81 protein-coding genes, 1 tRNA gene and 1 pseudogene (1 of these 83 running past the window's edge) are annotated in these 92,732 nt (G+C 59.9%); 58 read left to right on the top strand and 25 right to left on the bottom strand.

Annotation, left to right across the window (positions count from 1 at the left end):
• Nucleotides 1–984 precede the first annotated feature (984 nt).
• Both VQ071_RS15145 and gyrA read right to left on the bottom strand, forming a co-directional pair.
• The gene (locus tag VQ071_RS15145) at nt 985–2,049 is read right to left on the bottom strand and encodes an HD-GYP domain-containing protein (RefSeq protein WP_340514894.1); all 1,065 of its coding nucleotides are present in this window, start codon (nt 2,047–2,049) and stop codon (nt 985–987) included.
• A gap of 29 nt (nt 2,050–2,078) precedes the next feature.
• Complete coding sequence (gene gyrA / locus VQ071_RS15140; protein ID WP_340514893.1) at nt 2,079–4,583, bottom strand: DNA gyrase subunit A; 2,505 nt, start codon at nt 4,581–4,583, stop codon at nt 2,079–2,081.
• Between the two features lie 133 nt (nt 4,584–4,716).
• Between gyrA and VQ071_RS15135 the strand changes: the two genes are divergently transcribed.
• Entirely contained in the window at nt 4,717–5,526 is an 810-nt protein-coding gene (locus VQ071_RS15135) for a YheC/YheD family protein (protein ID WP_340514891.1), read from the top strand.
• A gap of 48 nt (nt 5,527–5,574) precedes the next feature.
• Here the strand turns inward: VQ071_RS15135 and gyrB are convergent, their stop codons facing one another.
• The 6 genes from gyrB to dnaA all read right to left on the bottom strand — a co-directional run bounded on the left by gyrB (nt 5,575) and on the right by dnaA (nt 11,916).
• Complete coding sequence (gene gyrB / locus VQ071_RS15130; RefSeq protein WP_340514890.1) at nt 5,575–7,491, bottom strand: DNA topoisomerase (ATP-hydrolyzing) subunit B; 1,917 nt, start codon at nt 7,489–7,491, stop codon at nt 5,575–5,577.
• A 36-nt stretch (nt 7,492–7,527) separates the two neighbouring features.
• Nucleotides 7,528–7,776 carry an extracellular matrix regulator RemB gene (gene remB, locus VQ071_RS15125; protein ID WP_090116868.1) on the bottom strand — a complete coding sequence of 83 codons (249 nt, stop codon included), beginning with the start codon at nt 7,774–7,776 and terminating at the stop codon, nt 7,528–7,530.
• Between the two features lie 27 nt (nt 7,777–7,803).
• Complete coding sequence (gene recF / locus VQ071_RS15120) at nt 7,804–8,922, bottom strand: DNA replication/repair protein RecF (protein WP_340514888.1); 1,119 nt, start codon at nt 8,920–8,922, stop codon at nt 7,804–7,806.
• 67 nt (nt 8,923–8,989) lie between these two features.
• On the bottom strand, nt 8,990–9,208 hold the full coding sequence (gene yaaA / locus VQ071_RS15115) for a S4 domain-containing protein YaaA (protein ID WP_340514886.1): 219 nt from the start codon (nt 9,206–9,208) through the stop codon (nt 8,990–8,992).
• A 10-nt stretch (nt 9,209–9,218) separates the two neighbouring features.
• Nucleotides 9,219–10,361, bottom strand: a complete 1,143-nt coding sequence (gene dnaN, locus VQ071_RS15110; RefSeq protein WP_340514884.1) for a DNA polymerase III subunit beta — start codon at nt 10,359–10,361, stop codon at nt 9,219–9,221.
• A gap of 202 nt (nt 10,362–10,563) precedes the next feature.
• Nucleotides 10,564–11,916: a chromosomal replication initiator protein DnaA gene (gene dnaA / locus VQ071_RS15105; protein ID WP_340514882.1), complete on the bottom strand. Its 1,353-nt coding sequence runs from the start codon at nt 11,914–11,916 to the stop codon at nt 10,564–10,566.
• 476 nt (nt 11,917–12,392) lie between these two features.
• Between dnaA and rpmH the strand changes: the two genes are divergently transcribed.
• The 12 genes and pseudogenes from rpmH to VQ071_RS15045 all read left to right on the top strand — a co-directional run bounded on the left by rpmH (nt 12,393) and on the right by VQ071_RS15045 (nt 23,642).
• Nucleotides 12,393–12,527 carry a 50S ribosomal protein L34 gene (gene rpmH / locus VQ071_RS15100; protein ID WP_340514881.1) on the top strand — a complete coding sequence of 45 codons (135 nt, stop codon included), beginning with the start codon at nt 12,393–12,395 and terminating at the stop codon, nt 12,525–12,527.
• A 94-nt stretch (nt 12,528–12,621) separates the two neighbouring features.
• Nucleotides 12,622–12,963, top strand: a pseudogene (gene rnpA, locus VQ071_RS15095) (ribonuclease P protein component); the annotation flags it as partial.
• Between the two features lie 291 nt (nt 12,964–13,254).
• Nucleotides 13,255–14,073: a YidC/Oxa1 family membrane protein insertase gene (locus VQ071_RS15090; RefSeq protein WP_340514906.1), complete on the top strand. Its 819-nt coding sequence runs from the start codon at nt 13,255–13,257 to the stop codon at nt 14,071–14,073.
• Entirely contained in the window at nt 13,997–14,614 is a 618-nt protein-coding gene (gene jag / locus VQ071_RS15085; RefSeq protein ID WP_340514880.1) for an RNA-binding cell elongation regulator Jag/EloR, read from the top strand. Before VQ071_RS15090 ends, jag begins: the two co-directional genes overlap by 77 nt.
• 105 nt (nt 14,615–14,719) lie before the next feature.
• On the top strand, nt 14,720–16,096 hold the full coding sequence (mnmE, locus tag VQ071_RS15080; protein WP_340514879.1) for a tRNA uridine-5-carboxymethylaminomethyl(34) synthesis GTPase MnmE: 1,377 nt from the start codon (nt 14,720–14,722) through the stop codon (nt 16,094–16,096).
• A 33-nt stretch (nt 16,097–16,129) separates the two neighbouring features.
• Nucleotides 16,130–18,028 (top strand): tRNA uridine-5-carboxymethylaminomethyl(34) synthesis enzyme MnmG, encoded by a 1,899-nt coding sequence (gene mnmG, locus VQ071_RS15075; protein ID WP_340514878.1) that lies wholly within the window; start codon nt 16,130–16,132, stop codon nt 18,026–18,028.
• Nucleotides 18,028–18,756 carry a 16S rRNA (guanine(527)-N(7))-methyltransferase RsmG gene (gene rsmG / locus VQ071_RS15070; RefSeq protein WP_340514877.1) on the top strand — a complete coding sequence of 243 codons (729 nt, stop codon included), beginning with the start codon at nt 18,028–18,030 and terminating at the stop codon, nt 18,754–18,756. Before mnmG ends, rsmG begins: the two co-directional genes overlap by 1 nt.
• A gap of 370 nt (nt 18,757–19,126) precedes the next feature.
• Entirely contained in the window at nt 19,127–19,963 is an 837-nt protein-coding gene (noc, locus tag VQ071_RS15065; RefSeq protein ID WP_340514876.1) for a nucleoid occlusion protein, read from the top strand.
• Nucleotides 19,964–20,010: 47 nt separating this feature from the next.
• Complete coding sequence (locus tag VQ071_RS15060) at nt 20,011–20,784, top strand: ParA family protein (RefSeq protein WP_340514875.1); 774 nt, start codon at nt 20,011–20,013, stop codon at nt 20,782–20,784.
• Nucleotides 20,765–21,619: a ParB/RepB/Spo0J family partition protein gene (locus tag VQ071_RS15055; protein ID WP_340514874.1), complete on the top strand. Its 855-nt coding sequence runs from the start codon at nt 20,765–20,767 to the stop codon at nt 21,617–21,619. The genes VQ071_RS15060 and VQ071_RS15055 overlap by 20 nt, the downstream gene beginning before the upstream one ends.
• 155 nt (nt 21,620–21,774) lie before the next feature.
• Entirely contained in the window at nt 21,775–22,941 is a 1,167-nt protein-coding gene (locus tag VQ071_RS15050) for an aminotransferase class V-fold PLP-dependent enzyme (RefSeq protein WP_340514873.1), read from the top strand.
• 218 nt (nt 22,942–23,159) lie between these two features.
• Entirely contained in the window at nt 23,160–23,642 is a 483-nt protein-coding gene (locus tag VQ071_RS15045) for a DUF4446 family protein (RefSeq protein WP_340514904.1), read from the top strand.
• On the opposite strand, the gene yyaC is transcribed toward VQ071_RS15045, so the two are convergent.
• The gene (yyaC, locus tag VQ071_RS15040) at nt 23,617–24,234 is read right to left on the bottom strand and encodes a spore protease YyaC (protein WP_340514872.1); all 618 of its coding nucleotides are present in this window, start codon (nt 24,232–24,234) and stop codon (nt 23,617–23,619) included. The genes VQ071_RS15045 and yyaC overlap by 26 nt on opposite strands.
• Before the next feature lie 121 nt (nt 24,235–24,355).
• Here yyaC and VQ071_RS15035 point away from each other — a divergent pair, with 121 nt between their 5' ends.
• The 4 genes from VQ071_RS15035 to VQ071_RS15020 all read left to right on the top strand — a co-directional run bounded on the left by VQ071_RS15035 (nt 24,356) and on the right by VQ071_RS15020 (nt 25,897).
• Nucleotides 24,356–24,601, top strand: a complete 246-nt coding sequence (locus VQ071_RS15035; protein ID WP_340514871.1) for a DUF3343 domain-containing protein — start codon at nt 24,356–24,358, stop codon at nt 24,599–24,601.
• A gap of 13 nt (nt 24,602–24,614) precedes the next feature.
• Entirely contained in the window at nt 24,615–25,526 is a 912-nt protein-coding gene (locus VQ071_RS15030; protein WP_340514870.1) for a mechanosensitive ion channel family protein, read from the top strand.
• Between the two features lie 5 nt (nt 25,527–25,531).
• Nucleotides 25,532–25,765 (top strand): DUF951 domain-containing protein, encoded by a 234-nt coding sequence (locus tag VQ071_RS15025; RefSeq protein WP_340514869.1) that lies wholly within the window; start codon nt 25,532–25,534, stop codon nt 25,763–25,765.
• 41 nt (nt 25,766–25,806) lie between these two features.
• Nucleotides 25,807–25,897: transfer RNA gene (locus tag VQ071_RS15020), tRNA-Ser, on the top strand.
• 166 nt (nt 25,898–26,063) lie between these two features.
• On the opposite strand, the gene VQ071_RS15015 is transcribed toward VQ071_RS15020, so the two are convergent.
• From VQ071_RS15015 to VQ071_RS14995, 5 genes are all read right to left on the bottom strand, one after another.
• Nucleotides 26,064–26,315: a hypothetical protein gene (locus VQ071_RS15015; protein WP_340514868.1), complete on the bottom strand. Its 252-nt coding sequence runs from the start codon at nt 26,313–26,315 to the stop codon at nt 26,064–26,066.
• Nucleotides 26,316–26,370: 55 nt separating this feature from the next.
• Complete coding sequence (locus tag VQ071_RS15010; RefSeq protein WP_340514867.1) at nt 26,371–27,582, bottom strand: cation:proton antiporter; 1,212 nt, start codon at nt 27,580–27,582, stop codon at nt 26,371–26,373.
• 1 nt (nt 27,583) lies between these two features.
• Nucleotides 27,584–28,078 (bottom strand): cation:proton antiporter regulatory subunit, encoded by a 495-nt coding sequence (locus VQ071_RS15005; RefSeq protein WP_340514866.1) that lies wholly within the window; start codon nt 28,076–28,078, stop codon nt 27,584–27,586.
• A 237-nt stretch (nt 28,079–28,315) separates the two neighbouring features.
• On the bottom strand, nt 28,316–28,693 hold the full coding sequence (locus VQ071_RS15000) for a hypothetical protein (protein ID WP_340514865.1): 378 nt from the start codon (nt 28,691–28,693) through the stop codon (nt 28,316–28,318).
• A gap of 368 nt (nt 28,694–29,061) precedes the next feature.
• Nucleotides 29,062–29,247, bottom strand: coding sequence for a YjzC family protein (locus VQ071_RS14995; protein WP_340514864.1), 186 nt, complete (start codon nt 29,245–29,247; stop codon nt 29,062–29,064).
• Nucleotides 29,248–29,417: 170 nt separating this feature from the next.
• Between VQ071_RS14995 and rpsF the strand changes: the two genes are divergently transcribed.
• From rpsF to rpsR, 3 genes are all read left to right on the top strand, one after another.
• Nucleotides 29,418–29,702 carry a 30S ribosomal protein S6 gene (rpsF, locus tag VQ071_RS14990; RefSeq protein ID WP_340514863.1) on the top strand — a complete coding sequence of 95 codons (285 nt, stop codon included), beginning with the start codon at nt 29,418–29,420 and terminating at the stop codon, nt 29,700–29,702.
• An 81-nt stretch (nt 29,703–29,783) separates the two neighbouring features.
• A complete protein-coding gene (ssb, locus tag VQ071_RS14985; protein WP_340514862.1) occupies nt 29,784–30,335 on the top strand; it encodes a single-stranded DNA-binding protein in 552 nt (183 codons plus the stop codon).
• A 23-nt stretch (nt 30,336–30,358) separates the two neighbouring features.
• Nucleotides 30,359–30,691 carry a 30S ribosomal protein S18 gene (rpsR, locus tag VQ071_RS14980; RefSeq protein WP_217596509.1) on the top strand — a complete coding sequence of 111 codons (333 nt, stop codon included), beginning with the start codon at nt 30,359–30,361 and terminating at the stop codon, nt 30,689–30,691.
• A gap of 182 nt (nt 30,692–30,873) precedes the next feature.
• On the opposite strand, the gene VQ071_RS14975 is transcribed toward rpsR, so the two are convergent.
• Nucleotides 30,874–31,716: a tyrosine-type recombinase/integrase gene (locus VQ071_RS14975; RefSeq protein WP_340514859.1), complete on the bottom strand. Its 843-nt coding sequence runs from the start codon at nt 31,714–31,716 to the stop codon at nt 30,874–30,876.
• 370 nt (nt 31,717–32,086) lie between these two features.
• Here VQ071_RS14975 and VQ071_RS14970 point away from each other — a divergent pair, with 370 nt between their 5' ends.
• The 19 genes from VQ071_RS14970 (at nt 32,087) to VQ071_RS14880 (ending at nt 54,031) form a co-directional block, all read left to right on the top strand.
• The gene (locus VQ071_RS14970; RefSeq protein WP_340514858.1) at nt 32,087–32,638 is read left to right on the top strand and encodes an HD-GYP domain-containing protein; all 552 of its coding nucleotides are present in this window, start codon (nt 32,087–32,089) and stop codon (nt 32,636–32,638) included.
• A 262-nt stretch (nt 32,639–32,900) separates the two neighbouring features.
• The gene (locus tag VQ071_RS14965) at nt 32,901–33,341 is read left to right on the top strand and encodes a CBS domain-containing protein (RefSeq protein WP_340514857.1); all 441 of its coding nucleotides are present in this window, start codon (nt 32,901–32,903) and stop codon (nt 33,339–33,341) included.
• A gap of 64 nt (nt 33,342–33,405) precedes the next feature.
• Entirely contained in the window at nt 33,406–35,514 is a 2,109-nt protein-coding gene (locus VQ071_RS14960) for an amidohydrolase family protein (protein ID WP_340514856.1), read from the top strand.
• A 773-nt stretch (nt 35,515–36,287) separates the two neighbouring features.
• A complete protein-coding gene (locus VQ071_RS14955; RefSeq protein WP_340514855.1) occupies nt 36,288–36,599 on the top strand; it encodes a MazG-like family protein in 312 nt (103 codons plus the stop codon).
• A gap of 6 nt (nt 36,600–36,605) precedes the next feature.
• A complete protein-coding gene (locus VQ071_RS14950) occupies nt 36,606–37,511 on the top strand; it encodes a DUF2232 domain-containing protein (protein ID WP_340514854.1) in 906 nt (301 codons plus the stop codon).
• A 13-nt stretch (nt 37,512–37,524) separates the two neighbouring features.
• A complete protein-coding gene (locus VQ071_RS14945; RefSeq protein ID WP_340514853.1) occupies nt 37,525–39,495 on the top strand; it encodes a DHH family phosphoesterase in 1,971 nt (656 codons plus the stop codon).
• A complete protein-coding gene (gene rplI / locus VQ071_RS14940; RefSeq protein ID WP_340514852.1) occupies nt 39,492–39,935 on the top strand; it encodes a 50S ribosomal protein L9 in 444 nt (147 codons plus the stop codon). Before VQ071_RS14945 ends, rplI begins: the two co-directional genes overlap by 4 nt.
• Before the next feature lie 4 nt (nt 39,936–39,939).
• Nucleotides 39,940–41,316 carry a replicative DNA helicase gene (dnaB, locus tag VQ071_RS14935; protein ID WP_340514851.1) on the top strand — a complete coding sequence of 459 codons (1,377 nt, stop codon included), beginning with the start codon at nt 39,940–39,942 and terminating at the stop codon, nt 41,314–41,316.
• Nucleotides 41,317–41,578: 262 nt separating this feature from the next.
• On the top strand, nt 41,579–42,865 hold the full coding sequence (locus VQ071_RS14930) for an adenylosuccinate synthase (RefSeq protein WP_340514850.1): 1,287 nt from the start codon (nt 41,579–41,581) through the stop codon (nt 42,863–42,865).
• Nucleotides 42,866–43,070: 205 nt separating this feature from the next.
• Nucleotides 43,071–43,490 (top strand): GntR family transcriptional regulator, encoded by a 420-nt coding sequence (locus VQ071_RS14925; RefSeq protein ID WP_340514849.1) that lies wholly within the window; start codon nt 43,071–43,073, stop codon nt 43,488–43,490.
• Nucleotides 43,456–44,340: an ABC transporter ATP-binding protein gene (locus tag VQ071_RS14920; RefSeq protein ID WP_340514848.1), complete on the top strand. Its 885-nt coding sequence runs from the start codon at nt 43,456–43,458 to the stop codon at nt 44,338–44,340. Before VQ071_RS14925 ends, VQ071_RS14920 begins: the two co-directional genes overlap by 35 nt.
• Nucleotides 44,330–45,400, top strand: coding sequence for an ABC-2 transporter permease (locus VQ071_RS14915; protein ID WP_340514846.1), 1,071 nt, complete (start codon nt 44,330–44,332; stop codon nt 45,398–45,400). The genes VQ071_RS14920 and VQ071_RS14915 overlap by 11 nt, the downstream gene beginning before the upstream one ends.
• A gap of 370 nt (nt 45,401–45,770) precedes the next feature.
• Complete coding sequence (locus tag VQ071_RS14910) at nt 45,771–46,469, top strand: hypothetical protein (protein WP_340514845.1); 699 nt, start codon at nt 45,771–45,773, stop codon at nt 46,467–46,469.
• A gap of 187 nt (nt 46,470–46,656) precedes the next feature.
• The gene (locus VQ071_RS14905) at nt 46,657–48,240 is read left to right on the top strand and encodes a LysM peptidoglycan-binding domain-containing M23 family metallopeptidase (protein WP_340514844.1); all 1,584 of its coding nucleotides are present in this window, start codon (nt 46,657–46,659) and stop codon (nt 48,238–48,240) included.
• Nucleotides 48,241–48,390: 150 nt separating this feature from the next.
• Complete coding sequence (yycF, locus tag VQ071_RS14900) at nt 48,391–49,140, top strand: response regulator YycF (RefSeq protein ID WP_340514843.1); 750 nt, start codon at nt 48,391–48,393, stop codon at nt 49,138–49,140.
• Entirely contained in the window at nt 49,137–50,969 is a 1,833-nt protein-coding gene (gene walK / locus VQ071_RS14895; RefSeq protein ID WP_340514842.1) for a cell wall metabolism sensor histidine kinase WalK, read from the top strand. Before yycF ends, walK begins: the two co-directional genes overlap by 4 nt.
• Complete coding sequence (gene yycH, locus VQ071_RS14890) at nt 50,966–52,261, top strand: two-component system activity regulator YycH (protein WP_340514841.1); 1,296 nt, start codon at nt 50,966–50,968, stop codon at nt 52,259–52,261. Before walK ends, yycH begins: the two co-directional genes overlap by 4 nt.
• 21 nt (nt 52,262–52,282) lie before the next feature.
• The gene (yycI, locus tag VQ071_RS14885) at nt 52,283–53,050 is read left to right on the top strand and encodes a two-component system regulatory protein YycI (RefSeq protein ID WP_340514840.1); all 768 of its coding nucleotides are present in this window, start codon (nt 52,283–52,285) and stop codon (nt 53,048–53,050) included.
• Nucleotides 53,051–53,206: 156 nt separating this feature from the next.
• Nucleotides 53,207–54,031 carry an MBL fold metallo-hydrolase gene (locus tag VQ071_RS14880; protein WP_340514839.1) on the top strand — a complete coding sequence of 275 codons (825 nt, stop codon included), beginning with the start codon at nt 53,207–53,209 and terminating at the stop codon, nt 54,029–54,031.
• 8 nt (nt 54,032–54,039) lie between these two features.
• On the opposite strand, the gene VQ071_RS14875 is transcribed toward VQ071_RS14880, so the two are convergent.
• Entirely contained in the window at nt 54,040–54,237 is a 198-nt protein-coding gene (locus tag VQ071_RS14875) for a hypothetical protein (protein ID WP_340514838.1), read from the bottom strand.
• A 112-nt stretch (nt 54,238–54,349) separates the two neighbouring features.
• Between VQ071_RS14875 and VQ071_RS14870 the strand changes: the two genes are divergently transcribed.
• The 3 genes from VQ071_RS14870 (at nt 54,350) to VQ071_RS14860 (ending at nt 57,076) form a co-directional block, all read left to right on the top strand.
• Nucleotides 54,350–55,666 (top strand): S1C family serine protease, encoded by a 1,317-nt coding sequence (locus VQ071_RS14870; RefSeq protein ID WP_340514836.1) that lies wholly within the window; start codon nt 54,350–54,352, stop codon nt 55,664–55,666.
• 38 nt (nt 55,667–55,704) lie between these two features.
• Nucleotides 55,705–55,872, top strand: a complete 168-nt coding sequence (locus VQ071_RS14865; protein WP_340514835.1) for a CxxH/CxxC protein — start codon at nt 55,705–55,707, stop codon at nt 55,870–55,872.
• Between the two features lie 277 nt (nt 55,873–56,149).
• Nucleotides 56,150–57,076: an IS1595 family transposase gene (locus tag VQ071_RS14860; protein WP_340514834.1), complete on the top strand. Its 927-nt coding sequence runs from the start codon at nt 56,150–56,152 to the stop codon at nt 57,074–57,076.
• Nucleotides 57,077–57,367: 291 nt separating this feature from the next.
• Here the strand turns inward: VQ071_RS14860 and VQ071_RS14855 are convergent, their stop codons facing one another.
• Both VQ071_RS14855 and VQ071_RS14850 read right to left on the bottom strand, forming a co-directional pair.
• Nucleotides 57,368–58,840, bottom strand: a complete 1,473-nt coding sequence (locus tag VQ071_RS14855) for a hypothetical protein (protein ID WP_340514833.1) — start codon at nt 58,838–58,840, stop codon at nt 57,368–57,370.
• On the bottom strand, nt 58,837–59,544 hold the full coding sequence (locus VQ071_RS14850) for a TrkA C-terminal domain-containing protein (protein WP_340514832.1): 708 nt from the start codon (nt 59,542–59,544) through the stop codon (nt 58,837–58,839). Before VQ071_RS14850 ends, VQ071_RS14855 begins: the two co-directional genes overlap by 4 nt.
• Before the next feature lie 467 nt (nt 59,545–60,011).
• On the opposite strand from VQ071_RS14850, the gene VQ071_RS14845 reads away from it, so the two are divergent.
• The 8 genes from VQ071_RS14845 (at nt 60,012) to VQ071_RS14810 (ending at nt 70,159) form a co-directional block, all read left to right on the top strand.
• Nucleotides 60,012–61,757 (top strand): ABC transporter ATP-binding protein, encoded by a 1,746-nt coding sequence (locus tag VQ071_RS14845; protein WP_340514830.1) that lies wholly within the window; start codon nt 60,012–60,014, stop codon nt 61,755–61,757.
• Between the two features lie 42 nt (nt 61,758–61,799).
• Nucleotides 61,800–63,881 carry an ABC transporter ATP-binding protein gene (locus VQ071_RS14840; RefSeq protein WP_340514829.1) on the top strand — a complete coding sequence of 694 codons (2,082 nt, stop codon included), beginning with the start codon at nt 61,800–61,802 and terminating at the stop codon, nt 63,879–63,881.
• Nucleotides 63,882–64,018: 137 nt separating this feature from the next.
• Nucleotides 64,019–64,555, top strand: a complete 537-nt coding sequence (locus tag VQ071_RS14835; protein WP_340514828.1) for a GNAT family N-acetyltransferase — start codon at nt 64,019–64,021, stop codon at nt 64,553–64,555.
• 176 nt (nt 64,556–64,731) lie between these two features.
• Nucleotides 64,732–65,607 carry an undecaprenyl-diphosphate phosphatase gene (locus VQ071_RS14830; RefSeq protein WP_340514827.1) on the top strand — a complete coding sequence of 292 codons (876 nt, stop codon included), beginning with the start codon at nt 64,732–64,734 and terminating at the stop codon, nt 65,605–65,607.
• A 59-nt stretch (nt 65,608–65,666) separates the two neighbouring features.
• Nucleotides 65,667–66,068, top strand: coding sequence for a nuclear transport factor 2 family protein (locus VQ071_RS14825; RefSeq protein ID WP_340514826.1), 402 nt, complete (start codon nt 65,667–65,669; stop codon nt 66,066–66,068).
• Between the two features lie 504 nt (nt 66,069–66,572).
• Nucleotides 66,573–68,453 (top strand): DEAD/DEAH box helicase, encoded by a 1,881-nt coding sequence (locus tag VQ071_RS14820; protein ID WP_340514825.1) that lies wholly within the window; start codon nt 66,573–66,575, stop codon nt 68,451–68,453.
• A gap of 215 nt (nt 68,454–68,668) precedes the next feature.
• Nucleotides 68,669–68,971, top strand: a complete 303-nt coding sequence (locus tag VQ071_RS14815) for a hypothetical protein (protein ID WP_340514824.1) — start codon at nt 68,669–68,671, stop codon at nt 68,969–68,971.
• Nucleotides 68,972–69,088: 117 nt separating this feature from the next.
• Nucleotides 69,089–70,159, top strand: coding sequence for an SDR family oxidoreductase (locus VQ071_RS14810; protein ID WP_340514823.1), 1,071 nt, complete (start codon nt 69,089–69,091; stop codon nt 70,157–70,159).
• A gap of 117 nt (nt 70,160–70,276) precedes the next feature.
• On the opposite strand, the gene VQ071_RS14805 is transcribed toward VQ071_RS14810, so the two are convergent.
• Together VQ071_RS14805 and VQ071_RS14800 are read right to left on the bottom strand one after the other, a co-directional pair.
• Nucleotides 70,277–70,636 (bottom strand): winged helix-turn-helix transcriptional regulator, encoded by a 360-nt coding sequence (locus VQ071_RS14805; RefSeq protein ID WP_340514821.1) that lies wholly within the window; start codon nt 70,634–70,636, stop codon nt 70,277–70,279.
• Between the two features lie 135 nt (nt 70,637–70,771).
• Nucleotides 70,772–71,098: a DUF5658 family protein gene (locus VQ071_RS14800; RefSeq protein ID WP_340514820.1), complete on the bottom strand. Its 327-nt coding sequence runs from the start codon at nt 71,096–71,098 to the stop codon at nt 70,772–70,774.
• A gap of 152 nt (nt 71,099–71,250) precedes the next feature.
• On the opposite strand from VQ071_RS14800, the gene VQ071_RS14795 reads away from it, so the two are divergent.
• From VQ071_RS14795 to ltrA, 5 genes are all read left to right on the top strand, one after another.
• Nucleotides 71,251–71,466, top strand: a complete 216-nt coding sequence (locus VQ071_RS14795) for a YwbE family protein (RefSeq protein WP_340514819.1) — start codon at nt 71,251–71,253, stop codon at nt 71,464–71,466.
• 382 nt (nt 71,467–71,848) lie between these two features.
• Complete coding sequence (locus VQ071_RS14790) at nt 71,849–72,370, top strand: hypothetical protein (protein WP_340514818.1); 522 nt, start codon at nt 71,849–71,851, stop codon at nt 72,368–72,370.
• 23 nt (nt 72,371–72,393) lie between these two features.
• Nucleotides 72,394–73,632: a hypothetical protein gene (locus VQ071_RS14785; RefSeq protein ID WP_340514817.1), complete on the top strand. Its 1,239-nt coding sequence runs from the start codon at nt 72,394–72,396 to the stop codon at nt 73,630–73,632.
• Nucleotides 73,633–73,784: 152 nt separating this feature from the next.
• Nucleotides 73,785–74,369 carry a GyrI-like domain-containing protein gene (locus VQ071_RS14780; protein ID WP_340514816.1) on the top strand — a complete coding sequence of 195 codons (585 nt, stop codon included), beginning with the start codon at nt 73,785–73,787 and terminating at the stop codon, nt 74,367–74,369.
• A gap of 489 nt (nt 74,370–74,858) precedes the next feature.
• Nucleotides 74,859–76,259 (top strand): group II intron reverse transcriptase/maturase, encoded by a 1,401-nt coding sequence (ltrA, locus tag VQ071_RS14775; RefSeq protein ID WP_340514815.1) that lies wholly within the window; start codon nt 74,859–74,861, stop codon nt 76,257–76,259.
• An 87-nt stretch (nt 76,260–76,346) separates the two neighbouring features.
• On the opposite strand, the gene VQ071_RS14770 is transcribed toward ltrA, so the two are convergent.
• Both VQ071_RS14770 and thrC read right to left on the bottom strand, forming a co-directional pair.
• The gene (locus VQ071_RS14770; protein WP_340514814.1) at nt 76,347–77,306 is read right to left on the bottom strand and encodes an SHOCT domain-containing protein; all 960 of its coding nucleotides are present in this window, start codon (nt 77,304–77,306) and stop codon (nt 76,347–76,349) included.
• A gap of 172 nt (nt 77,307–77,478) precedes the next feature.
• A complete protein-coding gene (gene thrC, locus VQ071_RS14765; RefSeq protein WP_340514813.1) occupies nt 77,479–78,867 on the bottom strand; it encodes a threonine synthase in 1,389 nt (462 codons plus the stop codon).
• Nucleotides 78,868–79,043: 176 nt separating this feature from the next.
• On the opposite strand from thrC, the gene VQ071_RS14760 reads away from it, so the two are divergent.
• Together VQ071_RS14760 and VQ071_RS14755 are read left to right on the top strand one after the other, a co-directional pair.
• On the top strand, nt 79,044–80,666 hold the full coding sequence (locus VQ071_RS14760; protein ID WP_340514812.1) for a histidine kinase N-terminal 7TM domain-containing diguanylate cyclase: 1,623 nt from the start codon (nt 79,044–79,046) through the stop codon (nt 80,664–80,666).
• Nucleotides 80,667–80,739: 73 nt separating this feature from the next.
• Nucleotides 80,740–81,474, top strand: a complete 735-nt coding sequence (locus VQ071_RS14755; protein ID WP_340514811.1) for a Bax inhibitor-1/YccA family protein — start codon at nt 80,740–80,742, stop codon at nt 81,472–81,474.
• 1,718 nt (nt 81,475–83,192) lie between these two features.
• Here the strand turns inward: VQ071_RS14755 and VQ071_RS14750 are convergent.
• Nucleotides 83,193–86,876 (bottom strand): carbohydrate-binding domain-containing protein, encoded by a 3,684-nt coding sequence (locus VQ071_RS14750; protein WP_340514809.1) that lies wholly within the window; start codon nt 86,874–86,876, stop codon nt 83,193–83,195.
• A 367-nt stretch (nt 86,877–87,243) separates the two neighbouring features.
• Here VQ071_RS14750 and VQ071_RS14745 point away from each other — a divergent pair, with 367 nt between their 5' ends.
• Nucleotides 87,244–88,263: a LacI family DNA-binding transcriptional regulator gene (locus tag VQ071_RS14745; protein ID WP_340514808.1), complete on the top strand. Its 1,020-nt coding sequence runs from the start codon at nt 87,244–87,246 to the stop codon at nt 88,261–88,263.
• Nucleotides 88,264–88,509: 246 nt separating this feature from the next.
• Here the strand turns inward: VQ071_RS14745 and VQ071_RS14740 are convergent, their stop codons facing one another.
• On the bottom strand, nt 88,510–91,785 hold the full coding sequence (locus VQ071_RS14740; RefSeq protein WP_340514806.1) for an ATP-binding protein: 3,276 nt from the start codon (nt 91,783–91,785) through the stop codon (nt 88,510–88,512).
• Between the two features lie 233 nt (nt 91,786–92,018).
• Nucleotides 92,019–92,732 carry the 3' end of a glycosyl hydrolase 53 family protein gene (locus VQ071_RS14735; RefSeq protein WP_340514805.1) on the bottom strand. The gene runs 4,128 nt beyond the window's last position, so only the last 714 of its 4,842 coding nucleotides appear in the window; its start codon lies beyond the right edge, outside the window — the gene reads right to left on this strand; the stop codon is at nt 92,019–92,021.

The following is a 92,732-nucleotide window of genomic DNA, read 5'->3' as shown; positions in this document are numbered from 1 at the left end:
GTATTAGGCACGCCGCCAGCGTTCGTCCTGAGCCAGGATCAAACTCTCCATAAAAGTGCTTTTGACGAAAGACGTTTCGTTAGAAACGACGACAGTCAAACGCACCAGGGTAGTTCGACTTGCTCATGATAATGCTGGTATAACTTTTGCTTCCACCCCGAAAGGCTTCAGCGTCCGTTTGTTTTAACGCTCGATGTTCAGTTTTCAAGGAGCAATCTTGTCTTCGCTTTTGGCCTCGTTCTCGGCGGCCTCTCAGCGGCGACTTGAATAATATATCACAGCCGCCTAGGGGATTGCAACACCTTTTTGAAAAGAATTTTGATTTGTTTTTTTGCCGGCTTCTACTGTCCTTCGAACTCTCTATATATAGGTTATTTGTCGTTTGAACGGTATCCCCTTGAGTCAGGAAAAGGCGGCTTGAACAGGGGAGCTAGCGCAAGAGCACTGATACTCTGCCCGAACGGGACATGGTCAAATAGCATAGTGTTTTGCCGGGCTTCCTGACTAAAAGGTATACCACTCCTATGCACCGGTCTCCAGACTTATAGGTGGTATCATACAAAAGGTGGCTCTCACCCTCTCCTGATCGAAAGGGATACTGTTTAAACGTCTTATTGCCCTCCCTTCCTGATCGAAGGGGATACCGTTCAAACGTCATACAGCCCTCCCTTCCTGATCAAAAGGGATATCCTTCAAACGTCATACAGCCCTTCTTCCCTGATCAAGAGGGATACCGTTCAAACGTCATACAGCCCTTCTTTCCTGATCTAAAGGGATACCGTTCAAACGTCATATAACCCTTCTTCCCTGATCAAGAGGGATGCCACACAATTGATCCAAAAGCCAACTCCCCCTGCGCGAAAGAAACAACGTTCGAGCGGTGCCCCGCTCCTGACCGAAAGGGATGCCGTCCAAACGGCGCCCAGCTGTAACATAGAGAAACCGGATGGCAACGTCGCCATCCGGTCTCTGCTATGGCCGCTCTCAGGAGGAGTATACGGCCGTAATATATAGGTTGCGCTCTTTGGCCAGATTCACGATATCGCCGAAGATCGAGACCATCGGCCGCGTCGGCTGTGCGCGATCGGTGAATACGATCTCTCCGACGCGATTATCGTTCAGCTGTACGAGCATACCGTTGTGAAACTGCGTATTGCGCTCGATGAAGCATTGGATCATAAACGGGTCCAGCTTGCCGAACGCTTCCTTCTGCAGCTGCTCCAGCACGACGTACGGCGACTGCGCCGTACGGTAGGTTCGCGCGGACGTCATGGCATGGTACATATCCGCGATCGCCACGATCTTGGCATAGGGGTGAATCTTGTCGCCGATTGCCTTCATCGGATATCCGCTACCGTCAATCCGCTCATGGTGCTGCAACGCGGTCAGAATGATCCCTTGATTCAGCGAGGTCACGCCTTCGAGGAGCTTGTACCCGTAGACGGTATGCTGACGCATCTCGCTCAGCTCTTCGGCCGTCAGCCTGCCCGGTTTGCGCAGGATGGCCGAATCGATGCGCGCATTGCCGATATCGTGCAGCAATCCTGCCAGCGCTACGGGTACCCAATCCTTGTCGGGCAGCTTCATCCAGCGCGCGAGCTGATAGGCCGTCAGCGCAGTCAGCACGCTGCCGCGGATCCATCCCTCCATGGACGGATCATGCGGCGGCACGAAGGTCAGTACATGGTAGTCCTCGACATGGTCCAGCAGGTCCTTGAGGCCGCCGCGGATCTCGAACACCGGGAGCTTCTGGCCGGGCCCCATCATATGAAATGTATGCTTCAGCAGCTTCTCCAGCTTGAGGAAGCTCTGATGGAGCGAGGATAACGGCAGACCCTTGTCCTTGTCCTCCTCGGACTCCGTCAGATCCGACTCCTCGAGACCCGCCCGCTTAATGTCCGCTTCCGGGATGAGGAACGCCTGGAGGATCTCCAGATCGCGTCCGCTAAGCGTACGGCCTTCAGGGAACAACAAGTTACCGAAGGTCGTCTGCACTTCGCGCAGCAATTGGTCTCCTGTCTGTACTTGCGTTACTGGCAGCACAGCCACGACGTCTTCCTCCCTCTAGTTCGCGTCCATTATTCGGAGTCCCCGGCCGGCTCGGATGAGACGTCCTCGGACGCGGTGCCCTCCGACTCGCCGACATCGTCGTCTTCCTCTTCATTGCGCGGCGCTCGGGCTACTGTCGCAACGGAATCCTCGTCCTTGATGTTAATCAGCTTGACGCCTTGCGTGATCCGTCCCATCGTATTGATCGTGGACATACTCATACGAATCAGCGTGCCGCCCGAGGTCATGATCATCAGATCCTCGTCGTCCTGTACGACCTTGAGGCTCACGATCACACCGTTCTTGTCGGTGACGTTGAGCGTCTTGATGCCCTTGCCGCCCCGTGTCTGGGTGCGGTATTCGCTGAGCGGCGTCCGCTTGCCGTACCCCTTGGAGGTGACGATCAGCACCGTCTGCTCCGGATCGACGATGTCCATGTCGATGACCGAGTCGCCTTCGTCGAGCTGGATGCCCTTCACGCCGGTCGAAGAACGGCCCATCGAGCGTACGTCTTCCTCGGAGAAACGGATCGACATGCCCTGCGACGTCCCCATGACGACTTCACGGCTGCCGTCCGTCAGCTTGACGCCGATCAGATCGTCGTCTTCGCGGAGCAGGATCGCGATCAAGCCGACCTTGCGGATATTCGCGTAGTCGTCGAGCGGCGTCTTCTTCACGATGCCGCATTTGGTCGCGAAGAACAGATACTGGTTCGGTTCGAACGAGGCGACCGGGATGACTGCATTGATCGTCTCTCCCTGTTCGATCTGAATCAGGTTGATGATCGGCGTGCCCCGCGCGGTTCGGCTCAGATCCGGAATCTCGTATGCCTTGAGCCGGAACACACGTCCCTTGTTCGTGAAGAACAGCAGGAAGTGATGCGTGTTGGAGACGAACAGACGCTCGATGAAGTCGTCGTCCTTGGTGTCCATGCCCACGACACCCCGGCCGCCCCTGCGCTGGCTGCGATAAGTCGATACGGGCAGGCGCTTGATATAGCCGGTATGGGTCATCGAAATGATGACATCCTCGCGCGGAATGAGGTCCTCGTCGAGAATCTCCTCATCGCTGGACGTAATCTCCGTGCGGCGGTCGTCGCCGTACTTTTGCTTGATTTCTTCAAGCTCGTCGTGGATGATCTCCAGCACGAGACCTTCATCGGCCAGAATCGCCTGATATTCGGCGATCTTGAGCATCAGCTCCTGGTACTCCTGCTCGATCTTCTCGCGCTCGAGTCCGGTGAGGCGCTGCAGACGCATCTCAAGGATAGCCTGCGCCTGGTCATGAGACAGTCCGAACCGCGTGATCAAGCCTTCGCGTGCCTGCTCGGTCGTCTGCGAGGCGCGGATCAGCGCGATGACCTCATCCAGATGATCGAGCGCGATGCGCAAGCCTTCGAGGATGTGAGCGCGCGCCTGCGCTTTTTTCAGATCGTATTCGGTTCTGCGCCGAATGACCTCAATCTGATGCTGAATATAGTAATGGAGCATGTCGCGAAGGTTCAGCACCTTCGGCTCCTTGTTCACGATCGCCAGCATGTTGATGCCGAACGTCGATTGCATCGCGGTCTGCTTGTACAGATTGTTCAGCACCACGCTCGGGTTGACGTCGCGGCGCAGCTCAATGACGATCCGCATGCCGTTGCGGTCGGACTCGTCCCGCAGGTCGGTGATGCCCTCGATCCGCTTGTCCCGCACGAGCTCGGCAATCTTCTCTACGAGACGCGCCTTGACGACCTGGTACGGCAGCTCGTGTACGATGATGCGTGCCTTGCCGCCGTTCTCCTCGATCTCGGCGCGCGCGCGCATCGTGACCGAGCCGCGTCCCGTGGAGTAGGCCTGCCGGATGCCCTGCCTGCCCAGAATAAATCCTGCAGTCGGGAAGTCGGGACCCGTGATGTACTCCATCAGATCGAGCGGCGTCAGATCCGGATTCTTGATCAGCGCTTGCGTGCCGTTGATGACCTCCGTCAGGTTGTGCGGCGGGATGTTGGTGGCCATGCCGACCGCGATCCCGGTGGTGCCGTTGACGAGCAGATTCGGGAAGCGTGCAGGCAGCACGTCCGGCTCCTGCTCCTCGCCGTCGTAGTTCGGGACGAAGTCGACGGTCTCCTTGTTGATATCGCGCAGCATCTCCATCGCGATCTTGGACAGACGGGACTCCGTATAACGCATGGCGGCAGCCATATCTCCGTCGATCGAACCGAAGTTGCCATGCCCCTCGACCAGCATATACCGGAGCGAGAAATCCTGCGCCATCCGAACCATCGTCTGGTAGATGGAGGAGTCACCGTGCGGGTGATACTTGCCCATGACGTCGCCGACGATACGCGCGGACTTCTTGAACGGCTTGTCCGGCGACATGCCGAGCTCCGACATCCCGTACAGAATACGGCGAAGCACCGGCTTCAGCCCGTCTCTCACGTCGGGCAGCGCACGGCTGACGATGATGCTCATTGCGTAATCCATGAACGATTCCCGCATCTCTACGCCGATATCGCGGTCGCGAAGAGGGGAACGCTGTTCTTCGGCCATGCTGATCCTCCTTCAACATCACTTCACTATAGTCATATCGCCATGGTCACCCATGGCAGAAGCGTCATAAATTAAAAAGAATGAATAAAACCATTATACCATATTACGGACGGGAAAGGTGGCTTGAACGCCGATGCCGATCAGGCGCATCAGCAGCAAATGGGCGAAAACCGAAGCCCTCCTGTCCGATCCCGAACTGCGGAACAGCGTACCGGACACCCGCAAGTTCGGACCGGATACGGTCCGCGAGATGCTGGCCAAATACGGGATGATCTATGTAAAACCGGTGAACGGCACCTTCGGTCAAGGCGTCATCCGAGCGGCCCGTGCGGAAGGGGCCGAAGAAGCTTACTTGCTCCAAGCCGGAGAGCATCAGCGGCGCGATTCGGACTTCGAGGCGGCATACGCAGCCCTGCTCGCCATGAAGCGTCCCCGTCCCTATGTGGCGCAGCAGGGCATCGAGCTGCTGAAGCATCGAGGGCGGCGCTTTGACTTTCGCGTGATGGTCCAGATGAACCCGGCCGGCCGCTGGGAGACGACCGGCATCATCGGCCGGCTCGCCCATCCGCGCAAGATCGTGACCAACTACCATGCCGGCGGCACCCCGATGCCGATGGATGCGCTCATGAAGGCGCATCTCGCCGCCGCAGGATTGACGGTCGACGCTTACCGGCACAAGCTCGCCAAGCTCGGCGTCGATGTCGCCGAGACGCTGGACCGGCGCTACCCGGGGCTCAAAGAAATCGGCGTCGACGTCGCGGTCGGAACGGATCTCAAGCCTTGGATTCTCGAGGTCAATACGAAGCCCGACCCTTATATTTTCCTCAGGCTGCCGGACCGCAGCGTCTACCGCAGAATCCGCAGATACGCCGCCGCGTATGCGCGGCACACTGCGCGCCGGTCGGCCGGTTCACCGCGCAGGCGTACGCGACGCGCCCGATAGCAAAAGCACCCGCCAAGCGCATGACTGCGCCGGCGGGTGCCGTAGGACTCAGACGTCCAGATTCTTGACGTATCTGGCGTACTGATGGATAAAGTCCCGCCGCGGCTCGACGCTGTCGCCCATCAGCGTATCGAAGATCAGATCGGCTCTGATCGCGTCCTCGATCCGGACCTGGAGCATCGTACGGCTGTCCGGGTCCATCGTCGTCTCCCAGAGCTGGTCGGCGTTCATCTCGCCGAGACCTTTGTACCGCTGCACGTTGACCTTGGCGCCCTCGCCGAACTCGGCGATGATCTCGTTGCGCTCCGCTTCGGACTGGGCGTAGCGCACGACCTTGTTGCGCTCGATCTTGAAGAGCGGCGGCTGCGCGATGTAGACGTAGCCCTCCTCGATCAGGTTGCGCATGTACCGGTAGAAGAAGGTGAGGAGCAGCGTACGGATATGCGCGCCGTCGACGTCGGCGTCGGTCATGATGATGATCTTGTGGTACCGCGCCTTGGCGATATCGAAGTCGTCGCCGATGCCGGTGCCGAGCGCCGTGATGATCGCTCGGATCTCCGCATTGGACAGAATCTTGTCCAGACGCGCCTTTTCGACGTTCAGAATCTTGCCCCGCAGCGGCAGGATCGCCTGGAAGTGACGATCGCGGCCTTGCTTGGCCGAGCCGCCTGCGGAGTCGCCTTCGACGATGTACAGCTCGCTGATCGCGGCGTCCTTGGACGAGCAGTCCGCGAGCTTGCCGGGCAGCGAGCTCACTTCGAGCGCGCCCTTGCGGCGGGTCAGCTCGCGCGCCTTGCGCGCCGCCTCGCGTGCGCGGGACGCCTGCAGCGACTTGTCCACGACCTTGCGCGCCACGGCCGGATTCTCGCCCATGAACTCGAGCAGCTTGTCCGCGAACAGCGACTCGACGATGCCGCGCGCCTCGCTGTTGCCGAGCTTGGTCTTCGTCTGGCCTTCGAACTGCGGCTCGGGAATCTTGACGGAGATGATCGCGGTCAGACCCTCGCGGCAATCGTCGCCAGTCAGGTTGGACTCGTTCTCCTTCACGAAGCCCATCTTGCGCGCATAGTCGTTGACGATACGCGTGAGCGCGCTCTTGAAGCCGGATTCGTGCGTACCGCCCTCGTGCGTGTTGATATTGTTGGCGAACGAATAGATGTTCTCCGTGTAGCCGTCATTGTACTGCATGGCGATCTCGACCGCGATGGCTTCTCTCGTGCCCTCGACGTAGATCGGCTGCTCGTGCAGCACCTCGCGCGTGCGGTTCAGATACTGCACGAACTCCTTGATCCCGCCGTCGTACTTGAACGAATCGTGCATGCCCGACCGCTCGTCGGTGAGCGTCAGGTGGATGCCTTTGTTCAGGAACGCCAGCTCGCGGATCCGTCCGACGAGCACATCGTATTCGAACACCGTCGTCTCGGTGAAAATCTCGGGATCCGGCTTGAAGCGCGTCTGCGTGCCGGTATCCTCGGTCTCGCCGACGACCTTGAGATCGTACTGCGGCGCGCCGCGGCGATACTCCTGCTGATGAATCTTGCCGTCCCGCTTGACGGTGACGCTGACCCATTCGGACAGCGCGTTCACGACCGAGATGCCGACGCCGTGCAGGCCGCCGGACACCTTGTACCCTTCGCCGCCGAACTTGCCGCCGGCATGCAGGACGGTCATGACGACCTCGAGAGTCGACTTCTTCAGCTTGACGTTCTCGCCGACCGGGATGCCCCGGCCATTGTCGATGACGGTCACGCTGTTGTCTTCATGTATGATGACGTCGACACGGGTACAATAGCCTGCGAGCGCTTCGTCGATGCTGTTGTCGACGACCTCCCAGACAAGGTGATGGAGACCCTTGCCGCTGGTCGACCCGATGTACATGCCGGGACGCTTGCGGACGGCCTCCAATCCTTCGAGCACCTGTATCTGACTCTCGTCGTAAGTATTCTGCTGCGAATTAACGGACAACTCTTCCACCGCCTTCTTTACGTTGACGCGCTGCTTCTACAGGTCGACCAGATGATGCGCCCGCTTCTTGAGGGTAGAAGACGATATGGGCGAATAGTACACTCTCTCTTCGGTGACGACGATAGACTTCGGATCCTCCTCGCCGATCGTCTCCACGATTCGGTTTTTCCGGGCCTGCGCCACGAACTGCCTGGACAGCTTCGAGGACTGCTCGATCGAGATATCGAAGATCGCGACGAGCTGCGAGGTCCGGACGATTTTCTCCCCGCCCAGATGAATGTACATACGTTGACCCTCCACATTCCCTGCCGCTTAGGGCAGCACGGTGCCGCCGCGGACGTGATAGATGGCGGCGTCCTTCAGCCTGCTCATATTCACGCTCTCGAGGCCCGTCGTCGTGATGAACGTCTGAACGCGGTTCTGGAACGTCTCGATGAGCTGCGTCTGCCGCTCCTGGTCAAGCTCGGACAAGACATCATCGAGCAGGAGCAGCGGATACTCTCCGATCTCCTCGCGCATGAGCTCCAGCTCCGCCAGCTTCAGCGACAGCGCGGCCGTGCGCTGCTGGCCCTGAGATCCGAACGTCTGGACGTCGCGGCCATTGATGGCAAACGCCAAATCGTCCCGATGCGGTCCGATCAGCGTCGTACCGCGGCGGAATTCCTGTTCCTTGCCTTGTGATAACTTTAACATAAATTGCTGCAATAAAGAAGATTGATCTTGGGCCGAGGCCCCATCCTCCATGGAGAGAGAGGGCTTGTAGACGACGGTCAGCGATTCCTTGCCTCCGGTGATGCCGTCGTGGATCTTCTCCGCCCAGCCTTGCAGCTTATAAATAAAGTTTTGCCTTCTCTGCATCATTTTAACACCCGATGCGGACAATTGTTCGTTCCATACGTCGAGCATCTCCGCGGAGGCTCTGGAGGCATCGGTCGATTTGAGGTAATTGTTGCGCTGCTGCAGAATCCGCTGGTACTGGAGAGAGTCATGCAGATAGGCGGGGTGCACCTGGCCGATCTCCATGTCCATGAACCGGCGGCGGATGCCCGGAGCGCCTTTGACGATATCGAGGTCCTCGGGCGCGAACAGCACGACGTTGACCGTCCCGACGAAGGCACTGAGCTTGCGCTGCTCGAGGCCGTTGATCTTGGCCTTCTTGCCTTGGGCGGACAGCTGCAGCTCGAGCGTGACCTTGCCGAGCTTGCGCTCGATCTCGGCCTCGATGCGGGCGGACGACTCGTTCCAGCCGATCAGCTCGCGGTCCTTGGCGGTACGGTGCGACTTGGTCAGGGCGAGGACGTGAATCGCTTCGAGCAGATTCGTCTTGCCCTGCGCGTTGGGCCCGATGATGATGTTGACGCCTGCGGCCGTCGCAAGCGACAGTTCGCCGAAGTTGCGGTAGCCATGCAGTGCGATCTTGTTCAGCTGCATGCGGGACTTCCTCTCTGGTCTGTCAGGGACGCTTGGCTCGTGCCATAGACGGCTGTCCCTGCGCAGACTACGACTTGGTGCGGACGACGAAGCTGCCGCAGCCAGCCACTTCGATGACGTCGCCGGGACGAAGCTTGCGTCCGCGGCGATTTTCCTTTTCTCCGTTAACGAGTACCTCGGTCTCCTGCAGGAAGTGCTTCACTTCGCCGCCCGAGCCGATGCAGTCGCCCAGCTTGAGCATCTGCTGCAGCTGGATATATTCGGTCGTGATCTCGATTTCCTTCATCGCTGGCGCCTCAATTCGTCGTCCGGTAAGGGAGGATGAGATGCAGGCTGTTCTCGTGATCGCGCGGCTTGAAGATGATCGGGCTCATGGAGCCGTTGAAGCCGATGTACAGCTGTTCGCTGTCCACAACCTTGAGCACGTCGAGCATATACTTCGAGTTGAAGGCGATGCGCAGGGGCTCGCCGGTCAAATCCGTCACGTCCAGATGCTCCTGTACGCGTCCGAGCTCGGAGGAGCTGGAGTTGATCTCGATATTGCCGTCATCCGTCGTCAGCAGGCGCACGATGTTCGTCTTTTCTTCGCGCGAGAGCAGGTAAGCCCGGTCGATTGCGTCGCTGAGCGATTTTGTGTTCAGGACGAGTTCTGTTTTGAACTGGCCCGGAATAATCTTGGAAGTATCGGGATAAGCACCGTCGAGCATCCGCGAGAAGAACAGCACTTCTCCGAGCTTGAACAGCACCTGGTTGTCGGCGACGACGATATCGACGAGCGTGTTCTGGTCGGGAATGATCTTGGACAGCTCGCTGAGCGTCTTGCCCGAGATGACGACGCCGCCGAACTTGAGCGCCGGATCCGCATCGATGTTGGTCTTGCAGGTAGCGAGGCGGTGCCGGTCGGTTGCCACGAACTTGAGCACGCCTTCTTGAAGGCTCCACAGCACGCCCGTCAGAATCGGGGTCGATTCGTTCGTTGTGACGGCGAATACCGTCTGCCGGATCATCGAGCGGAGCAGATCGCCGGGAATGGAGAAGACGCGGTCTTCCTCCAATACAGGCAGCACCGGGAATTCTTCGGGATCGAGACCGACGAGCTGGATATCGGTTGCTCCGGAATGAATGAGCGTTTGGAAGCGTTCGCCGACTTCAAGGTGGACTTCCTCATGCGGCAGCTTTTTGACGATCTCTACAAAAAACTTGGCAGTCAGCACGACGCTGCCCGGACGTTCGACCTTGACGACCGTCTTGCTGGCCGATTCGAGCGGGATAAAGTGCTGGATGGAAATATCGGTATCGCTGGCGGTCAGCGTGACCCCGCGATCGGTCACGTCGATCTTGATGCCGCTCAAGATTGGAATGGTGCTTCGTGCGGATACCGCCTTAGATACGTTTTGAACGGCCTCGTTCAGCTCCGTGCGCAATATCGTCAATTTCAACGGATTCACCTCGTCTATTCGCCTTAATGGTATGGTCTAAAAAAGATAGTCGTAGTAGTAGGGGCCCTGAATATGTGGATAAGGCCAAAAAAGGCGAAAACGACGACCTATCCACATGTGCATGAGTTGTGCATAGGTCTGATCGTTATTCACGTTAAAAAAGCGATGGGATTGTCCACAGTGGATAACGCACGATCCGCGTTCAGACCAGATTCTTGATCTTCTCTGTCAGACTGCCGACGATCTTGTACAGCTCGGCGTCGACCTTCAGCTGCTGGCTGATCTTCTCGTGCGCATGGATAACGGTCGTATGGTCTCTACCGCCGAAGTTGTCCCCGATCTTGGGCAGCGAATAGTCCGTCAGTTCGCGTGACAGATACATGGCGATCTGACGCGGGAAGGCGACGGCCTTGGTCCGCTTGCGCGCCTTGAAGTCCTCCAGCTTGAGCCCGTAGAACTCGCCCACGCGCTGCTGGATATCCTGAATGGTGATGAGACGGTTGCGGCCGGTCGGCAAAATGTCCTTGAGCGCCTCCGCCGCCAGATGCGTGGAGACGTCCTGGTTCGTCAGCGACGAATAGGCGACGATCCGGATCAGCGCGCCCTCAAGCTCGCGAATGTTCGAATCGATCATGTTGGCGATGTACACCATCGCTTCGTTCGGTATGTCCAGATTCTCCGCCTTCGCCTTCTTGCGGAGAATGGCGATGCGCGTCTCCAGGTCCGGCGGCTGGATGTCCGTGATGAGGCCCCACTCGAAGCGGGATCGCAGGCGCTCCTCGAGCGTCGGAATCTCCTTGGGCGTGCGGTCACTGGAGATGATGATCTGCTTGCTCTCCTCGTGCAGCGCGTTGAAGGTGTGGAAAAACTCCTCCTGCGTGCCGTCCTTGCCTGCCAGGAACTGAATATCGTCGATCAGCAGCACGTCAATATTCCGGTACTTGTTGCGGAAGCTCTCGCCGCGGTTGTCCCGGATCGCGTTGATGAATTCGTTGGTGAACTTCTCGGAAGATATGTAGAGCACCTTCGAAGACGGATTATGTTCCAAAATGTAATGGCCGATGGCGTGCATCAGGTGAGTCTTGCCGAGTCCGACGCCTCCATAGAGGAAAAGCGGGTTGTAAGCCTTGGCCGGCGCTTCGGCGACCGCGAGCGAAGCGGCATGCGCGAACCGGTTGCCGGCGCCGATGACGAATGTATCGAATGTGTACTTCGGATTGAGCATATGACCGACGGGCTCTTCGGGTCCCGCGTTCTTGATCACCGGTACGGCCGGGAACGCTGCGGGCGGTTCGGGCGGCCGGAACTCCTCGATCGCGAAGCGGACCTCTACCGGATGGTTCAAATAATCGGAGAGCGTCGAAGAGACGAGCTTCTTGTATCTGTTCTCCAGCCATTCCGCCGCAAAGGTGGTGGGAGCAGTTACAACAACGGTCTCGTCATTAAGGAAGCTCGCTTTGGTGGCTTTGAACCACGTATCGTAACTCGGTTTGCTTAATTTTGTCTGGATGACCGACAAGACCTGCTGCCAGATCTCGTGATTGCGGCTGTCCACATGGAGTCACTCCTTTAACCCGTCAAGCGGACAAGAGGGAGGGCGGCGATGTCGAAGGATGTCCTTTGCAACAAGTTATCCACACAATTCCTCTTTATTCTTTAGCGAGATGTCCATAAGAAGGGATTTTGTTCACAGATTTATACACAGGCTGTTAATAATATGGGGTGTATCTTTCGTTATCCACGTCGGATGGGTGAGATTATCATAGCAGAAGAACCCGCTCAGTTCAACGGATTTCGCCCTGTTATCCACATTTTCAATAACTTGTGGATGAATTCTGTGCACAACACAAGATATTGTTGATATTCTGTGCGGAGTTTCGACAAATTCAGATATGAGTCTTTTTTCTCTCCCTTTTTATGCACATGTGAATATCTTCCGATTCGGTCCGCCGTTGATTTCGTTGACTTTGGAGCCCGCTTATGGTTTAATGAATGGACATATGAGTTCTTTTTGTAAGGAGGTATCAAGAAGTGGGACCGACATTTAAGCCGAACGTCAGCAAGCGCAAAAAGGTACACGGATTCCGCAGCCGGATGAGCTCGAAGAACGGACGCAAGGTTCTCGCCGCTCGCCGCCAAAAAGGCCGCAAAGTACTGTCCGCTTAAGGATAAAGACCACGTCAGGTGGTCTTTTTTCATGTATATACGTTTTTCCGCCTCCATATATAGGCGCAATCCGCTCCGGCGACGAGGGATGAGGATGGAGAGAAAGCTGCGGCTGAGGAACAAAGAGGACTTCAGCCGAATCTATAGGCAAGGCAGGTCGTTCGCGAATTCGCAGTTCGTCGTCTACTGGCGGCGCAAGCCGGAGCCGGGCCAGTACCGTCTGGGCATCTCCGTGAGCAGCAAGCTGGGCGGCGCCGTCGTGCGCAACCGGATGCGGCGCATGATCAAGGAGATCGTGCGGCACAACGGGTCCCGTATCGTGGAAGGCACGGATTTGATTCTGATCGTGCGCAAGCCCGCGCTCGCGCTTCCTTATATAGAGATGGAGAGAAGCGTGCTTCACGTGCTGCGCAAGGCCGGCCTGATCAAGGGCTCGACGCCGCCTCCGCCGCAGGATGGCAGGCCGCCCCGGACAGGGTCCGGCGGAGGCAGGCCGAAGACGCGAAGCGGCGCCCCGCGCGCTTTTCATTGCTAATAATCTTATGGTATAGTTGACTTGTGTTTGCTTAGAAATTAAACGGATCAGCCCCTCGATTCGGGGACGGCGAGTTCGTTGGCACGTTTCCCGAATCGGCTTCGAAGTCACAGCTCCACCCGGTGGAGTTATTTTAGAGGGGAGTTTTGAGGTTTGTTGTTGCGCAATCGCAAATTATGGCTGGTCTCCGGCATGCTGGTCACCTTGATGGTCTTCCTGTCGGGCTGTACGCCGCCTTCAACGAGGAAGACAACTCAAGATCTCGCCGATAGCCACGGCTGGTGGGATAGCAACGTCGTTTACTGGTTCTCGCTCATGCTGGACAAGTTCGCCAAGTTTTTCGGAGGCGAATACGGCCTCGCAATTTTGCTGCTCGTGATCATCGTCCGGACGATCATCCTGCCGCTCATGATCAAGCAGTACAAGAGTACGAAGGCAATGCAGAAGCTGCAGCCGCAGATGAAGGAAATTCGCGAGAAGTACAAGGACGACACCCGCAAGCAGCAGGAAGAGATGATGAAGCTCTACCAGGAGCATCAGGTCAACCCGCTGGCCGGCTGCTTCCCGCTGATTATCCAGATGCCGATCTTCATCGCGCTGTATCGCGCCATTACCGTCAACGCCAACGTTTACGAGCATACATTCCTGTGGCTCCAGCTTGGCAAGCCGGACAAGTTCTACATTCTCCCGGTCATCGCCGCGCTGACCACCTTCGTTCAATCGAAGATGATGCAGTCGCAGCAGCCGCAGCAGATGGGCGCGATGAAGGGCCTGATGCTGATCTTCCCGGTGCTGATCTTCGTCATGGCGCTGTCGTTCCCGGCCGCGCTCCCGCTGTACTGGATCTATAGCAATATCTACACGATCACGCAGAACTATTTCATGTATGGACGCAAAGCCGAGCCGCAAGGCAACGGCAAGGAGGCCATCGCAGATGAAAAAGGTCGAAGCAACCGGAAAGTCGGTGGAGGAAGCGGTAAGAAAAAGCCTCGCCACTCTCGGGGTAAGTGAGGATCGCGTCAAGGTAACCGTGCTCGAGCAGCCCAGCAAGGGGCTGTTCGGGCTGATCGGCGCCAAGGAAGCCCGGGTGCAGCTTGAGCTGCTGCCGGACGGCATCGATCATGCGGTCGCTTTTCTCCGCGAAGTCACCGACGCCATGCATTCGACCGTCGAGATCGAGCGGGACGACGGATCGGACGAAGTATCGATCAATCTGACCGGCTCGAATCTCGGCATGCTGATCGGTCGCAGAGGGCAGACGCTCGACGCGCTTCAGTATCTGGCCAACATCGTCGCGAACCGGCATTCCGACCGTCATCTGCGCATCGTGCTCGATGCCGAGCAGTTCCGGCAGCGCCGGCGGCAGACGCTCGAGTCGCTGTCCGAGCGGATGGCGCAGCGCGCAGTGCGCACGAGGAAGGACATCGTGCTCGAGCCGATGAGCGCCTCCGAGCGCAAGATCATCCACGCGAAGCTCCAGGGTCACCCCCATGTCCGTACGTACAGTCAAGGCGATGAACCGAACCGCTGCGTCGTCATTGCTATCAAGTGAATGAATGTGAAGCGCAATGGCTTGCAGATGCAAGCAACCATTGCGTTTTTTGTTTATGGCAGGTTACGGGGATTTTATCAGCATACCGTTAAATGAGGGAACAATATGAACGAGGATACGATTGCGGCGGTGGCGACGGCGCTCGGTGAGGGCAGCATCGCCGTCGTTCGCGTGAGCGGACCGGAAGCGATAGACAAGGTGGCGCCGCTGTTCAAGTCGCGGGAGGACTTGCGGCGGGTGTCGACGCATACCGTTCACTATGGGTGGATTCGCGATCCGGAGAGCGGGAGCGTGCTCGACGAGGTGCTCGTCACCGTGATGCGGGGGCCGCGCTCCTTCACAGCCGAGGATGTGGTGGAGATCAGTACGCATGGCGGCATCGTCGCCGTGCAGTCCGTGCTGGAGCTCATTGTGCGCAGCGGCGTCCGGATGGCCGAGCCTGGCGAATTCACCAAGCGCGCCTTCCTGAACGGCCGGATCGATCTTGCGCAGGCAGAGGCGGTCATCGACCTGATCCGGTCGAAGTCCACGCGCGCCTTTCAGGTCGCGCGCAAGCAGGCGGAGGGTGCGCTGTCGAAGCGGCTCGTGCCGCTGAAGGAGCAGCTGATCGAGCTGCTCGCGCATGTCGAGGTCAATATCGATTATCCGGAGCATGACGTCGCCGAGGTGACGGCAGGCGTCATCCGAGAGCATTGCGGCGCGGTGCTCCGGCAGGTGGAGACGCTGCTGCGGACTGCGGCGGAGGGCAAGGTGCTGCGCGAAGGCATCGTGACGGCCATCGTCGGCAGACCGAATGCGGGCAAGTCTTCGCTGCTGAATGCGCTGGTCAAGGAGAATCGCGCGATCGTGACCGATATACCGGGTACGACGCGCGATATCGTCGAGGAGTCGGTGACGCTGTCGGGCATTCCGCTGCGGCTGCTCGATACGGCGGGCATCCGCGAGACGGAGGATGTCGTCGAGCGGATCGGCGTGGAGAGGTCCCGCGGTGCGCTCGGCGACGCGGATCTGATCTTGCTCGTGCTGAGCCGCAGCGAGTCGCTGCACGAGGAGGAGAGGCGGCTGCTCGCGGAGCTGAGAGATCGCCCGGCCATCGTCATCCTGAACAAGATGGACCTGGATGCGCAGCTGGAGGAGCAGGAGATCCGCGGACTGTATCCGCCGGAGCGGATCGTCACGCTGTCGGCCAAGGAAGGCGAGGGACTGGAGGATCTGGAGCGCGCCGTCTCCAGATTGTTCCTGAGCGGCGGGATCGAATCCGCGGATGTGACGTATGTGAGCAACGTGCGCCACATCGCCCTGCTTCACGCAGCGGCGCGTTCGCTGGGAGACGCGATCGAGGGCGCAGAGCAAGGGCTGCCGGTCGATCTGATCCAGATCGACATCGCGGCGGCATGGGAGTCGCTCGGTGAGATTGTGGGCGACACGGCTTCCGAATCGCTGCTCGATCAGATATTTTCTAAATTCTGCTTAGGCAAATAAATATTTACATTCACATTAAGGAGTTGATCCACAATGGGATATATAGCAGGCGAATACGACGTCATCGTCGTGGGCGCCGGTCATGCAGGCGTGGAGGCGGCACTGGCTGCCGCGCGCATGGGCTGCGAGACGCTGCTGCTGACGATTAATCTGGATATGATCGCCTTCATGCCGTGCAATCCGTCCGTAGGCGGGCCGGCCAAGGGACATGTCGTCCGCGAGATCGATGCGCTCGGCGGTGAGATGGGGCGCAATATCGACAAGACCTTTATTCAGATGCGGATGTTGAACACGGGCAAGGGACCTGCGGTCCATGCGCTGCGCGCACAGGCCGACAAGTTCCTGTATCAGCATGCGATGAAGGAGACGATCGAGCGCGAGGAGAAGCTGACGCTCCGCCAGGGCATGGCCGAGGAACTGATCGTAGAGGATGGCGTATGCCGCGGCGTCGTGACGAAGACGGGTGCCGAATATCGATCCAAGACCGTCGTCATCACGACGGGCACCTATCTGCGCGGCAAGGTCATTATGGGCGAGCTGATGTACGAGAGCGGCCCGAACAACCAGCAGCCGTCGGTGAAGCTGTCCGAGTCGCTGCGCACGCACGGGCTCAAGCTCGTCCGCTTCAAGACGGGCACACCGCCGCGCGTGCATCGCGATACGATCGACTTCTCCAAGACGGAGATTCAGCCGGGCGACGAGCGGCCCAAGTATTTCTCCTACGAGACGGAGTATTCCGAGCGGGCCGGGGAGCAGCTGCCATGCTGGCTCACCTACACGTCCGAGGAGACGCACAAGATCATCAACGACAATCTGCATCGCGCGCCGATGTTCTCGGGCGCGATCGAGGGGACGGGTCCTCGCTATTGCCCCTCTATCGAGGACAAGATCGTCCGCTTCGCCGACAAGCCGAAGCATCAGATCTTCCTGGAGCCGGAAGGCGCGAATACGAAGGAATATTATGTCCAAGGTCTGTCGACGAGTATGCCGGAGGATGTACAGCTGCAGATTCTGCGCTCCATCCCCGGACTCGAGCAGGTCGAGATGATGCGCACCGGGTATGCGATCGAATACGATGCAGTCGTGCCTACGCAGCTGTGGCCGTCGCTGGAGACGAAGATTATCTCCGGGCTGTTCACCGCCGGACAGATCAACGGCACCTCCGGTTATGAAGAGGCCGCCGGACAAGGCATTATGGCCGGTATCAATGCCGCACGCAAGGCGCAGGACAAGGAGCCGGTCGTCATCGACCGTTCACAGGGCTATATCGGCGTCATGATCGACGATCTGGTCACCAAGGGCACGAACGAGCCGTACCGTCTGCTCACCTCCCGTGCCGAATACCGTCTGCTTCTTCGCCACGACAATGCGGATCTGCGGCTCACGCCGCTCGGCAAGGAGATCGGTTTGATCTCGGATGACCGGTATACTTTGTTCCTGGACAAGAAGCAGAAGGTAGAGGCGGAACTGGCGCGTCTGAAGGAAGTCCGCATCAAGCCCGACGAGCAAACGCAGCAATTGCTGGCGGATCTCGGCTCGGCGCCGCTCCAGAACACCGTCGACGGCATCACGCTGCTGCGGCGTCCTGAAGTATCGTACGCACACATCGAGAGCATGTCGCCCTCTCCTGTGCCGCTGTCCGACGATATGAAGGAGCAGGTGGAGATTCAAGTCAAGTACACCGGTTATATTGAAAAGCAGCTCGCACAGGTGGAGAAGCTGTCCAAGATGGAGAAAAAGCGGATTCCGGACGATATCGATTATGCCGCTGTCCATGGCCTGGCGACGGAAGCCAAGCAAAAGCTGCATCAGATCCGGCCGTTGAACATCGGTCAGGCATCGCGTATCTCGGGCGTGACTCCCGCCGATCTGTCCATCCTGCTCGTGCACCTCGAGCATTACAACCGCGTGACAGCGGCACGGAGCAGCTAATGGCCGATGAACTGCAGCAATGGTTCAGAGATCGCGTCGGTGCGGACTTCGGGATTGAGCTGACGGACGGTCAACTCGATCAATACGAAGCCTATTATCGACTACTGGTCGAGTGGAACGAAAAGATGAATCTGACGGGAATTACGGAGCGCGGGGCGGTCTACGAAAAGCACTTCTACGATTCCCTGACGCTAGCGTTAATTCCGGAGGCCCTTCAGGCTGCTTCGCTGGCGGATATCGGAGCGGGGGCCGGATTTCCCTCGATCCCGTTCAAGATTGCGATGCCGGCGATCGAGGTGACGATCGTCGATTCGCTTGCCAAGCGAATCCGGTTCTTGCAGACGGTCGTAGATGAGTTAGACCTCCAGCACGTCCGGCTCGTTCATGGCAGGGCGGAGGACATCGGCCGCCTCTCGGACCATCGCGATCGCTATGATCTCGTCACGGCGCGCGCAGTAGCCCGGCTTGCCGGGTTGAGCGAGCTTTGTCTGCCCTTTGTGAAGCGCGGCGGCTGCTTCGTGTCCATGAAGGGATCGGACAATGCGGACGAGATTCAGGAGAGCGGCAAGGCGATTCGCCTGTTGCGATCGGAGCTCAAGTATACGCGGGAATTATCGCTGCCCTTGGAGAATTCGGCTCGCCAGCTGATCGTGATCGACAAGCTGGCGGCCACACCGAAGGAGTATCCTCGCAAGGCCGGGATTCCTCTTAAGCAGCCTCTGATATGAAATATGTTCCACGTGAAACAAAATTGCCACATTTTCGTGTTTCACGTGGAACAAATAAGTCTACTAACCGACGAAACTCTTTTCAAGAGAAGGATTCAGGCGTACAATAGAGAATATAAATAGTAATACAAATCGTCGTGCCGCATATGCGCCTCGAAGGCGTGAAATGGCGGCGCTTTTTTCGTCGCTTGAGGTCGGATAAGGCTGTAGTCTGCCTTGCAAAGGCAAATATGCCGACAATATCGGTTTTCTGGCAATGGGTGCTCCATGCATTCGTGCTGGGTTTGCGCGCTGCACTTCTATCAATGGTTGTGGCTAGTAAGTAGAAGTACCGGAAACTCATTACAGATGAACGTGGTGGGATAGAAGAATGAGAGAACCGTTATCTCGCTTGTTCGGCTTGTCCGAACGGAGCGGCCAGGAAGAAGTTCGGCAGATCGCCGTAGCGGATATCGTCCCGAGCCCCTATCAACCCCGGTCCGTCTTCGATGATGACCGGATCGACGAGCTATGTCAGACGATCAAGACGCTCGGCGTCATTCAGCCGATCGTGGTTCGCGTACGCGAAGGCAAGTACGAGCTAATAGCGGGAGAACGACGCTGGCGTGCGGTCACGAAGCTTGGTATGGAGCATATCCCGGCAATCGTACGCGAGATTAACGATTCGCAGGCGGCTTCGATGGCGCTGATCGAGAACCTTCAGCGCGAGGGCTTGACTGCAATCGAAGAGGCTGTCGCGTATCAGAAGCTGATCGATCTGCATCAACTGACACAGGAGAGCTTGGCGCAGCGTCTGGGCAAGAGCCAGTCTACGATTGCGAACAAGATTCGTCTGCTGCAGCTGGGTGACACGGTCAAGCTGGCCCTGATGGAGCGCAAGATAACGGAAAGACATGCCCGCGCGATGCTGGCGCTGCCGACAGAAGAAATGCAGGACAAGCTGCTGCAGGAGATTATCGAAAAGGAACTCAACGTTAAGCAGACCGAAACGCGGGTAGCGTTTCTGTTGGAGGCCAGCAAGCCGGCCAAGACGCGGCGCATTTCCTTTTCCAAAGATATACGTCTCGCGATCAATACGATTCGTCAATCGGTCGATATGGTGACCGGCTCCGGCATTCCGATCAAATCGAGCGAACGGGAGCTGGACGATCATATCGAGATCGTCATCACGATTCCCAAGAAAAATAACAATGGTCCAGGTCAGTAAGTAAATCGATAAACAGCAGTAAGGCGGCTGACGATGAGGTGAACGGGTTGTCCAAAATTATTGCCATTGCCAATCAAAAGGGCGGTGTCGGCAAGACGACAACGGCTGTCAACCTTGGCGCATGTCTGTCCACGCTGGGACGTAAAGTTCTGATTGTGGATATTGACGCGCAAGGCAACACGACAAGCGGTGTCGGCATTAGCAAAGCCGATGTGGAATATTGCATCTATGACATATTAATCAACGAGATCCACCCCAAACAGGCGATTGTGGATACGGCTCTGCCGAATCTGAAGCTCATACCGGCGACGATCCAGCTCGCCGGCGCCGAGATCGAGCTGGTGCCGACGATCTCCAGGGAGGTCAGGTTGAAAAAAGCGCTCGCCATGGTGAGAAGCGAATTCGACTACATTCTGATCGATTGCCCTCCCTCGCTCGGCATTTTGACGATCAACTCGCTGACGGCATCCGATTCGGTCATCATCCCGATTCAATGCGAATATTATGCGCTGGAGGGTTTAAGCCAGCTGCTGAATACGATACGTCTCGTCCAGAAGCATCTTAATACGTCGCTGCAGATTGAAGGCGTGCTGCTAACGATGTTCGACGCGCGTACCAATCTGGGCATTCAGGTGATCGAGGAAGTCAAAAAATACTTTCAACAGAAGGTATACCAGACGGTCATACCACGCAACGTGCGTCTAAGTGAGGCGCCGTCGCACGGTCAATCGATCATCACATACGATCCAAGATCCAAAGGGGCCGAGGTTTATCTCGAGCTGGCGAAGGAAGTGATTACGTATGAGCAAGCGGCTAGGTAAAGGGCTGGATGCCCTCATTACGTCTCTGTCCATCAAGGAAGACGATAAAATCGTAGAGATTCCTCTGGCGCAGCTGCGTGCGAATCCGTACCAACCGCGCAAAACATTCGACGACGAAGCGATTAAAGAATTGGCCGAGTCGATTCGCGAACATGGCGTCATCCAACCGATCATCGTGCGTACGGCCCTCAGAGGCTTCGAGATCATCGCAGGCGAGCGCCGCTTCCGCGCCTCGCAGCTGCTCAACAATCCGACGATACCCGCGGTCGTACGAGCATATAGCGACCAGCAGGTCATGGAGATTGCGCTGATCGAGAACGTGCAGCGTGAGGATCTGAATGCAATCGAAGTGGCCATTGCTTACCAGTCGATCATGAACCAATTTGCTCTGACGCAAGAGGAGCTGTCGCTCAAGGTCGGCAAATCGCGTTCGCATATCGCCAACTTCTTGCGATTGCTGGCATTGCCGGATGAGATCAAGGATCATGTTTCACGTGGAACATTGTCGATGGGCCATGCGCGCGCACTCGCAGGCATCAAGGAAGAGACGAAGCGCAAAGAACTGGCGAAGCAAACGCTGTCCAACAACTGGAGCGTACGCGAGCTGGAAAACGCCGTGCAGCAGATGGACGCAGTCGTCAAAGGCAAAACGATTAAGGCGAAAGCCAAAAAGCGCGATCCGTACATCGAGGAGATCGAGGAGACGCTGCGCGAGAAGTTCCAGACGACGGTACGCATCAAGCCCAACAAAGACAAGGGCAGAATCGAGCTGGCTTATTACGGCAAGGGAGACCTCGAACGTCTCCTCGAGCTGCTGCAAGCGATAAAAGCATAACGCCATAGGTTGAAGGAAGGCAGGCTGCGATCGGCTCCGAGGCTCTGATCGTCGGCTTGCGGAATCTCCTGTGAACCTCATGCGGCTCCGCCCCGGACAAGCGGGCGGGGCTGTTTTTATTATAAGCCTGAGAGATTGAAACGAGGCGGAGACGAATGAACGATAAACATCCGATCTATCTGGATAATGCAGCGACGTCATGGCCGAAGCCGCCAGGGGTGCAGGAAGCGATGGAGCGTGCCATGCGGGAGGCTGCGGCCAACCCGGGACGCGGCAGTCACGATATGGCGGTGAAGGCGAGCAGGGTATTGTTTGAAGGACGCAAGACGCTCGCCAAGCTGTTCCGGATCGCCAACCCGAACGACATTGCCTTCACGCTGAATACGACGCATGCGTTGAACCAGGCGATCGTGGGATTGCTGAAGCCGGGCGACCATGTCGTGACGACGGCATTGGAGCACAATTCGGTCCGCAGGCCGCTCGAGGCATTAAAAAGACGGCTGGGGATCGATATCACGTATGTGCCGGTGGATGCGGCGGGCGTGTTGAGTCTGAATGCAGTCAAGCAAGCGATTCGGCCGTCGACCAGGCTCATCGCCATATCTCACAGCTCGAACCTGCTGGGCACGATTGCGCCCGTAGGCGAGATCGGCGAGATTGCGAAGGCGGCCGGGGTCCCGCTGCTCGTGGATGCCGCCCAGAGCGCAGGGGTATTGGAGATCGACGTAGGGGCGATGAACATCGACCTGCTCGCCTTTCCCGGGCATAAAGGATTGATGGGCCCGCAGGGAACGGGCGGACTGTATATACGCCCCGACCTGGATCTGGAGCCTCTCATGCACGGGGGCACGGGAAGCCGCTCAGAATCGCCTGAGCAGCCCTCGGCCAGGCCGGATAGGTATGAGGCAGGCACGCCCAATACAGTAGGCATAGCGGGCCTCACAGAGGGCGTACGATTCGTGCTAGGGGAGACGGTGAGCCGGATACATGCCAGGGAGCTTGAGCTGACGCGCGAGCTGATGGCAGGCTTGCTGGAGTTCCCTGGCATTCGCATCCTGGGGCCCGGCATCGAGCAAGAGCGGACGGCGATCGTCTCCTTCACGATGGAGGGCATCGATCCGTCGGAGATGGCCTTCATCCTCGACCGGCAATTCGGGATTGCCGTGCGGGCGGGGTTCCACTGCACGCCGCTCGGCCACGAGAGCATGGGGACGACGGAGACCGGTGCCGTGCGGGCAAGCCCGGGATATTATACGGCGCATTCGGATATCGTATCTATGTTAAACGCCGTGCGGGAGATCGGAGATACGTTGAGAGCCTAGAATCGCAGAGCAAACAGAGCAGCCGACAGCGGCGGACCAACGGTCAGCAGGCAGCATGCGGCAGGCAACGGTCAGCAGGCGATAGACGGCAGGTAACAAGCAACAAGTAACAAGCGACAAGCGACAAGCAATAGAGTCAGGCAACTGACGATGAGCTAGAGGCATCAAAAAGCCCGGCGACGCCGGGTGGAGCGGGGGAGACATTCAAGGTGAACGGCATGGACGAAGACGTTGTACTGGCGGCGCTGGGAGGCGCCGGCCTTTTCATAGTGATCCTGATGATCTGGGTCATTGTGCTGAGCGTCAAACTATCGAGAATCGCAAGGGCGCAGCGCCGCATGATCGGAGAGACGGGGGTGCCGCAGCTCGAGGACGTGCTGGCCAGGGTTCACGCCGATGTCTCGAACGTCGAGCGCAAGCAGGCGGAGCAGGACGCGAAGCTGGCTGCGCAAGGAAAACGCCTCGCTGCGCTCAAAGGGCGTGTAGGCGTTCACCGGTTCAATGCGTTTGCCGACCAGGGCGGCGAGATCAGCTTCTCGGTCGCAATCGTGAACGAGGAGCAGGACGGCGTCGTCCTCACCGGCATCCATAGCCGCGAGCAGACATTCCTGTACGCGAAGCCGCTGAACAGGGGAGAATCGAGCTTCCAGCTCACGCCGGAGGAGAAGACCGCGATCAATCTGGCAACGCAAAAGGAATAGCCGCTTCGCGGAAATTGCGGATGGCGGTAGAGACGCAGCCGGCGATGATGTCGGCCATCTTCACAACCAGGTTCAGTCTCGTATTCTGGAGGACGAAGTACTCCATGAATCCGCCGACGTTAACGATTCCTGTCATATGGATATCTCCGACAGGGGGCAGATCCTTGTTCACGCCGGCGCCGGGACGGACCGGGCCCGAGGCGAGGTGGATGCAGCCGACGCTGGCGACTTGTCCGAGGCAAGCGTCGATCGCGATGACATACGGACGCTTGACGCTCCGCATGATCTTGTAGAGCGTCTCGCTCAGATTCATCGCATGTACGGGCTCGTCGAGCGTGCCGTACAGGTCGAATAAACCGTGCGAATGGCGCGCCAGCGACGTGCCTACGAGCGGACCCAGCGCATCCCCGGTAGACCTGTCGGTGCCGACGCAGACGACAACGATCTGCCGGTCGGAGGGGAGGCGCAACAGCTCCCGCGTGAGCCGTTCGGACAGCCGCTGCATGACGGCAGGTTCGTTGTAGGGTATTTTCAGAGAGAGCGCTGCCGCTTCCGGCGCATAGCCGGCCCTTTTATCCCAAGCGCCATTCATTCGTCCGCTTCGCCTCCTCCATGGAATAGTAGTAGTATATGGACGAGAGGCCGTATTTATACTTGTTCGAGGGACAAGCTAGGCTAGCAGCTCCGAAGGTTGCGAGAAGAGGGAGACAGCTATGGAACCGTTGCTCATCGCGTTCGATTCTACGCAGCAGGCGCTCCGTGCCGAGATGCTGCTGGAATACGCGGACATCGATATCGATATCAGGCCGACGCCCAAGGAGATTACGGCAGGGTGTGCGCTGTCGATCGAATTCCCGCAGGATTCGCTCGAAGCAGTGAAGCAGATCATCGCCGACGAACGGGTCGAGATCCGCGGTCTGTTCGGCCGCGGGCCGGCAGGCTATGAACAGCTCGCATGAGGAGGGATGGATGATGATCGGGTCTCAACAGTTCTATTATCTGGCGGAAGAAGCGATTGAAAAAAAACTGACGCTGTGGGAACAATTTCTGGACGACATCTGGACCTCGGTTAGCGATACCCACATGTGGATAGGTGTGCTGAAGGTCGTGCTGCGCATTCTGGTTATCCTCATCGTCAGCCGGATCATCCGCATCGTGGTGAATCGTATCATCGATAATGTGATGAATCCGAGCGCGTCCAAGCGTCTGAAGCTCAGAACACGGCGTGTGCAAACTGTAGGCAAGCTGCTCAAAAATGCGACGACCTATATTATCAACTTTATCGTGCTGCTGCTTATTCTGAACGAATTCAATATTAACCTGGCGCCGCTGCTGGCGGGAGCGGGCGTGATCGGACTCGCTATCGGCTTCGGCGCTCAGAGTCTGGTCAAGGATGTCATCACCGGCTTCTTCGTCATCCTGGAGGATCACTTCTCCGTCGGCGACGTGATCGAGGTTGGCGGCAAGTTCAAAGGGACGGTCGAGATGATCGGTCTTCGCGCGACGCGCATCCGCAGCTGGACGGGGGAAGTCTATATTCTGCCGAACGGCAATATATCGGACGTGACCAACTATTCGGTCAACAACGTACTCGCCGTGGTGGATGTGTCCGTGGCCGCGACCGAGAATCTGGAGCATATGGCCGATATCGTGCGGGGCGTGGCCGCCAAGTTCGAAGATCCGAATATCGTGAACAAGGCCGATTATCTCGGCATTCAGACGCTTAGCGCGAGCGATGTGATCCTGCGTCTGACGGTGCTGTGTCGGGCCAATACGCAGGCGGCCGTCTCCCGGCATCTCAATGCGGAGGTTAAGAAAGCGTTCGAAGCTGCGGGCAATCCGCGATATTACGCAGTCGATGCCATGGAGAGGGCGGGGAGTTAAAAGTGGTGGAGAGGAAGGAATTCGGACTCGGCGACATCGTGCAGATGAAGAAGCAGCATCCGTGCGGCGCCAATGAGATGGAGATCATCCGGATGGGGATGGACATCCGGATCAAGTGCGTGAAGTGCAAGCACAGCATCCTGCTGCCCCGCGCGAAGTTCGAGAAAAGCATGAAAAAACTGCTTCAGGCAGCCCCGCGCGAGCATGCAGAAAATGATCAAAAAGATCAGGACGACTAGTTGCAAGTTGTCCAATCCTGTGATATGATATTCCTTGCTGCGGAGAGGTACCCAAGTGGTCCAAGGGGGTTGACTCGAAATCATCTAGGCGTCGCAAGGCGTGCGTGGGTTCGAATCCCACCCTCTCCGCCATACATAAGCATACAAGCGGCTCTCGCGAAGAGCTGCTTTTTTGTTTGCTCCGAAGAAGCCCGCGGCTTGCTTATCTGGCTTCGATCCGCACGACTGCGGCAGCGCCATCAGGGCCCCGACAACTCTCCAAGTCGTCGGGGCCCTGTGCGATGTCTGCCAGAAAAAATTAACGTCGCAGCGGAAATATCTCGATGCGGCAATCCGGGTCAATCGTGCGTGCGATCCGAGCCAGCTGAACGGCTTCAATGCGGAAGACTGGGTAGCCTGACGTATCGCCGGATATCCAGATCCGCTCGAGGCGAAGCTCCGATGAGATCGCCGCATGGACGGCTGCCGATCTGCGGCTCGTCACACATGCGATCCTCGATAGAGACAGGCCGAGCGTGCGGCCGAAGGATACTCCCATTCTAGCTTCCATATCGCTCCTCCTCCATATCAATCGGGAATAAGGCGAGGCGTAACGTTCGATTGGATCAGGCGGCCTGATTATCCGCGGACCGGTTCCACTTGAAGATGCGGCTGAGCAGCTTGTGGATGCTCTTGGATTCCTTGGTCAAAAGCGGACCCAGGATCGCGAGAATCAGGACATACAACGCGGCGAAGGGCTGCAGAATGGCGAGCAGGCCGCCGGCCTTCGCCATATTGGCCATAATGATCGAGAATTCGCCGCGGGCGACGATGGTGAGGCCAATATTGGAGGAGGCCTTGCTCGACAAGCCCGCGCTGCGGCCCGCCAGCATTCCGGCGGCATAATTGCCGATCAGCGTGACGACTACGGCGCCCAGCGACAGCCAGAGCGCGTCTCCGAGCTGGAGGGGGTCGATCGTCAGGCCGAAGCTGAAAAAGAAGACGGCGCCGAAAAAGTCGCGGAACGGCATAATAAAGTGCTCGATTCGCTTGGCATGCTTGGTCTCCGCCAGCACGAGTCCGAACAGCAGGGCGCCGATCGCCTCGGCGACATGGATTGTCTCGGAGAAGCCGGCGACGAGGAACAGTCCGCCGAATACGACGAGCCCGAACAGCTCGTTGGAGCGTATATTCAGCACTTTGTTAAGCAGCGGCACGCACTTGCGGCCGACGGTCAGCATGAAGAGCATAAAAGCGAAGGCGATGCCGGCGGAGCTGAGGACGCCCCATACGGACGAGGAGTCGCTGAGCACGAGTCCCGAAAGGATGGAGATGTAGACCGCGAGGAAGACATCTTCGAACATGATAATGCCGAGGATGAGCTCCGTCTCGGCATTGGCGGTACGCTTCAGATCGACGAGCACCTTGGCGACGATGGCAGTGGAGGAGATCGTTGTGATGCCGGCCATGACCAGCACCTCCTCGAGCGGGAAGCCCGTCACGAATCCGTATACGAGGCCGAGCGTGAAGTTGATCGCGATATAGATCGTTCCGCCGAAGGCGATCGACTTGCCCGATTTAAGCAGACGTCCGACGGAAAATTCCAGGCCGAGGTAGAACAGCAGGAACAACACGCCGAGCCTGCCCAGAAATTCGATCAGCGACGCGCTCTCGATGAAGCGGAAATCCAGGTGCCACAGCTTGAAAGAGTGCGGTCCCACCGCCATGCCGACGATGATATAAAACGGAATGACGGAGAAGCGGAGCTTGGCGGACACCAGGCCCGCGAGCGCGATGAGCGCGATCGCCAGGCCGATCTCAAGTACGAGATGGTTCATATTAGCCCTCCCCGCCTGCGAGAATACGCTTGAGCGCCCTTAGACTGTCACGCTCGCCGGCTGCGATCAGCATGCAGTCGGCGGTCAGCACAAACTCGGGGCCGGGCGTAATATGACTGCCGTGGTTTTTATCGACGACGGCCAGTACGGTCGCCCCGGTCCGCTGCCGGATCTCGAGTCCGCCGATGCTCGCGCCTACGCAGGGACTGCGGGCTTCGACTTTGTACCACTCGATGACCAGATCGCTAAGCGCGACCTCGATCGATTCGAGCAGGCGCGGCTTGTAGGTCATGCCACCGACGATAGCGGCGATCGACCGCGCCTCCTCGTCGTCAAGCGTGATCATGGAGATGCTGTCTTCGGGATCGTTATAGTCGAAGTGGTACAGCTCGCGGCGGCCGTCATCGTGGACGACGACGACCAGTCTGTCGCCGCTGCGCGTGATCATGCGATATTTACGGCCTACGCCGGGCAGATCCGTCTCACGGATATCCATAGGTCAACATCCTTTCTTTATAAAAACGAAATGGTGTACCGAAAATTGGGCAGCAGGAAAGAAAGACCGTCATTTTGGTCTTTTGCGAAGGGTCTTATGGCGTGAATGGTCTATTCAGCTCAGTGAAGGGTCGGCTGGATAATGCGCGGCATGCGAAGGACGGCGATCAGAACCCGTAAGGCATGTCAAATAAACGCCTCTCTCGGGCTGAAAACGCCTGGAGCATGCGCTTGTCTGTCAGGCAATCGAGGAAAAGAGCGTAGATGAGAAGGGAACGGGATTAAGCAGGAGCTTGCGCAGCATCACGAGCACGGATGCCATACGGGCGCGATGATAAGCGGGAATCCGGAAAGGCAGAGTGGGTACGGGAAAAATCAAGGCCGCCAAAAGGAACCAAAAGCGACGGCGAGGGGTTCTCAAGCGAGCTTTGGATGCGGTCGCATCCGGCGATCGGGATTGAACATGCGTGTGGAATTCGGTGCCTCTAAGGCCGGAGGCGGCGGATTCGCCGGCGGACTCCACCATGGGCGTAGGCGTGGAGAATACCATGAACATGGCGAACAACAACCAGGAGGCGAGACGAAGAACGGTGTTTTCGCGCTCCAGCTTGATCATGGGCATTCTCCTTTCTCCGGTTAACTTGATCATATTGTAGCACAGTTAATACCCATTGATCAAAACAAAAACGACGATCGATATGACGAAAAGCCCCTTGCGGGGCTTTTCGGGCGACGTTAATCGAAGCTGGACTTCCTTGACGTTCTTGACGTTGCCAGTTCATACCGGCGCTTCGGCACTTGAAGGCTCGCTAACGCGATAACGTGTATTGCAAGACCATGTCTGCGACACAACCCCTCGCTTCCTACTCCGTCTTGGACGTTCCTCCTGCGGGTTGTTGCCTGCAAAGGTTCAACGGAACCACACCTCTCTGTTCGTCGCCGGTAATTAGAATGTCCGGGATCGGATCGCACTATACGCGCCGCTTAAAATTGTTTGACTTTTTTCCACTTGCGGTTGTGGTTCGTCGTCTCCGGGAAGCGCTCGCCCTTCTCCAGCGTCACATGCTTCGGATCCTGGATGTTCATGTGAAAAGCGTCTTCGCTCACTTCCATGTAATGTCCGTTGTTCGGCGCACGGTCGCCCGGCTCGAACTGCGTCTGCTCACCCATCTGATGATCACCTCCCGGACTTAGTGTTGCGGGAAAAACCTTGCGGTATGCGGTCAGATGTGATAAATTATTCAGGTATGCGGTAAAAAGGCATACTCCTTGCTCCTCAGCCGTGGACAGGTTCTACGGTATCGAAGTGGGGGGCCAAAGACCAAAAGGAGGTAACGAAGATGCGCAACTACGAGTTGATGTACATCATTCGTCCGGACGTGGACCAAGAGTCCGTTCAAGCTGTCACGGAGAAATTCCAGGGCATCATCGCGAACGGCGGCGAGATCACGAAGCATGAGGTACAAGGCAAGAAGCGCCTCGCTTACGAGATCAACAAGCACCGCGACGGGACGTATGTGCTGGTTCACTTCACGGCCGAGCCGGCTGTGGTCACCGAACTGGAACGCGTACTCAAGATCACGGACGAAATCATCCGTCACATCGTCGTACGCGATGTCGCTTAAGGCAGTCGCTTAAGTCAGCACAGCACGCAATACCCGGCGGTTAACGCCGTTCAAGTCGTCACTCGCAGGAGGGGACCGAAGATGTTGAACCGTGTTATTCTGATCGGACGCCTAACCAAAGACCCCGAGCTTCGCTACACGCCTGCGGGCGTGGCCGTGGCCCAATTCACGCTGGCTGTAGACCGCCCGTTCTCCCGCGATTCAGGCGGGGGCGAACGCGAACGCGAGGCGGACTTCATCCCGATCGTGACCTGGCGCCAGCTGGCCGAGACGTGCGCGAACTACCTTCGGAAGGGCCGACTGGCCGCCGTCGAGGGGCGCATTCAGGTGCGCAACTACGAGAACAACGAAGGCCGGCGCGTCTATGTCACCGAAGTCATCGCAGACAACGTACGCTTCCTCGAATCGCCGAACCGCGAAGGCGGATCGCAAGGACGGGACGAGTACGGCGGAGGCAATGGCGGTGGCGGCAATAGCGGCGGAGGATACGGCGGTGGTGGTGGCGGCGGCAGCTATGGCGGAGGCAACTCCGGCGGCGGTCGCAGTTCCGGATCCAGAAGCGGCAACAATTCGGATCCATTCGCCGATGACGGCAAGCCGATCGATATATCGGACGATGATCTGCCATTCTAAGACAGGGAAGGACGGTACTATAAATGAGCGAACAACAAGCACCAGCCGCTCGTGAAGAGCGCACCTATACGCCCCGCGAGAACCGCGGACCGGGCGGAGGCGGCGACCGCGAACAACGCGAGCCCCGCAAGTTCCGCCGCGGACGCAACAAGCGCCGCAAAGTCTGCTACTTCACGGTTAACAAGATCACGCACGTCGACTACAAGGACCTGGACCTGCTCCGCAAGTTCATCTCCGAGCGCGGCAAGATCCTGCCCCGCCGTGTGACCGGCACGAAGGCGAAGTATCAGCGCATGCTGACGGTCGCCATCAAGCGCTCCCGCCAAATGGCGCTGCTGCCTTACACGACCGACTGATTTACCTCTATATACAACAAAGCCCTTCGCTCTGCTTAACGTAGAGTGGAGGGTTTTTTACTGTTTATATCGGGTATACTTACTCAAGAGTGGCAAGGTCGTACAATTATAGTTGTGCGACCTATGTACCGTAGATTGCTTGAGATGGAAAATTTCCTATAATTGATTATAGGAAATTAGACTCATTTCGACAACATGTTTTTACATTCCAGCTCTTGCAGACTCTCCTCTATAAAGTCGGTAGCGGATTTTTTGATCTGCTCGACCGTATGCAAATACCGCTGAGTCGTATTGATATGCGTGTGGCCAAGCGTTTCTTGAACCTGCTGCAAGGAAGCGCCCTTCAACAAAGCGAGCGTCGCGCTCGTATGACGTAGCCAATGAGGCGTAGGACTTTTGCCGGGTAACGCCTGGGACGCTTTTTTGATGACGCGCTCAACCTGGCGGGTCGTCATTGGAAACAATCGGGCATCCTTAGACTCGGATTGTGCTGTCGATGGCAGGCTGCAGCCGGTCAAATATTCGGACAGCTGGCGCCATAGCACCGGCGGAACCTTGACATGGCGGTCTTTGCCGCCTTTGCCGGCCACGACGGTCAGCCAGACGCCCGTCTCCGCCTGATCGTAGCGGAAGTGGGAATACTTAATAGACGTCAGCTCCGATACGCGAAGTCCCAGTGTGATCAGACAGAGGCCGATCAGATAGTTGCGCCGGTTCTGGCTTTTTAGCGCATTCAGCAGACTGGTGATCTCGCTGCGGGTCAAGTAATGGTGGCTGCTCGTGACCTTGACCGGCGGCAGCTTGACCGAGCTGGTCGGATTGCGCTGGAACAAGCCGATATTCGGGTCTCCTCCCCATTTATACAGCGACTTGAGCGGCGCGATCAGCGCGGCTACGCTCGCCGGCGCGAGCGGCTTTCCCGTCCGGCTCGCCGATCCCCTCGACAGCCCCAGCTTGTAGGCTTCCAACACTCTCCATGACACCTCGCGCAGCGGGGTATCGCCTATGTACGCTCTGAATTGCATAATTGCGCGCCTGTAGTTTTTTTGCGTATGCGGCGATCTTTCGAACATCGACAGAAAAATCTCGATAACCGAATCATCGTTCAAGTCGGATAAGGAATAGTCATTCTCGGGACCAGCCCATACATCAATCGGCTTTGTTTCCGGACCCATTGTTGTCATCTCCATCTGAACGGTACCTTCCTCCTTACTGTCGCACAACTATAATTGTACGACAAATGTTATCGGTCATGTCGGGAAAGAAGGCAGGTTCTTCGACAAAATTTGTGTACGATTGCAAAAAGGAAAAGGGGCCTACAATATTTAGCTAGTTCGAGAGGATGGGGACAATGTGAGTCGGCGTCTGGTAAGCCGGGAGGCACACGAACAAGGAATGGCTGTCTATTGGATGAACGAGCTGCGGCAGCGTCATCTCGAGACGTATCGGCATTGTATGCGTGTGGCATGGCTTGCGGACATGCTCTCCGATCGGCTCCCGATCAGCCACGAAGAGAAACAATGGCTGATTCGCGGCTGCTTCCTGCATGATGTCGGAAAGCTCCTGATCGCTCCGGAAATATTGAATTCGACGGACCGGCTGACGCGGGAGCAATGGACGATCATGAAGGAGCATCCGGAGATGGGTGCGAGACTGCTCAAGGATGATCCCCTTCCCAGATATGTGCTCGATATCGTCAGATACCATCATGAGCGCTGGGACGGCGGGGGCTACCCCAAGGGATTAAGAACACATATTATTCCATTTGGAGCTCGCGTATGCTGCGTACTCGATGCGTTCGATAGCATGGTGACCGATCGTCCGTATCGCAAGGGCAGAACGACAGACGAAGCGATTGCGGAGCTGTACGCACATGCGGGCACACAGTTTTGCGCCGAGGTCGTCGATCATTTTGCCACGCTGCGGGATGAGCTGCAGTTCAGATAGAGACGGCAGTTGGGCGTGACTATGGAGAGGCTTTTCAGTTAAGAAAGGAAGATGGCGCCGGATGCCCGGGCGCTATCTTTTTTTGGGGACGGCCACTGCAGTAAATTCGAATCGGCGCGCATCGGGCGATACGCCGGCTCCACTTGGTGTCTGGCAGCAAGCGGCAGCGCTCTCGTCATCTGCCTTGGTACGCTTCGGAGACGCATGGTATAATGGGTGAGGATTCTGATGAATCGCGCCAGACGCCAGAGGAGAGGAACACATGAATATCGCGTTTTTCCTCCTGCCGAAGCAGGAGGTCGTATGCCTGCCTTCGAATGCTACGCTGCGCCAGACGCTCGAGCGTATGGAGCGTCACCGCTATACGGCTGTCCCCGTGCTCAGCGAGGACGGGAAGTACGTAGGCACCGTCACCGAAGGCGACCTGCTGTGGTATCTGAAAAACAAGCAAGGGCTATCATTCGAGCAAACCGCTCGCATCCCATTATCCGATGTGCCGCTGCGTCTCTCCAACAGGCCCGTGCAGATCGATGCGAATATGGAGGATTTAATCTCGCTCGCCAAGGGCCAGAACTTCGTGCCGGTGGTGGACGACACGCGGACATTCATCGGCATCGTACGCCGCAGCGATATTATCGATTATTGCGCACGGTCCTTTATGGGTCAGGGCGCGGATGAAAAGAGAGCTATCAGGGAAGCTTAGAAAGTGGAAAAGGATGGAATTGCTGCGAGCAGCTCCGGTCCTAAGCTACTTTGGAGGCTGTCCCATGTTCAAATGGATTACCGCAAAATCAATCGGATATGCGATCGCAGCCGTCACGGCGGCCGCGATCGCAGTCGGCGCCATTACGGGAGGCGGCAGTTCGCACGGGAAATCCGGGCGGACCGCCGCCTCTTTGGCGGGCGCGCAGAAGGCTGCGGCCGGGACTTCGAGTACCGCGACCGGCACGACCGGCAACGGGCGGGTCGCGGATACGACGGCTGCAGACGGCATACAGGCTGCTGCTGTGCCGGCACGGCAGCCGGAGCTGGAGCGTCCGACGGAGGAAGAGCTGGGGCGCCTCTACGATACGGTCATCGTAGGCGGCAGGGTCATCAATCCGGAGACGGGTCTGGATCGCGAAGGGATGAACGTCGCGATCGGCGGCGGCGACATCGCGCTCGTGACGGATCAGCCGGTTCGGGGCCGCCGCACGATCCATGCGGAGGGGCTGGTCGTCGCGCCGGGCTTCATCGACAACCTGTCCTACGATCCCAATCCGCTCGGCGTCTGGAACAAAATTGCCGACGGCGTCACCGCCAATATCGCCATGCACGGCGGCACCGACGCGCCGCGCAAGTGGTACCCGTACTATGAGCGGGCGGGCACACCGCTCCATTATGGCGCATCGTTCTTCTATACGAAGGCGCGCAACAGACAGGGCATCGGCCTGTACACGCCGGCGACGCCCGCACAGATTCGCGCGCTCGAGGCCGAAGCCGAGCAGGCGCTCCAGGACGGCGTGCTCGGCATCTCGTTCAGCCTGGAGTATGTGCCCGGCATCGGAGCCGCCGAGGTGCTGCCGCTCATGCGGCTGGCCTACAAGTACAATGTGCCGGTTTACTTCCATGCCCGGTACTCCGATATGACCGAGCCCGGCACGAATATCGACGCCATGAACGAGATTATCGGCTATGCGCGCGCGACCGGCGCTTCCGTTCACGTCGATCATATCAACAGTACGGGCGGCACCTTTTCGATGAAGCAATCGCTCGACATGCTGGCCCGCGCCCGCGCCGATGGACTGGATATGACCGCCTGCACGTACCCGTACGACTATTGGGGCACCTACCTGAACTCGGCCCGGTTCGACGAAGGCTGGCAGGAGCGGTTCAGAATCACGTACAAGGATCTCCAGATTGCGGGCACGTCGGAGCGGCTGACGGAGACGACGTTCGGCACGTTCAAAAAGGAAGGCAAGCTCGCCGTCGCCTACGCGATTCCCGAGCAGGACATCGAGGACTCGCTCGCCGCGCCCTTCGTCATGATCGGCAGCGATGCGATCCTTGAGCCGGGCAACAACAATCACCCGCGGGCATCGGGCACATTCGCACGGACGATCGGCCTGTACGTGCGGGAGCACCGCGTCGTCCCGCTCATGGACGCCATCGCCAAGATGACGCTCATGCCTGCGCAGCGGCTGGAAAAACAGGCGCCGGCGCTGCGCCGCAAAGGTCGCCTCGCCAAAGGAATGGACGCGGACATCGTCGTGTTCGACTATGCCCGGATCGGCGACCGCTCGACGGTCGAACGGCCTGAGCTGCCGTCCGCGGGCATACGCTACGTGCTGATCGGCGGCCGTGTCGCGCTGGACGGGAATGGGCTGCACAAGACGGTGCGCGTCGGCGAGCCGATTCGCAGCGCGTTCGTGCGCGTACCGAAGGACGGAGCGGGCAAGCTGAGGCTGGAGACGGGCTCTGGTACGCAGGACTATGCCGCGGTCTCCTACCGGGGCGAAGGATACGCGGACGTGCGGATTGTGGAGCCGCTCGGGTATGCGCTGCGCCGGGATGCGCGTACGCATACGCTGGCTGCGGAGGGCGGCGAGTTCAAGGGCGGCAGCGGCCAGCTGCATAGCAGCGTGTCTGGCCGCGCCGCAGGCGCAGCCGCCTGGCAGGGCACGGCGCCGGCGGATGTGCCGCTGCCGGGCGAGCTGATGCTCGAGCGGGGCCGCAGGCTGACATGGCCCGGCGGTGCGGCCGAGCTGCTGTCGATCGGGGAGCGGGATTACATCCCGATGTCCGCGCTTCGGAGGCTGGGGCTCGATGTCCGCGAGGCGGGACCGAACGAGTGGACCGCGCATCCGGGCAGGGACAATTCGGTACCTACGTCCTGAATTGTATCTGAGCAACTCCCGAATATCCTCCCGCACATGTCTCCGGGTGTGCATCCGAACATGCTTCTATTGATTATTTGCTCGCGACGGGCTGCCACCGGATCACATTTGGTTCGGGGCAGCCTTTTGTTTGGAGCGCCGCTCCCCGCCGTCCGACAACCGTTTTTCTCCCTTTTTAACCGTATCCCCTTGGGTCAGGAAAACGAGCAACTCGGGAGGCTGGCTGGCCGCTGTAAGCAAGTTCGGTGGGGACGATGCGCAGGCGCGGTTCAAGAAAATATACGCAGGCGCGAACAGGATGACATCGGCAGGCGCAGTTCAGGGTTATGAGCGAGCTTATCGGTCTTTCCCAGGACAGGAGAGGTCGCGATGAGCAATATCGGAGGAACGGCGGCGGAGACTTCCTTGGCGAGGGGGATACCGTTTTAAAAGGGGCGCGGGATAGAGGCGGAGTCGTAATGCAGGCATGACGGGGCAGGTATGGAGATGGGCGAGGGAGAGGGGAGGTCGAATTCGCGTCTTCGGCAGCCGGCAACCGTCATAATGGAGCGGTGGCGAAGCCGGCACGGAAAGCGCGCAGCCTTAGCGAAGGGGATACCGCTCAAACGGCGGCAGCGCGCCGTTCCTGTCCTCTGCCGCGCCGTCGGCTAGACTAGCAAATGCCATTGCGGGAGCGGCGAGTTTATGTGCTATAATGATGGATACAGCTTTGGCGCTAGGATGACGGGCGCGCAGCCGTCCGACAATGGATTTTCTCGAAGGAGGGACGAGATTTGTCTCAGGTCGATCAGAATCTGGATGTCGCCGGGCGCGCCCGGTCAATCGAATGGCTGAAGAGCGAGGTGCTGGATCAGGTATCCCGTCTGTTCAGGGCCATGTGGGAGGGCAGCACAGCGCGGATCACGGACAGTCTGTCCGGACTCATCGCGAGCGCCTACATTCTGGGACGTCGTCTGGGCGTCTCCTACCGCGATCTCGATCGGGCGGTCGAGGACAAGCTCAGCCGCCTGAAGCAAGAGGGACATCAGCTGGAGGAGCAATACCGCGACCTCTCGGCACTGGAAGAACACATTCGCAAGAGGTGAAATTTGTTGAACACGGCCTTGAAGTCGCTGGCCTGGAGTGCCGTGGCGCTGCTCATGCTGCTCAGCGTCGCTACCCCGCTGAGCGGAATCACGATATTTTTCTTAATGACGCCTATGGTCGTATTGTACACGATGCTGCGCCCGGTTTCTTTTGCCATCCATATCGCCGTGATCGCCGCGGTTGCCTTCATGCTCCTGGGCAGTGCGGGAGCGCTCGCGCTGACTTTCGGATTTTTTTTCCTCGTGCCATCGATCGTGATCGGCCATATGTACAAGAAGCGAATCGCCGCGAAGACCGTCGTTACGGTAGCATTTATTATATTGCTCGCACAGCTTGTGACGGAGCTGACGCTGTTCTCCGTCCAGTACGACATCGACTTCACCGCCCAGCTGGCGTCCTTCCTGGATCAGCAAATACAGGAGCTCCAGGCCAGCAATCTGCTGACCGGGGATTGGACGGGAACGGCTCAGGCATTCGGCGAAGCCGTCGTCAGGCTGCTCCCGATGCTGCTCATGCTCTGTTCGTTCCTGCTGGCGATCATCACGCACGGCATCTCCCGCAGGATGCTGGCCTGGCTGGGCATCGTCGTGCCGGGGCTAGCGCCCATGAGAGACTGGATGCTGCCCAAGAGCACGGTGCTGCTGTATGTGATCGTATGGATTATACAGTTTGCCATGCCCGCCAGCAGCCCGAACTTCTGGGCGGTCGCGTCGGACAACGCGGTGCCCGTGCTGGACTTTTTGTTCCGCATTCAGGCGCTGGGCTTCTTCTTTTACCTGGCCTATCAGAAAAAGTGGTCCAGCGTCGTGCCGATTCTGATCGCGATACCGCTCTTCCTGATTCAGCCTTTGTATTTGATCGGACTGCTGGATACGGCGTTCCCGCTGCGCCGTTATTTTGACAAGAAGTAGGGGAGCGAAGCCAATGCCCAAATTTCTCGTTCAGCGGTGGCACGGCATGCACAATGTCTGGGCGCTTGCTCTCATCTTCCTGCTGACTGTCGCGCTCACTTGGTTCTATTGGCCGCTTGGCATCGTCGCGCTGATCGCGGGCGGCGCCGTCGGCATGTTCTCTCTGCTCGCCGAGCGGGCTTTCCGCAAGGAATGGGACGAATACGTACTGACGCTGTCCTCACGCATTCGGGGCGTAGGGACCGAGGTTGTCGGCGGCCTGCCATTCGGACTTATTTTGTACAATGAGGATAAAGAGGTCGAGTGGCACAACGGCTTCATCTCGAAGATCATGGAGCGCACGTCGGCTGTGGGCATGCCACTCGCGGAGCTGTTCCCGGGCATCCAGCAAGCCAAGGAAAAGGACAAGACGCTCGGGCGCTGGGAGACGACGCTGAACGGGCGCGTATACGAGCTGATGTTCCGCCCGACGGAGCGCATGCTGTTCGTCAATGACGTGACGGAGCATTGGACGCTCGCGAAGAAGTATGAGGACGAGAAGCTCGCCATCGGCATCGTCATGATGGACAATCTCGAAGAGGTCGCCCAGGGCATGGACGAGCAGCAGCGGGCGCTCATGCTGTCCAAGGTCACGGGCGAGATCAACGAGTGGGCGCAAAAGTACGGCCTGTTCCTGCGCAGGCTCTCCTCGGACCGCTATATGGTCATCGCGAATCAGGCGGCGCTCAAGCTGCTGGAGCAATCGCGGTTCGAGCTGCTCGACGAGGTGCGCGAGATCACGATGAACCTCAAGCTGCCGATGACGCTGTCGATCGGCTTCGCCTCGGGCGCGGACAATATCGCCGAGCTCGGCCAGCTGGCGCAGGGCAGCCTCGATATCGCGCTCGGCCGGGGCGGGGACCAGGCGGTCGTCAAGTTCGGCCAGCGGCAGAGCTTCTACGGCGGCAAGAGCAACGCGGTGGAAAAGCGCACCCGCGTGCGGGCCCGCGTCATCGCGCATGCGCTGCGCGACCTGATGAAGGAGAGCGACCATATCATCATCATGGGGCACCGAATGCCAGATATGGACTCGATCGGCGCGGCGATCGGGGTGCTCAAGGCTGCGCAGCAGATCGGCAAGGAAGCGTTCATCGTGCTCGAGGGCGTCAATCCGGCGATCCAGAAGATGATGCACATGATCAAGGAAGACGACAAGCTGATCCGCCGCTTCATCACGCCCGAGCAGGCGTCCCAGCTGACCGGCAAGCGCTCGCTCGCCGTCGTCGTGGATACGCACAGGGCGTCGATGGTCGCGGAGCCGAGGCTGCTCCAGCAGACCGACCGGATCGTCATCATCGACCACCACAGGCGCAGCGAGGAGTTCATCGAGGACGCGGTGCTCGTCTACATGGAGCCGTACGCGTCGTCCACATGCGAGCTGGTAACCGAGCTGCTGCAATACGTTCACGAGCGGATCACGCTGGACGTACGCGAGGCGACGGCGCTGCTCGCCGGCATCACCGTAGATACCAAGAGCTTCGCGATGCGCACGGGCTCGCGGACGTTCGAGGCGGCTTCGTTCCTCCGCCGCAACGGCGCCGATCCGGCGCTCATTCAGAAGATGCTGAAGGAAGACCTCGAGGAATACATCAAAAAGGCGGAAATCATCCGGGGCGCGGAGGTGTTCCTGGACTATATCGCGATCGCGGTGGCCGATCCGGGGAAGCCGGTGCCGCAGCTGCTCATCGCGCAGTCCGCGGACACGCTGCTCAACATGACGGGCATCAAGGCGTCGTTTGTCGTCGCCCAGCGGCCGGACGGCACGGTCGGCGTCAGCGCCCGCTCGCTCGGGCAGATGAACGTGCAGGTCGTCATGGAGCGGCTCGGCGGAGGCGGCCATCTGACGAACGCGGCCTGCCAGCTCCAGGGTACCGTCCAAGAAGTCGCAGCGAAGCTTAAGCAAGTGTTGAACGATATTAACGGGGAAGAGGGGTTGTTCGAATGAAGGTTATTTTTCTCCAGGACGTGAAGGGTCAAGGCAAGAAGGGTCAGGTTAAAGAGGTGTCCGAGGGCTACGCTCGCAACTTCCTGCTGCCCAAGGGTTATGTGCAGATCGCGACCGACGGCGCCAAGAAGACGCTCGATCAGATCCAGGCGGCCGCCGACAAGAAGAAGGCTCAGGAGAAGGAAGACGCGAAGGCGCTGGCGGTCAAGCTCGGCGAGATGACCATCGTCATCAAGGCGAAGGCCGGAGAGGGCGGGCGCTTGTTCGGCGCAATCACGAGCAAGCAGATCGCCGAGGCGCTCGAGAAGCAGAAGATCACGATCGACAAGCGCAAGATCGAGCTCGACGAGCCGATCCGCACACTCGGCGTGACGCAGGTGCCGCTGAAGCTGTACCAGGACGTCAAGGGCACGCTGAACGTACAGGTCACGGAGGAATGACGCCATGAGCGATCGGGGCGATCAAATGACGTTCGATCGCGTACCGCCCCAGAATCTCGAAGCGGAGCAGGCGGTACTCGGCGCGATTCTGCTGGAGGCCGAAGCGCTCATCACGGCGATGGAGCGGCTGCACACCGAAGACTTTTACAGCGTCGCCCATCAGCGGATCTTCGAGGCGATGGTCGATCTGAACGAAGACAACCAGCCGATGGACCTCATCACGCTGACCGCGACGCTGCGCGACCGCGGCCAGCTTGAGGAGGTCGGCAGCGTCTCGTATCTCGCGAAGCTGGCGAGTGCCGTACCGACGGCTGCGAATGTGGAATACTACGCGCAGATCGTCGAGGAGAAGGCGATGCTGCGGCGGCTCATCCGCACGGCGACCCAGATCGTCTCGAGCGGCTACGCCTCCGAGGACGACGTCGGCGCGCTGCTGAACGACGCCGAGGCGCGCATCATGGAGCTGTCCAACCGGCGCGCCGCGCACGGCTTCATCAGCATCCGCGACGTGCTCATGGACGTATTCGAGCGCGTCGAATTCCTGTTCAACCACAAGGGCGGCGTCACGGGCATCCCGAGCGGATTCGTCGATCTGGACAAGATGACGTCCGGCTTCCAGCGCAACGACCTCATCATCGTCGCTGCCCGTCCTTCCGTCGGCAAGACCGCCTTCGCGCTCAATATCGCCCAGAACGTGGCGGTGCGCGCGCAGGAGACGGTCGCGATCTTCAGTCTTGAGATGTCGGCCGCGCAGCTCGTCCAGCGGATGATCTGTGCGGAGTCCAACGTGGATGCGGGCCGCATGCGGACCGGCTTCCTCGAGGGGGACGACTGGGAGAAGCTGTCGATGGCGATCGGCTCCCTCTCGGAGGCCCAAGTATATATCGACGATACGCCGGGCATTACTGTAGCGGAGCTGCGGGCCAAGTGTCGTCGTCTCAAAAAGGAAAAAGGCCTCGGCATGATCCTGATCGACTACTTGCAGCTGATCCAGGGCCGCGGCAAAGCCGGGGAGAACCGGCAGCAGGAGGTCTCCGAGATCTCGCGTACGCTCAAGCAGATCGCCCGTGAGCTCGAGGTGCCGGTCATCGCGCTGTCGCAGCTGTCGCGGGGCGTCGAGCAGCGTCAGGACAAGCGGCCGATGATGTCCGACCTTCGGGAGTCGGGCTCGATCGAGCAGGACGCCGACATCGTCGCGTTCCTGTATCGGGACGATTACTACAACCACGATACCGAGAAGAAGAACATCATCGAGATCATCATCGCCAAGCAGCGGAACGGACCCGTCGGCACCGTCGAGCTCGTCTTCCTGAAGAACTTCAACAAGTTCGTCAGTCTGGACCGGGCGCACGGAGAAGCGATGGTCGGGAGCGCTTCCTAATAACGAAAATCCGAACATTTCCGAACGATCATGGGGACCCATCTCCGATCGTTCGGCTTTTTTATTTGACTTGCACGCTTTAGCTTGCTAAACTAGACAATGCCGCGATAGCGGCCATTTGCCGTCCATCGGGGGAGAGTACGCTTCCCGGTGCGTTGTCGCGTGCGCCCGAAGCCGGCGCCCTCGGCATCTACACGTCCGTGCGGGCGGCATCGATCATGCCGGCTGGCCAAGCGCCGATACGCCGGATGGAGGGATTGCATTGTCTACAGTAGTTGTTGTAGGAACGCAGTGGGGAGACGAAGGCAAGGGCAAGATCACGGACTTCCTGGCGGAAAAGGCAGACGTCGTCGCTCGCTATCAAGGGGGCAACAATGCCGGACATACGATCCTCATTCAAAACAAAAAGTATAAGCTGACCATGATTCCTTCGGGCATTTTCAACGAAAATAAGGTATGCGTCATCGGCAACGGCATGGTCATCAATCCGGCTGCGCTGGTGGAGGAGCTCCAATATATCCGTGACAACGGCTTCAGCACGGACAACCTGCGCATCAGCGACCGCGCGCATGTCATCATGCCTTACCATCTCGTCCTCGACGCGCTCGAGGAAGACCGCAAGGCCGACAACAAGATCGGCACGACACGCAAAGGCATCGGCCCGTGCTATATGGACAAGGCTGCGCGCAACGGCATCCGGATCGCCGACCTGATGGACCCGGAGGAGTTCACTGCGAAGGCAAAGCGCCTCGTAGCGGAGAAAAATCAAATGATCCAGCAGGTGTACGGCGGCGAGACGCTGAACGCTGACGAGATCATCGCGGACTATCTGAAGCTTGCCGAGGAGCTGCGCCCGCTCGTCACCGACACGTCCGTCGTGCTGAACGATGCGATCGACGCCGGCAGCAAGGTGCTGTTCGAGGGCGCCCAGGGCGTCATGCTCGACATCGACCAGGGCACGTATCCGTTCGTGACCAGCTCGAATCCGTCCGCGGGCGGCGTCTGCATCGGCTCGGGCGTCGGCCCTTCGAAGATCCGGCAGGTCATCGGCGTCGCCAAGGCCTATACGACGCGCGTCGGCGACGGTCCGTTCCCGACCGAGCTGCATGACGACCTCGGTCAGTGGATCCGCGACAAGGGCCACGAGTACGGCACCGTCACGGGCCGTCCGCGCCGTGTCGGCTGGTTCGACAGCGTCGTCGTCCGCCATGCCCGCCGCGTGAGCGGCATCACCGGCCTGTCGCTCAACTCGCTCGACGTGCTGAGCGGCCTCGATAAGGTGAAGATCTGCACCGCCTACAACTACCGCGGCCAGCTGATCGAGCACTACCCGGCCAACCTCAAGATGCTGGCCGAGTGCGAGGCCGTCTACGAGGAGCTGCCGGGCTGGAGCGAGGACATCACCGGCGCCAAGACGCTGGCCGACCTGCCGGAGAATACCCGCCGCTACGTGCAGCGCGTCTCCGAGCTGACGGGCATCCCGATCGCGATCTTCTCCGTCGGCCGCAACCGCGAGCAGACGAACCAGGTAGCGGACATTTACGTTTAAAACGAATGTACGCCTAGCTTGCCTATACGCCTTTCTGCGCATCCCGAATCGGGTGCCGCAGAAAGGCGTTTTTTGTTGCGCTTAAGGGGGAGCGGCCGACTGCCGGGCACCAAGTCTGACCGATCGGTATTGCGGTTCAGTAGAAATTAATGTATATTGTGTACTAGTAAAAGTGGTACACATGAAGGAGCTGAGTCGATGCCCTATGATACGCATCGATGAGAGAAGCCCGGAGCCGATCTACGAGCAGATCGTGCAGCGGTTCAAGGAACTGATCGCCAAGGGCGCGCTGGTGGAGGGGGATCGGATTCCCTCCGTTCGCGAGCTGTCCGCGACGCTGCTCGTCAATCACAATACGGTGGCGAAGTCTTACCAGGAGCTCGAGCGACAGGGCGTCATCGTGTCGCTGCGTGGCAAGGGGGCATTCGTGGCCAAGGCGGGTGACATGCCCGGCATGGAGCGGGAGCGCCTGGACCGGCTCCGCGCGGAGCTGCGCCGGATCGCGGTGGAGGCGCATCACCTGGGCGTGGGCAGCGACCAGCTCACGTCCTGGCTGCAGACGGATATGAGAGACTACGGGAGGGATCGCGATGCTGGCAGTGCGGGGACTGAGCAAGCGGATTGACGGGAAGGCCGTGCTGACGGAGATCGACCTGGAGCTTGCGGCGGGCGGGGTCGCGGGCCTGATCGGGCGCAACGGCGCAGGCAAGACCACGCTGCTCAGGGTTATCTCCGGCATTCTCGATCCCGACGGCGGGGAAGTGCTGTTCGAAGGCCGTTCCGTTCACCGGGAGCCCGAGGTCAAGCGCGAGCTCGTATTCATACCGGATTCGCCGGAGGCTTGGTACGGCTATACGGGGTGGGGGGCCGCCTATATGTTCGGCCAGATCTACCCGCGCTTCGATCCGGCCTGCTTCAGGGATATGATGAACCGCCTCGGTCTGCCGCTCGACCGCAATATCCGGCATTTCTCGAAGGGGATGCGGATGATGTTCAGCACGGCGCTCGGTCTGTCGACGCGCGCGAAGCTCGTGCTGTTGGACGAGCCGACCAATGGGATCGACCCGATCGCGAAGAAGCAGGTGCTGACCCTGCTCATGGAGGCTGCGGCGGACGGCATGTCGCTCGTCGTGTCCTCGCATCTGCTTGAGGAGCTGGAGCGGATGACCGACACGATCCTGCTCATGCGCGCGGGCAGCGTGGAGATGCATGCGTCGCAGGGGGTGGCCGACGGGATCGTGGCGAAGCTGCAGGTCGTGTTCGGGGGCGCGGCGCCGGAGGCGTGGCTTCGTTCGCCGGATGTGCGGGTGCTCGAGCATATCGGCCGCGTCTACACGCTGCTGCTGAATGCGGCACCCGGCAGCGCCGCTCTCAAGGAGCTGGAGGCGATGCGTCCGCTGCTCATGGAGCCATTGCCCGTGCGGCTGGAGGATCTGTACGTGTGGAAGCTGGGAGGCGAGCCGTATGCCGAGTAATTCGCGATGGAACGGAATGAAGCCGCTGCTCGGCAGGGAGTACGCGAATGCGCGGCTGTTTATATTTGCCGTGCCTATCGTGTATTTCCTCATCGTCGTGCTGAAGCGCATGAATAATTGGTTATGGAATCGGCCGTCGACGGACACGCTGGTCAGGCTGGCGAGGCATGACTTTGCACACGGCGATCTATACCGGTACGTATACGACAACGGCGCCAACGAGGCGGGAGGCAGGCTATGGCTGCTGCTGGCGGTGTTCGTGCTCGCGCTCGTCCAACTTGGCGTCGAGCGGCGCAACGGCTCGCAGGAGCTGCTGTTCTCGCTGCCCTATTCCCGGGCACGCGTTTTTCTCAGCAAATGGCTGCTCGGTGCGATGATGGTGACAGGTACGCTGCTGATATGCACGCTGGCGGATGTTGTGGTAATGGCGGTCTCTCCGGCATCCGACTATGTGCGTCTCGATTATTTTGCCGCCCAATTCGGGTACTCGTGGCTCGTCGTTCTGGCGGGCTATGCATGCGCGCTTCTCGTTGGCGCCGTCACCGGCAGCGTGGCCTCGCAGACGATACTCACTTGGGTACTGGCGGCATTTCCGATCGGCTTCTTCCTATTGTTGGACGCTTCGTTGAATGTTCAGGGCATTCAGCTGCCGCGGCGGACGCACGACGGATTTGGCAATTCGTACACGCCGTTGCTCGGCGATCGCATCCAGGATGCGCTTAATTTTATCGGGTACGCCAGCCTGTCTTATACCGACATTGTCTGGTGGAGAGCGCTCGCGATGCTCGTCCTGCTAGGGGCGGGTCTCCTGCTGGCGACAGGGGCCTACGTCCGCAACCGCGTCGAGAACAACGGCAAGCTCATGCTCTTCAAGGGTGGAGAGACCGTGCTGAGGTACGCCGTCGTGCTGTGCGCCTCCATGATTGCGGGCATGGTTGGCAAGGGGCTGTTCAGGCTCGGCGCGGGCGAGTGGCTCGGCTACGATATCGGCTTCGTCCTCGGCTGCGTGCTGAGCGCATTTATTATCCGCAGGCTGCTGCGCATGCGGTTCAAGTACTAGTGTTGGCGGGCGCCAGTCTCGCTTGAATACGTTTGAACGGTATCCCCTTCGGACAGGAACGCGAATCTTCCTGATCGAGGGGGATATGTTTGCATGGACCCTAGCGGGCCGTCTCGTATCGGAGCGGCACTTGGTTTGCGGACAGGACGAGTCTCTCCTGATCGAGGGGGATATGTTTAATGATGCGCCGAGCGCGAGTCTCCTGATTGAAGGGGATACGGTTGGTTTTTGGGATGAACGCAAGCTTCCTGATCGAAGGGGATACTGTTCAAACGTGTCGCAGAGCGATTTATTTGCCGGCTGCGGAATGCGTCCCGTGCGGGTTGCCCATACTGATTCTATGAGACTTCATAGAGTTGGAGGGCGCATCATGTGGAAATGGATCGGCTGGGCGGCCAGGCTGGTCGCGGCGGTGCTGCTGGTAAGCTTCTTGAGCATCTGGACGACGGGTTATATCGTGACGAGCTACGTGCAGTCGGCACTGAAGGAATACGGCATCACCCTGGATGAGCAGCCGTTCGCGATGAGCGGTGTCTGGGGGAAAATGTGGGGCGCGGACGGCGCGAAGACGGCGGCAAAAACGGAAGTGAAGACGGGGACGGCAGTCGACGACGAAGACAACGGTCGTGAGCAGGAGGCAGCGGCAGCGCCCGAATCCGAGGCAGCTACCGCTTCCGGCATAGGCGGGGAGGAAGCTGCTTCGCCCGAGCCGGACGAGGCGGCGGGCGCTCCCACGCCGGCGCCGGGCCCTGCGCCATCGGATGCGGGACAGGGCGAACAGGCGGGCGCTTCGCCCGAGGCGACGCCCGGAGACGGCGCGGTGCCCGTCTGGAGCGAGGAGGATGTCGCATCCGCCGTCGCCGGTCTGACGGACGAGGAGAAGCAGCAGATCTACTCCGTCGTCGTGAGCAAGCTGTCGAGCGCGCAGCTCGGCGAGCTGACGGAATTGATCAAGGGCGGTCTGACGCAGGAGGAGCTGCCCAAGCTGGAGTCGCTGCTGAAGCCGGTGCTGAGCGACGACGAATACGCGACGATGATGGAGGCGCTGCAGGTGCCGGCGGCCCAGTAGCGGTCGCCCAATAGCCGCCGAATAGGGGCGAATGCATGCTGACAGGGACGCCGGCCGCGTCCCTGTCTTAAGTTTATATGAGAGAATTCTAAGGGCCGATTCATTGATAGCCTCATAGACGCTATGCTACAGTGTGGAGGATGCTGGTTAATCCGAGGCAATCCTACATAGCGATCAAGGAGTTCATATGAATATCGGCGACAGAAGCAGGCAGTTGGCTGACAAGCTGGCAGGGGCGGCCGTCCGACTCAAGCAGCGCGCTGGGCGCAAGACGGCAATCGTCGTCTGCGCGGCGGCGGTGGCGGCAGCGGGAGGTACGGTGCTCGTCAAGCAGCATATCGAGGCCAATACGCTGGCGTATACGGAAGTATGGATAGGCGGAGAGCATGTCGGCGACGTCAGCGACCGCAGCGTCATCGAGGCGCGGATCGGCGCGAAGGCTGCCGAGCTGGAGGCGGAGAGCGGCGAAGTGCAGTATCGGCTCGACGAGGGACAGGTGACCTATCGCGCGGCCGAGGCGTATGGCAAAAAGCTGGACGACGCAGCGGTCGCGGCCCAGATCGGCGATCGGCTGAAGACGCATCCGACGGGCGTGCAGCTGATCATTGACGGACAAGCGGTGGCGGTCGTCCGCGATCAGGAGACCGCGGAGCGGGTGCTGCAGCAGGTGAAGGCGCATTATGCGCCCGCCGAGGCCGAGGCTGCGGCGAAGAAGGCGCCGGCCAAGGAAGTGCAGACGCTGTCCTTCGGCGGTAATCAGGCAACGGTGGCCGACGGTCAGGCGCTGAGTTCCTCCGGCCCCGGCAGGAGCGGCAAGGCTTCAGGCGACGAGGCTGCGGGCAGCGCCGCCCGCACCGCCGCAGCACCGCCAGCCGACGATAGCGCGACCTTCGAGGAGGCCGTGAAGATTGCTGAGCCGGCGCCGGTGTCGCCGGATAAAGTCGAGGACGCGGATGCATTGGTCAAGCGGCTCATCGCGGGACACACGGTGCAGCGGATCTACAAGGTGAAGGCCGGGGACTGCATCGGCTGCATCGCGGATGCCCAGCAAGTATCCGAAGATATCATCTACCAGAACAACCCATGGATCGAGGATGACAAGATCAAGATCGGCGACGAGCTGAATCTGACTGTCCAGGAGCCGCTGCTGAATGTACGCTCGGAGGAGACCGTGACGCAGACGGAGACCATCGACGCGCCGCTCGAGATCCGCAAGACGGACGAGCTGAAGGCGGGCAAGTCGAAGATCGTGAGACCCGGCGTGGAGGGCAAGCGGATCGTCACCTACAAGCTGCTGCGGCGCAACGGGCTCGTCATCGAGGAGGAGCAGGTGTCCTCCAAGGTCGTGACGCCCGCGCTCTCCACCGTCGTGCTCAAGGGGACGAAGGTGACGCCGAGCGAGGGCTCCGGCAATCTGGCATGGCCGGTATCCGGGCATCGGATCACGAGCTACTACGGCAAGCGCTGGGGCAGGCTGCACAAGGGCCTGGACATGGTCGGCTCGAGCAGTGTCAAGGCCGCCGACAACGGCGTCGTCGAGCTGGCTGACGACAGCATGAGCGGCTACGGCAATGCGATCATCATCAACCATAACAACGGCTCCAAGACCCTCTACGGGCATCTGAGTAAGATCAACGTGAAGGTCGGACAGGTCGTGGAGCAGGGAGAAGCCATCGGCGTCATGGGCAACACGGGCCACTCCTTCGGCACACATCTGCACTTCGAAGTGTACATGAATGGCAAACTCAAGAATCCGGCCGATTATTTGTAAACATTTACCCGCTGCTGCGCCCTCCGAACCACGTTCGGAGGGTGTTGTTTTGTTGGGCTGACTCTCTCGTTATGATAGAATAAAGCTTACAGAAGCCGCCGGCGGGCGATCTCCGCCCGAGGCGGGACAGTGGATACGGGAGGCTGGCGTATGCCGGGCAAAATTCTGGTCGTCGACGACGAACGGCCGATCGCCGATATATTGAAGTTCAACCTGGAAAAAGAGGGCTACGAGGTCGTCTGCGCATTCGATGGCGAAGAAGCCGTACGGCTCGCGTTCGAGTACGATCCGGACTTGATCCTGCTCGACCTGATGCTGCCGATCAAGGACGGGATGGATGTCTGCCGCGAGGTGCGCAGCCGGCTGTCCACGCCGATCATCATGCTGACGGCCAAGGACACCGAGCTGGACAAGGTGCTGGGCCTCGAGCTCGGTGCGGACGACTATGTCACCAAGCCGTTCGGCACGCGCGAGCTGCTCGCGCGCGTGAAGGCGCATCTGCGCCGCCAGCGCAAGCTGGACGAGCCCCGCACGGGCGCGGCGGGCGCAGGGCAGGAGACGGAGCCCGAGCGTCAGGGGCTTAAGCTGTTCAATCTTTTTATCGACACGGATATGTATGTCGTGTACAAGAACGGGCAGCCGCTGGATCTGACGCATCGCGAGTTCGAGCTGGTGCACTATCTGGCGCGCAACAGCGGCAAGGTCATGACGCGCGAGCATCTGCTGCAGGCGGTGTGGGGCTTCGAGTACTTCGGCGACGTGCGTACGGTGGACGTGACGATCCGCCGGCTCCGGGAGAAGCTCGAGGACGATCCGAGCAAGCCTGAGCTCATCATGACGCGCCGGGGACTCGGCTATCTGATGCGCAGTCCCAAGATGGCGGGCGGGTACGGCGGATGAAGCTGTTCGGTCCGCTGCGCACCATCCAGGCCAAGCTGATCGTGATGGTGCTGCTGCTGATCTTGATTGCGGTGCAGCTGATCGGCGTCTACTTCATCAGCACGATGAAGAAGTCTCAGATCGACTCCTTCACGACCCAAATCAACAAGTCGGCCCAGCTGCTCTCCGTCATGCTGGGCTCGAGCGATTTTGCCAAGCAGGACGGGGAGGACAACCGCTCGGAGGACACGCTGGATTCGCTCAAGCAGCTTGTCGGCAATCTGTTCAGCGAGAGCGGCACGGAGACGCAGGTGCTCGACGCCAGCGGACGCGTGCTCGCGACATCGCTCGAGCCGCATCAGAGCTATATCGGGCGCAAAAATACGTCATTGCTCGTCAGCCGTGCGCTTCAGGGCATCGGCGACAATACCGAGGAGATCATCGACGAGGACCGCGTGCGCAAGAAGGTCATCGCCCAGCCGATCCTGAGCGGGGACAGAGTCGTCGGCGCGGTCTACGTCGTCGCCTCCATGTCGGAGCTGTACGGCACGGTGGAGCGCATCAACCGCATCTTCGTCTCCGGGATGCTGCTCGCGCTCGGCCTGACGGCCGTGCTCGGGATTCTGCTGTCGGGGACGATCACGCATCCGATCAAGGCGCTGACGCTGCAGGTGACGGCCGTCGCCGAGGGGCGATTCGACGAACGGGTGCCTGTCATGGGCAACGACGAGATCGGACAGCTCAGCGCCGCGTTCAACGAGATGACCGAACGGCTCAGCGAGGCGCTCTCGATCAACGAGGAGGAGAACGAGAAGCTCTCGTCGATCCTCTCCAACATGAACGACGGCGTGCTCGCGACCGACGAGATCGGACGGGTCATCGTCGCCAACCGGCGCGCGCGGGCGATGCTCGGGCAGGAGACGCTCGAGGGGATGACGCTGTCCGAGTGTCTGGCCATCGACAAGGCCGCGATCGCCGGCACGCTCGAGGGCAAGGAGTCGACGCGACTGATCTCGAGAGCGCAGATCACGGGAGACGAGGAGCTCGTCTTCCGCGCGTCGCTGACGCCGATCCGGCGCCGGGACAAGGGCGTCGTCGGTGTCATCGCCGTGCTGCACGACGTGACGGAGGCGGAGAAGCTCGACAACTCGCGTCGCGAGTTCGTCGCCAATGTCTCTCATGAGCTGCGTACGCCGCTCACGACGATCAAGAGCTATACCGAGGCGCTCGACGACGGCGCGCTGGCCGAGCCGCCGCTGGCCGAGCGCTTCGTCGGCGTCATCCGCAGCGAGACGGAGCGCATGATCCGGCTCGTCAACGATCTGCTCCATCTGTCGCGCTTCGATTCGAAGCAGGCGCAGCTGCGCCGCCAGATGACCGATGTCGGCGAGATGATGGAGGATGTGGTCGACCGCTTTTCGCTGCAGCTGCGGCAGAAGGCGATCACCGTCAAGGTCGAGGTCGATCCTAGCCTGTCCAAGGTATGGCTCGATCGGGACGGCATCGACCAGGTGCTCGACAATGTCGTGTCCAACGCGATCAAGTACACGCTCGACGGTGGCTCCGTCCGCCTGACGGCCGGTCCGACCGATGCGGGCCAGCTGTCCATCTCGGTACGCGATACGGGCATCGGCATCCCCAAGAAGGACCTGGAGCATATTTTCGACCGCTTCTACCGCGTCGACAAGGCTCGCTCGCGCAATATGGGCGGCACCGGGCTCGGCCTCTCGATTGCCCGGGAAATCGTGCGCGCCAACGGAGGCGCCATTCTCCTCGATTCCGAACCGGGAGCGGGCACGACCGTAACGGTCACGCTGCCGATGGTGCAGGAAGGAAGTGAGTACGCATGATCGAACGGGGCAAGTCCTTCGCACTTGTGCTGCTTGTTGCTCTCAGCCTCGTTCAGAGCTATTTTTTGGCCTACAGCATGCCCAGCCTCGAGACGAAGGTGAAGACCGAGCAGGACTACGTCAAGACCGAGGAACTCGGGCCCGAGGAGAAGGTAGAGAACCTGCTCTACCCGGAATCGCTCGTCGTTCACATGGGTCAGGACAAGCATACGGTGTTCTATCCGCACGACAACTTCTACCATATGGTGCTGGAAAAGCTGTTGAGCCGGCAATTCAAAGGCTTCCAGCGCGTCGAAGCGAGTACGATCGATTGGGAATCGGTCCGGCGGGAAGATGCGGGCATCGAGATCCGGTTCGGCCGCGACGTTCCGTTCTCCCTGCTGCAGCGTGCGTTCAAAGGCATCGAAGGGGACTCGCTGCTCTCTACGGGAGAGATCGACCGGGTCTGGATCTTTGCACGGGCTGACAGCGGAGAGGTGCGCAGCTTCTTCTTGAGCGCAGACGGCCAAGACGTCTTCGAGGCTTCCCAGGTCGATCTGACGGCCCAGGATGTCGAGCAGAGCGTCGGCTTCGGCGAATACTGGCAGCCGTTCAGCTACTGGGCGAACGGCGTCTATGTGCCGGAACAATCGCTCGCGCTGGGCCGCGTCGAGGTGGCTTTCACCAAGTATACGGCCGATCAGATGCAGCGCAATCTGTTCATTGATCCGACGACGACCAAAATGATCCAGGACAGCCAGGATGGCGCGCAGATTTACAGGGATACCAAGCGGGGCCTCAAGATCGAGCAGGAGGGCGGCTGGCTGTCGTTCAAGGATCCGGTGGCGCGGGCGGAGGGACGGGACGAGCCTGCGGAGAATATCACGGCGGCCGTCCAATTCGTCAACCAGCACGGCGGCTGGAACGGCGCGTTCCGCTTGACCGAGGCGCCGAGCTTTATCGGCGCGGGCGGCACGAATTCCGCCATTCGATTCCAACAGCTATACAGCGGCGTGCCGCTCGTATCGGCGGGCGAGTTCCGATTCGGCTATATGCAGCTGTCCGTTCAGCAGGGCGTCGTCAGCTCCTACGAGCGCTCCCTGCTCGTGCTCGGAGACAAGGAAGGCACTGCGCAGCCTTTCAGCCTGATTGCCGGCAATCAGCTGCTGACCAAGATCAGGCAGGCAGCCGCCGGTGTGCAGGTGGAGTCGCTATTTCCCGCTTATCGTACGACGTTGTCGCAGGACAAGCTGATATTGGAGCCCGTATGGGCGATACGCCTCGCGAGCGGCGAGGTGCGTATCGCAAGCTGAGTCGGGAAGGGGGAATGACCGGTGGACTGGGGCAGGGCGAAGACGGTGCTGATACTGGCATTCCTGGCGCTGAATATGGTGCTCGGCTATCAGCTGTGGCAGGAATGGAGAGAGCGGATCGACTCGACGGTCGACTGGACTTCCCTGCCGGTCGAGGCGAGGCAGATGATGCAGGAGAAAAATATTCGCATCGGCGCCAAGATTCCGACGGACACGCCGAGCCTGCGCGATATTACGTACAAGCTCCAGCTTCCGGCCAGCGGCGGCAGCGGCCGCATCGCGATCGAGCCGCCGCCGGAGACGCGGATCGTGTTCAACAACAAAGAATTGCAGCAGGCTTTGGGAGACGTCATCCCGGAGCTGTCCAAGTACCGGTTCGATTATTACGGCAGCGGACGCGAAGGCGAATATGCCTTCAACCGTATGATCGAGGGACTGCCTCTGTTCGATGCGAAGCTTATCTTGTATTACAGCGAGCAGAAGATCCAGAGCTACCGGCTGGATCTGATCGAGACGCTGCCTACCGAAGGCGGACAGGCTCAGAAGGTGCTGCCTGCGACCCAGGCGCTCACGAGCCTGATCCTGAAAAAATACCTGCCGGCAGGCGCGGCTGTAAAGGAAGTGGCGCTCGGCTATCACGGACAGGGCATCTTCAACTCCGATACGCAGGTCGCCGCGCCTTCCTGGCGCGTGCTGCTCGAGGACGGCAACCTGTTCTACGTCAACGCGGTCAGCGGCGAAGTGTCAACGGACAAAGAGAGCACGCTCGAGCCGCTGACGGGGAAATAAACGAGGCTGACGGTCATACAGACTCGTCCATCAGATTGGCCGGCGGACTGGAAAATAGAGGGAGCGCCCAAGTCCATTAACGCTAGCGCGATTCAATCTGCTAGAATAAGAGATATAGTGCAATATGGGGAGAAGAGAAAGAAAGGAATCAAGCATATGGGATTACGCTTCACAGTGCTGTCCAGCGGATCGACGGGCAATGCCACGGTCGTATCCTCGGGCGCGGCGACGGTGTTGATCGATGCCGGACTCAGCGGCAAAAGAATCGAAGCGCTCATGCAGGAGCGGGAGGTGTCGGGCAGCGAGCTCGACGCAATCTTCGTCACGCATGAGCATTCGGACCATATCAAAGGTCTCGGCGCATTCGCCCGCAAATACGGACTGCCTGTCTACGCGAACGAGAAAACCTGGGGCGCGATGCACAAGCATGTCGGCGAGCTGCCCGACGCGCAGCGCAAGGTGCTCCCGACCGGCGGCGTGATGGAGCTGTTCGATCTCCGCATCGAATCGTACGCCATCTCGCACGACGCGGAGGAGCCGGTCGGCTACTGCTTCCGGTCGGATGACGCCAAGCTGACGCTGGCGACGGACCTCGGCTACGTCAGCGACAAGGTCATGAGCCAGCTGCTCGAGTCCGATGTGCTCGTGCTGGAGGCGAATCATGATATCAATATGCTGCGGATGGGCCGGTACCCCTGGAACATCAAGCGGCGAATCCTTGGAGACATGGGTCATCTGTCCAACGAAGCGGCCGGCGACACGCTCTGCCGCCTCGTCTCCGAAGGCCGGACGAAGCGGGTGTATCTGGCACATTTGAGCCAGGAGCACAACCTGATGGACTTGGCGAAGCTGACGGTGAATACCGTATTAGAAGATAACGGCGTTTTCTATCAAAAGCACGAGTTCGCGCTGTGCGATACGTATGCCGACCGGCCGACGCCATGGGATCACGTCAAGGCATACAGCCTGGCCCGGCCTTAGCCGCGGCGTCAGGGCAGATGGCGGTCCAGCTCCTCCTCCATCTCTTCCGACTTGAGCCGCAGCTCCTCGGGCGTGACGATGCCCTTGTCGACGAGCACTTCGATCAGCGTGCTGATCGCCAGCAATTGACGGTACCGGTCTTCCTTCAGATCGGCCAGCTGTGCCGCGAAGTCTACGAACGACCAATGGGGTGACGAAGGCTTCATGAAGCATCCTCCTTGCGATCAATCTGTGAATCTATTACTATTTTAGTCAAATCGTTGACCATACATTCCACTTTTCTATTCTTTCAGCACGGTCAGCGGAGAGGGGCTGCGCATGGGCTTTTTTAAAGACGATTTTTACTCAACCAAAGTAAAGCGGAACAGCCGTCAGCCGTCCGGCAGCTGGCAACGTCCGAACCGCTGGAGCCGTCCGAGCGCTACGGTCAGGGTCGCGCTGATCTCCTCGCTCGCGAGCTCCGTACTGGTCGCTTCCCTCTTCTATCTGGCCGTAGACCGTCCGAAGAGTCAGCCCGAGAGCCGCGCCGCATTGTCGTCCGGCATATCGGGTCCGGTCGACACGAACGAACGCATCATCTCCGCCGCCGCCAAGGTCGGCCCCGTCGTCGTGAGCGTCATCAACCAGACCAAGGAAGGCGCGGCAGGCAGCGAGGCATCGATCGGTAAAGGCACGAGTCTCGGCTCGGGCGTTATATTCAAAAAGCAAAAAGGGAAAGCCTATATTATTACAAATGCGCATGTCATTGCGGATAGTGTCAAGCTGCAGGTCGTGCTCTCCAATGGGACCAAGAAGAGCGCGACAGTCGTGGGCAAGGATACGATCACGGATCTCGCCGTTCTGGAGACCGACGACAAGGGAATCAGCCAAGTCGCCGAGATCGGCGACTCCGAGAAGCTCCGCAAGGGAGAGACCGTCATCGCGGTCGGCAATCCGCTGGGCTTCAGCGACTCCCTGTCCAACGGTATCGTGTCGAACCTGAAGACCATCGTGCCGATCTCTCTGAATCAGGACGGTATCTACGATTGGGAAGAAGAGGTCATCCAGATCTCCGCTCCGATCAACCCCGGCAACAGCGGCGGTGCGCTCGTCAACCTGAACGGTCAGGTCGTCGGCATCAACAGCATGAAGGTCGCCGATACGAGCGTAGAGGGCATCGGCTTCTCCATCCCGATCGACGATGCCGTCCCGATCGCCGAGCAGCTGATGGAGCACGGCAAGATCAAGCGGCCGTACCTGGGCGTCTACTCCATGGATCTGTCGATCTACCTGGACAACAACGCCGCTTCGGACGACGACGACGCGTTCGGAGACGGTCCGGATGCGGATGCGACGCCGAATGCCAATGGCGATGATGACGATGTGCCTGCCGGCGAGGAGCTCGTCGTCCCGGACGGCGTCAAGGAAGGCGTAGTCGTCCTGGAGGCCGTCGGCCCCGCCAAGGCTGCCGGGCTCGCCTACAACGATATCATCGTGGCGCTCGACGCCGAGCCGATCGGCAGCACGCTCGATTTGCGCAAATACTTGTATATGCACAAGAAAATCGGAGATACGCTTAAAGTCACCTACTATCGGGACAGCAAGAAGCATGAGCTGAACGTGAAGCTCGTCGAGAAGACGGAAAACGACGGCTGATCCCAAAGCAGATTTACGGCGAGGAAGGACATCTAATCATGTATTGTGTTTGCAAAGAACACGTGGAGCTTGCGATCGATACCTTTGTCGACGAATACGAGGACGCACCCGATCTCGTCAACCTGAGGGAGACCAAGTTCGCCTCCTGGGAGCCGCCGCAGCACTGCGAGTACTGCAAGGAGCCCGCGCTTTTTCTAATCGTATGAATATGCCGGCAAATGGATCCGTGGTCTCGTCGACCTGCGCGGATCCTTTTTTTATGGCTTGGGGCCTTTGCCGGGTGCCGCATAGCCTTGTTCACCACGTTTTAACAGTATCCCCTTCGGCAAGGAAGTTCCTCGCAGTGTGCATATGCGCCTCCAGGCCTATTTCCCGAAGCATATCCCGCTCGGTCAGGAAGGGCCTTTTTTTACAAAAAAAGTGGACATCCACTCCAATATCTGCTATTATAAGAACAAATGTTCCTATATCGAGGTGGGCGGAATGGGCGGCAGGGCGATCGGGGAGACGGTACCGGTGTACACGGATGAGGATTGCGAAGGTGCGCTGTTGATGGCGAAGTGGCCTGCTGGCTACCGCTGCCCCCGGTGCGCCCATCCGCATTGGTACGATGTCGTAGCGCGCGGCCGCAAGCTGTACGAATGCCGATCCTGCGGCCATCAAACCTCGCTGACGGCGGGGACGATTCTCGAGGGGACGCGTACGCCGCTGCACAAGTGGTTTCAGGCGATGCATCTGATGCAGTTCGGCATCAGCGCCAAGCTGCTGGCCGAGTTGATCAGCGTCACCTACAAGACGGCCTGGCTCATCAACCACAAGCTTCGTCATGCGATCGACCGGTGGGATCGGGAATTACCGCTGGAGGGCAATTTGCAGCTGCTGGGCGAGTTTTACGGCTATGAGTATCTCCAGCATATTAGTCCCTCATCATTGTCGGAGGCCGCAGTGCAGCCTGTCGTTATCGGCGCTGCGGTCAGCGAGTGCGGGGACATTGCCCACTTGAAGATTAAAAAGGACAGCAAGGAACAGCCTTCGCGCAGTACAGAGGCGGAGACGCTGGACCGTTTTGTCCGCCAGCATACATCCGATGCAATTGTGCCCAGGCGGGTCGCAGCCGTGGATCGCCGTCGCAATCGAGGAACGACCAGCAGGCTGCCGGCTGTCTGGCAGGGCGCTATCAGATGGCTGGCTTGGACGTTCGGCGGGATCGGTCCCAAGCATCTGCAGGCGTATTTGAATGAATATTGTTTCCGTTATTTGTTGAGAAGGGACCTGCTGGTCGAGCTAATCGGAATGTGCGGGGCCACGAGGACGATTACATATCCGGACCTTACCGGTAACAGGACGGGTGCCCAAGCTATACGTTGGCGTCGGCACGCTGCTTCGCGAGGTGCGCGGAAGGTATCTTGATTCATGCCACAGGCAATGGAATGTCTTGAGGCTCGCTGAACTGCTGCACACGCGGGCATCGGCCAGGCGGGAGGGGGCGGCAGTAGGGGAGACGGGAGAAGCGATGCGGGAAGGCCCTTCTCTAGAGGGGCCAATGGAGCGCGTGTGCACCAGTTCCTGAGCGAGGGGGATACCGTTAAAACGTGCCGGAGGGGCTGCCCGGCCCCCAACCGTCAACCGTCCGGCTGCCCCGCCCGCCCCTTCAAGGCTCAGGCAAGCCCCCTCAAGGCACAGGCGCCCCCGCCCGCCCCGTTAGCCTCTGAAGCGTTTGCGCAGGTCGCGTCCCCACTTCCAGAGGATGTTGCCGGACAGCAGGAGCGCGACGAGCAGGCCGCTCATCGTGACGACGAATGCGATCCATTCGAAGGGCGAGTAGTCGGCCATTACCGACCACTTGATCGGATTTTTGAGGTCTTCGATGACTTGGTTCATGCCATAAATACCGCTGATGACGGTGTAGATGGTGAGTACGGTCAGCAGGTAGCTGGAGCGGCGCGAGGTCGCGTTCTCCTGGTACTTGAACAGGTCGTTCAGGGTCTGCTTGACGTCTTCGAACAGCTCGTCGTTGCCGTACATTTTGCGCAACTGGAGGAAGATCTCGCGGCCTTGGGACTGGGAGACGACCTCAAGGAAGTTATACTTGGCGGAGAAGGTCGTGATGTCGCGGATGAGCAGCTCCGTCTTCTCCGAATCTCTCTCCATCTGCACGCGCGAATAAGCGTTGGCGAGCTTGAGCAGCACGATCCGGTGGAACAGGTTCAGCAGCAAACCGTAGTAGTATTCGCCGTATAGCTTGTTGACGATGGCGTCGGCCTTGCGCTCAGGCAGGCTGTTGAGGCAGCAAAAGCAGCTCTCGTCGGTCTGATAATAGGCATAGGGCGCCCATCTGTCGAGTCCTGTATCCCGGCAATACTGCTCGATGTAGGGTATGTAGTAGGCGCTGATATAGGGGTTGCCGTCATCGTCCAGACCGTCCAGCCGGGATGCGCGGTAGCGGTCGAGACTGGTGATGTCCGTACCTTCGGGAAAGGAATAGCTGGCCATGACATACATACGCTCGTCGATAAGATAGGGGAGCTCCTCGAAGTAAGCACCGTCCATCGGTGTGCGGTCGAGATGCTCGACGATATGAGGAACGATGCCCTTGAATATGAAGTCTTGAACCTCCTGATAAACCTCGCCCTTGTATAAGACGCTGGACGCGCGGTCTTCGCTATGGGCATCCTGGAGCGCACGCAGCCGTTCGGCGAACTCAATTGCTTCCGTGAACGTAATGTTTTCCTTGGTCACTTGTACGCGAAGCGTGATGAAGCCCGTGTCGAAAGGACAGAGGACGACGTCGACAGCGTGCAGCACGAACGGTGCCTCGAAAAATCGCGTCCGCAGGACGGCGTGGGCATCCAGGCGTTTGCTCAAGCGCTGGAAACTTTCCAGGTTGTCCTCGGAAGGGAACAGGACATGGTTTGTGAAGGGTAAATAGTAGCGCTCCATATCCCGATGCGAGACGCGATGCTGTGGTCCGTAGAAGGCGTCCTCCATATCGAGGTGGTCGAGTCGAAATGGAATAAACCCTTCCCGAATCAGTGTTTTCTTGAGCGCGCCATGACAGTCGGAATTGAGCGAAAAAGGGAATAAAAATTGGTAATCTGCTTCTCTCAGCGGCTTATCCAGTTGGCCGATCTGCTTGATCCGCTCCGTAAAGCTTGCATGCTCTTGGTTGTTCATAAAGGGGATGCCGCCTGCCTTTCGTTGCTCTCCATGTTCTTCTTGTCTTGCAGCTCCCGGTTGAACGTATGCTTGATCTGACTCAAGCCGCCATAGACGTACAAAATATCCCCAGCCTCCAGCGGCGTATCCATGCGGCGGTCGCGAATCATATGCGTGCCCCGCTTGATGAGCAGGATGTTCACATCGGGCAGACGGTCGCACAGCTCCTTCACGGTACGCCCGATTGCGGCTGACGATTCGCCGATCGGGATGTCGATGAAGGTGTCCTCGTCCTGCAGATACAGTACTTCCTGAATGGCCAGCTCATGGATGGCGAAGGCTTGGCGGAAGGCCCCGCTAAGCTTGTTTTCCAGCCTCTTGCCGATTGCCGGTATGCGCATCGCCGCGTAGACGACAAGCAAGCCGCCGGCCGCCAGCGACAACGGAAACAGGTGAAAGTCGGGCGCCAGGATCGTGCTGATGCAGGAGATGATGACTGCCAGAGAGAAGGCGCCGAACAAAATTAAAAAAATGCCGATCCGCCTGCGGACGGGATGGCCTAATATTAACTCCGATTCTTTGGTCGTAAAGCCCGTGCTGGTCAGCAGCGAGATCACCTGGAAGCGCGCGATGGCATGATCCAGACCCGTCGATCTCATGAGAATCGCCGAGATCTCGATTACGAGGAAGACGATCAGCATATAAATAAAAATGAACCCCATAAGGGCGCCGCCTTTCTCTCAACGTTCGCGCAGTGCGAAAGTGCATCTATTCCTGTTATACCCTGCGCCTCGGCAGTTTCAAGCGTGCCCGGATTCAAATTCAATCCATAATTTTCCGATGACCCCATTGACAGCTTGGAGCGGGCGGTGTTACAGTGTCAAAGTGTCAAATACATTTCACATTTGGAAGGGAGGATTGCGTTCGATGCGTACATTTATGATTGTTCCAGCTGCTGTCGCTCATGCGTTTAGAAGCGAACGTAATCCGTCTGTGCCCGCATAATCCGATGATGGATATCGATGGGCGCACGGTTACGTATCCGTAATCGTGCGCCTTTCTTATTCGGCACGGGACGAACGAACGTTCGGATTCCGGCTGCCGGAGCATAGAATAGGCGTATCGCTTACGGGCGGTGCGCCTTTTTGTATGGATCGGATGCGATCGGGAGAGAGAGAGAGGGAAGAAAATGCTTAGCGTACTCGTAAAACTAAAATGGTTCTTCAGACAACACTGGAAAAGGTATACGATCGCGATCGTCCTGCTCGCGGTCGCCGGCATCATCGACATCGTGCCGCCGAAGCTGCTCGGCTATACGATCGACGGCGTCCATCAGGGCACGATGACGGGCGGACGGTTCGCCGAGATCGTCGCGCTCTGGGTCGGCCTCACGATCGTCGGATACGGCATCAACTACGTGTGGCTGTCCCAGCTGTTCGGCGGTTCGATGCTGCTGGAGCGGCTGCTCCGGACGAAGCTGATCAAGCATCTGCTGCGCATGACCCCGACGTTCTATGAACGCAACCGGACGGGGGATCTGATGGCCCGCGCGACCAACGATCTGTGGGCGATCTCGAATACGGCGGGCTTCGGCATCCTGACGCTGATCGACTCGTCGATCTTCATGCTGACGATTCTGTTCGTCATGGCGGGGCTCATCAGCTGGAAGCTGACGCTGGCAGCGATGCTGCCGCTGCCGCTCATCGCGCTGGCGATGAAGCACTTCGGCGGCAAGATTCACGAGCGGTTCACCATGGCGCAGGATGCGTTCGGCGAGCTGAACGATCAGGTGCTCGAGTCGGTGACGGGCGTACGCGTCATCCGCGCGTATGTCCAGGAGCAGGCGGACGAAGCGCGCTTCCACAAAAAAACGAACGAGGTGCTGGCGCGCAATATTGCCGTCGCGCGCATCGATGCGCTGTTCGAGCCGACGAACAAGATTCTGGTCGGGCTCAGCTACATTATCGGCGTCTGCTACGGCGGATACCTGGTGTTCCGCAGCGAGATCACGCTCGGCGAATTGATCTCGTTCAATATCTTCCTCGGCATGCTGATCTGGCCGATGTTCGCCATCGGCGAGCTGATCAACATCATGCAGCGCGGCAACGCTTCGCTCGACCGCGTGAACGAGACGCTCGGCTACGAGCCGGATGTCAAGGACCCGCAGCGGCTCGCGGATTCGGCCATGCCGGATACGCTGGCATTCAAGGCCGTGACCTTCCGCTATCCGTCGTCCGCGGTCGACAATCTGATCGACGTGAGCTTCGAGCTGCGGCGCGGCCAGACGCTCGGCATCGTCGGGCGCACGGGCAGCGGCAAGACGACGCTGCTGAAGCAGCTGCTGCGGGAATACCCGGCCGGCAGCGGAGAGATTGCGATCGGCGGCGTGCCGGTCGCCGACATCGGGATCGAGCGGCTGCTCTCCTGGGTCGGCTATGTGCCGCAGAACCCGATCCTGTTCTCGCGGACGATACGCGAGAATATCCTGTTCGGGCTGGCCGACGCCACGCCCGAGCAGATCCAGCATGCGCTCGTGCGCGCCGCGTTCGCGAAGGACATCGCCTTCCTGCCGGACGGCCTCGAGACGCTCGTCGGCGAGAAGGGCGTCGCGCTCTCTGGCGGCCAGAAGCAGCGCGTCAGCATCGCCCGCGCGATGATCGCGGACCCGGAGATCCTCATGCTCGACGATGCGCTGTCCGCCGTGGACGCGCGCACGGAGGCCGAGATCATCGAGGGCATCCGCACGGAGCGGGCGGGCAAGACGACGCTCATCGCCACGCACAGGCTGTCGGCGGTGCAGCATGCGGACCTGATCCTCGTGCTCGACGAAGGCTACGTCATCGAGCGCGGCACGCACGAGGAGCTGCTGGCGCTCGGCGGCTGGTACAAGGAGCAGTACGACAGGCAGCAGCTCGAGGCGACCGTAGAAGGTTAACGAACGAACAGAGAGAACAGAAAGAATTGAAGGTGAGAAACCATGACAGGCAAGCGATTATTCCGATATGCACTCTTCTATAAGAAAACGATCATCTGGGCGTTGGTGCTGCTCGGTCTGGCAGTATGCGCGGAGCTGCTCGGTCCGCTGCTGGCGAAGCGCATGATCGATCAGAACATTCTGGGCATCGAGAAGACCTGGTACCGGGTCGAGGCCAAGCAGAGCAATGCCGTAGAGTATCAAGGCGGCTGGTACGTCAGATCCGACCACCTGCCAGGCGGCGCGGACCGCAGCCCCGAGCAGGCGCGGCGCGTGCTCCAGGAGAAGCGCAGCTACTACTGGATCGGCAGCGACATGGCGTTCGACGGCGCCCGCTCGGTCGCGGACGGCACGATGACCGTGACGGCCAAGGACGGCCGGACGGCGCAATACGCCGCGACCAAGCTGACGAAGGGCGAGCTGTACGCGTTCTACAAGCCGGAGATCCCGATGCTGCTCCAGCTGGCCGCCGCGTACTTCGGGCTGCTGCTGCTGGCCGCAGCGTTCACCTACGGGCAGAAGCTGCTGCTGCAGACATCGGCGAACCGGATCGTGCAGCGCATGCGCGAGGATGTGTTCGCCCATACGCACCGGCTGCCGGTGCAGTACTTCGACAACCTCCCGGCTGGCAAGGTCGTCTCCCGCATCACCAACGACACCGAGGCCGTCCGCGAGCTGTTCGTGGCGGTGCTGGCGAACTTTTTCTCCGGCATCGTCTACATGACCGCCATCCTGGGCGCGCTGTTCATACTCGATGTGAATCTGGCGCTCATCGCGCTGCCGCTCATCCCGATCCTCGTCGTCTGGATCGTGCTGTACCGCAAGTATGCGGGCAAGCTGAACAATGTCATCCGCTCCAAGCTGAGTGACATCAACGGCATGATCAACGAGTCGATCCAGGGCATGACGATCATCCAGGCGTTCGGCAGGCAGAAAAAGATGGCCCGGGAGTTCGACGAGCTGAACGAGGACTACTTCAAGCATCAGACGAAGCTGGTCAGCCTGAACTCCATCACGTCCCACAATCTCGTGAACGTGCTGCGCAACATTATCTTTCTGACGGTGCTCTGGCTGTTCTGGGGCGGCTCCCTGGGCGGCGCAGTCACGGTGGGCGTGCTGTATGCGTTCATCGACTACATGAACCGGATGTTCCAGCCGATCGTCGGCATCGTCAATCAGCTGTCCAACCTGGAGACGGCGCGCGTATCCGCCGCGCGCGTGTTCGAACTGCTGGACCAGCCGGGCATCCCGGTCGAGAACGGCCAGGCGCCGCGCAGCGGGGGCGACGTCCGCTTCGAGCATGTGACCTTCGCCTACAAGAAGGGCGAGAATGTGCTGAAGGATGTCAGCTTCCACGCCCGTCAAGGAGAGACGGTCGCGCTCGTCGGACATACGGGCTCGGGCAAAAGCTCGATCCTGAACCTGCTGTTCCGCTTCTACGATATCGAGGAGGGCAGCATTAAGGTGGACGGCACGGACGTGCGCGACATTCCGAAGCAGCAGCTGCGTGCGCATATGGGCATCGTGCTGCAGGACCCGTTCCTGTTCACGGGCACGATCGCTTCGAACGTGAGCCTCGACAATCCCGCGATCTCGCGGGAGCGGGTCGAGCAGGCGCTGCGCGATGTAGGTGCCTACGAGATGTTCATGAGCCTGCCCGGCGGCCTCGACGAGCCGGTCATCGAGAAGGGAGCAACGTTGTCCGCCGGTCAGCGGCAGCTGATCTCCTTCGCCCGGGCGCTGGCGTACGACCCGGCGATCCTCATCCTCGACGAGGCGACGGCCAGCATCGACACCGAGACGGAGGCCGTCATCCAGGCGGCGCTGGACGTGCTCAAGAAGGGGCGTACGACCTTCGTCATCGCCCACAGGCTGTCCACGATCCGCCAAGCGGATCAGATCCTCGTGCTCGATCACGGCGTTATCGTTGAGCGCGGCGATCATGAGCGTCTGATGCAGCTGAAGGGTAAATACTATGCGATGTATCAGCTGCAAGGCGGCACTGTTCCGGCAGAAGCCGGAGGCGGGAGCGGTGACGATGCCGCCGAAGTGGAAGCGGCGGCATCCGCGCCGACCGGATATTAAATAACAACGAGACGCTGCAGGCGCAGACAGTGCAGGTACAGACAGTGCAGGTACAGACAGTGCAGGCGCAGACAGTGCAGGTACAGACAGTGCAGGTACAGACAGTGCAGGTACAGACAGAGGAGAGAAAAACGAGCATGCTTATTCGTACGGAAAGAAGCGATGATATCGAGGCGGTCAGACAGGTGCACCTGGCCGCCTTCGGCGGACGGGAGGACGAGAGCCGGCTCGCGGACCGGATCCGCGGATCCGCCGGTCTCGTGCCCGAGCTGTCCCTCGTGGCCGAGCGGGACGGAGAGATAGTCGGGCATATGCTGATCAGCAAGGCGGAGCTCGTCGACGGACACGCTGCCGAGGTGACGCTCGTGCTGGCGCCGATCGGCGTCCGGCCGGAGGCCCAGGGCCGGGGCGCAGGCGGCGCGTTGATCGAGGAAGGTATACGTCGGGCGGCTTCGCTCGGCTACAAGCTGATCTTCCTCATCGGTCATCCGTCCTACTATCCGCGCTTCGGCTTCAAGCCGGCCGTAGGGAGCGGGCTCGTGCTCATGCAATTCGACGTACCGGACGATGTCTTCATGGTGCGCGAGCTGGCCGAGGGCGAGCTGGACCGCCTCGCGGCGGTGCGCAAGGAGAAGTACGGAGAACTGAAGTACCCGCAGACTTTTTTCGCCTGATTTTGTTTGCTTGAGCGAACAAAGATGTACCGAACGCTGTCGGATACGCTCGAATTTCCCACCGAAGGGTATATAGTAGCGGAAGCCTGGGCCCGAGTCCATTAGACAAGGGCCCTCTATTCCTTATAAACTAGAATACAGAATTCGGATTCGGGGAAAAGGAGCAGAGCGTACATATGTCATTTCTGGAAATTGTTAAAGGCATCATCATCGGCATCGTAGAAGGCGTCACGGAATTTGCGCCCGTCTCTTCCACCGGTCATATGATCATCGTCGACGACCTGTGGCTGAAGACGGAGAACTTCCTGGGCTCGGAAGCGGCGGTCGCGTTCAAGGTCGTCATCCAGCTCGGCTCGATCCTGGCGGTCGTCGTGCTGTTCTGGCGCAGGTTCATGGATCTGCTCGGACTTAGAAGACTGAGCGGCAAAAACGCCCGGATCGAAGCGGAGCACGAGGGCACGGGCGAATGGGGAACATCCGGCAGCGGCAGGCTGAAGCTCATGCAGGTCATCGTCGGTCTGATCCCTGCGGGCATTCTGGGCTTCCTGTTCGACGATACGATCGAAGAGCACTTGTTCTCCACCGAGACGGTGCTCATCGGCCTCGTGCTCGGCGCGATCCTCATGATCGGGGCCGACCGCCTCGCGCCGAAGCGGCCGACGGCGAATACGGTCGACCAGATTACATACCGGCAGGCGCTCATGATCGGGCTTATCCAGTGCTTCTCGCTGTGGCCCGGATTCTCGCGGTCCGGCTCGACGATCTCCGGCGGCGTATTGCTCGGCTTGAGCCACCGCGCGGCGGCGGACTTCACCTTCATCATGGCGGTGCCGATCATGGCCGGCGCCAGCCTCCTCACGCTGCTGAAGAACTACCAGTACATCACGGCCGACATGCTGCCGTTCTATATCGCGGGCTTCGTCGCTGCATTCCTGGTGGCGCTGGTGGCCATCCGATTCTTCCTCAACCTGATCAACCGGATCAAGCTCGTACCGTTCGCGATCTATCGCATCGTACTGGCTGTCGTGCTGGCACTGGTCATCTGGCTGTAACCTGCATGTAGACCGGCGAGCGGGCAATCATTCCATTCGCCAAAGGGGACATGGCTGCATTGAGCGAGGACAAGAACAAACAAGCGGTAGAAACGGTACAGGCGTATATCGCTGCTTACAATTGCTTTGATATCGATGGCATGCTCGCGTTGGCGGCGGACGATGTCGTGTTCAGAAATATCGTGAACGGCAAGACGGAGCTGGAGACGCGCGGTGTGCAGGCGCTAAGAGAGCTGGCGGTGCGATCGGCCGAGTGGTTCGAGAGCCGCCGTCAGACGGTGACGCAGATCGTAGGGAATGCAGACGGGACCCGCATCGAGGCACAGATCGATTACGAAGCCAAGCTGGCGGTCGATCTTTCTCCCGAAGCCAAGGCAGGCCGCGTATTGCGGCTTGCAGGCAGGTCCGTGTTCGAGCTGAGGGATGATGGCAAGCTCGTAGTTCTGGAGGATTATAGCTGACTTCTCGGCTGTCCCGGCGATTGTCGGGGCAGCCGATTTATTTTTTTGCGAGGCGCGGCGCGGGCGGCGACGGGTACAAAATAGGGGACGGCCGAGCGGAGATTGGAAGTAGATGACCGTCCTGCGACGTTTGAACAGTATCCCCTTCGCTAAGGAGGAACGGGGCTGCACACAGTTATGCATACGGCAGGGGCTAGTCTTTCCTAGGCTGCATGGCTGCTTTATACATCCGATCGGTGCCGGAGCATGCGGCATGCGGGCAGTTTCCTGACGGAAGGGGATATGCTGCGGCGAGCGGCGTCCTGATCGAAGGGGATACGGTTTAAAAGGGATAAAAACAAGGCGTTCTACCGATAAAAATTAAGGAAGCGTCAAAGTGCGGAAATCGACACGCGATGTGGTAGGATAGGAGTACGAATGCGCGGCGCGGCCGCGACAATAAATGAGGTGCTATTTGTGACAGAGTTCGGACCATTGGGTGTAGCGGAGCGCGCATCCGAATTATTGCATAGCTTGGGAATCAAGCAGCCGACACCGGTGCAGGCGCAGACGATCCCGATCGCCCTGACGGGCAAGGATGTCATCAGCCAGGCGCAGACGGGTACGGGTAAAACGCTGGCGTTTGTGCTGCCGATGCTGGAGCGGATCAAGCCGGAGGTGCCGTATCTGCAGGGGCTGATCGTGACGCCGACCCGCGAGCTGGCGATCCAGATCACGGCGGAGATCAAGAAGCTGCTGCCTGCCTATGACGGCGTGCGGGTGCTGGCCGTCTACGGCGGCCAGGACGTGGAAGCGCAGCTGCACAAGCTGGAGGGGACGATGCACCTGATCGTGGCGACGCCGGGCCGGCTGCTCGACCATATGCGCCGCGAGACGGTCAGACTGTCCAATGTGCGCATGATGGTGCTCGACGAAGCCGACCAGATGCTGCATATGGGCTTCCTCGGCGAGGTCGAGGAGATCATGGCGAAGACGCCCAAGGACCGGCAGACGATGCTGTTCTCGGCGACGATGCCGGACAAGATCCGCAATCTGGCCGGCCGCTATCTGCGCGATCCGCAGGAAGTGACGGTCAAGGCGAAGCAGGTGACGGTAAAGGATACGGCGCAGCTCGTCATCGAGACGACGGACCGGGCCAAGCAGTCGGCGCTGGTGGCGATGATCGAGGAGACGCGGCCGTATCTCGGCATGATTTTCTGCCGGACCAAGCGCCGCGCGAGCACGCTGAACGAGGCGCTGCAGGCGATGGGCTATAGCTGCGACGAGCTGCACGGCGATCTGTCGCAGGCGAAGCGGGAGCAGGTCATGCGCAAGTTCCGCGATGCGAAGCTGCAGCTGCTCGTGGCGACGGATATCGCGGCGCGCGGTCTCGACGTCGAGGGCGTCACACATGTGTACAACTACGACATGCCGCAGGACGCGGAGAGCTATATTCACCGCATTGGCCGGACGGGCCGTGCGGGCGAGTCCGGCATGGCGATCACGTTTGTCGCGCCCAAGGACCGCGGCGATCTCGGCGTGATCGAGGACGGGATCGGCATGTTCATCGAGCGGCGCAAGATCGGCGAGGCGGGCGGCAGCGTGGCGGCCGAAGGCACAGCGGCGCCGGTGCGGGCGCGGACGCCGGGCGCGTTCGGCAAGCGCGCGGGCACGGCCGGCGCCGGAGCGCGCAGCGGAGGCGCGCGCGGCGCAGCGGGCGCCAGGCGCGGCGAGGGCCGCGGAGACGATCGCGGCGCCGCCCGGGGCGAAGGCCGCGGTGCGGCACGCGGCGGCGTCGTGCGCGGTGCGCGTGGCGACAGCGCGGCTGGCGCAGCGCGCGGCGGCAAGGCCGCGCCGGCTCGCGGCGGGCGCGGCGAAGGCACGGCGGGCGGCGCAGGCGAAGAGCGCGCCGCCAAGTGGTGGGAGCAGGGGGCGTACTTCGCCCCGGCTCCCGAAGAGCGCGCAGCCGCGCAGCAGGCGCAGCGCCGCAGACCTGGCGCGGGCGGCCCCGGCAACGGCCCGCGCGAGCCAGGCGCGGCCAGGCCGCAGGCGGCTGCGGGCCGCGGGCCGCGCAGCGGCGGCAGCACCGCAGGCGAGGGCCGCTACGCCGGCGCGTCCGCGCTGGGCGGCCGGGCCGAGCGCGGCGCCAAAGCCTACGGCGCGCCGGCCGAGCGGCCGAAGCGCGGCGCCGGCGGCGCGGGCAGCGGCGACTTCGCCCGCGGCGGCGGCTCATCCCGCGGCAGCGAGCGCGCCTCCGGCGGCCGCAGCGGCGGCAGGCCGCAGACCGGCGGGCCGCGCACCGGCAGCCGCAACCCGTCTGCTGGCGGACGCGGCGGCTTCGGCGGCCCGGCCGGCGGCGCTGGCCGCGGCAAGGCGCCTTCGCGGTCGCCGCGCGGCCGCAAGTAGGCGCCACTTAACCCGACAGAACGTCTCGCGTACGCAAGGCTGCGCGAGGCGTTTTTTGCTGGCGTTGCAGCTGACTGCCCGAGCAACAATAAATTCAAGATAGAATAACTCACAAAAGCAGCATAGAAACGCCGATATATTCCATAGGACCTCAGCGTCCGTTTCATAGACTTGCGTAAAAACATATTATCAATATCGCAAAGGGGATTACGAAAATGAAAACGGAAATTTTGCAACAGGTGACGATCGTGGATATGAACGAAGAGATGCTGTCTCGTATTGATTTTTCCCATGCGGTAGACGTGCCAGGCTCCCTTGCGATCGGCTGGTCGGTCGTCACGCACCCGCTCGGCCTGCGGGAGTTCGACGTCGTATACGACCGGCGGGAAGCGCGCACGGTGAGCAGCAAGGTCGTCAATATCGAGGTGGATACGACAGGCGAAAAAGATGCGCTCCGTGCCTATCTCGAACCGATCACCTTGATCATCGGCCAGCATGACGTGGGCGCGGCCGAGTAAGACAGAAGAAGCGCCATCATGACTTCCAAGTAACTATATAACCTCAAAGTGCGTACTGTTCAGCCTTCCTCTCCTGGTCCACAATGGGTTCATCGGACGACGAGAAGGAGGAGCATCATGATTAAGCACGAGGAAATTACGCGCAAGACAGCACTGGTGATCGGGGCCAACGGCGTCATCGGCCGAAATCTGATCGAATATCTGGCAACGCTGCCCGATTGGGAGATCATCGGCGTATCGAGGCGCGGCGGATCGGACATCGGCCGCGTTCGGTACGTGGCTGCCGATCTCCTGGACGCGGCGGATACGCGCGACAAGCTGGGGGAGCTGACCGGGGTCACGCATATTTTTTACGCCGCCTATCAGGATCGTCCGACGTGGGCCGAGCTGGTGGCGCCCAATCTGGCGATGCTCGTGAATACGGTCGACGCCATCGAGCCGAATGCGCCCGGTCTCAGGCATATCAGCCTCATGCAGGGCTACAAAGTCTACGGCGCTCACCTCGGACCCTTCAAGACGCCCGCACGCGAGTCGGATGCCGGCCATATGCCGCCGGAGTTCAACATCGACCAGCAGCAATTCCTCGAGCACCGCCAGCCCGGCAGCGGGTGGACATGGTCCGCGCTGCGTCCGTCGGTTGTGGCCGGATATGCGACAGGCAATCCGATGAACCTCGCGATGGTCATCGCGGTCTATGCGGCCATCTCCAAGGAACTGGGTCTGCCGCTGCGCTTCCCCGGCAAGCCGGGCGCATATGACAGCCTGCTGGAGATGACCGACGCCGGCCTGCTCGCGCGCGCGACGGTCTGGGCGGCGACCGCTCCGCGCTGCGCGAATCAAGCCTTCAATATTACGAACGGCGACCTGTTCCGCTGGAACGAGCTGTGGCCGAAGCTCGCAGCGAGCTTCGGGCTTGAGACCGCCCCGCCGCTTCAGATGTCTCTCGACACCGTCATGGCGGACAAGGAGCCGCTCTGGAACGATATGGTGGAGAAATACGGCCTCGCGCCGAACAGCTACCGAGACGTCTCATCCTGGAAATTCGGCGATTTCGTTTTCTCGTGGGATTACGACTTCTTTGCCGATGGGACCAAGGCGCGCCGCTTCGGATTCCATGAATTCGTAGACACCGAAGAGATGTTCTTGGGAATATTCGAGGATCTGCGCAGGCGCCGGGTCATCCCCTAATGACGGCCGCCGCGATCCTGCGCGAACAAGCCGACTCCGCCATCATCGGCAGGGTCGGCTTCACTATGCGATCGGAGCGCGGTCATCGGCCCATTGCTTTAACCGGCAGCGGGACGTTTAATCAGCAGCTTGCGGCGGTTCGAACAATACGCGACCCCGATCGCCGTACGAGCGCTCGATATGGGTGTCGCCCCATCTGCACATGAGATGGAGAATCTCCTTCAGGCTCCACCCGTAGGGCGTCAGCTCGTACTCTACCTTGGGCGGCACCTGGTTATATGCAATTCGCGAGACGACGCCGTCCTCGACGAGCTCTGACAGCTGCTGCGTCAGCACCTTTTGCGTAATGGACGGTATGAGCCGCATGAACTCGCCGTTGCGCCGCTTGCCGAAGGTCAGATAAAAGAGAATGACCGGCTTCCATTTGCCGCCGATGACCTCAAGCGTCGCTTCGACCGCGGTGTTATAAACCCTCATGGATTGCTCCTGCATCGCAGCATTCCCCTTCCTCCCAGCCTCTCTACTGTATCGCGTGAACGCCAGAGCCGCAACATCCGGGGAAGCTCGCGCCAGCCAGAGGGCGGGACGGTCCCGAATCGGGTATGGGAAGTATTAAGGCCAGGAGACGGCGGCGGCATAAAGAATCCAACCTGCATGGTAGAGGGCGACGATGCCGTAAATGGCGGTGGCTAGAGTGATTCCTGTGCGGACGATTCGGCGCTCGGGCATATGCCGGAGCAGGAAGAGGAGGAGGAGCGGCAGCAACGTTTTGTAGCCGTAGAACAGGAGGATGTTCGCTTCGTACAGCGCCTTCGCGATCGGATTCGCTTCCTGAATCAGATGCAATCGAATGCCGACATCCGTCGCCAGCGCATCGAATACAGACAGTATCAGAAGCATGTATCGATTCCAAACGCCGCTGCGGACCGCAATTAGCATGCTGATAGCCCCCTTTAGATACATATTGTATCATTGCAAGGCATGCCCGGGCCAGCCCGAAGTCATGAAGATGCACAGCGCGCCCCGTCTTGATATGATGTAGTCGGCAGCAAGTCATCAAGAACAAGCAAGCGTGGAGGGAATGACAGCAAATGGCGGGCAACGGACGTAATCGCAGCGACGTCAGACCGGGGCTGACGGTGGATATTGTGTTGAAGCAAGACCAGCGTACGGGCAAGCTGACGCGGGGTGTAGTAAAGGATCTGCTGACCAACTCGGCTACGCATCCGCACGGCATCAAGGTGCGGCTGCAGGACGGCCAGGTGGGCAGGGTGCAGGCCATTCTCGGCGAGGGCGATCCGAATTGAGGGCGGGTGCGTGCATGCTGCGTTAGGCGGTATCCGGCACGTTTGAACGGTATCCCCTTCGCTAAGGAATCGTCCTGGCCAGTTCATGGCGGCGGATTGTATGCGGGCTGGATGGCATGGGCGGCCATTCCTGACGGAAGGGGATACCGTTAAAACGTAGCAAAGCCATGAGTTTCCCTCAGCCCCCCCTGGGTGGCGCACCATCAGAGGACCGGCAAGCCGATGCGGCGAGCGGTCCTTTTTTGTATATATCGATATACGACTTCATCCAGAATTTGTATTAGCTGCGTTCCAATGTGCAACTTTAGGTGACGCACCGCGTTCTAATAGTCGATAGCCGTGCGGTGCAGCATTTATGGTGCGTAAAGGAGTGCAGAGGTCGGTGGCGGAGCGAGTAAAGGAGCGGGTGTTCGTGCTGCTGGCGCTGTCGGGCGCGTTGCTGGCGATCGCGCTGGCCGGCTATGGGCTCTGGCATCGTGAACAGGCGCCGAAGTCCGATTGGGATCGGCGCTTCGGGTTTCCGACGGATCGGGATGTGACGGCGATCGCGGTTCGGCCGATGGCGAACGAAGAGTCCTGGGAGCTGCAGACGGGGCGGCGGTCGGCCGGGATGGAGGGCAGCGTATTCATGGATGACGCAGCGACGCTTGAAGAGCTGATGCTGCTGCTGCATCAGTCGCCCCGTACGGGCTTCGGCGATCCGGAACCGAGCGGCGAACTGTATGTGGTCGAGCTGCGAACCGCCGACGGACGGGCGGCGCAGTACGCGGTGAACGATATGCGGGCAGCCGGGTATGCGCCGGGCAGCAAGATCTATCCGCTCCCCGCCGAGGGCCGGGAAGAGGTATGGAGACTGTCGCCCAGGGCGCTGGAGCTGCTGATCGGTCCGCCGAACGAGCGATAGAAGTTATGCGGGGAGGAATGATGATGTCTATATTCGGAAAAAGAAGCTGGCTCGCATTAACGATGTTCGCGGCGCTCTCGGCCAGTGCAGGCTTGCCGGCGGTGGCCGCCGCCGCGCAGGGCGCGAATGCCGATACGCCTGTCTTGATCGCAGAACCGGCGCCCGACGTGGCCAGGTTCGAGCTGGTGCGTCACGAGATGAAGCTGAACCTGAACGGCACTGGCGCTGTCTTGGACGGCAAGACCGTCCAGACTGCGAGGCCGATCCTGAAGGACGGCCGCGTCTATGTGGCGCTGCGCACGCTTAGCCAGTCCGGTGCTGTGTCAAGGCTCACTTGGAATCCGAAGGCGAAGTCGGTGCACGTCGCGCCGAACGCCGAGATCAATCCGGGCTTGTTCGATCTGACCTTCCGCGTCGGCTCGGAGCGCGTATACAATGCGGAGGGGATTGTGCTGGTGGGCTTAACCACGCCCAAGCCGTTCCTCTCGGGCGGCGTGGCCTATATACCGGTCAAGGCGCTGAGCTGGCTGGGGGTGTCGGCATCCGCAGCGGACGGTCAGGTTGTGTTGAAGTGGAGCGAGAAGCCGGTGCACGTAATGCGGTCTTCGTGGGAGACGCATGAAGCGCAGACGACGTTCACCATGCTGTACCGCAAGGAGATGTATGCGCCGCAGGTGATGATGGCGCTTGGGTCGGGCGCCTGGGCGGGCGGATCGGACGGCAGCCGGATCGTCGACAAGGACATCGAGATCGGCGGGCAGCTTTACAACCGCATCCAGTTCACCGTGCAGCTGCATCCGGGCATCAATCTTCTGCAGACCGCTCCGATGTCGATGAGCGGTATCGAACTCAAGGTGATTCGCCGCGTGGACGATCCGGACACGGTGCCGGTCAATCTCACGCTGGATGCAGAGCCTTACTTGACGGTGACGGCTCCGACCTCGGGCTACGTGGAGACGAAGGCAGGGACGCCGATCGTCGTATCCGGGCGAGTAGACAGCCCGCAAGATCGGAATTTTGACAAGGTGACGATTGTTATCCATAAATATATGCTCCCAAGCGCGGGATACGCTCTCGGCAACTTTGAATCGATCGCCGAGCAGGACGTTGCGATCAAGGACGGCGCGTTCGAAGGCAAGATCACGCTGAAGGAAGCGGGCTCCTATTGGATCATGATCGACAGTCCGGCGTACATTCCTTATCCCGAAATAGGTTTATCACCCACGAAGTGGGCCGAATTTTATGTGGAAGTCGGACAATAGGGCGGCATACCTCTCAATGAGCACCTGGCGTGATGCTGCGGAGCCGGCAGGGGCAGGGTTCAAATCCGCACAGGACAGGTAAGGGATTAGACGAACGATCTATCGCGCGTACTCCGCTGCCCCGGTGCGTCCATGCCGAGGAGGGGGTGCGCATGCGCATATTGGACACAAAGGAGTGGAGTCGTATGCCGCAGCACGAGCAGATGAATATTCCACTGAACCTGGAAGGCCAGGATCAGGATCAGGTGCGCGCCGCGGGCCAAGAAGCGTCCTCCGGGGACATCGTTATCTACGAATTACCCGGCTTCGAGGCTGTCGGATTGAAGTGGGAGGGCACGTTCGCGGGCGCGCAGGCGGGTGAGATCCGCGATCTGCAGCAGAATCTGAAGCGGCGTCTGGACGAGATTCCGAATCTCGTGCGACCGGATATTCTGCTCGGCTTGTCTTGTCATGTGGTCAAGGAGGGCTTCCTGCATTATGCGGCTGTAGAGGTGCCCGAGGGTACGGTCGTGCCGGGCGATATGAATCGTATCGAAGTGCCGGCCTTGACCTGTGCCAAGTACGAGCATCAAAAGGGACAGTCGATCGGCCTGTCCTACAGCAATCTCTATGCGTGGATCGAAAAGCAGGGCTACCGGGCCGCGGGTGGAGAGTTCACGCATATCGAGCTGTATCCGATGGCACAGGACGCGCATGACCGGGATCCGGCGTTTACGATTCTGATCCCGATATCCTAATCCAGAGCCAATACGATCGAAGCCGCCCCCCGATTCACGTCGGAAGGGCGGCTTTTTGGTGGTGCGCCCGGCATGGGCGATAGCTAGGTGGTGAAAGTCCACTACAGGCTTGGCAGTAGGAACTGTTAGCTGAAGGCAAGGGTGTCGGTCGTGAGGCCGAATCTGAAGGAAGCCGGAGGCAAACCCTCGGTCTGACGAACAGAAATCACATAGAAGGCAGGATGGGACGGACGAGCTTGCCATACAAAGCAAAGTCCAATACTGCCCGAATCCCATCCTGTAGATGTGGCAGATGGATGAGGGGAAAGTTATCGCTCTTACCCGGGGAGGTCTCACAGACGTGGAGTAGGAGAAAAAAAATCCGAAAGACGGAGTAAAGCTTGCTGTGAGAAGTCAGCAGACGCCATAGTACGCGAGCCGCGACAGCGGAGAGCGGAAGGGCTGAACAATCGTAAGTCTCGAGTACGGACTGAAAGGAGAGTCGATGCGATGAAAGCAGAATACCGAAAGGGCTGCCGGCAAAGAGATAGCGTGGAACGCGAAGGGTATGCAGGAGCGCGGAGCATCGAAACTCGGGAAGGAAGAGAAAGAGACGGTGCAAACGACCTGCTGGGACGGATATTGGACAGAGAAAATCTGAACCGGGCGTACAAGCAGGTCAAACGCAACCACGGAGCGCCGGGGATCGATGGGATGACCGTCGAGGCGGCGTTGCCGTGGTTGCGGGAAAACAGAGACGAACTTCTGCAAAGCATCCGGGAGGGAAGCTACAAGCCCAGCCCGGTGCGACGCAAGGAGATCCCCAAGCCAGACGGAAGCGGCGTGCGGAAGCTCGGCATTCCGACAGTGGTCGATCGCATCATTCAGCAAGCTATCGCTCAGCAACTGCAACCGATGTTCGAGCCGCTCTTCTCGGATGGAAGCTACGGCTACCGCCCGGGGCTAAGCGCGCAGCAAGCCATTCGAAACGTAAAAGCGTATGCCGAGCAAGGATATGGACACGCGGTTGAAATCGATCTGTCCAAATACTTCGACACGTTGAACCATGAGCTTCTTTTGAATCTCCTACGCAACCAAATCCAGGATAAATGCGTCATCGACCTGATCAAAAAGTACCTGAAAAGCGGAGTCATGGAGAACGGGGTGCGTCGGGCAACGCAAGAAGGCTCGCCCCAGGGCGGACCGTTGTCCCCGCTTTTGGCCAACATCTACCTGAACGAATTCGACCAGGAGATGGAACGCCGAGGCGTGAGGGTCATCCGCTATGCGGATGATATCGTCGTGTTTGCGAAGAGCAAGCGAGCAGCGACGCGGTTGCTAGAATCCAGCCGGACGTATTTGGAACAGAAACTAAAGCTCCAAATGAACACGCAGAAGAGCAAGGTGGTCAGCGTCGTAGCGCAGAAACACTTCAAATTCCTCGGATTTGCGTTGTGGAAGAACGGAAAGGGCGTATACGTACGCGTACACCGCCAATCCCTAGCCAAGGCAAAGAAGAAGTTGAAAGAGCTAACGGGTCGAAGCCAGGGCAAGAATGCCCGGCAGGTCATGGAGAACGTGAAGGTCTTTATTCGCGGTTGGATCGGCTATTTCTATGTAGCGGACATGAAGCGAATCCTGCAAGGTTGGAATGAATGGTTGCGAAGACGGATGCGGATGTACATCTGGAAGCAATGGAAGAAGCCGAAGACGAAGGTGCAGAACCTGCAAAGGCTGGGGATACCGGAGGAACAGGCTTACCAGTGGGGAAATACCCGGCTGGGTTACTGGCGAATAGCCGGAAGCGCAGTACTGCATCGCTCTGTAACAAACAAGAAGCTCGCACAGGCAGGGTATTATGACTTCCCTGCCCAGTACGAGCGTCTACGTCAATTGCACTCAAGCGATTGAACCGCCGTATACCGAACGGTACGTACGGTGGTGTGGAAGGTCGGCTACTCAATTAATGGGTAGCCTCCTATCCGATCGAGCGAATATTCAGCCGGCTGTCGAAGGGGTTGCAGCGGCACTGGCAGCCGTATCGGCGGAGCCCGCGGCGGTCGCGGCGGGCTTGGCACGCCTGTCCTTGCCGCTTCCGCCGGGAGCGCCGTCGTGTCCGCCGAGTGCGCGGCTCGTCAGCGCGGCGGCTCGGTCGGCAAGCTTGGCCTTGTGCGCGTCGTACTGCGCCTGTGTGATCTTGCCGTCCGCGAGGCGCTGATCGAGCGCGGCGGCGAGCAGCGCCTCGACCTTCGCGGTCACGGTGCCGGCGGAGACGCCGTGCTCCCCGGCCAGCGCCGAGAGCGACTTGCCGGCCTTGAGCTGCGCGGACAGCTCTTCCGTCGTCAGACCGAACAGGGCGGCGATATCGGCATTATCCTTCAGGCGGATGCCTGAGGCGAAGCCGCCGCCTCTGCCGCCGTGGCCGCGGAGGTCGCCGCCCTTGCCCGAATAGACGCGTGTCAGCGCATCCGCAGCCCGGTCGGCAAGCTTGGCCTTGTGCGCGTCGTACTGCGCCTGCGTGATCTTGCCGTCCGCCAGCCGGCTGTCGAGCTGCTCGGTCAGCGAAGCCAGTAGCAGGTCCTGGACCTTCTGCGTATCGACACCTTGCACACCGGCGATGTCGGCGAGCGACTTGCCCGCCTTAAGCTGTGCCTTGAGCTCGTCTTCGGGCAGGCCGAGCAGCTTGGCCAGCTCTGCGCTGCTCCATACGGCCCGGAGATGTCCGCCGCCGCGGTGCTGTCCCCCGCCCTTGCCGGTCTTCTCCGTCCTGGTCCCCGTTCTGTTCGCGTCCTTGCCGGCGATCGTTGGGGCGGCCGAAGCGACAGCGGCCGCCTTCGTGTCGGATGCGTTCGTCGTGTCGGCAAATGCGCTGCCCACGGCGAACGCGCTGCCGAATACGGCGACGGCGAGAGCGAGCGAGGTGATGGCGAGCTTCTTGTGCTTTTTCGGATTCGTCATGTATACAGCCTCCTTCAAGAGAATGTCGTTCACCTTCATCTTAGCCGGCCAGGCTGAATTTTGCGTGAACCCTCGCTGAACTTCTCCTGAGCACGAAAAGAGGATGAATCCCGCGCATGAGCGTTAGCGCGCCGGATTCATCCTCTCTTGTAGAGCCATCCTCGGGGACGGATTAGAAAAATTGCTCGAGCTCGGCCTTGATCGCCTCGTTGGCGCCGCCGACCTGCTTCTGATGCTGCGGCTTGCCGAACAGCGCGCCGATCTGCTCGGGATAGGTCTGCTCGATGCCCCGCAGGCGGATCGACTCGTCGAACTTGGCCGGATGGGCCGTCGACAGGGCGACGGTCACCTCGCCGTCAGCAGTCAGCCGATCGCTCGCCGCGACGCCGCAGGCGGTGTGCGGGTCGAGCAGATAATCGTACTTGGCGTAGTAGTCGCCGATCGTGTCGAGGCATTCGTCGTTCTTGACGCCGTAGGCTGCGAAGTCGGCCTGCACACGGCCCATCCGGTCGGAGGGGATGACGATGCTTCCTTCGGTCGTGAACTGGCCCATCAGGCGGGAGACTTGGGCGGCGTCCTCGTCGTACAGATAGTACAGGTAGCGCTCGAAGTTGCTCGCCACCTGGATGTCCATCGACGGGCTGTGCGTCCCGCGGAATTCGCCCGGCGCGTACACGCCTTCGTTGACGAAGCGCTCGAGGATGTTGTTCTCGTTGGTCGCGAGGATGAGCTTGCCGATCGGCAATCCCATGCGTCCCGCCAGATACCCGGCGAAGATGTCGCCGAAGTTGCCCGTCGGCACGCTGAAGTTCATCCGCTCGGCCTGGCTCTGCTGGGCAAGCTGCAGGTAAGCGTAGAAGTAATACACCGTCTGCGCCAGTATGCGCGCGATGTTGATCGAGTTGATGGCGCGCAGATGATACTTGTGCTTGAAGGCGACGTCGGCGAACAGCTCCTTGATGATGCGCTGGCAGTCGTCGAACGTGCCGTCCACGGCCAGATTCAGCACATTGCCGTCGTCCACCGTCGTCATTTGCAGCTCCTGCACCTTGCTGACTTTGCCGGACGGATGCAGGATGCAGATGCGGATGCCTTCTTTGCCGCGTACGCCCTCGATCGCCGAAGCGCCTGTGTCGCCGGAGGTCGCGCCGAGAATATGGATGACCGAGCCGGTCTGCCGCGACACGTAGCCGTACAGATTGCCGAGGAACTGCAGGGCGACGTCCTTGAACGCAAAGGTCGGCCCGTGGAACAGCTCAAGCACGTACAGACCGTTGTTGATGCGGCGTACCGGCGTCACGTCCGGGTCGCGGAACGTGCCGTAGCTGTCGTCGACCAGCCGCTTCAGCTCCGCGCGAGGGATCTCGTCTCCGATATATAGCGTGAAGATCTCGAGCGCCAGCTCCGCGTAGGAGAGCGAGCCCCATGCCTGCAGCGTGTCCGCATCGACCTGCGGCACCGTCTTCGGTACAAGCAGGCCGCCGTCGTCCGCCAGTCCCATCAGAATCGCGTCGATAAAGCCAAGGGGAGCCACCTGGCCCCGAGTGCTGATATATTCCATTCCGATCCCCTTTATCCGTATGAATGTTTGGTCTATTGTATCAAAAAAGCGCGGAGAATCCCACACGACATTGAACTTCATCGCAAGATTCGACGTTTTTATGATACGATCGTATACAGGATAACCAACCCGCTATGAGCCGGGCCGGTCAACGAACATAATTGGAGTTTACAACTATGGGAACCCCTTATTCCGCAATTCTGACCTTAATCGTATCCGCGGGCGTCATCAACCTGCTCATGGCGATCTATGCGCTCACCGGCCGCTCGAAGGTATCCATGGTGAAGACATTCGTCGCCTTCAGCATGCTGTCCGCCATCTATATATTCGGCTCTGCGCTGGAGCTTAGCGCGGGCTCCTACGAGGAGATCGTATTCTGGATCAAGTTCCAGTACCTGGGCATGCCGTTTCTGCCGCCTCTGAATCTGCTGATGATCATGTATTTTCTGGGAATGGAAAAGTACCTGAAGCGCTCCGCGCGGCTCGGCATGTTCTTGCTCCCCGCCGTCACGCTCGCACTCGTCATGACAAATGAGATGCATCACCTGTACTACCGGGATATCGTGCTCAGGACGGATACGGCTACGCCGAAGGTGGATCTCGTGGCCGGACCTTGGTATATCATCGCAGGCGCCTATACCTTCGGCTGTATGATCGGCGGCGCAGTGCTGCTGTTCGTCCATTGGCGGCGCAAAAAGAAGTACCGGTTCCAGCTGTCGACGATGCTGATCGGCCTGCTCCTGCCGCTCGCGGGGGACTTCTTCTACCTCGGCGGCCTGACGCCGGGCGGCATGGACCCGATCCCCGTCATTATGACCGTGACATCCTCCCTTTACATGTGGGCGCTCGCTTCCAGAGGCTTGTTCCACGTCGTGCCGATCGCCAGGGACAATCTGTTCGAGAGCATGCGCGACGGCGTCCTCGTGCTCGACATGGAGGAGCGGCTCGTCGATTACAATCCGGCCGCCGCCGCGATCATACCCGAGCTGTCCGCCGCGGATATCGGACACCGGCTGGATCGGCTGTGGCAGCTGCATACGAATGTCGGCCTGACCGAAGGGGATAGAGGCGCCGGCATGCCGGTCGGGAGCGCCGGAGGCGCAGCTCCCGGCAGGGCCGATATTCAGGAGATTCCATGGACGCTGGAGGACCGATTGTACCATTATCAGGTCCGCACCTCCGTCGTGCGCAACCGGGGCGACCAGGTGGCGGGCAAGCTGATCGTCATGATCGATATCACACAGCGGGTCGGATTGCAGGAGCGGCTCCGGCAGATGGCCTATTACGACGGGCTGACGGGGCTGTACAACCGGGCGCACTTCATGGGGCTGGGCGCGGCGATGCTGAGGGAGACGGCGGACAAGGGGGCGCCGATGGCAGTGCTGCTGTTCGACATCGACCACTTCAAACGGATCAATGATACGTACGGACACGATGTCGGAGACCGGGCGCTCCGGCATATCGCGAACGCATGCGGGCAGGCGCTGCGGCAGGAGGATCTGTTCGCCAGATACGGCGGCGAAGAGTTCGTGATTGCGATGCCCGACCTGACGGCGGAGCAGGCCGCGGCGGCGGCGCATCGCATCCGGCAGGCGCTGGCCGCGCAGCCGCTCGATGTGCCGGGAGGCGCGCTGCGGATCACGGCGAGCTTCGGCATCGCGGCTGTGGCGGACGGGCTGGAGGATGGCGAAGCGGCGGAGCTGGTGCTGAAGCTGGCGCTGAAGCAGGCGGATCTGGCGCTGTACGCGGCCAAGAGCGGGGGACGGGACGCGGTGCGGCTAAGCACGGCCGGGAGCTGAGTGGAATTTTATGGTGCAGCCGGGACAGCCATGGTATAATCAGCGCACTAGAACCAGCGGAGGGATCGCATTGATGCGCAGCGGCAACCCGACTTTGAACGACAAGGCCTTCGAGCGGCAAGGACACGCATACGGGCGGGACACGATGACGATCGACGGCACGGTGAACAAAGCGTTCATCATGCTGGTACTGCTGATGGCGGGAGCCTTCGTCGCCTGGAACAATTACTTCGACGGCGGAGACATCCTCCCGCTGGCGATCGGCGGCGCCATCCTGGGGTTCGTGCTGGCGCTCGTGATCAGCTTCGTGCCGAAGACGGCGCCTTATCTGGCGCCGATCTACGCGGTGGCGGAGGGCGTCTTCCTCGGTGCGATATCGGCGAACTACGAGACGTACTACGACGGCATCACGCTGCAGGCGTCACTGCTCACGATGGCGATCTTCGTCGCGCTGCTGCTCGCCTACAAGACGCGGCTGATCAAGGCGACCGAGAACTTCAAGCTCGGCGTATTCGCCGCTACGGCCGGCATCGCGATCATGTATCTGCTCAGCTTCGTGCTCGGCATGTTCGGCGTGACCGTGCCGTATCTGCATGACAGCAGCGCGATCGGCATCGGCATCTCCGCCTTTATCGTCGTCATCGCCGCGCTGAACCTCGTGCTGGACTTCGACTTCATCGAGAACGGCGCGCAGCGCGGCGCACCGAAGTACATGGAATGGTACGGGGCGTTCGGCCTGCTGGTGACGCTCGTATGGCTGTACCTGGAGATCATCCGGCTGCTGGCCAAGCTGCGGAGCCGGAACTAGGCTGGCGATCGCATCATAGGAACTAAAGCGAGCTCGTGCCCTTGGGCACGGGCTCGCTGCCGTTTAGTTGCCGCATGCCCCGATTCACTCACTCCGTCCCGCCACTCCCGCGCTTCATGCACAAAAAATGTGCACCTTCACGCTCGGTAGCCTGCTCGCCCCGCCGATCCCGCGCTTCATGCATAAAAAATGTGCACCTTCACACACGGTAGCCTGCTCGTCCCGCCGATCCCGCGCTTCATGCACAAAAAATGTGCATCTTCGCTCTCGGCGGCCTGCTCGTCCCGCCACTCCCGCGCTTCATGCACAAAAAATGTGCACCTTCGCACTCGGTAGCCCGCTCACCCCGCCACTCCCGCGCTTCATGCACAAAAAATGTGCATCTTCGCTCTCGGCAGCCTGCTCGCTCCGCCACTCTCGCGCTTCATGCACAAAAAATGTGCATCTTCGCTCTCGGCAGTCTGCTCGCTCCGACACTCTCGCGCTTCATGCACATAGAATGTGCACCTTCGCACTCGGTAGCCCGCTCACCCCGCCGATCCCGCGCTTCATGCACAAAAAATGTGCATCTCCACGCTCGGTAGCCTGCTCGCTCCGCCACTCTCGCGCTTCATGCACATCAAATGTGCACCTCCACGCTCGACAGCCTGCTCGCTCCGCCACTCTCGCGCTTCATGCACATCAAATGTGCACCTTCGCACTCGGTAGCCCGCTCACCCCGCCGATCCCGCGCTTCATGCACAAAAAATGTGCACCTTCACACACGGCAGCCTGCTCGTCCCGCCGATCCCGCGCTTCATGCACAAAAAATGTGCATCTTCGCTCTCGGCGGCCTGCTCGTCCCGCCACTCTCGCGCTTCATGCACATAGAATGTGCACCTTCACATTCGGTAGCCTGCTCGTCCCGCCGATCCCGCGCTTCATGCACAAAAAATGTGCATCTTCGCTCTCGGCGGCCTGCTCGTCCCGCCACTCCCGCGCTTCATGCACATCAAATGTGCACCTTCGCACTCGGTAGCCCGCTCACCCCGCCACTCCCGCGCTTCATGCACAAAAAATGTGCATCTTCGCTCTCGGCAGCCTGCTCGCTCCGCCACTCTCGCGCTTCATGCACATAGAATGTGCACCTTCACATTCGGCGGCCCGCTCACCCCGCCGATCCCGCGCTTCATGCACAAAAAATGTGCACCTTCGCACTCGGTAGCCCGCTCGTCCCGCCGATCCCGCGCTTCATGCACAAAAAATGTGCATCTTCGCTCTCGGCGGCCCGCTCACCCCGCCGCTCCCGCGCTTCATGCACAAAAAATGTGCACCTCCGCACTCGGTAGCCCGCTCATCCCACCGCTCCCGCGCTTCATGCACAAAAAATGTGCACCTTCGCACTCGGTAGCCCGCTCACCCCGCCGATCCCGCGCTTCATGCACATAGAATGTGCACCTTCACATTCGGCAGCCCGCTCGCCCCGCCGATCCCGCGCTTCATGCACGAATTGTGCGGTTCCGCGGCAAGATCGCTGGGGCGAGCGCCCTCGGCGCTCCGTTCCGCCGCCGCGTCCGCGCCCCCGGCGCTCTGAGCGCAAAGCTGCGGCCCTGGGAAGACAGACAGCGCCGTGGGGCGGCATACGAAAAAAGAGCGCTCGTGCCAAGGCACGGGCGCTCTCTGCTTGAAGTTGAGGTAAGTTGAGGCATAATGCTTGCTCTAAAGCTCAGGCGCACGGCTTACTCCTCAACCGTGTCGAGCAGCCTCGAGATGACTTGTGCGCTCTCCGCGCGGGTTGTTTTACCCTGAGGCACGAACTTGTTGCTCGTACGTCCCTTAATCAATCCAAGCGCCTGAGCGGACTGCACGGCGTCTTGCGCCCAGGAGCTGATGCTGGCCCGGTCGGCGAAGGCAGCTGCGTCCGATGTGGCTGGTTGGCCGCCGGATTTGTACGTATATGCGCGTACGAGCAGCGTCGCCATCTCTTCGCGGGTTATTGCCGCATTCGGCGCAAATTTGTTGCCGCTTCGTCCGGTCACGATGCCCGCTTCGCCGGCCGCAGCCGCTTCGGCCGCGAACCAGTCGGAGGCGTTGACGTCGCTGAATTGTGCCCGGGCTTCCGTCTTGAGGTTCAAGGCATGGGCGATCATGGCGACGAACTCGGCCCGCGTGACTTCTCTGGCAGGCGCGAACTCCGTTTTGTTGATGCCTTGCACGATATGTCTGGCCGCCATCTGCTTGATCGCTTGTGCGGCCCAGAACGAATCGCTGACATCCGTGAACGATTTGTCGTAGCTGAGTACGGCATATTTGCTGAAGTGAGTTATTTTGGCTGTCATTTTACCTGCCGCCCATTTACCTCCCATATACTCGAGCGAGCCGTCGTCAGCGATGTAGTAGACGCCGAGCAGCTCCTCGTTCGCGCTGGCATTCGCGTTCAGGCTGATCGTGACCGGTTCGTCGAAGCGGGACAGCTTGATTTCTTTGCCGTCATTGCCCGCAATCGAGAGCGAGAACTCGAGCACATCTCCGGCCGCGACGACTTGGGCGTTGTATTTTTGCTGTGCGCGATCGAGCAGCGCCAGGCTGTCCGCCGATGCTACGGGCGACATCCCGAAGGAAATAACAGCATCCTTGAGCTGATCGGCCGGGATCAGTCCTTGCAGCTTCAATATTACATCGCCCGGAATCGTGACGGTCGCACGATCGTTTTTAATCTCCACCGTGCTCTGCTTGTCGATGGCTCCCGTATTCGCCGCAAACTGCACGGACTTCTGATCGCTGCCGATCGTAACGGCGATCTTGCCGGAGGCATCGGCCTTCGGCAGGCTGATGACGGCCGGAGGAGAAGGTTGCGTAATAACATTCCCATTCCCGTTCCCGTTGCCGTCGCTGTCCGCTGCTTTCGGCGTGGCGGCGACTTCTGCCGAGTTTACACTTTCGAGATTGTCCTTCACAGCTGAGACGACGTAAAAGTAATTCGTGCCGTTCGCCGCGCTGTTGTCCGAATAAGTCGTGCCGGTCACGCTGGTTGCCAGGGTAGCGTAGGTTCCTCCCGAGACGGTGGAGCGCTTCACGTTGTAAGAGGTGGCGTCCGCTGTCGCGTTCCACTTCAAAGCGACTGTGGCATCGCCCGGCGTTGCCGTTAATCCGGTCGGCGCTGCGGGCGCGTGATTCGTAAAGGCAACGTTGTCGACGTACATTCTGCCTGCATAATCGCTCTTGTCGTCAGCGACGATAATGATGATTTTCCCCAGCTCCGTATCCGGAGCGATGCCATTCATCTTGTCGAGATCGAATGAGGCTTGGTAGCGATACAGGCCATCGGCCGTCTTCTCCTTGAGCGCCAGCGCCGACAGCGGGATGCTGATATTTTCCGGATGCTGCGCCCAGTAGCTGAGCGACGGCGCTCCGAACACCAGGTTCACGGTGAGCGCGCCCTCGGATGCGCGAACCGGATTCAGATAAAAGTCAAAATCGAGATAGCGGTTCGCTCCGCGCGTCATTTTCGATTTTTCAAGCGACAGCCGCGGTGCGCTCGCCCAGTTGTCCGAAGGCTTGACGTCGGGATAGTTAATATTCCACGAGAGAGCCTTGGACCCGTTCGCGTCCTCGACCGTCAATGCGCCCTTGAATCCGGAATCTCCGGTCCAGCTCCAGCCCTGGCGCGTCGCATCCTCGAACGTTGACGGGAGAGCGGCCGTTCCTGCCGGCGCATGTTCGACCGGCTGCACAACGACGGTGCGCTCGCCGGAAAACGTGATATTGTCCAGCGAGATGGTGCTGGCGTGCGGCGAGGCGATCAAGAAAATGATGTTGGTCAAAATATGATCCTCGGCGTCGTTGGCGATATTCTCGAGGTTAGCGGCGCTCTCTCCGGACAGTGTGATAACCGCTTTGTACACGCCCTCGGATACCTTCACATAATCGTTCGCCTTCACCTCCGCGGGGGTCCCGGGATTGGCCCAGCCGGCCGACTTGGATTGCGGGATGGCCGCAATCGAGACGGCTGCAGGCGCCGAAGCAATGACATCCATCGTGATCTTGTTCGTGCCTAAAATATCGGGTCTGGCGGTGCTGCCGTTGGCCGAGATCCGGTTATCCCAGACTGAAGCGCTGTCCGCCTTTAACCCTGCGATTTGCAATTGGTTGTTCGCATTCGTCACGACGAGAGCGGTCGGGCTATCGCTGTTCTGGCCGAAGCCCTGAGTCGTCCCATCGTTAAAATCCCATACCGTCGTCGAGAATTCTTCCTTCGTGCGATCGATCGGTTCATACGGGATTCCCTTGATCCTGGCGCGGACGTACTCGCCCGAGAGACTCAGCTCTCTCGCTGCCCATACGTGATCGTCGCCGGGGTCCAGGTCGGTCGCATTCGTCTTGCCCAGCTCCAGGGCGGTGAACGCCGCCGACGTCTCCGCCTTGTTCGTCAGCGACCAGTTCGCCCAGCTGATATTGTGGGCGGCCAGGAAGTCGAGCCACTCGTCGGCTGCATCGAGGAATGGCCCGTTGTTGCCGCTGGCCTCGCTGGTCCCCCACTCCGTAGCGAACAGCGCAGCTCCATGCTCAAGCGCGAACATGGCATTGCTCATCACATTGTTTCTGTCCGAGCTGTCCGTCGCAGGCAGATGGGTGCCTGTATAAAAATGAACCGTGTACATCGTATTGTTCTTGGCGTCCGCGATCGGGTCCAGGGCGGCCAGATCTGCGCGCTGGCTCCAGTTGGGGCTGCCGACGATGACGATATTGTCGTTGCCGGTCTCGCGGAGCATCCGGACGATCGGCTCTGCATACGACTTCACGGCGGCCCAGCCGTCCGCATCGTTCGTGACACCGCCGCCGGCCACGCCGCCGTCTCCGCTGTTGGGCTCGTTGGCCAGCTCGTAAATAATATGTTTATTGTTTTTATACTTGGCGGAGATTTCTGTGAAGAAATCCATCGCCCCCTGGTACACCGCCGCATTCGGATTGCCCGGGGAATGTACGTGCCAATCCACGATTACGTACATGTCGTTGGCGATGGCGAGGTCGATGCCCTTAATGACTTCTTCCTTGACCTGCGGCTTCGTGGCATAGCCGTCTTCTCCGACGTACATCGCGAGCCGGATCACGTTGGCTTCCCAGTCGTTCGCAAGCGCTTTGAACGCATTGTCGTTGAGAATCTGCGGGAACCATTGCAGCCCGTGGGTGCTCATCCCGCGCAGCTGAATCGGGTTGCCGTGCTCGTCGCCAAGCATCCGCTCGCCGTTGCCGCCCGTAATCAATTGCAGATGTCCGCCCTCCGACGGCTTGACGGCCGTATCCGCGATCAAATGCGTGTAGTCCGTCTCCGCTGCCTGGGCAGCCCCGGCTGGAACAAGCGGGATTAACAGCACAAGCGCCATCATCCAAGAAAGAACCCGTTTAAACACGCGTTTATTCATAAGTAAACCTCCCGAACTCCAGTTTTTATTCATCTAAAATGCAGCTGCGGCAGCAAGGGAAACGTTTCCCATCATCAACAAAAAAATATGCATGTCTATTGGCTTTTCATTGAGGGGCGATCACTTCTTTCTCTAAGAAGTTAAAACCTAACGAAAAAACGATATATAAAGCGCTTCCATAAACGCAATTCAATGTTGGATGCGAGTTCTGTTCTGCGTTTTTATTAGAATATCATAAAGTTATATTTTTACAAGGGAAACGTTTCCCCAACTTGGGCTAACGGGGAACTTTCGTTGCAAAGGCGAAGAAAACAAGGTATCTTTGCTGTAATATAACAATATGATCCGCAAGAAAAAGGTGAGCAGGATGGCCAAAAACATTCGTGACATCGCAAAATCTGCAGGTGTATCGGTTACAACCGTATCCAAGGTCATCAATAATCATCCGAGTGTCAGCTCGAAAACGAAGGAACGTGTCCTTCAGATCATTCGGGACGAGCGGTTTATTCCGAGCCATACGGCCCGCGGATTAGTTAAAGGGAGATCGAAAACGCTAGGCATATTTTTAACTACCGGCTTGTCTCATCCCTTCTTCTCCAATGTGATGGTCGGGATGGAGGATGCGCTGAAGCAGACAGGCTACGACCTCATGTACCTGGCCCAGATCGACTGGAGTCCCGAATACAGCCTGGTTCGGCATGCGCTGAGCCGCAATGTGGAAGGCGTCCTTATTTTCGGATTCCATAAACATGATTTGAACTTCGACGAGATGATCCAATCCGAGATTCCGACCGTCTTTATCGATATGGATATGATTGGTATCCGCGCCGGCTTCGTCACGTCCGATAATGTCGAGAGCATCAAGGTTGCCGTCCGTTATTTGCACGAATTGAAGCATCGCAAAATTGCCTTCTTGTCCGGGCAGCTCGATTCCTACGTCGGCAAGCTGCGCTTCGAAGGCTATCGGCAAGCCATTCATGAGCTTGGATTGCCTTATCTGTCGGAGTATATTGCAACGGGAGATTTTACGAAGGCGTCGGGCTATAAGGCGATGAAGGCTTTTCTTCAGCTGAAGGAGCCTCCGACTGCCGTCGTCTGCAGCTCGGATATGGGCGCAGTGGGCGTCATGGAAGCGGCCAAGGAAGCCGGACTGTCCGTGCCGAACGATCTGTCGGTCATCGGATTCGACGATATCGAATTGGCCAAGCATATGCAGCCCGCCCTCACGACGACGCATCAGGACTTCCATACGATCGGCTATCAATCCGTCCTCATGCTGAACGACATGATCAATTCCCCGAATGTCCCGCCTCCGGCTCTTGTCGTGCCTACCACATTCGCCGTTCGCGAGTCTTGTGCCATTTGTTCCGAAGAGGCCGTACAATGATCTCCTCGCGCGGGCGAGAAGTTCGAGGGCTTCGAGGATGGGCGGGACAAGCGAGTGGCATCCAAACATATTTACGCAATCAACCGCCGCTGAACCGGAATCAGATGGGTTTGAAATAATCGCAAATAACGCGCCGCTTCGCGCCTTGACCTAAGCGCGTACAGAACAGAGACCGTCAGGGAAGTTCCCCTGACGGCCTTTTTGCGATTGGCAGTTATGCCGAGAGAAGCGGCAGCTATACAACTTTCACCGCGCCAGGTCGGGTACGCGGAAGGAGACGGTCGTCCCGGCTCCCGGGCGGCTGACGATGCGGAGACCCTGTCCGTACAGGCGCTTCAGGCGCCGGTTCGTATTGTAGAGCCCGACGCCGCGGCCGGCCTCCGCGAGCTGAGTCAGCACGCGCTCCGCCTGGTTCTCCGTCATGCCGACGCCGTCGTCGGCGACCTCGATCGCGATCTGGCCGTCGCGGCGCAGGATGCGGATGCGAACCGTGCCTCCGTCGCTCCGCGGCAGCACGCCATGCTTGACCGCATTCTCGACGAGCGGTTGGATCGACAGCGGCGGGATCAGCGGTTCGAGACCGGGCTCCGTTTCCCATACGACGTTCAGCCTGCTGCCGAACCGCGCACGCTCGATGAACAGATAGGCTTCGGTCAGCTCAATCTCGTGGGACAGCAGCACCTGCTCCTCGGCATTGATTGAATCAAAGCTCATGCGCAGAAAGGAGGCGAACGCGTGGCCGAGCTCCCGCATGCGATCGGGATCGGTCTCGCCGAGCGCGACGATGGAATTAAGTGTGTTGACGACAAAGTGGGGCTGTATCTGAGCCTGCAAATACGCGGCTTCCATGCGCAGGCGTTCGCTGGCGGACCGCTTGAGCGCGACGAGCGCGCGAATGCGGTATCGCAGCTCCGGAGCGTCCACCGGCTTGGCGACGTAGTCGCTCGCGCCGGCCTTGAAGCCCGCATAGATGTCGGCGGGCTGGCTGCGGGCAGTGAGCAGGAGGATCGGCAGCTCCGAGAAGGAGTAGCGTTCTCTGGCCTGCTGCGTCAGCTCATAGCCGGACATGCGCGGCATCATCACATCCGCGATGAGCAGATCCCAGTGGCGGCTGCCGAGCATGCCGAGCGCCTCCTGGCCCGACCGGGCGTACGCAATCTCGTACGGCTCGCTCGACAGGATGCCCGCGAGTACGCTCAGATTCACCGGATCGTCGTCGACGGCGAGGATGTGCACGCGGCCACCGGGCTGCAAGTAAAGCGCCGCGGCAATCTCCGCGTCCGCCTCCGCGGTCCCGAAGGGCGCATCAACAGCGGCTGCGGGACGGGAATTGCCGTACGGAGCGGGGGAGCCGGGGGCTGGCGGTATGCCGTCCGGCCGCGCCAAGGCAGCGGTCGGCGTGGGAGCAACCGGCCTCGCGCCGTCGGGGCGCGCCGATGCGTCCGCCGCCAATGAAGCGGACGTCAAAGCGCCGTGAGCTCGCGCCGAGGCATCCGCTCGTGTCTCCGTCGGCTCGGCAGCCGGGTCGGCATCCGCCGCGCCGGAGTCGGCCCCCGCCACAGGCAGGTCGAACCGGAACACCGACCCGGCGCCGGGGGCGGAGCGCACTGTCAGCGAGCCGCCGTGCAGCTCGGCCAGCTGCCTGGAGATGCTGAGGCCCAGCCCGATGCCGTCGCCGCCCGGCCCTTGCTCGTAGCGCCGGAAGACGCGCGCCTGGGTCTCATCGTCCATGCCGATGCCGGTATCGGCTACGGCGACGAGGACGCGTCCGCCTCGCAGCTCGGCGGAGATCGTGACGTCGCCTTCGTCGGTGAACTTGATGCCGTTGTGCAGCAGGTTGTACAGAATCTGCACGACGCGGTGCTCGTCGGCGAGGACGGACGGCAGCGTGTCCGGGACATCCGCGCGCAGACGGACGGGTTTGCCTTCGACGAGGAAGCCGAGCATATCCAGGACGCCGGGCACGATCGCCTGGATGCGCAGCGGCGAGGGGCGCAGCGCGATGCCGCCGTCCTGCAGACGGGCGACGTCGAGCAGGTCGTTCAGCAGATGGGACATGCGCCGGCTGACGCCGACGAGCAGGTCCATGTCCCGGAGCGAGCGTTCGCCGAGGCGCGCCCGCTCCCGCAGCATCACGGTCTCCGCGATGTTCATGATGCCGTGCAGCGGCGTCCGCAGCTCATGCGACGTGTTGGCGAGGAATTGATCCTTCAGCTTGTCGGTCTCCCGCAGCTGCTCGTTCAGCAGCGCATTCTCCCTGGCGTTGCGGAAGTAGACCTGGAACCAGTAGGACGAGAAGCCGATGATCGCCGCGATGACCTCGATCGGATAATACACCGGCGTAATGTCGAGCAGCGCATTGAATGCGCCCCAGATGACGCTCGACAGCACGGCCGAACCGGACAGCAGCAGGAAGACGGAGCCTTCGTCGCTCTGCCTGCGGGCGTACATCCGGGTGACGAGCCATCCCATCCGCACGAAGGGCAGTAAATAGAAGACGCTGAAGATGAGATAGTGGCGCGAAGTGTACACCCAGGAGGCAGGTGCGATCGCGATTAAGGCCGTATAAGCGCACAGCAATGCGGTATAGACACGAAGCCCCGACCGCCAGGACGGCTCCGGGATGAACCGTTTGTAGAGCAGTAGAATCATGTAGGACAGCCACATATAGGAGAACAGCCGGATTTTCAAGCTCCAGGCGAAGTCAATCGGCAGCCAGAGCAGGAGCAGATTGTCGTGATCGGAGGTGATAGTCAGGCCGGCGGTCAGCGTGAGCAGGCCAAAGAGCAGGAACGTCCTGTCGCGCCGATTGAACAGATAAAGCGTGAAGGCATACAAGCCGTGAAGCAGCAGCACGATAAACGTGACCAGTTGAAAGCCGATCGAATACAGCCTGGCGAAGTCGACCGACGACTGGGCGCCGAACAGCACGGAGCGGGTAATGCCGCCCAGGAACGGATGGTCGAAGTTGGACACCTGCACGAGCAGGTCGATCTCCGTCGCGCCTTCGCCGTCGTAGGTCGCGGTGAAGGAGATGCTCCGGGGCACATAAGCATCCCTGGTCTCGGCGACGCGGCCGATCGTGCCCTCCGAGAAGCCGTTCATCGAAACGACGGACGCGGACTGGATGCGGTTCAGCCAGAAGGTGACGGGTTTGTCCAGCGGGTCGGTCAGAATGCGCAGACGGTACGTGCCGTAGCCGTAGGACGATGCTCCGTCGCCTGCATCCAGCGCGCTCCGCCAGTCTCCCGGCACCTGGATCGGGCGGGATGCGAGCGTCTCCGACTTGAGCGCCTCCTCGGTGAGCAGGCGGGAAGGATAGAAGCGCCACTGGCCATCCAGAGCGAAGGGTCGCACAGATTCCAGGTCGACGCCCCGCAGGTCGAGTACGCCGTCCGCGATGACGGGATGCGAGACGGGGAAGAACAGATGGGTCCATGACCATCTGAGGCCGAACAGGACGGCGAAGAAGAGAGCGGCGACGGCGATATATTGGCGTGTGGATAGCGATTTTCGTTTCATAATGTGCAAAGTTCGACATAACGCTGCATATTTCCTAGCGGCAGGCTGATTTTTTCCATGGAAGAGCACACCGACTGGTAACAATAGCAGGGACAACCATCTTCTCACCAAGAGACCTGCCATCGGTATCGATGCGGAATCGAGGAGGTGTGACTGTCGCTGCGCCAAAAACCGTCAGGGAGACAAGTCCCGGACGGTTATTGCGTCTCGATCGAGTCGGCGGCGCCGCGATGCTATTGCTGCTCGAACAGGCGATAGATAGCTGTCGCGGCCTGCGCTCTCGTCGCCGAAGCCGCCGGCGTGAAGGCGCCTGCGCCGGTGCCTTGCAGGATGCCCGCGCGCTGCATGGCAGCCGCCGCATCCCGCGCATACGGCGCGATGGCGTCCGCGTCCGTGAACGCCGCGGCTTGCACGGCAGGCGCAGCCGCCAGGTCAAGCTTGACCGCGTTCGCCGCGCGGTACAGCATCGCGGCCATCTCCTGGCGCGTGATCGGCGCATCGAGGCCGAAGGCGCCGTCCGGACGCCCGGTCACGATGCCGAGCTTCGCCGCCGAGGCGACGGCGTCCGTATACCACTGGCCTGCGGCGACATCCGTGAATGCGGGCGCATCCGAGCCTGCTCCGGACGCCAGCTCGAAGGCGTTCGCCAGCATCGTGACGAATTCCGCCCGTGTCACGATGCCGTTCGGACGGAACGTACCGTTGCCGTCTCCGCGAACTGCGCCCCGCGCAGCCAGCGCTTCGACGGCGGGCGCCGCCCAGGCATGCTGCTGCAGATCGGTGAACAGCGTCTTCGCGGAAGCCGCTGCGTACAGGCTGAAGTGCGCCGGCGCGAACCGGACCGTGCCTGTCGCCGCATCGTATCGGCTGTTCACGACCGGCGTCAAACGTCCTTCGCCGTCGATGGCGTAGACGACGACCTGTCCGGCCTGCCGGCCTGCGCCGAG

It is taken from the genome of Cohnella sp. 56, assembly GCF_037963805.1.
GTDB lineage: Bacteria > Bacillota > Bacilli > Paenibacillales > Paenibacillaceae > Cohnella.
This window is presented reverse-complemented; position numbering and strand designations above follow the sequence as displayed.

Bases quoted from the DNA above. Each gene is read 5' to 3' on its own strand.
- gyrA (WP_340514893.1), bottom strand. From the start codon at position 4,583: ATGGCCGAAGAACAGCGTTCCCCTCTTCGCGACCGCGATATCGGCGTA.
- VQ071_RS15135 (WP_340514891.1), top strand. From the start codon at position 4,717: ATGCCGATCAGGCGCATCAGCAGCAAATGGGCGAAAACCGAAGCCCTC.
- remB (WP_090116868.1), bottom strand. From the start codon at position 7,776: ATGTACATTCATCTGGGCGGGGAGAAAATCGTCCGGACCTCGCAGCTC.
- recF (WP_340514888.1), bottom strand. From the start codon at position 8,922: ATGCAGCTGAACAAGATCGCACTGCATGGCTACCGCAACTTCGGCGAA.
- yaaA (WP_340514886.1), bottom strand. From the start codon at position 9,208: ATGAAGGAAATCGAGATCACGACCGAATATATCCAGCTGCAGCAGATG.
- VQ071_RS15090 (WP_340514906.1), top strand. From the start codon at position 13,255: ATGCTGGTCACCTTGATGGTCTTCCTGTCGGGCTGTACGCCGCCTTCA.
- jag (WP_340514880.1), top strand. From the start codon at position 13,997: ATGAAAAAGGTCGAAGCAACCGGAAAGTCGGTGGAGGAAGCGGTAAGA.
- mnmE (WP_340514879.1), top strand. From the start codon at position 14,720: ATGAACGAGGATACGATTGCGGCGGTGGCGACGGCGCTCGGTGAGGGC.
- mnmG (WP_340514878.1), top strand. From the start codon at position 16,130: ATGGGATATATAGCAGGCGAATACGACGTCATCGTCGTGGGCGCCGGT.
- rsmG (WP_340514877.1), top strand. From the start codon at position 18,028: ATGGCCGATGAACTGCAGCAATGGTTCAGAGATCGCGTCGGTGCGGAC.
- noc (WP_340514876.1), top strand. From the start codon at position 19,127: ATGAGAGAACCGTTATCTCGCTTGTTCGGCTTGTCCGAACGGAGCGGC.
- VQ071_RS15055 (WP_340514874.1), top strand. From the start codon at position 20,765: ATGAGCAAGCGGCTAGGTAAAGGGCTGGATGCCCTCATTACGTCTCTG.
- VQ071_RS15050 (WP_340514873.1), top strand. From the start codon at position 21,775: ATGAACGATAAACATCCGATCTATCTGGATAATGCAGCGACGTCATGG.
- VQ071_RS15045 (WP_340514904.1), top strand. From the start codon at position 23,160: ATGGACGAAGACGTTGTACTGGCGGCGCTGGGAGGCGCCGGCCTTTTC.
- yyaC (WP_340514872.1), bottom strand. From the start codon at position 24,234: ATGAATGGCGCTTGGGATAAAAGGGCCGGCTATGCGCCGGAAGCGGCA.
- VQ071_RS15035 (WP_340514871.1), top strand. From the start codon at position 24,356: ATGGAACCGTTGCTCATCGCGTTCGATTCTACGCAGCAGGCGCTCCGT.
- VQ071_RS15030 (WP_340514870.1), top strand. From the start codon at position 24,615: ATGATCGGGTCTCAACAGTTCTATTATCTGGCGGAAGAAGCGATTGAA.
- VQ071_RS15015 (WP_340514868.1), bottom strand. From the start codon at position 26,315: ATGGAAGCTAGAATGGGAGTATCCTTCGGCCGCACGCTCGGCCTGTCT.
- VQ071_RS15010 (WP_340514867.1), bottom strand. From the start codon at position 27,582: ATGAACCATCTCGTACTTGAGATCGGCCTGGCGATCGCGCTCATCGCG.
- VQ071_RS15005 (WP_340514866.1), bottom strand. From the start codon at position 28,078: ATGGATATCCGTGAGACGGATCTGCCCGGCGTAGGCCGTAAATATCGC.
- VQ071_RS15000 (WP_340514865.1), bottom strand. From the start codon at position 28,693: ATGATCAAGCTGGAGCGCGAAAACACCGTTCTTCGTCTCGCCTCCTGG.
- VQ071_RS14995 (WP_340514864.1), bottom strand. From the start codon at position 29,247: ATGGGTGAGCAGACGCAGTTCGAGCCGGGCGACCGTGCGCCGAACAAC.
- rpsF (WP_340514863.1), top strand. From the start codon at position 29,418: ATGCGCAACTACGAGTTGATGTACATCATTCGTCCGGACGTGGACCAA.
- ssb (WP_340514862.1), top strand. From the start codon at position 29,784: ATGTTGAACCGTGTTATTCTGATCGGACGCCTAACCAAAGACCCCGAG.
- rpsR (WP_217596509.1), top strand. From the start codon at position 30,359: ATGAGCGAACAACAAGCACCAGCCGCTCGTGAAGAGCGCACCTATACG.
- VQ071_RS14975 (WP_340514859.1), bottom strand. From the start codon at position 31,716: ATGCAATTCAGAGCGTACATAGGCGATACCCCGCTGCGCGAGGTGTCA.
- VQ071_RS14970 (WP_340514858.1), top strand. From the start codon at position 32,087: ATGGCTGTCTATTGGATGAACGAGCTGCGGCAGCGTCATCTCGAGACG.
- VQ071_RS14965 (WP_340514857.1), top strand. From the start codon at position 32,901: ATGAATATCGCGTTTTTCCTCCTGCCGAAGCAGGAGGTCGTATGCCTG.
- VQ071_RS14960 (WP_340514856.1), top strand. From the start codon at position 33,406: ATGTTCAAATGGATTACCGCAAAATCAATCGGATATGCGATCGCAGCC.
- VQ071_RS14945 (WP_340514853.1), top strand. From the start codon at position 37,525: ATGCCCAAATTTCTCGTTCAGCGGTGGCACGGCATGCACAATGTCTGG.
- rplI (WP_340514852.1), top strand. From the start codon at position 39,492: ATGAAGGTTATTTTTCTCCAGGACGTGAAGGGTCAAGGCAAGAAGGGT.
- dnaB (WP_340514851.1), top strand. From the start codon at position 39,940: ATGAGCGATCGGGGCGATCAAATGACGTTCGATCGCGTACCGCCCCAG.
- VQ071_RS14925 (WP_340514849.1), top strand. From the start codon at position 43,071: ATGATACGCATCGATGAGAGAAGCCCGGAGCCGATCTACGAGCAGATC.
- VQ071_RS14920 (WP_340514848.1), top strand. From the start codon at position 43,456: ATGCTGGCAGTGCGGGGACTGAGCAAGCGGATTGACGGGAAGGCCGTG.
- VQ071_RS14915 (WP_340514846.1), top strand. From the start codon at position 44,330: ATGCCGAGTAATTCGCGATGGAACGGAATGAAGCCGCTGCTCGGCAGG.
- VQ071_RS14910 (WP_340514845.1), top strand. From the start codon at position 45,771: ATGTGGAAATGGATCGGCTGGGCGGCCAGGCTGGTCGCGGCGGTGCTG.
- VQ071_RS14905 (WP_340514844.1), top strand. From the start codon at position 46,657: ATGAATATCGGCGACAGAAGCAGGCAGTTGGCTGACAAGCTGGCAGGG.
- yycF (WP_340514843.1), top strand. From the start codon at position 48,391: ATGCCGGGCAAAATTCTGGTCGTCGACGACGAACGGCCGATCGCCGAT.
- walK (WP_340514842.1), top strand. From the start codon at position 49,137: ATGAAGCTGTTCGGTCCGCTGCGCACCATCCAGGCCAAGCTGATCGTG.
- yycH (WP_340514841.1), top strand. From the start codon at position 50,966: ATGATCGAACGGGGCAAGTCCTTCGCACTTGTGCTGCTTGTTGCTCTC.
- VQ071_RS14880 (WP_340514839.1), top strand. From the start codon at position 53,207: ATGGGATTACGCTTCACAGTGCTGTCCAGCGGATCGACGGGCAATGCC.
- VQ071_RS14875 (WP_340514838.1), bottom strand. From the start codon at position 54,237: ATGAAGCCTTCGTCACCCCATTGGTCGTTCGTAGACTTCGCGGCACAG.
- VQ071_RS14870 (WP_340514836.1), top strand. From the start codon at position 54,350: ATGGGCTTTTTTAAAGACGATTTTTACTCAACCAAAGTAAAGCGGAAC.
- VQ071_RS14865 (WP_340514835.1), top strand. From the start codon at position 55,705: ATGTATTGTGTTTGCAAAGAACACGTGGAGCTTGCGATCGATACCTTT.
- VQ071_RS14860 (WP_340514834.1), top strand. From the start codon at position 56,150: ATGGGCGGCAGGGCGATCGGGGAGACGGTACCGGTGTACACGGATGAG.
- VQ071_RS14855 (WP_340514833.1), bottom strand. From the start codon at position 58,840: ATGAACAACCAAGAGCATGCAAGCTTTACGGAGCGGATCAAGCAGATC.
- VQ071_RS14850 (WP_340514832.1), bottom strand. From the start codon at position 59,544: ATGGGGTTCATTTTTATTTATATGCTGATCGTCTTCCTCGTAATCGAG.
- VQ071_RS14845 (WP_340514830.1), top strand. From the start codon at position 60,012: ATGCTTAGCGTACTCGTAAAACTAAAATGGTTCTTCAGACAACACTGG.
- VQ071_RS14840 (WP_340514829.1), top strand. From the start codon at position 61,800: ATGACAGGCAAGCGATTATTCCGATATGCACTCTTCTATAAGAAAACG.
- VQ071_RS14835 (WP_340514828.1), top strand. From the start codon at position 64,019: ATGCTTATTCGTACGGAAAGAAGCGATGATATCGAGGCGGTCAGACAG.
- VQ071_RS14830 (WP_340514827.1), top strand. From the start codon at position 64,732: ATGTCATTTCTGGAAATTGTTAAAGGCATCATCATCGGCATCGTAGAA.
- VQ071_RS14815 (WP_340514824.1), top strand. From the start codon at position 68,669: ATGAAAACGGAAATTTTGCAACAGGTGACGATCGTGGATATGAACGAA.
- VQ071_RS14810 (WP_340514823.1), top strand. From the start codon at position 69,089: ATGATTAAGCACGAGGAAATTACGCGCAAGACAGCACTGGTGATCGGG.
- VQ071_RS14805 (WP_340514821.1), bottom strand. From the start codon at position 70,636: ATGAGGGTTTATAACACCGCGGTCGAAGCGACGCTTGAGGTCATCGGC.
- VQ071_RS14800 (WP_340514820.1), bottom strand. From the start codon at position 71,098: ATGCTAATTGCGGTCCGCAGCGGCGTTTGGAATCGATACATGCTTCTG.
- VQ071_RS14795 (WP_340514819.1), top strand. From the start codon at position 71,251: ATGGCGGGCAACGGACGTAATCGCAGCGACGTCAGACCGGGGCTGACG.
- VQ071_RS14785 (WP_340514817.1), top strand. From the start codon at position 72,394: ATGTCTATATTCGGAAAAAGAAGCTGGCTCGCATTAACGATGTTCGCG.
- VQ071_RS14780 (WP_340514816.1), top strand. From the start codon at position 73,785: ATGCGCATATTGGACACAAAGGAGTGGAGTCGTATGCCGCAGCACGAG.
- ltrA (WP_340514815.1), top strand. From the start codon at position 74,859: ATGAAAGCAGAATACCGAAAGGGCTGCCGGCAAAGAGATAGCGTGGAA.
- VQ071_RS14770 (WP_340514814.1), bottom strand. From the start codon at position 77,306: ATGACGAATCCGAAAAAGCACAAGAAGCTCGCCATCACCTCGCTCGCT.
- thrC (WP_340514813.1), bottom strand. From the start codon at position 78,867: ATGGAATATATCAGCACTCGGGGCCAGGTGGCTCCCCTTGGCTTTATC.
- VQ071_RS14760 (WP_340514812.1), top strand. From the start codon at position 79,044: ATGGGAACCCCTTATTCCGCAATTCTGACCTTAATCGTATCCGCGGGC.
- VQ071_RS14755 (WP_340514811.1), top strand. From the start codon at position 80,740: ATGCGCAGCGGCAACCCGACTTTGAACGACAAGGCCTTCGAGCGGCAA.
- VQ071_RS14750 (WP_340514809.1), bottom strand. From the start codon at position 86,876: ATGAATAAACGCGTGTTTAAACGGGTTCTTTCTTGGATGATGGCGCTT.
- VQ071_RS14745 (WP_340514808.1), top strand. From the start codon at position 87,244: ATGGCCAAAAACATTCGTGACATCGCAAAATCTGCAGGTGTATCGGTT.
- VQ071_RS14740 (WP_340514806.1), bottom strand. From the start codon at position 91,785: ATGAAACGAAAATCGCTATCCACACGCCAATATATCGCCGTCGCCGCT.